This window comes from Ruegeria sp. THAF57 (genome assembly GCF_903914075.1).
Classification (GTDB): domain Bacteria; phylum Pseudomonadota; class Alphaproteobacteria; order Rhodobacterales; family Rhodobacteraceae; genus Ruegeria.
Genome location: NZ_CAIWNQ010000002.1, coordinates 1 through 114,050 on the forward strand (window position 1 = coordinate 1; position 114,050 = coordinate 114,050).

General features: G+C 56.7%; 103 protein-coding genes, 3 tRNA genes and 1 pseudogene (1 of these 107 running past the window's edge). 58 read left to right on the forward strand and 49 right to left on the reverse strand.

What is annotated here, in order from left to right:
- Positions 1–459 precede the first annotated feature (459 nt).
- The 4 genes from RUESEDTHA_RS04005 to RUESEDTHA_RS04020 all read left to right on the forward strand — a co-directional run bounded on the left by RUESEDTHA_RS04005 (position 460) and on the right by RUESEDTHA_RS04020 (position 4,383).
- Positions 460–1,215 (forward strand): allophanate hydrolase subunit 1, encoded by a 756-nt coding sequence (locus tag RUESEDTHA_RS04005; protein ID WP_180884630.1) that lies wholly within the window; start codon positions 460–462, stop codon positions 1,213–1,215.
- Entirely contained in the window at positions 1,212–2,210 is a 999-nt protein-coding gene (locus tag RUESEDTHA_RS04010; protein ID WP_180884632.1) for a biotin-dependent carboxyltransferase family protein, read from the forward strand. Before RUESEDTHA_RS04005 ends, RUESEDTHA_RS04010 begins: the two co-directional genes overlap by 4 nt.
- 12 nt (positions 2,211–2,222) lie before the next feature.
- Positions 2,223–2,984 carry a LamB/YcsF family protein gene (locus RUESEDTHA_RS04015; RefSeq protein ID WP_180884634.1) on the forward strand — a complete coding sequence of 254 codons (762 nt, stop codon included), beginning with the start codon at positions 2,223–2,225 and terminating at the stop codon, positions 2,982–2,984.
- Positions 2,985–3,135: 151 nt separating this feature from the next.
- On the forward strand, positions 3,136–4,383 hold the full coding sequence (locus RUESEDTHA_RS04020; protein WP_180884636.1) for a hypothetical protein: 1,248 nt from the start codon (positions 3,136–3,138) through the stop codon (positions 4,381–4,383).
- A 60-nt stretch (positions 4,384–4,443) separates the two neighbouring features.
- Here RUESEDTHA_RS04020 and RUESEDTHA_RS04025 read toward each other — a convergent pair whose 3' ends face one another.
- Together RUESEDTHA_RS04025 and RUESEDTHA_RS04030 are read right to left on the reverse strand one after the other, a co-directional pair.
- The gene (locus tag RUESEDTHA_RS04025) at positions 4,444–5,826 is read right to left on the reverse strand and encodes a D-alanyl-D-alanine carboxypeptidase family protein (protein ID WP_180884638.1); all 1,383 of its coding nucleotides are present in this window, start codon (positions 5,824–5,826) and stop codon (positions 4,444–4,446) included.
- Positions 5,827–6,106: 280 nt separating this feature from the next.
- Positions 6,107–6,808 (reverse strand): HAD family hydrolase, encoded by a 702-nt coding sequence (locus RUESEDTHA_RS04030; protein ID WP_180884640.1) that lies wholly within the window; start codon positions 6,806–6,808, stop codon positions 6,107–6,109.
- A gap of 91 nt (positions 6,809–6,899) precedes the next feature.
- Between RUESEDTHA_RS04030 and clpS the strand changes: the two genes are divergently transcribed.
- The 4 genes from clpS to hemF are packed head-to-tail and all read left to right on the forward strand — an operon-like array spanning position 6,900 to position 9,960.
- Positions 6,900–7,241, forward strand: coding sequence for an ATP-dependent Clp protease adapter ClpS (gene clpS, locus RUESEDTHA_RS04035; protein WP_171123198.1), 342 nt, complete (start codon positions 6,900–6,902; stop codon positions 7,239–7,241).
- A 30-nt stretch (positions 7,242–7,271) separates the two neighbouring features.
- Entirely contained in the window at positions 7,272–8,237 is a 966-nt protein-coding gene (locus RUESEDTHA_RS04040) for a class I SAM-dependent methyltransferase (RefSeq protein WP_180884642.1), read from the forward strand.
- 36 nt (positions 8,238–8,273) lie between these two features.
- Positions 8,274–9,071 (forward strand): SDR family NAD(P)-dependent oxidoreductase, encoded by a 798-nt coding sequence (locus tag RUESEDTHA_RS04045; RefSeq protein ID WP_180884644.1) that lies wholly within the window; start codon positions 8,274–8,276, stop codon positions 9,069–9,071.
- 4 nt (positions 9,072–9,075) lie between these two features.
- Complete coding sequence (hemF, locus tag RUESEDTHA_RS04050; RefSeq protein ID WP_180884646.1) at positions 9,076–9,960, forward strand: oxygen-dependent coproporphyrinogen oxidase; 885 nt, start codon at positions 9,076–9,078, stop codon at positions 9,958–9,960.
- A 7-nt stretch (positions 9,961–9,967) separates the two neighbouring features.
- Here the strand turns inward: hemF and RUESEDTHA_RS04055 are convergent, their stop codons facing one another.
- From RUESEDTHA_RS04055 to modA, 4 genes are all read right to left on the reverse strand, one after another.
- Positions 9,968–10,375, reverse strand: a complete 408-nt coding sequence (locus RUESEDTHA_RS04055; RefSeq protein WP_171124629.1) for a hypothetical protein — start codon at positions 10,373–10,375, stop codon at positions 9,968–9,970.
- A 93-nt stretch (positions 10,376–10,468) separates the two neighbouring features.
- Positions 10,469–11,566 (reverse strand): molybdenum ABC transporter ATP-binding protein, encoded by a 1,098-nt coding sequence (modC, locus tag RUESEDTHA_RS04060; protein ID WP_180884648.1) that lies wholly within the window; start codon positions 11,564–11,566, stop codon positions 10,469–10,471.
- Positions 11,563–12,255: a molybdate ABC transporter permease subunit gene (gene modB / locus RUESEDTHA_RS04065; RefSeq protein ID WP_180884650.1), complete on the reverse strand. Its 693-nt coding sequence runs from the start codon at positions 12,253–12,255 to the stop codon at positions 11,563–11,565. The genes modC and modB overlap by 4 nt, the downstream gene beginning before the upstream one ends.
- Positions 12,256–12,258: 3 nt before the next feature.
- Positions 12,259–13,038, reverse strand: coding sequence for a molybdate ABC transporter substrate-binding protein (gene modA / locus RUESEDTHA_RS04070; RefSeq protein WP_180884652.1), 780 nt, complete (start codon positions 13,036–13,038; stop codon positions 12,259–12,261).
- Positions 13,039–13,262: 224 nt separating this feature from the next.
- On the opposite strand from modA, the gene RUESEDTHA_RS04075 reads away from it, so the two are divergent.
- Both RUESEDTHA_RS04075 and RUESEDTHA_RS04080 read left to right on the forward strand, forming a co-directional pair.
- Positions 13,263–14,516, forward strand: a complete 1,254-nt coding sequence (locus RUESEDTHA_RS04075) for an aminotransferase class V-fold PLP-dependent enzyme (protein ID WP_180884654.1) — start codon at positions 13,263–13,265, stop codon at positions 14,514–14,516.
- Positions 14,517–14,589: 73 nt separating this feature from the next.
- A tRNA-Val gene (locus RUESEDTHA_RS04080) sits at positions 14,590–14,665 on the forward strand.
- A 459-nt stretch (positions 14,666–15,124) separates the two neighbouring features.
- On the opposite strand, the gene RUESEDTHA_RS04085 is transcribed toward RUESEDTHA_RS04080, so the two are convergent.
- The 3 genes from RUESEDTHA_RS04085 to RUESEDTHA_RS04095 form a co-directional block, all read right to left on the reverse strand.
- Entirely contained in the window at positions 15,125–15,496 is a 372-nt protein-coding gene (locus tag RUESEDTHA_RS04085; RefSeq protein ID WP_180884656.1) for a cupin domain-containing protein, read from the reverse strand.
- Positions 15,497–15,529: 33 nt separating this feature from the next.
- A complete protein-coding gene (locus tag RUESEDTHA_RS04090; protein WP_180884658.1) occupies positions 15,530–17,569 on the reverse strand; it encodes a molybdopterin-dependent oxidoreductase in 2,040 nt (679 codons plus the stop codon).
- Between the two features lie 578 nt (positions 17,570–18,147).
- Entirely contained in the window at positions 18,148–18,834 is a 687-nt protein-coding gene (locus RUESEDTHA_RS04095; RefSeq protein WP_180884660.1) for an OmpA family protein, read from the reverse strand.
- A 190-nt stretch (positions 18,835–19,024) separates the two neighbouring features.
- Here RUESEDTHA_RS04095 and RUESEDTHA_RS04100 point away from each other — a divergent pair, with 190 nt between their 5' ends.
- From RUESEDTHA_RS04100 to RUESEDTHA_RS04110, 3 genes are all read left to right on the forward strand, one after another.
- Positions 19,025–20,437 (forward strand): TolC family outer membrane protein, encoded by a 1,413-nt coding sequence (locus RUESEDTHA_RS04100; RefSeq protein ID WP_180884662.1) that lies wholly within the window; start codon positions 19,025–19,027, stop codon positions 20,435–20,437.
- A gap of 72 nt (positions 20,438–20,509) precedes the next feature.
- Complete coding sequence (locus RUESEDTHA_RS04105; RefSeq protein WP_255431617.1) at positions 20,510–22,699, forward strand: type I secretion system permease/ATPase; 2,190 nt, start codon at positions 20,510–20,512, stop codon at positions 22,697–22,699.
- Positions 22,696–24,015, forward strand: a complete 1,320-nt coding sequence (locus RUESEDTHA_RS04110) for an HlyD family type I secretion periplasmic adaptor subunit (RefSeq protein WP_180884663.1) — start codon at positions 22,696–22,698, stop codon at positions 24,013–24,015. Before RUESEDTHA_RS04105 ends, RUESEDTHA_RS04110 begins: the two co-directional genes overlap by 4 nt.
- 6 nt (positions 24,016–24,021) lie before the next feature.
- On the opposite strand, the gene RUESEDTHA_RS04115 is transcribed toward RUESEDTHA_RS04110, so the two are convergent.
- The 4 genes from RUESEDTHA_RS04115 to RUESEDTHA_RS04130 all read right to left on the reverse strand — a co-directional run bounded on the left by RUESEDTHA_RS04115 (position 24,022) and on the right by RUESEDTHA_RS04130 (position 37,915).
- Complete coding sequence (locus tag RUESEDTHA_RS04115) at positions 24,022–32,253, reverse strand: cadherin-like domain-containing protein (RefSeq protein WP_180884665.1); 8,232 nt, start codon at positions 32,251–32,253, stop codon at positions 24,022–24,024.
- Positions 32,254–32,649: 396 nt separating this feature from the next.
- Complete coding sequence (locus RUESEDTHA_RS04120) at positions 32,650–33,966, reverse strand: MFS transporter (RefSeq protein ID WP_180884667.1); 1,317 nt, start codon at positions 33,964–33,966, stop codon at positions 32,650–32,652.
- A gap of 39 nt (positions 33,967–34,005) precedes the next feature.
- A complete protein-coding gene (locus RUESEDTHA_RS04125; RefSeq protein ID WP_180884669.1) occupies positions 34,006–35,502 on the reverse strand; it encodes a sulfatase in 1,497 nt (498 codons plus the stop codon).
- A 4-nt stretch (positions 35,503–35,506) separates the two neighbouring features.
- Positions 35,507–37,915: a glycoside hydrolase family 3 C-terminal domain-containing protein gene (locus RUESEDTHA_RS04130; RefSeq protein ID WP_180884671.1), complete on the reverse strand. Its 2,409-nt coding sequence runs from the start codon at positions 37,913–37,915 to the stop codon at positions 35,507–35,509.
- Positions 37,916–38,064: 149 nt separating this feature from the next.
- Here RUESEDTHA_RS04130 and RUESEDTHA_RS04135 point away from each other — a divergent pair, with 149 nt between their 5' ends.
- The 7 genes and pseudogenes from RUESEDTHA_RS04135 to RUESEDTHA_RS20990 all read left to right on the forward strand — a co-directional run bounded on the left by RUESEDTHA_RS04135 (position 38,065) and on the right by RUESEDTHA_RS20990 (position 42,760).
- Entirely contained in the window at positions 38,065–39,108 is a 1,044-nt protein-coding gene (locus RUESEDTHA_RS04135) for an AraC family transcriptional regulator (RefSeq protein ID WP_180884673.1), read from the forward strand.
- 483 nt (positions 39,109–39,591) lie between these two features.
- Positions 39,592–40,062, forward strand: a complete 471-nt coding sequence (locus tag RUESEDTHA_RS04140) for a hypothetical protein (RefSeq protein WP_180884675.1) — start codon at positions 39,592–39,594, stop codon at positions 40,060–40,062.
- Between the two features lies 1 nt (position 40,063).
- Positions 40,064–40,375, forward strand: a pseudogene (locus RUESEDTHA_RS20980) (head-tail connector protein).
- Entirely contained in the window at positions 40,375–40,785 is a 411-nt protein-coding gene (locus RUESEDTHA_RS04150; RefSeq protein ID WP_180884677.1) for an HK97-gp10 family putative phage morphogenesis protein, read from the forward strand. Before RUESEDTHA_RS20980 ends, RUESEDTHA_RS04150 begins: the two are co-directional and overlap by 1 nt.
- The gene (locus RUESEDTHA_RS04155) at positions 40,782–41,195 is read left to right on the forward strand and encodes a DUF3168 domain-containing protein (protein ID WP_180884679.1); all 414 of its coding nucleotides are present in this window, start codon (positions 40,782–40,784) and stop codon (positions 41,193–41,195) included. The genes RUESEDTHA_RS04150 and RUESEDTHA_RS04155 overlap by 4 nt, the downstream gene beginning before the upstream one ends.
- A 225-nt stretch (positions 41,196–41,420) precedes the next feature.
- On the forward strand, positions 41,421–41,852 hold the full coding sequence (locus RUESEDTHA_RS04160) for a hypothetical protein (RefSeq protein WP_180884681.1): 432 nt from the start codon (positions 41,421–41,423) through the stop codon (positions 41,850–41,852).
- A gap of 323 nt (positions 41,853–42,175) precedes the next feature.
- Positions 42,176–42,760 (forward strand): tyrosine-type recombinase/integrase, encoded by a 585-nt coding sequence (locus tag RUESEDTHA_RS20990; RefSeq protein WP_370456770.1) that lies wholly within the window; start codon positions 42,176–42,178, stop codon positions 42,758–42,760.
- On the opposite strand, the gene RUESEDTHA_RS04170 is transcribed toward RUESEDTHA_RS20990, so the two are convergent.
- A tRNA-Arg gene (locus RUESEDTHA_RS04170) sits at positions 42,723–42,796 on the reverse strand. The two genes, RUESEDTHA_RS20990 and RUESEDTHA_RS04170, sit on opposite strands and share 38 nt — an antisense overlap.
- Before the next feature lie 90 nt (positions 42,797–42,886).
- On the opposite strand from RUESEDTHA_RS04170, the gene RUESEDTHA_RS04175 reads away from it, so the two are divergent.
- The 9 genes from RUESEDTHA_RS04175 to RUESEDTHA_RS04215 all read left to right on the forward strand — a co-directional run bounded on the left by RUESEDTHA_RS04175 (position 42,887) and on the right by RUESEDTHA_RS04215 (position 50,193).
- Positions 42,887–44,011 (forward strand): site-specific integrase, encoded by a 1,125-nt coding sequence (locus RUESEDTHA_RS04175; protein WP_180884683.1) that lies wholly within the window; start codon positions 42,887–42,889, stop codon positions 44,009–44,011.
- A gap of 149 nt (positions 44,012–44,160) precedes the next feature.
- Positions 44,161–44,334 (forward strand): AlpA family transcriptional regulator, encoded by a 174-nt coding sequence (locus tag RUESEDTHA_RS04180; RefSeq protein ID WP_255431649.1) that lies wholly within the window; start codon positions 44,161–44,163, stop codon positions 44,332–44,334.
- Complete coding sequence (locus RUESEDTHA_RS04185) at positions 44,331–45,311, forward strand: toprim domain-containing protein (protein ID WP_180884687.1); 981 nt, start codon at positions 44,331–44,333, stop codon at positions 45,309–45,311. Before RUESEDTHA_RS04180 ends, RUESEDTHA_RS04185 begins: the two co-directional genes overlap by 4 nt.
- Positions 45,296–46,576, forward strand: a complete 1,281-nt coding sequence (locus RUESEDTHA_RS04190) for a virulence-associated E family protein (RefSeq protein WP_180884689.1) — start codon at positions 45,296–45,298, stop codon at positions 46,574–46,576. Before RUESEDTHA_RS04185 ends, RUESEDTHA_RS04190 begins: the two co-directional genes overlap by 16 nt.
- A gap of 396 nt (positions 46,577–46,972) precedes the next feature.
- Positions 46,973–47,482: a helix-turn-helix domain-containing protein gene (locus tag RUESEDTHA_RS04195; RefSeq protein ID WP_180884691.1), complete on the forward strand. Its 510-nt coding sequence runs from the start codon at positions 46,973–46,975 to the stop codon at positions 47,480–47,482.
- 494 nt (positions 47,483–47,976) lie between these two features.
- The gene (locus tag RUESEDTHA_RS04200; RefSeq protein ID WP_180884693.1) at positions 47,977–48,204 is read left to right on the forward strand and encodes a hypothetical protein; all 228 of its coding nucleotides are present in this window, start codon (positions 47,977–47,979) and stop codon (positions 48,202–48,204) included.
- Complete coding sequence (locus tag RUESEDTHA_RS04205) at positions 48,201–48,902, forward strand: hypothetical protein (protein WP_180884695.1); 702 nt, start codon at positions 48,201–48,203, stop codon at positions 48,900–48,902. The genes RUESEDTHA_RS04200 and RUESEDTHA_RS04205 overlap by 4 nt, the downstream gene beginning before the upstream one ends.
- A 199-nt stretch (positions 48,903–49,101) precedes the next feature.
- On the forward strand, positions 49,102–49,458 hold the full coding sequence (locus tag RUESEDTHA_RS04210; protein ID WP_180884697.1) for a hypothetical protein: 357 nt from the start codon (positions 49,102–49,104) through the stop codon (positions 49,456–49,458).
- A gap of 429 nt (positions 49,459–49,887) precedes the next feature.
- On the forward strand, positions 49,888–50,193 hold the full coding sequence (locus RUESEDTHA_RS04215; RefSeq protein WP_180884699.1) for a hypothetical protein: 306 nt from the start codon (positions 49,888–49,890) through the stop codon (positions 50,191–50,193).
- 9 nt (positions 50,194–50,202) lie between these two features.
- On the opposite strand, the gene RUESEDTHA_RS04220 is transcribed toward RUESEDTHA_RS04215, so the two are convergent.
- The 4 genes from RUESEDTHA_RS04220 to RUESEDTHA_RS04235 all read right to left on the reverse strand — a co-directional run bounded on the left by RUESEDTHA_RS04220 (position 50,203) and on the right by RUESEDTHA_RS04235 (position 52,386).
- The gene (locus RUESEDTHA_RS04220) at positions 50,203–50,601 is read right to left on the reverse strand and encodes a hypothetical protein (protein WP_180884701.1); all 399 of its coding nucleotides are present in this window, start codon (positions 50,599–50,601) and stop codon (positions 50,203–50,205) included.
- Positions 50,602–51,499: 898 nt separating this feature from the next.
- Positions 51,500–51,576, reverse strand: a tRNA-Arg gene (locus RUESEDTHA_RS04225).
- Positions 51,577–51,597: 21 nt separating this feature from the next.
- Entirely contained in the window at positions 51,598–52,074 is a 477-nt protein-coding gene (locus RUESEDTHA_RS04230) for a GNAT family N-acetyltransferase (protein ID WP_180884703.1), read from the reverse strand.
- Positions 52,075–52,386 carry an ETC complex I subunit gene (locus RUESEDTHA_RS04235; RefSeq protein WP_171122403.1) on the reverse strand — a complete coding sequence of 104 codons (312 nt, stop codon included), beginning with the start codon at positions 52,384–52,386 and terminating at the stop codon, positions 52,075–52,077.
- Between the two features lie 301 nt (positions 52,387–52,687).
- On the opposite strand from RUESEDTHA_RS04235, the gene uvrB reads away from it, so the two are divergent.
- Together uvrB and RUESEDTHA_RS04245 are read left to right on the forward strand one after the other, a co-directional pair.
- Complete coding sequence (gene uvrB, locus RUESEDTHA_RS04240; protein ID WP_180884705.1) at positions 52,688–54,874, forward strand: excinuclease ABC subunit UvrB; 2,187 nt, start codon at positions 52,688–52,690, stop codon at positions 54,872–54,874.
- Between the two features lie 90 nt (positions 54,875–54,964).
- Positions 54,965–55,465: a hypothetical protein gene (locus RUESEDTHA_RS04245; protein ID WP_180884707.1), complete on the forward strand. Its 501-nt coding sequence runs from the start codon at positions 54,965–54,967 to the stop codon at positions 55,463–55,465.
- 49 nt (positions 55,466–55,514) lie between these two features.
- On the opposite strand, the gene RUESEDTHA_RS04250 is transcribed toward RUESEDTHA_RS04245, so the two are convergent.
- From RUESEDTHA_RS04250 to RUESEDTHA_RS04260, 3 genes are all read right to left on the reverse strand, one after another.
- Complete coding sequence (locus RUESEDTHA_RS04250) at positions 55,515–55,805, reverse strand: antibiotic biosynthesis monooxygenase (RefSeq protein ID WP_180884709.1); 291 nt, start codon at positions 55,803–55,805, stop codon at positions 55,515–55,517.
- 210 nt (positions 55,806–56,015) lie between these two features.
- The gene (locus RUESEDTHA_RS04255) at positions 56,016–56,369 is read right to left on the reverse strand and encodes an MmcQ/YjbR family DNA-binding protein (RefSeq protein ID WP_180884711.1); all 354 of its coding nucleotides are present in this window, start codon (positions 56,367–56,369) and stop codon (positions 56,016–56,018) included.
- A gap of 9 nt (positions 56,370–56,378) precedes the next feature.
- A complete protein-coding gene (locus RUESEDTHA_RS04260; protein WP_255431620.1) occupies positions 56,379–56,738 on the reverse strand; it encodes an excalibur calcium-binding domain-containing protein in 360 nt (119 codons plus the stop codon).
- 215 nt (positions 56,739–56,953) lie between these two features.
- Here RUESEDTHA_RS04260 and RUESEDTHA_RS04265 point away from each other — a divergent pair, with 215 nt between their 5' ends.
- The gene (locus tag RUESEDTHA_RS04265) at positions 56,954–57,457 is read left to right on the forward strand and encodes a HugZ family protein (RefSeq protein ID WP_180884715.1); all 504 of its coding nucleotides are present in this window, start codon (positions 56,954–56,956) and stop codon (positions 57,455–57,457) included.
- On the opposite strand, the gene RUESEDTHA_RS04270 is transcribed toward RUESEDTHA_RS04265, so the two are convergent.
- Complete coding sequence (locus tag RUESEDTHA_RS04270; RefSeq protein WP_180884717.1) at positions 57,442–57,849, reverse strand: universal stress protein; 408 nt, start codon at positions 57,847–57,849, stop codon at positions 57,442–57,444. The genes RUESEDTHA_RS04265 and RUESEDTHA_RS04270 overlap by 16 nt on opposite strands.
- A gap of 66 nt (positions 57,850–57,915) precedes the next feature.
- Positions 57,916–58,242 carry an antibiotic biosynthesis monooxygenase gene (locus tag RUESEDTHA_RS04275; RefSeq protein ID WP_171122419.1) on the reverse strand — a complete coding sequence of 109 codons (327 nt, stop codon included), beginning with the start codon at positions 58,240–58,242 and terminating at the stop codon, positions 57,916–57,918.
- Positions 58,243–58,383: 141 nt separating this feature from the next.
- Between RUESEDTHA_RS04275 and RUESEDTHA_RS04280 the strand changes: the two genes are divergently transcribed.
- Positions 58,384–59,046, forward strand: a complete 663-nt coding sequence (locus RUESEDTHA_RS04280) for a hypothetical protein (RefSeq protein ID WP_180884719.1) — start codon at positions 58,384–58,386, stop codon at positions 59,044–59,046.
- Positions 59,047–59,077: 31 nt separating this feature from the next.
- On the opposite strand, the gene RUESEDTHA_RS04285 is transcribed toward RUESEDTHA_RS04280, so the two are convergent.
- The 5 genes from RUESEDTHA_RS04285 to phhA all read right to left on the reverse strand — a co-directional run bounded on the left by RUESEDTHA_RS04285 (position 59,078) and on the right by phhA (position 64,825).
- Entirely contained in the window at positions 59,078–61,366 is a 2,289-nt protein-coding gene (locus tag RUESEDTHA_RS04285; protein WP_180884721.1) for a glycosyl hydrolase family 28-related protein, read from the reverse strand.
- Between the two features lie 139 nt (positions 61,367–61,505).
- Positions 61,506–61,907 carry a DUF4864 domain-containing protein gene (locus RUESEDTHA_RS04290; protein ID WP_180884723.1) on the reverse strand — a complete coding sequence of 134 codons (402 nt, stop codon included), beginning with the start codon at positions 61,905–61,907 and terminating at the stop codon, positions 61,506–61,508.
- Between the two features lie 48 nt (positions 61,908–61,955).
- The gene (locus RUESEDTHA_RS04295) at positions 61,956–63,530 is read right to left on the reverse strand and encodes a lysine--tRNA ligase (RefSeq protein WP_180884724.1); all 1,575 of its coding nucleotides are present in this window, start codon (positions 63,528–63,530) and stop codon (positions 61,956–61,958) included.
- Between the two features lie 134 nt (positions 63,531–63,664).
- Positions 63,665–64,018, reverse strand: coding sequence for a 4a-hydroxytetrahydrobiopterin dehydratase (locus RUESEDTHA_RS04300; RefSeq protein WP_180884726.1), 354 nt, complete (start codon positions 64,016–64,018; stop codon positions 63,665–63,667).
- Positions 64,019–64,024: 6 nt separating this feature from the next.
- A complete protein-coding gene (phhA, locus tag RUESEDTHA_RS04305) occupies positions 64,025–64,825 on the reverse strand; it encodes a phenylalanine 4-monooxygenase (protein WP_180884728.1) in 801 nt (266 codons plus the stop codon).
- 108 nt (positions 64,826–64,933) lie between these two features.
- Between phhA and RUESEDTHA_RS04310 the strand changes: the two genes are divergently transcribed.
- Both RUESEDTHA_RS04310 and RUESEDTHA_RS04315 read left to right on the forward strand, forming a co-directional pair.
- Positions 64,934–65,401, forward strand: coding sequence for an Lrp/AsnC family transcriptional regulator (locus RUESEDTHA_RS04310; protein WP_180884730.1), 468 nt, complete (start codon positions 64,934–64,936; stop codon positions 65,399–65,401).
- An 81-nt stretch (positions 65,402–65,482) separates the two neighbouring features.
- Positions 65,483–65,905 carry a tellurite resistance TerB family protein gene (locus RUESEDTHA_RS04315; protein ID WP_170427104.1) on the forward strand — a complete coding sequence of 141 codons (423 nt, stop codon included), beginning with the start codon at positions 65,483–65,485 and terminating at the stop codon, positions 65,903–65,905.
- Positions 65,906–65,907: 2 nt separating this feature from the next.
- On the opposite strand, the gene dacB is transcribed toward RUESEDTHA_RS04315, so the two are convergent.
- The 3 genes from dacB to RUESEDTHA_RS04330 all read right to left on the reverse strand — a co-directional run bounded on the left by dacB (position 65,908) and on the right by RUESEDTHA_RS04330 (position 68,577).
- Positions 65,908–67,386: a D-alanyl-D-alanine carboxypeptidase/D-alanyl-D-alanine-endopeptidase gene (gene dacB / locus RUESEDTHA_RS04320; RefSeq protein ID WP_180884732.1), complete on the reverse strand. Its 1,479-nt coding sequence runs from the start codon at positions 67,384–67,386 to the stop codon at positions 65,908–65,910.
- A 67-nt stretch (positions 67,387–67,453) separates the two neighbouring features.
- Positions 67,454–68,074, reverse strand: coding sequence for a nicotinate-nucleotide adenylyltransferase (locus RUESEDTHA_RS04325; protein ID WP_180884734.1), 621 nt, complete (start codon positions 68,072–68,074; stop codon positions 67,454–67,456).
- A 32-nt stretch (positions 68,075–68,106) separates the two neighbouring features.
- A complete protein-coding gene (locus RUESEDTHA_RS04330; RefSeq protein WP_180884736.1) occupies positions 68,107–68,577 on the reverse strand; it encodes an MOSC domain-containing protein in 471 nt (156 codons plus the stop codon).
- A gap of 138 nt (positions 68,578–68,715) precedes the next feature.
- Here RUESEDTHA_RS04330 and ettA point away from each other — a divergent pair, with 138 nt between their 5' ends.
- The 4 genes from ettA (at position 68,716) to RUESEDTHA_RS04350 (ending at position 72,669) form a co-directional block, all read left to right on the forward strand.
- The gene (gene ettA / locus RUESEDTHA_RS04335) at positions 68,716–70,383 is read left to right on the forward strand and encodes an energy-dependent translational throttle protein EttA (RefSeq protein WP_180884738.1); all 1,668 of its coding nucleotides are present in this window, start codon (positions 68,716–68,718) and stop codon (positions 70,381–70,383) included.
- 69 nt (positions 70,384–70,452) lie between these two features.
- Positions 70,453–71,448, forward strand: coding sequence for a DUF4917 family protein (locus RUESEDTHA_RS04340; protein ID WP_180884740.1), 996 nt, complete (start codon positions 70,453–70,455; stop codon positions 71,446–71,448).
- 262 nt (positions 71,449–71,710) lie between these two features.
- Complete coding sequence (locus tag RUESEDTHA_RS04345) at positions 71,711–71,917, forward strand: cold-shock protein (RefSeq protein WP_170378838.1); 207 nt, start codon at positions 71,711–71,713, stop codon at positions 71,915–71,917.
- 191 nt (positions 71,918–72,108) lie between these two features.
- A complete protein-coding gene (locus tag RUESEDTHA_RS04350; RefSeq protein ID WP_180884742.1) occupies positions 72,109–72,669 on the forward strand; it encodes a L,D-transpeptidase in 561 nt (186 codons plus the stop codon).
- Here RUESEDTHA_RS04350 and RUESEDTHA_RS04355 read toward each other — a convergent pair whose 3' ends face one another.
- Positions 72,670–73,290, reverse strand: a complete 621-nt coding sequence (locus RUESEDTHA_RS04355; RefSeq protein ID WP_180885900.1) for an arylesterase — start codon at positions 73,288–73,290, stop codon at positions 72,670–72,672.
- Between the two features lie 65 nt (positions 73,291–73,355).
- Between RUESEDTHA_RS04355 and RUESEDTHA_RS04360 the strand changes: the two genes are divergently transcribed.
- Together RUESEDTHA_RS04360 and RUESEDTHA_RS04365 are read left to right on the forward strand one after the other, a co-directional pair.
- Positions 73,356–74,051 carry an ABC transporter ATP-binding protein gene (locus tag RUESEDTHA_RS04360; RefSeq protein ID WP_180884744.1) on the forward strand — a complete coding sequence of 232 codons (696 nt, stop codon included), beginning with the start codon at positions 73,356–73,358 and terminating at the stop codon, positions 74,049–74,051.
- Positions 74,048–76,576 (forward strand): ABC transporter permease, encoded by a 2,529-nt coding sequence (locus tag RUESEDTHA_RS04365; protein WP_180884746.1) that lies wholly within the window; start codon positions 74,048–74,050, stop codon positions 76,574–76,576. The genes RUESEDTHA_RS04360 and RUESEDTHA_RS04365 overlap by 4 nt, the downstream gene beginning before the upstream one ends.
- A 2-nt stretch (positions 76,577–76,578) precedes the next feature.
- Here the strand turns inward: RUESEDTHA_RS04365 and RUESEDTHA_RS04370 are convergent, their stop codons facing one another.
- The gene (locus tag RUESEDTHA_RS04370; RefSeq protein ID WP_180884748.1) at positions 76,579–77,025 is read right to left on the reverse strand and encodes an Rrf2 family transcriptional regulator; all 447 of its coding nucleotides are present in this window, start codon (positions 77,023–77,025) and stop codon (positions 76,579–76,581) included.
- A gap of 95 nt (positions 77,026–77,120) precedes the next feature.
- Between RUESEDTHA_RS04370 and RUESEDTHA_RS04375 the strand changes: the two genes are divergently transcribed.
- The gene (locus tag RUESEDTHA_RS04375) at positions 77,121–77,690 is read left to right on the forward strand and encodes a gamma-glutamylcyclotransferase family protein (RefSeq protein WP_180884750.1); all 570 of its coding nucleotides are present in this window, start codon (positions 77,121–77,123) and stop codon (positions 77,688–77,690) included.
- 79 nt (positions 77,691–77,769) lie between these two features.
- On the opposite strand, the gene gltX is transcribed toward RUESEDTHA_RS04375, so the two are convergent.
- Complete coding sequence (gltX, locus tag RUESEDTHA_RS04380) at positions 77,770–79,095, reverse strand: glutamate--tRNA ligase (protein WP_180884752.1); 1,326 nt, start codon at positions 79,093–79,095, stop codon at positions 77,770–77,772.
- A 138-nt stretch (positions 79,096–79,233) separates the two neighbouring features.
- Here gltX and RUESEDTHA_RS04385 point away from each other — a divergent pair, with 138 nt between their 5' ends.
- Positions 79,234–80,166, forward strand: a complete 933-nt coding sequence (locus tag RUESEDTHA_RS04385) for an MBL fold metallo-hydrolase (protein ID WP_180884754.1) — start codon at positions 79,234–79,236, stop codon at positions 80,164–80,166.
- A 3-nt stretch (positions 80,167–80,169) separates the two neighbouring features.
- Here RUESEDTHA_RS04385 and RUESEDTHA_RS04390 read toward each other — a convergent pair whose 3' ends face one another.
- The 3 genes from RUESEDTHA_RS04390 to RUESEDTHA_RS04400 all read right to left on the reverse strand — a co-directional run bounded on the left by RUESEDTHA_RS04390 (position 80,170) and on the right by RUESEDTHA_RS04400 (position 83,846).
- Positions 80,170–81,498 carry an FAD-binding oxidoreductase gene (locus tag RUESEDTHA_RS04390; protein WP_180884755.1) on the reverse strand — a complete coding sequence of 443 codons (1,329 nt, stop codon included), beginning with the start codon at positions 81,496–81,498 and terminating at the stop codon, positions 80,170–80,172.
- 141 nt (positions 81,499–81,639) lie between these two features.
- Positions 81,640–81,918 carry a hypothetical protein gene (locus tag RUESEDTHA_RS04395; protein WP_180884757.1) on the reverse strand — a complete coding sequence of 93 codons (279 nt, stop codon included), beginning with the start codon at positions 81,916–81,918 and terminating at the stop codon, positions 81,640–81,642.
- A gap of 269 nt (positions 81,919–82,187) precedes the next feature.
- Positions 82,188–83,846, reverse strand: a complete 1,659-nt coding sequence (locus tag RUESEDTHA_RS04400; protein WP_180884759.1) for an NAD+ synthase — start codon at positions 83,844–83,846, stop codon at positions 82,188–82,190.
- 145 nt (positions 83,847–83,991) lie between these two features.
- Here RUESEDTHA_RS04400 and RUESEDTHA_RS04405 point away from each other — a divergent pair, with 145 nt between their 5' ends.
- On the forward strand, positions 83,992–85,452 hold the full coding sequence (locus RUESEDTHA_RS04405) for an MORN repeat-containing protein (RefSeq protein ID WP_180884761.1): 1,461 nt from the start codon (positions 83,992–83,994) through the stop codon (positions 85,450–85,452).
- A gap of 7 nt (positions 85,453–85,459) precedes the next feature.
- On the opposite strand, the gene RUESEDTHA_RS04410 is transcribed toward RUESEDTHA_RS04405, so the two are convergent.
- Positions 85,460–86,125 (reverse strand): SDR family NAD(P)-dependent oxidoreductase, encoded by a 666-nt coding sequence (locus RUESEDTHA_RS04410; protein ID WP_180884763.1) that lies wholly within the window; start codon positions 86,123–86,125, stop codon positions 85,460–85,462.
- Positions 86,126–86,410: 285 nt separating this feature from the next.
- Here RUESEDTHA_RS04410 and RUESEDTHA_RS04415 point away from each other — a divergent pair, with 285 nt between their 5' ends.
- Entirely contained in the window at positions 86,411–87,979 is a 1,569-nt protein-coding gene (locus RUESEDTHA_RS04415; protein ID WP_180884765.1) for a 2-isopropylmalate synthase, read from the forward strand.
- Positions 87,980–88,021: 42 nt separating this feature from the next.
- Here RUESEDTHA_RS04415 and RUESEDTHA_RS04420 read toward each other — a convergent pair whose 3' ends face one another.
- Positions 88,022–89,755: an adenylate/guanylate cyclase domain-containing protein gene (locus RUESEDTHA_RS04420; RefSeq protein WP_180884767.1), complete on the reverse strand. Its 1,734-nt coding sequence runs from the start codon at positions 89,753–89,755 to the stop codon at positions 88,022–88,024.
- 121 nt (positions 89,756–89,876) lie between these two features.
- Positions 89,877–90,662, reverse strand: a complete 786-nt coding sequence (locus tag RUESEDTHA_RS04425; RefSeq protein WP_180884769.1) for a 23S rRNA (adenine(2030)-N(6))-methyltransferase RlmJ — start codon at positions 90,660–90,662, stop codon at positions 89,877–89,879.
- 155 nt (positions 90,663–90,817) lie between these two features.
- Here RUESEDTHA_RS04425 and RUESEDTHA_RS04430 point away from each other — a divergent pair, with 155 nt between their 5' ends.
- The 6 genes from RUESEDTHA_RS04430 to RUESEDTHA_RS04455 are packed head-to-tail and all read left to right on the forward strand — an operon-like array spanning position 90,818 to position 97,382.
- Positions 90,818–91,864 (forward strand): rod shape-determining protein, encoded by a 1,047-nt coding sequence (locus tag RUESEDTHA_RS04430; protein WP_039523195.1) that lies wholly within the window; start codon positions 90,818–90,820, stop codon positions 91,862–91,864.
- Positions 91,865–91,920: 56 nt separating this feature from the next.
- Positions 91,921–92,823 carry a rod shape-determining protein MreC gene (mreC, locus tag RUESEDTHA_RS04435; protein ID WP_171124521.1) on the forward strand — a complete coding sequence of 301 codons (903 nt, stop codon included), beginning with the start codon at positions 91,921–91,923 and terminating at the stop codon, positions 92,821–92,823.
- Positions 92,816–93,352, forward strand: coding sequence for a rod shape-determining protein MreD (locus tag RUESEDTHA_RS04440; protein ID WP_180884771.1), 537 nt, complete (start codon positions 92,816–92,818; stop codon positions 93,350–93,352). The genes mreC and RUESEDTHA_RS04440 overlap by 8 nt, the downstream gene beginning before the upstream one ends.
- The gene (gene mrdA, locus RUESEDTHA_RS04445) at positions 93,349–95,298 is read left to right on the forward strand and encodes a penicillin-binding protein 2 (RefSeq protein WP_180884773.1); all 1,950 of its coding nucleotides are present in this window, start codon (positions 93,349–93,351) and stop codon (positions 95,296–95,298) included. The genes RUESEDTHA_RS04440 and mrdA overlap by 4 nt, the downstream gene beginning before the upstream one ends.
- On the forward strand, positions 95,295–96,434 hold the full coding sequence (gene rodA / locus RUESEDTHA_RS04450) for a rod shape-determining protein RodA (protein WP_171122480.1): 1,140 nt from the start codon (positions 95,295–95,297) through the stop codon (positions 96,432–96,434). Before mrdA ends, rodA begins: the two co-directional genes overlap by 4 nt.
- Before the next feature lie 15 nt (positions 96,435–96,449).
- Positions 96,450–97,382, forward strand: a complete 933-nt coding sequence (locus RUESEDTHA_RS04455) for a glyoxylate/hydroxypyruvate reductase A (RefSeq protein ID WP_180884775.1) — start codon at positions 96,450–96,452, stop codon at positions 97,380–97,382.
- Here RUESEDTHA_RS04455 and RUESEDTHA_RS04460 read toward each other — a convergent pair whose 3' ends face one another.
- The 6 genes from RUESEDTHA_RS04460 to RUESEDTHA_RS04485 form a co-directional block, all read right to left on the reverse strand.
- Positions 97,383–99,398 (reverse strand): M3 family metallopeptidase, encoded by a 2,016-nt coding sequence (locus RUESEDTHA_RS04460; RefSeq protein WP_180884777.1) that lies wholly within the window; start codon positions 99,396–99,398, stop codon positions 97,383–97,385.
- A gap of 58 nt (positions 99,399–99,456) precedes the next feature.
- The gene (locus RUESEDTHA_RS04465; protein WP_180884779.1) at positions 99,457–100,494 is read right to left on the reverse strand and encodes a molybdopterin-synthase adenylyltransferase MoeB; all 1,038 of its coding nucleotides are present in this window, start codon (positions 100,492–100,494) and stop codon (positions 99,457–99,459) included.
- Entirely contained in the window at positions 100,494–100,949 is a 456-nt protein-coding gene (gene dut, locus RUESEDTHA_RS04470) for a dUTP diphosphatase (RefSeq protein WP_180884782.1), read from the reverse strand. The genes RUESEDTHA_RS04465 and dut overlap by 1 nt, the downstream gene beginning before the upstream one ends.
- Before the next feature lie 15 nt (positions 100,950–100,964).
- Positions 100,965–102,161: a bifunctional phosphopantothenoylcysteine decarboxylase/phosphopantothenate--cysteine ligase CoaBC gene (gene coaBC, locus RUESEDTHA_RS04475; RefSeq protein ID WP_180884784.1), complete on the reverse strand. Its 1,197-nt coding sequence runs from the start codon at positions 102,159–102,161 to the stop codon at positions 100,965–100,967.
- A gap of 63 nt (positions 102,162–102,224) precedes the next feature.
- On the reverse strand, positions 102,225–103,040 hold the full coding sequence (locus RUESEDTHA_RS04480; protein ID WP_180884786.1) for a ChaN family lipoprotein: 816 nt from the start codon (positions 103,038–103,040) through the stop codon (positions 102,225–102,227).
- Positions 103,037–103,915, reverse strand: a complete 879-nt coding sequence (locus tag RUESEDTHA_RS04485; protein ID WP_171211795.1) for an RNA polymerase factor sigma-32 — start codon at positions 103,913–103,915, stop codon at positions 103,037–103,039. Before RUESEDTHA_RS04485 ends, RUESEDTHA_RS04480 begins: the two co-directional genes overlap by 4 nt.
- 49 nt (positions 103,916–103,964) lie before the next feature.
- Between RUESEDTHA_RS04485 and cobU the strand changes: the two genes are divergently transcribed.
- The 4 genes from cobU to RUESEDTHA_RS04505 are packed head-to-tail and all read left to right on the forward strand — an operon-like array spanning position 103,965 to position 107,612.
- A complete protein-coding gene (cobU, locus tag RUESEDTHA_RS04490) occupies positions 103,965–104,537 on the forward strand; it encodes a bifunctional adenosylcobinamide kinase/adenosylcobinamide-phosphate guanylyltransferase (RefSeq protein ID WP_180885903.1) in 573 nt (190 codons plus the stop codon).
- A complete protein-coding gene (locus RUESEDTHA_RS04495; RefSeq protein ID WP_180884788.1) occupies positions 104,534–105,112 on the forward strand; it encodes a histidine phosphatase family protein in 579 nt (192 codons plus the stop codon). Before cobU ends, RUESEDTHA_RS04495 begins: the two co-directional genes overlap by 4 nt.
- 58 nt (positions 105,113–105,170) lie before the next feature.
- The gene (locus RUESEDTHA_RS04500) at positions 105,171–106,055 is read left to right on the forward strand and encodes a glutathione S-transferase (protein WP_180884790.1); all 885 of its coding nucleotides are present in this window, start codon (positions 105,171–105,173) and stop codon (positions 106,053–106,055) included.
- 45 nt (positions 106,056–106,100) lie between these two features.
- Positions 106,101–107,612, forward strand: a complete 1,512-nt coding sequence (locus tag RUESEDTHA_RS04505) for a YifB family Mg chelatase-like AAA ATPase (RefSeq protein WP_180884792.1) — start codon at positions 106,101–106,103, stop codon at positions 107,610–107,612.
- Here RUESEDTHA_RS04505 and gshB read toward each other — a convergent pair.
- The 3 genes from gshB to rsmI form a co-directional block, all read right to left on the reverse strand.
- A complete protein-coding gene (gshB, locus tag RUESEDTHA_RS04510; RefSeq protein ID WP_180884794.1) occupies positions 107,609–108,541 on the reverse strand; it encodes a glutathione synthase in 933 nt (310 codons plus the stop codon). The two genes, RUESEDTHA_RS04505 and gshB, sit on opposite strands and share 4 nt — an antisense overlap.
- 61 nt (positions 108,542–108,602) lie before the next feature.
- Positions 108,603–108,974 carry a YraN family protein gene (locus RUESEDTHA_RS04515; protein WP_180884796.1) on the reverse strand — a complete coding sequence of 124 codons (372 nt, stop codon included), beginning with the start codon at positions 108,972–108,974 and terminating at the stop codon, positions 108,603–108,605.
- A gap of 1 nt (position 108,975) precedes the next feature.
- The gene (gene rsmI / locus RUESEDTHA_RS04520; protein WP_180884798.1) at positions 108,976–109,833 is read right to left on the reverse strand and encodes a 16S rRNA (cytidine(1402)-2'-O)-methyltransferase; all 858 of its coding nucleotides are present in this window, start codon (positions 109,831–109,833) and stop codon (positions 108,976–108,978) included.
- 88 nt (positions 109,834–109,921) lie between these two features.
- Here rsmI and RUESEDTHA_RS04525 point away from each other — a divergent pair, with 88 nt between their 5' ends.
- The 3 genes in view from RUESEDTHA_RS04525 to murJ are tightly spaced (each overlapping or abutting the next) and all read left to right on the forward strand, a layout consistent with a single transcriptional unit that may run on beyond the window.
- Positions 109,922–111,094, forward strand: coding sequence for a penicillin-binding protein activator (locus RUESEDTHA_RS04525; RefSeq protein WP_180884800.1), 1,173 nt, complete (start codon positions 109,922–109,924; stop codon positions 111,092–111,094).
- Complete coding sequence (locus RUESEDTHA_RS04530) at positions 111,054–113,873, forward strand: [protein-PII] uridylyltransferase (RefSeq protein WP_180884802.1); 2,820 nt, start codon at positions 111,054–111,056, stop codon at positions 113,871–113,873. Before RUESEDTHA_RS04525 ends, RUESEDTHA_RS04530 begins: the two co-directional genes overlap by 41 nt.
- On the forward strand, positions 113,870–114,050 hold the beginning of the coding sequence (gene murJ / locus RUESEDTHA_RS04535; protein ID WP_180884804.1) for a murein biosynthesis integral membrane protein MurJ. Its footprint extends 1,361 nt past the window's final position; the window shows 181 of its 1,542 coding nt (coding positions 1–181); the start codon lies at positions 113,870–113,872; the stop codon falls past the right edge of the window. The genes RUESEDTHA_RS04530 and murJ overlap by 4 nt, the downstream gene beginning before the upstream one ends.

The window sequence follows — 114,050 nt, forward strand, 5'->3', positions numbered from 1 at the left end:
TCTCAACTGTCTCTCCAGCCCGTCCGACCGTCTCTCCGATCCGTCAGCACAACCTCAGCTGCGCCGGTGAAGGGGGTTCTAAGGTTTACCCCACAAAGCCGCAAGTGGAAAATTGCATATAGCGCGTTTTTTTTGCAATTCAGTTTTTTATAACTAAATAACAACTACTTACGTTGCGCCCATCTCGATGATTTTACACCTATCTGCGAATATTGAATGAAGCACCAAGCAATCGCTACACCGCAACACCCAAGTTCACCCTATATATAGTGAGATTCACTACTCCACCCACAAGGCTGGAACGAGTCGTTCTGCCTGATTTGAATCACGCCGGACCCAGAATCAGGGGTTCGACACTCAGCTTTGAGTAAAATGCCCGGCAACAATGGCCAGAGGCTTGCGCAATCCAACTGAATGCGGTCAGGTCGACCGAAAAGGAACGCCTTAGATTTTCACGTCATGATATCGCCAGACTCAGACCCCTTTCCAAGAATTCAACCCGTCGGCTTTGACGGTCTGCTTGTCTCATTCGCGGATACCATGGCGGAGCCATCAAACCGTGCGGCGCTGGCCTTTCGAAATGCTTTGGACCTGGCCCAATGGCACGGCGTCATTGAAACGTCTGCTTCGCTGGCCTCGGCCTATGTTCGCTTTGACCCTGACCAGCTCCCTCACAAGGAAATTCGATCCCGTGTGTCCGAGTTACTTGGGCAACAAAACTGGTTTGACGCCCCGATGCCCTCGGGCCGCAAATATTGGCGCGTCCCGACTGTCTATGGAGGGGACTTCGCACCCCAACTGAACGAAGCGGCTGCCGCAGCCGGGTTGACTCCGGATGAAGTAGTTCGACGGCTCAGCGACTCGCGCGTGCGTGTTTTGACGATCGGATTTGCGCCCGGGCAACCTTACCTTGGGCCTCTGGGGCCCGAGTTCAATATACCGCGTTTGCAAGAGCTGACCCCGATGGTGCCGGAAGGAGCGCTTGTTCTGGCCATCTCACAGTTTGTACTGTTCTCGGGGCCGACGCCAACCGGCTGGCGGCATGTCGGGCAAACTGCTTTTCGCTGCTTTCGGCCCGAGACCCCAAACAGTTTTGCCCTGACGCCCGGTGATGAGATGCAGTTCTACTCTGTTACTGAGGAAGACCTGGAAAATATTCGCGCGAACGACTCTGACGGATCAGGCGGTGCGACATATCAGGAAATCGGGTCATGAGCCTTTCCGTTCTTCGCATAGGGCCTGCTTGTACAGTGCAGGATCAGGGGCGTACCGGTTACTTGGATCAGGGTCTGTCCCGTTCGGGGGCTGCAGACATACTGGCCCTGCACGAAGGGGCCGCCTTGCTGGGCCAAGCACCTGCGTTGGCAGCTTTGGAAATGGCAAGCATGGGCGGTGAATTCGAAGCGACCGAACGCACACGCATTGCACTGACCGGCGCGCCGATGCAGGCGAGTGTCGACGGAAACCCAGTCATTTGGAATGCGTCGCATGAATTAGAAGCGGGACAGCGATTGACCATCGGCGCGGCAATACAAGGGACCTATGGGTATTTGCATATCGGCGGCGGAATTGACGGCGATATGTTCCTTGGCTCTCGGTCTGCCCATCTGACGGCCAAGATCGGGCGGACTGTACAGGTTGGTGACCGCTTGTCTGCCAGGGCCGGTTCAGGCGCTGTCGGGTTGAAACTGCAGCCAGACGACCGATTTTCAGGCGGGGTGCTGCGGGTCGTCGCCAGCTTTCAAACCCCTTTGTTCGACCAAGATACTCTGGACCGGTTTGCCAATACGCGGTTCCAACGCGGTGCCCGGGCTAACCGAATGGGAATACAGCTTGAAAGCACCGGAGAAGGCTTTGCCGCCAAGGGGCAGCTCAACATCCTGTCCGAAGTTATTACACCCGGCGACATCCAGATGACCGGCACCGGAAACCCGTTCATCCTGCTGCCGGAATGCCAGACCACCGGAGGGTATCCGCGCATTGCAACCGTCCTTCCGAGCGATCAGCCACGTGCTTCGCAAACGCCCGCTGGCGGACAGTTGAGGTTCCAGTTCGTCACCATGGATGAAGCCGTCGCCCTGCACGCGGCTTTCCAAGGCGATCTGTCTCGCCTGCCTACTCAGGTTGAACCTCTGATCCGGGACCCACATGACATCCCTGACTTGTTGTCTTACCAATTGGTCGGCGGAATGATCTCTGCCACAGATTAAGGAGTTTTGCCGATGCCCAGCGTTGATCTGAATGCAGATATGGGAGAGAGCTTTGGCCCATGGAACATGGGTGATGATGCAAGCCTGCTCAAGATAATCACCTCGGCTAACATTGCCTGCGGCTATCACGCCGGTGATCCGGACGTAATGGCACAAACGATGACACAAGCGGCAGAAAACAACGTCGGCATTGGCGCTCATCCGGGGTTTCCCGACCTTCAGGGATTTGGCCGCCGCAACATGAAAATCCCACATGACAGTCTGCGCAATCTGGTCCGGTATCAGCTGGGCGCAGCCATAGGAATTGCCAAGGCTGTTGGCACCAAGGTCCGGCACCTCAAGCTGCATGGCGCACTGGCCAATATGTGTTCGGTCGACATCGACATGGCGCGGGCTTGTTATCAGGGTGCTCTGGACGTGGACCCGGACATTATAATCATGGTTTTGGCCGTGACCAAACAGGAAGACGCCGTGCGCGAACTGAACTGCAAATGGGTCGGAGAGATTTTTGCAGACCGCGCCTATAACGACGACGGAACTCTGGTCGACCGCAGCAAACCCGGCGCGGTCATCCATGACCCGGAACTGGCCGGTCCGCGCATTGTGAATATGGTTCAGGAAGGCGCCATCATTACCGAATCCGGCAAACGACTGGAAACGTCGATCGACACCATCTGTCTGCATGGTGACGGGCCAACTGCCGTGCAGATTGCCCGCTCGGTTCGGGAAAACCTAATTGCGGGCGGCGTTGACGTGACAAAATTCATCCGTTGATCAGGTTGGCGTAACTCGGCCACCCCATGTCGTGACTGTTGCCCGGTACGCCCCCAGGCCCTAGCATGTGCGTAACTGTATGATCTGAGTACCACAAATTCCGGTAACGATCCGCGCCGATCACGCGGCGCAACGGCAAGGAGCGCGCTTAATGTCTTTTGATCTGATGTCTTACGAACCCCGCGGCGACAAGAAGAACTCGGACTTCTTCAACGAATACTTGCCAATGATTTACGAACGCCGCTCAAGCTCGGGTATCGCAGATCAGGTCGGGCCGATGCGGGCCATTGTGCTTCAGGTGGAACCGGATGCGTTGTTCGACACGCTGGTCGAACTTTACGTGATGACCCCCTATCGCCACACCGCCAGCTATCTTGGGCGAACACACAAATTTTCAGTTCTGCATTCCCATGCAGATTACCCCGCGTTGATCGTGATGGCTCCTCTCAGCCCGACATTCGAGGACTTCATTCCCCGTATCAACCGCATGTACCCGTTGGCCCGCAACACGCCTCAGACCCGGTATGTCGGCGAGGTATTCGCGGCCTCCGACCTGAACACGCTGACCAAAACTCTGGAAGGTCAGAACATACGGTTTGAATATAGTGGCGATACCGAGAATCCGTTTTACACGCTGGATGGCTTCCGCTTCACGACGCCTTCGGATTTCACCTGTAATCGGGTCGGTTATTCCACGCTGGATTTCAGCGACACAGACAGTCTTGGCCTGGGAGACCGCGTCTTGCTCAGCGACGCTGAACAAACCCGCCTGAATCAGGCAGCCGCTTTTGGGTCAGACAGCAAGATCGCCCCTCTGATGTTGGGGATCGACCACCTTGCCACGCGGGTATTGGCCGGAGAGCGTGAGGATGCGATCCTCGAATTTCTCACGATGGTGCCTTATTATTTCTGGGGTGCGTACAACATCTTTGACATGAATTCGTCCACCAATGTGAACCGCAATCCGAATGTCGACGATGACAAGAAATCGCCTGCCAAGGTATTCACGGCGAACAACACGCCCTCATTCGTGAATTCCTTTGCTAAGTTGCCAATGCCTACCGAAGACTTCGTGCGCAACTTTGGCCGCCGCCTGCACCATATGGCCGTCGAGATACAGGATGGCGACCACGGCGCTGGTGAAAAGAACGTCGATTTCGTCGTGAACACCCTCAAGGACAAGGGCGTGCCTTTCCTGGCGCATGTAGTTGGCGAATGCAAAGACGACCCAAACCTGAAACAGATATTCTCAAAACACTCCAAACACACTCTGCTGATCACCGAGTATATTGAGCGCTGCCATCACTATGACGGCTTTTTCACCAAGGATAACGTCGCCGCACTGACTGCCGCCGCCGGTCAGGATGAACAATATCAGCACGGCCACGTCTTCGACTAAGAAAAAGGGCTGCGAGTGTTTTCGCAGCCCATGTTCAGTCTGAAGATTACATGTCGGGTCTTATGACGGCCCGATCATGAAACATGTCACGTTCCGTGCCTGAAGCCTGCGGCAGGCCAAATCAGCCTGTTCGCGGGTCATACCCTGAAACGTCGCATCAAAGCCGCGCGCGCTTTGGTTCACTTTGCGCAGCGTTCCTTCCAGAGTGGTCATTTCCGAAAGGGCTGTTTTCAACAGCACCTTTTCGGCCTCATACCGTGTTGTGTAGCGCCCGACATTCACGCCCCAGAGGTGCCCACCCGAGGTGGACAGACGTGTGACAATCTCCTGCTCGGGCTCGGGCTGTTCGACCGGGCCGGTAGAAGCAAGGACAAGATCTTCGGGACGGGCCGCCGGGCGGGTCGTATCCTCCGACGGGGTTTGTATATCTGCGGCGGCAATGGCTGCCGCAATCCCGTTCTGAATGCGCGTGCCGTTCTTCGCCGCGGTCGCCGCGACCGTGCCAGCCACTTGGACGGCGGCCCCCGGTCCGGGGCGCAGTACCGGCCGTAAACTGGTGGTCGGCGCGCCGACCAATCGCGCCACTTGTACATTCAGACCCGCATTTCCCGCATATACAGGACGCGACGGTTTGCGAATGGGTGCCCGCGACGGTGCGCGGCGGAAACCCATGTCCAGCAGTTCCGCCACTTTGGCATTTCGCGACGCGCCGGATTTACCGCCAAATACCGTGGCAATGATCCGTTCGTCTTTGCGTTTGGCTGAGGCGACAAGGTTAAAGCCTGCTGCCCGCGTGTATCCGGTCTTGATCCCATCTGCTCCCCGATAAGCGGCCAGTAACCGGCGGTTCGTGTTGGGCACCGTCTTGATCCCGGCATGGGTCGATTGGCGCGAAAACAGGTTATAATACTGCGGGTAATCATACAGCAGATGCCGGCCCAGCGTGGTCATGTCTCGCGCGGTCGACAAGTGACCCGATTCCGTCAATCCGTGAGCGTTCTTGAAGGTCGTACGGCTCATGCCCATGGCTTTGGCAGTCCGTGTCATGCGGCGGGCAAACGCTGCTTCGGACCCGCTGATGGCGATGCCAATTGCCGTGGCCGCGTCATTGGCCGATTTAACGGCAGCGGCGCGGATCAGATACCGGAACGCGATCGTCTGGCCCGTGCGAAGACCCAGTTTCGAGGGGGGTTCGGACGACGCTTTCTTGGTAATGCGAACCGGGGTGTCCAGCTCGATCTCACCGTTTCGCACGGCCTCAAACGCGATATAGAGCGTCATCATCTTGGTCAGCGATGCGGGGTGAAGCCGGGTGTCGGCGTTGCGCGAATGAAGCACCTCACCGGTGCGCGCGTCGATCACCATGGCCGCATAGGGTGCCGCAAATGACTTGAGCGGTGCAAAAGCAAGCAACCACACGAATGCTATAAGAATAAAGCCCATCCGGGCCGGAACTGTCCGCCGAACCTGCACGATCTTTGCCTCTGTCTACCTCAAGCCGCCGGGTTTTCCCGGTCAGCAAATCAATTATTTTATTGTTCTTCAGGCTAACACAGAGACCCCATGAAATAAACCGAAAGCTGACAAATTCGTCGTTTTGTCGGCCACGCGGGAAACACCATATATTGTCCCGCTCGCGCTTCTCACCACTAAATCCGCCACATCCAAGAATACCGCCATTGTGACCGCTCTGATTTTCAAAAACTGAGACCTATCGGCAACATCATCCGAGTGTCTGAACAAACCCTTCCAGCTCTCCCAGGTTTTGCAATTCCTTGAAGCGTGGATTGCCCAATGGTGTCTCTGCTTTTTCAATCTCCCAGACCAGTCCATGCGGAACATATACACCCCAGCACCCGGCCTGAATCGGGGCGACCACGTCTGAACGCATCGAGTTCCCTACCATCATCGCCTGCTTGGGCCCCTCGCAATATCGGTGGAAAATCTCTCGGTAGGTCTCAGGGGTTTTCTCAGAGACAATCTCGACTTCATCGAACAGCTCACCCAAGCCTGACTGGGCAAGCTTGCGTTCCTGATCAATCAGATCACCCTTGGTGATCAACACGACCTTGTGTGTCGCGGCCACGCCCTCGATCGCTTCGCGCGCATGGGGCAGCAACTCGATCGGATGGGCCAGCATGTCCTGCCCTGCTTCGATCAATTGCCGAATGACTGACGCGGGAACGCGTTCTTCGGTTACTTCGATGGCGGTTTCAATCATCGAAAGGGTGAAACCCTTGATTCCGTATCCATAGTGTCGAATGTTGCGCTTTTCAGCGGCCAGCAAGCGCTCCAGCAGGTGGTCGCGCTCGGCGTGATCGGCAAGCAATTCCGCAAAATGGCTCTGCGTCAGTTGGAAGAACCACTCATTATGCCACAATGTGTCATCCGCATCGAACCCGATTGTGGTCAGCTTATTTTCCATTGCAAATGCGTCCTGCTGGCTCTTTTCTCTGACCCCTTAGACGTTATATAACCGCACAGATAAACCGAAGCCTGAATCGGACAGCCGTGTGATGCTTATTGACCAATGGATGATGTCTGACAATTCCGACGACGATTCTGACTCGTCGGTTCTGGTCCAGACACGCCCCAAGACCAAACGCCCGCCGCTGTATAAAGTCCTGCTTCTGAACGATGACTACACCCCGATGGAGTTCGTCGTTCATGTGCTTGAACGGTTCTTTGGAATGACACACGCCGAAGCGTTCGAAATCATGCTGACCGTCCACAAAAAGGGCGTTGCCGTGGTAGGTGTATTCAGTCACGAGATTGCGGAAACCAAGGTCGGGCAGGTTATGGATTTTGCCCGTCGGCACCAGCATCCTCTGCAATGCACCATGGAACGCGAAGAGTAACGCCAGCGGCGGCTCTTATCGGATTTGCCCATGTCCCCTCGCCTTGATCTTGCCCTGCAAAGCGGCCTTGTGCTGTCTCAACCGCTGACAATCATCGGACCGACACCGGCAAATGATCTGTCGTCTTTGTCGCGCAACACCCAAGTCGTTCAGCCCTTCAAACCGTTCCACGACCATTTTGCAGACCAGGGGTTTGTTGTAACGCCGCAATCTCAGGACCAGTGTCAGGATGCGATCGTGATCCTGCCCCGCGCCAAGGCATTGGCCCGCAGCCATGTGCAGCAAGCCTGCACACGCGCATGCGGCGTGATCGTTGTGGACGGTGCCAAAACCGATGGCGTGGACAGTCTGCTGAAAGAGATCCGCAAGCGCACAGATGTTGAGGGGCCGATTTCCAAGGCCCATGGTAAAATCTTCTGGTTCCGCGGTGCGCCCAATGCGTTTGACGACTGGGCCGCGCCACAAACCCAAATGGCGGACGGATATCAGACCGCACCCGGCGTTTTTTCGGCAGATGGCGTCGATCCGGCGTCAACGCTGCTTGTGAATACGCTGCCGGACAAAATCGGAGCACGGGTTGCTGATCTGGGGGCAGGTTGGGGGTTTCTCTCAGCATCGCTGATCCAAAAGACGGGTTTGCGCCATCTGCATCTGGTCGAAGCCGACCATATCGCCCTGACCTGTGCGCAGACGAATGTCACCGATGAACGCGCGCTTTTCCACTGGGCCGATGCTGTAAAGTGGAACGCGCCCGAAGCGCTGGACACCGTCGTCATGAACCCACCCTTCCACACGTCACGCAGCGCCGAGCCGGAATTGGGCCAAGGGTTCATCAAGTCCGCCGCCCGCAATCTGGCCAAACATGGGGACCTGTGGATGGTCGCCAACCGCCACCTGCCATACGAAGCAACTTTGACCGAAAGTTTTGCGCGTGTTGAAGAAGTATCCGGCGACGCACGATTCAAAGTGTTCCATGCCTCTCGCCCTCGAAGGTGATCCCGGTTAACCTCCGCCTCAACCCAGGAGAATTGCATGTCCTTTTCCATCGCTGGCAAAACAGCAATCGTGACCGGCAGCGCCAACGGCGTCGGTTTGGCCATCGGTCGTCACTTTGCGGACGCGGGTGCCAATGTCATGTTTGCCGATATGGACGAAAAGCGTCTGGCCGATGAACTGGGCGAACAGGCCGATGACAGCAACATTCGTTTCTTTGCGGGTGACCTGCGGGAAAAGCTGACGATCGCGAACCTGCTGTCCGCCACCATAGACGCGTTTGATCAGGTGGATATTCTGATCAACGGGGCGCGGCAGGTGATTCCGTCCGACCCTCTGGATACTGACGATGACTCGGTGCGGACTCTGCTGAACCAGAACCTGATGCCCGCTTTGCGGCTTAGTCAGGTTGTCGCCAAACGGATGATCAAACAGGCGGGTGAAAACGAAAATCCCGCAGGGTCGATCATCAACCTGTCGTCGATTGCCGCCCGACGCACGCATCCGGATTTGATGGCCTATTCGGTTTCAACCGCCGCGCTGGATCAGATGACCCGGTCCCTGGCTGTGGCGCTGGCCCCGAGCCGCATCCGCGTCAACTCGATCGCACTGGGATCGGTGATGAGTGCTTCGCTGCAATCTACCCTGAAAGAGAACCGGGACTTCCGGGATGACATCGAGAAACACACTCCTCTTTCCCGTATCGCGGCCCCGACTGAGCTGACGGAAACTGCGCAGTTCCTTGCCTCGGACGCCGCCGGTTTCATCACCGGCCAAATTCTGACCATTGACGGTGGCCGCACTCTGCTAGACCCCGTCGCAGCCCCGGCGCACTAGTCCAATGTTCGAAAAAGAAAAATCAACGGCCTCTGCCTGGTTCCGACACCTGCGTGATGACATCGTCGCGGCGTTTGAGGCGCTGGAAGACAGCCACGACATCGGCCCGTTCTCGGACGCGGAACCGGGGCGGTTTGAGGTCAAGGAAACGAAACGCCAGGCTGACGACGGTACGGATGCAGGTGGTGGCTTGATGTCCGTCATGCGCGGAGGCCGTGTATTTGAAAAGGTCGGCGTCAACATCTCGACCGTTTACGGCACACTGGGTGAACGCGCACAACAGGCCATGGCCGCCCGCAAAGGCATTCCCGGCATGACGGAAGACCCGCGTTTCTGGGCTTCGGGCATCTCATTGGTCGCGCATATGCAGAACCCGCATGTGCCGGCGGTCCACATGAACACACGTATGTTCTGGACACCACATGCGTGGTGGTTCGGCGGTGGGTCCGACCTGAACCCCTGCATCGAGTATGATGAAGACACGGCCCATTTTCACGCCACCCAAAAGGCCCATCTGGACCCGCATGGGCCGGGGCACTATCCGCGGTTGAAAGACTGGGCTGATGAGTATTTCTATATCCCGCACCGCAAACGCGCCCGTGGCGTCGGCGGCATCTTCATGGACGACTACTGCACCGGCGACTGGTCATCGGATTTCTCGCTGACGCAAGATATCGGCAAGGCGTTCCTCCCTGCCTTCGTGCCACTGGTCGAAAAGCGCCGGGTTCAGGATTTTGATGCGGCAGACAAGGACACCCAGCTTGTGCACCGTGGCCTCTATGCAGAGTACAACCTTGTTTATGATCGTGGGACCAAGTTCGGGCTGGAAACCGGCCATGATCCCGATGCCGTTCTCATGAGCTTGCCGCCACTGGCAAAATGGGTCTGATTAGCGGTCAGAATCCGAAGTCCATGAAATTGTCATAGCAATACCCCTGCGCGGATCCGGCGGACATGTTTTCACCGACGCGCTTGACGGTAACCGAATACCCCGGAGTGGTATCGACCCCGTCGGGCGGCGTCAGCGAAAATTGCACGGTCCGCGTCTGTTTCTCGTAGGCCCGGGTGATATAGATACGCTGAGATGCCTTGGTTCTGAGGGTGCGAATGGCAAAGTCGCCAATACCGCACCAATACGCAACCGGCGCCGAGGAACCGGTAGTGGAAACCTGATAAATACCGTTCTTCAGGGGTGTAACCGTGGTTCTGAATGCCGGATACGCACCGATCCCGAACCCGACCGCCTGCGCGAGTCCCGGAAGGGCGATCAACAAAGCCAAAAATGGCAGCTTCCAATTTCGCATACCTAAAATCCCGTGAAAAAACCTGACCAGAACCATAGCAAACAAAGAGACCGAGTAAAGAATCCCGATCACAACACATGAAGGGCCGGTGGCCTAATAGTTGCCCAGACGCCCACCTACATCCTGCGGGGCCAGCGCGACAGTTTTGATCACCGCATAACAAACCCGACCGGGCTCCAGCCCCAAGGATGCGACCGAGCGGCGGGTAATCCTTGCCAGAACCGACCCAGCCTTGGTTTTTATGGAAACAATTGCGCCTGGCCCCTCACCTGCCCGGATCGTCTCAACCGTACCTTCAAGCATGTTCAAAGCAGAAAGCCCCTCGGGGCGTTTGCTGGACAGGATGACCTCTTGGGCCGGGATGCGGATGCGCAGACTGGCTCCGATCTGATGGGGGATACGCGGCAGAAACAGACTGGTGCCACCTGCATCCAGTTCGGTCAGCCCGTCTTCATGGTGCTTGGCCACGCGGACCTGCAGCACCGCACCGACGGCTCTGACACCTGCTGGTGCTACCGACGGGTCGGCCAACACCTCGGACGCGGGACCATGGCGCACAGCTTTGCCGTCTTGCAAAGCCACCACCGAAGTAGCGAGACGCGCAACCTCGGCCGCCGAATGTGTGACATAAAGGATCGGTACGGACACTTCATCGCGAAGCCGCTCGAAATACGGAAGAATTTCAGACTTGCGCGCATCGTCCAGCGCGGCCAAAGGCTCATCTGCCAGGATCAGACGCGGGCTGGCCAGCAATGCGCGGCCAATCGCAATACGTTGCTTTTCACCACCCGAAAGACCCGCTGGTCTGCGATCCAGAAGATGCCCGACCCCCAGCATTTCGATTACCTTTTCCGGGCTTTCCCTGCGGGCCCTTCTGGGTGCAAACCATCGCCCGAAGAATAGGTTCTGACGGACTGTGAGATGCGGAAACAGACGCCCCTCCTGAAAGATATAGCCAAGTCGTCGTTTATGCGGGGGTAGCCACAGGCCATGGTCGGTGTCGAACAACTCCCAATCATCAATGGCGACACGACCTGCCGACGGGCGCAGCAAACCCGCGACCGCATTTACGACCGTGGTTTTACCCGCCCCGGAGCGCCCGAATAGCACCGTCACCCCGGGCGGGGCCTCAAAATTGATGTCCAGACTGATGTCCGGCAGGTCGTGTTGCAGACGTACAGAAAGGCTCATGATCCGGCCACCCGTGAAGCGACCCGACGTCCTATGAACTCTGACAACAGCAAAGCGCCCATCGCGATCACGATCGAGATCACGACCAACCTTGTCGCGGCAGCCTCTCCCCCCGGCACTTGCAGGAATGCGTAAACGGCCGAGGGCAGGGTCTGGGTCTGACCCGGAATGTTCGAGACGAACGTGATGGTCGCCCCGAATTCCCCCATCGCTTTGGCAAAGGCCAGTATCGCCCCGGCGATCACGCCCGGCAGGATCATTGGCAACGTTACCGTTGCAAAAACCAGCGGGCGCGACGCTCCCAGTGTAGCCCCTGCCTGTTCAAGTTTGGGGTCCACAGCCTCGATCGACAGCCGGATCGCCCGAACCATTAACGGAAACGCCATGATCCCAGCGGCCAGCGCCGCTCCGGTCCAGCGAAAGGCCACAACGATACCGAATTCCGCCAACAGCCTGCCCAAAGGCCCCTGAATGCCAAATGTAATGAGCAACAGGTACCCTGTGACAACCGGCGGCAAGATCAAAGGCAAATGCACCAGCCCGTTCAGAACCTGCCGACCGGGAAACCGCCAGCGTGCCAAGGCATAGGCAACAAAGATGCCAATAGGCAGCGTGACCAACGTGGCCCAGAAAGACACACGCAAGGATAGCTTCAGCGCCTCAAGCTCTTCCGGCCCCAACCATCCCATGCGTTATCCACCCGGCAGGGCAAACCCCTGCTCTGCAAACACAACGCGCGCCGCTTCCGAGTTGAGATGGGCAAGAAAAGCTTTGGCCCCGGCGGACGCTGGCACAGTCGCAGCAGCGGGGTAAATGATCGGCGGATGCAGGTCCGGTGAAAAGGTCGCAACAACTTGGACACGATCTTCGACCGCGGCGTCGGACCGATATACAATTCCCAAAGGCGCCGCCCCGGTTGCAACCAGCGCAAGCGCGGCTCGGACATTGTCTGTTTGGGCGACCTGATTTTGAACGCGGCTCCATTGACCCAGGCTTTGCAGAGCCGCTTTACCATAGATCCCAGCGGGCACAGCGTCCACCAAAGCCATAGCCAGATGCCCCCCATCCAGTGCAGCTTGCAGATCGACATCCGGCCTCATTTCGCCGATTGTGATTGCGTCACCACCAGCAATCAGGACAAGCCCGTTCCCCAAAAGATCGACGCGAGAAGCTTCATCTATCAATCCCTGTTCCTGCAGGACATCCATCCAGTCCGCGTTGGCGGAAATGAATAAATCCGCGGGGGCGCCAAGCTGTATCTGCCGGGCCAAAACGGACGATGCTGCGTACGAGATTGTGACCTCCTGTCCGGATTGCTGTTCAAACGCGGGCGCGATCTCATCCAGCGCGGTTTTGAGGCTGGCGGCGGCAAATACCAATACGCCTTCCGCATCCGCCCGCAGCGGACCCTGCAGCGACCCCACCAGAACAAGGGCCGCAATCAATACGCTGCGGGCACGTAACAGGAGCATATCCTTTTCGTTGGCATCGTTTCAGTCCCTTCGGGGATATCTGAGGCAACCGGGGGCACGCAAGCGCCTTTGCGGAACGTAGTCGCATATCAGGCAGATAATGAAAGAAAAATGCACGGCATCACCATTTCCGTCAGTTGGATTGCGACCAATGTCGCAAACGATATTGATCCAGACCCTTCACGGATGGATGCTGCAATCAACTCAGGAACAGGACGTCCACCATGCTGCACACTTCACCCGGTCTGATCGACGCCATTCGTTCACGCTTTGCCCATGTCGATGCCTGTCCCTTTCAGGGCCCCCGCATCTTTTTCGAGAACGCAGGCGGGGCGCTTACGCTGAACTCGGTCGTTGAAACCTCGGCCAAGTTCGCCGCAATCCCTGACAATCAGGGACGGGACAACATTGCAAGCCATGCGCTTGTGGACATCATCAACACCGCCAAAGCCGATTTGTCTGTGTTCATGAATGCCGCGACAGGGCAGTTCTTTGTCGGCGAAAGCGGAACCGAGCTGTTGTTCCGAATGATCCGAACGGCCTGTGTCAACGCGCCCAAGGGCAGCAAAGTGATCGGCAGCTCGATCGAACACCCCGCAAGCCGTAGCGCCGCACACCGCTGGGCCGAGATTGCGGGGTTGCACTACGTCAATGTGCAGCATGATGGCGAAACGGGTTTGGTCACAGCCGATGATTACCGCGCAGCCATGACGCCGGATGTCAACGTCGCAACGATCGTTCATGCGTCGCCGGTTACAGGCATGGGCATGGACGTGGCGGCCATCGCGCGGGCGATACGTGACATCTCACCCGACTGTTTCATTATCGTTGATGGCATTCAACATGCCGCGCATGGGCAGTTGGATATCGACAGCTATGGCGTCGATGGCTATGCGATTTCGCCTTACAAGGTATTTTCACGCCACGGCTATGGAGTTGCCTGGATTTCAGACCGTCTGACCGCCCTGCCCCATGATCAATTGATCGACGCCCCATCAGAGGGGTGGGAGTTCGGCACCCGCGACACCGGGTCTTACGCAACGATGTCCGATGTTGTGGCCTATTTTGATTGGCTGGGGGCTCAGGTCTCGGAGGAAACGGACCGGCGCGCCCGGATTGAGGCTGCGGGTCGCGCCATTCATGCCTATGAAACCCACCTGACCGATGCGATGATCAACGGCACCGGCAACCTGCCCGGCCTGCGAGACATGGATCACATCACGATTCTGGCTGGTGCGGACAACCCTGCGCGGGAAGGGCTGGTCTCAATCGTTGTGCGCGACACGCCCTCTGCCCAAGTTGTGACGCGACTGAATCAGGAAGGTATCCGCACCCACATCCGAAAGGCCGACCATTATAGCGGCAATGTACTGACACCACTGGGCCTAAGCGACTGTATCCGCATCTCGCTTTGCCACTACAATACCGAACAGGAAGTGGCGCAGTTGCTAACCGTTTTGAACGAGATGGCGGGCTGATCTGAAATCTGAGAAAGAAATTATGCAAGACCCTCTTGCACCCGCGCGCTGGCTTGGCTACATGCACCGTCACGGGTGATTAGCTCAGTTGGTAGAGCGCTTCGTTTACACCGAAGATGTCGGGAGTTCGAGTCTCTCATCACCCACCATCCTTTCCCCACGATGTATCAAGGTCTTACGCGACTAGCACCTATTGCTGGACTGCGAATGAAACTGTGCCCGCTGCACCTCCGCTGCACTTAAACGGAAAAGGTGTCTCCGACACAGGAGACATGGCCATGCCAACAATCGTAAAAAGGCCTAGCGGAAAGTGGCAGGCGACAGTGCGCAAGGACGGACAATCCCGATCCAAGTCTTTTCTGAAGCGTGCTGAAGCGACGAAGTGGGCGCGAGAGACCGAGTTGAGCGCGGACAGAGGATTGCTGACACCTATGCGCTGACCCAACTGGTGCAGTGGCTATTCCGATCCGCAATCTGCATGCGGCACCTAGCAACACCGAGTGGCGTGAAATAGCCCGTGTACTTTGCCATGTAGGACTAAAAGCCTGACGACGAACACTATAGAAAAAGATGCATATTGTGGTCCAACAGTCTTCTCTGCTGTCGGATCAATCACCCGAAAAATTCGGCGCGAAAAACACCATCAAAACAATCTCATCCGGTCCTTCGAAGGTATGCTTGGCGTGCGCTGGCACATATACCAGGTCCCCCTGATTGAGTTCGATCGCCTTCGTGGTTCCATTTTCTTCGTTGACGATCAACTTACGCGAGCCTGAAAACACATAGTAGAGTTCATCTTCCAGATGCGGAGTCTGATCATCAACCTCGCCCGCAGCCAAGCGATAGATGTGAAAACTCATGTGCTTGTTGCTAGGCGTTCCAGGTGCTGCAGCGTAAGTGCCGATTAACGTTTCCAGCACCTCGGTGCGTTTCACTATATCTGGAATGTGCCACTTTTGACCTGCTTCCGGCTCGGACATACGTTCTCCTTGGTTTGATGAAAAGCTGCGCGATCACGCCTTGCGCAACTTTACTTCGGTCCCGTGAACTGATGAGCTTTCGCCCATGTCGGATTTGCGAGGAAGGTGAAGAAAGTTCACGTTGACGTTAGAGGGCTCAAGGCTGGGCCAACGGCTTTTATGCGTCAGAAGCGTTCCTTGGGGCACGTCGTCTTCCACTTTGGCGACAAATGGCACCTCACCGATCGAGTTGAACAGCACCACTCCTTCGCCGTCAACCACACCTAGAGCCCTGGCGTCGTCCGGGTGAATGGTCACATGCGCATCCCCCATCATATTGCGTATTCTGGTATCGTTGCCATAGCTGGAGTTCATCAGGTGTTTCTCAGCAGGGGACAGTAGGCGGAAAAACCCGTCTGCAGGCGCGGGGTCGGACTCAGGCTGCGGCGTTCGAGGCAAGCCGTCTTCTGCCGCACGCGCGCTCGAGATTTCGATCTTGCCACTCGGTGTAGCGAATTTTCCATCGCTCCAGAGATCAAGTGGCTCTTCGCTGATGTAACTCCACCCTTTTGCCTTCAGGCCTTCCCAATCGAGGCCGATGTCACAATCCCGCAGCATCTCATCAATTATCGATTGATCGTCTTGGTAAAGCTCCTCGCCTTGTAATCCCATTTCCTTGGCGAGTCGTCGGAAGATTTCTTGGTTCGGCAACGCTTCACCCATGGGCTCGGAAACTTTGACCTGCGGTCCGATTGTTAGATGGAAGTATGAAGCCGTCAGATCGTCAAATTCAAGAAAACTGGCCGCTGGTAACACGATGTCGGCATATTTTGCAGTGTCTGTCAGAAAGCAATCCGCCACCACAGTGAAAAGGTCATCTCGCTCTAGAGCTTTTCGGAGCTCTGTCTGAGAAGGGTTAGAAGCCGCTGGGTTACAGTTCCAAACAAAATAAGCCTTGGCGGCCTCTGCATCGTTGAGAACTGACGGCAAGTCCATTTGGCTGACAGACCTCGAGCACCCATCACGCACCTCGCTTAGCGCTTCGTAATCCGGGGACTTACCGCTCCGGATCGCAATGTCGAACGTCATGTTCAAATAGTAGGCACCTGCGCCGGGTTTTCCGATATTCCCCGAGATAGCTGCCAGCATGGCGCAAGAACGGAAAATGTTCCCGCCGCTTGGTTGACGTTGAAGCCCCTGCCCCAACCAAAGTACCGATGGCCCCCTACCGTAGGCTTTGGCCGCGTCTTCGATCAATGCGGCCGGTACACCGGTTTCCCGTTCTCCCCATTCGGGAGTGCAATTTGTAATGTCTTCCGCAACCTCGTCATAGCCAAGTACATGCGCCGAGATATACTCGTTATCCAATAGGCCGTCTCGCTGCAGAACATGTGCCATGGCGAATGCCAAAGCTGCGTCTGACCCTGGTCGCGGTTGTAGGTGCAAATCCGCGGCTATGGCCGTTTCGTGGCGTACCGGGTCAACCACGACAATCTTGGCGTCTGTTTCATTCAGCCAGTTTTTTCCAACATGAGGAGCGCTAGAAGATGGGTTGGCACCCCATATCAGAATACAGCTACTTTCCTTTGCCGTTCGTGGATCAAACCCGTTTGCTGAGTCTCCAAACACGTAGGTCCATGCGGTGTGGCCAGCGGCATTACAAATCGTATCAGGATTAACTTCTGTCGCGCCCAGATGGCTAAAAAAACGGTTCGGAAAATCCATCGCGACAAGCGAACAAGTTCCAGTGTAGTGCGTATTAAATATCTTTTCTGGGCCAAACTCATTGGAAATCGTGTTCAGGCGATCTCCAACTTCGGCCAGAGCTTCGTCCCAACTGATCCGGGCAAAACGCCCCTCTCCCTTGGAGCCAACTCGGCGCATTGGATAAAGCAACCGGGAATTTTCATCCAACCAAGCACCATTGTACGCAACTGCGCATTTACCGCAAAGCCGACCGCGATTGTTTGGGTGGTCCGGGTTTCCAGCAACGCGGGATATTGCATTGCCACGCAAGACAACCGAGATACCGCAACCGTCGTAGCAATCACGGGGGCACGAAGTAAGTACGGTGGACTTGGAATTTTTGATCATATTCACACATTACTAACCAAAGTAACTTGGTCCACCTGAATTAGCGTCGATTAACCCAAGGTCATGCCAGAAAAATGTTCCCACCAGAGCAATAGCGGTTGAAACTGCAAGCTGAGTTGATTTTTCGAAGTTTTGAAGCGCCGCATAAGTTCAGCGATAGAATCTGACGTTGGCCAACAGTTTTGCTAGTGTCTAAACATATAGGTTCGGGGCACGATTGCCTTTATTAGGATCGCCCCAACTGCTTGAATACGTTCCAAGGCGGAGATCGTGCAAAAGATTGGATTCATACCAGCCATGGAAGGCGATTGATTAAACATTGGCCAATGAACTTGGTTCACGATGCCTTCGAAACGTCTGCGCTTTTCTATTTCTGGAAAATGAGACAACCAAATACCATCAACGCCTTGTTCGAGCTCGTTCACAAGCTCAGGCTCAATTGGTTTGCGTTCAAATAGGCGCTACAGGAACTGCGCTAGACCTGACAAATGGAAGACGACCTCGCCTTAGTGCCGCCTCTAGACGTTCCAAAAAATGCTACACAATCCAATTTTCAGCAGGCCTTCCATCAAAAAAAACTATTGTGTCAAAGCCGCGTCCAGCCGGGCTGAGCTACAAAAACACCGTTTGGCATATTCGACCTTACGGATGGACCCGGCATCAAGGCCAACGGCTTTGCCGCAATCTTCGCGTGCCGCACCCGCCATCTGAAAGGCCGGGCCATTTCGGCCAGAGTTGGTCAATTGGTCATGTTGCGCTACCGCAACCTGCAAACGCGCCGTCAGGTCGTTCTGCAACTCATCGCCAACGGCGTTTTCAGACAACGCGATATCCCTATAGCTTCGGCAGGCGGCCAATATTTCCGCCAAACCGACCGTAACGCGGCGATTGCGACGCTCGGCCGTTGTAACAGCGATTAGCAGGTCCGTCTTGCCGCGGCTTGCAATATCACCGATCTGGTCGACAGATACACCGGCGGCGACAAGCGCCTGCGCGACCGTCCTTGCCCGTCTTTGTCCAAGGTCTAGATTGTAGCCCGACGAGCCAACCGCATCCGTATAGCCAACCACAACGGTTGGTTTGTAACTGTCGGTTGCCTTGATGCGCTCGGCAATTTCGGCGACCTGCCGCTGGCCTTCGGCATCCAACTGATCGGAATCAAAGTTGAAATTCACCGTCCCGAACACCTCTGCCAAAACGCCAGCCGGTGCCAGAGACAAAACCAGCAAAATCAACAGTCGTAAGAGCCCAAATACATGCACCATTTCAACCTCGTTCAGCAAACAGCCTGTGAAAACCTTAAGGACTGGTATATTTTTGCAAAATAGACGCCCGCCGCAAGCGAGTCGCTTTCAAGTATCATAATAATTTGTTGCCAATTGCACGGCGTTAGGCAATCTTTCTTGTAAATTTATACTCACAATTTTTCTAATTAGGTCAGCTCTAGGGGAACCCATGCGTCAATTCCTGTACGGCACGGCAATGATATGCATCGCGGCGATATCACCGCCAAATTCTGCCAACGCCTTATCTTTGGAAGATGCGATTCTATTCGTCCTTGAAACCAACCCCGAGATTACAGCAGCCGAAGCCAATAAACAGGCCATCGAATTTGAACTGCAACAAGCCCGTAGCTTTTGGGCCCCACGATTTGAATTGGACGCCTTCGCCGGTGGCAGCATTAATGACGGCACCACCACACCAGATCTTTCCGCCGCCGACGGCTGGATCAGTGGATATGAACTTGGCGCGCGGGTGTCCCAATTGCTGTTCGATGCCGGAGAGACACGCTCGGAAATCGAACGACAAGCCTATCGGATCGACGCGGCCGCCCTGCGTGTACTTGAACGGTCCGAGGTTTTGTCTTTGGAGGCCATACGTCTTTATGCAGATGTCTTGCGTGTCCAATCCCTAGTGAGGCTTGCCCGCCAGAACCGGGACTATCATGTCGAGGTCCTTAGACGGATTCAACGCGCCTATGATAGCGGCGTTGTCGGCATAGGTGACTTGCAGCAGGCCGAAGAACGCCTGATCTTGGCTGAAGACACAATCATCTCGTTCGAATTCGACCTTGATGACGTCAAGAACCTGTTCATCGCAGTTGTGGGGGTTGATGCCGAAGGGCTTTCGACCGTACCCGATATCCGACGCTCTCTTCCGGCGGATCAAAACGCGGCACTTGAAATTGCGCGCCGCAGCAACCCGACCATCCAGTTCCTTCAGGCGGATGTAGGCTCTGCCGAGGCCCAATCACGCCGGGCAGATGCAAATGCATATCCAAAACTGTTTCTGGAAGCCGACGGGCGCATTGGTGAGGATGTCGGTGGATTTGAGGGCGACGTAGCGGATGCAAGAATTGGTTTGGTTCTGCGCTATCAGTTTCAGGGCAGTTCAAAACGGGCTGCACGCCAGGAAGAGGTACGGCGTGTCAGCGAAAGCCGCGCGCGATTGTTGGCTCAGACCCGCAATGTTGAAAACGAGGTGCGTCAAAGCTATTCCATCTATCGGACAGCACAGCGCCGGACACAGAAAATAACTGCTCAAGTCAAGATCGCGCAAAAGCTGCGCGACACTTACGAACAGGAATTCACTGTCGGTCAGCGTTCACTTCTGGATGTATTGAACACGCAAAACGCCCTGTTTCAGGCCGAAGCGAACCTTGTGAACGCCAAGTCGGCTGAAAACTACGTGCGCTACCGGATACTCGCTTCGATCGGTGTGCTGTTGAGAACCTTGGGTATCGAACCGCCCGAGGACAGCCGCGTCTATGCCCGCGACGAACTGAATGTGACGCCACGCAGCCAGACAGGCGGCGAACAAAGGCTGGATGCAAGCGCATTCCGCGACTGGAGGAAATCGCTTGACTGATACGACCCTGCTTTAGCCGGAGCCACCACCATCGCCACCGATAAACCGCCAGAACGCCCCACAACCACTCGTGTGAACATCGCTCCGCGCGTGGTTGCGGGTGGCCGTGCTCCAACAAAGAACAAGCTTGGCTGGCAGTTTGAAGAGACCCCGAAAGACGCGCTGGCGAACGCCATCGCCGCATGCATGCGCCTGCTTGGTCACGATATCGGTGTCGACGTTCTGGTGTCAGGGCGTCCGCTGGACAGCAGCGGTTCTTTGACCCCTACCGAAGGGGTCAAGGCGGTCGAAGCACAGGGTTTTCGCGCCCGTCTGTCTCGTCGCGAATTAAGCGATATTCCCGTATCGGTATTGCCAGCCGTTTTATTCCTCTCCGAACGCGAGGCCTGTGTGTTGCAAAGCATTGACGCAGAGCAAGCGACTGTCATTTGGCCGACAAGATCAAACGACCCGCTGTCACTGCCCTTGGGTGAGCTGTCCGACCGCTACGCCGGTCACGCATTACTGCTTCAGGGGGATGACACTTCCCAGGTTGATCACACAGCATCCAACGCGGCGGGCCACTGGTACTGGAGCGTCGTGCACCGGTTCTGGCCTGACTATATGCAGGTGATCATGGCCTCGGCGATGATCAACCTTCTGGCGCTGGCGATGCCTCTGTTCACGATGAATGTCTATGACAGGGTCTTTCCGAACGCCGCGTTGATCACGCTTTGGTCCCTCGTCGCGGGCGTTGGTTTGGCCTTGGTTGTAGATGCGATTTTGAAATGGGTGCGTGCAAGGGTCGTAGACAAGGTTGCGCGCCGGGTCGATCTTGCTGTGTCGTCCGAGATCTTTCGCCATATCGCCGATCTGCGGTTGGACACACAGGCGCAGCCTGTTGGCGGGCTGATAAACAATCTTAAAGATTACGAGCAGGTGCGAGATTTCTTTTCATCGCAAACACTGGCTTCGCTGACCGATCTGATCTTCGCCGTGTTGTTCATTGGTGTGATCGCCTATATCGGCGGGCCGCTGGCCTGGCCTCCTAGCATCGCACTCGGCATTGTTTTGATTATGGGGCTTGTGATCCTTGTACCTCTGCGGAAGGCCTCTGACTCGGAGCGTCAAATCACGAGCGTCAAGAATGCCGTCGCAGTTGAGGCCGTGGGCGATCTGGAGACATTAAAGGCGGTATCGGGCCAAGGTCGAATGCAGACGAGATGGGAACGAATGGTTTCCGAATCTGCGTCCACACAAGAGCGTAGCCGCAGGTTGGCCACCTTCGCAACGACGGTCACAGGGTTTGCGCAACAGCTTTCGTCAATCGGGATCGTGGTAATTGGCGTTTATCTGGCGCTGGAAGGCAATCTCACCATGGGTGCCGTGATTGCCGCCATGATCCTTTCCGGTCGGGCAATGGCCCCTACCGCCGCCTTGTCCGGCCTATTTGTTCGCGCAAGCTTTGCCATTGCCACGCTGCGAGGCCTGAACGCGCTGATGTCGCAACCATCGGACACTGGGGCAGCCGGGGCTTCGCTGAACGCACCAGCCAAGGAAGGGGCTTTTGACGTACGAAATGTCTCGCTGCAATATGCGGGAACAAAAGTTCCTGCCCTAGACGAGGTGTCCTTCGCAAGCGAGGCGATGGCCAAAATCGGTGTCATCGGTCCGGTTGGGGCCGGCAAGACAAGCCTCGTGCGCATCTTGTCCGGGCTGTATGCGCCGACAGAAGGCATGGTCCTGCTTGACGGGCTGAACATGGCCCAACTTGCTCCGGCGAGGTTGCGCAAGGACATCCAGTTGGTCCCGCAAGAGGCAGTTTTGTTCTCGGGAACTTTGGCCGAAAACATCTCTTTCGGAGTGCCGCAAGCCACCAGCGAGGACGTTTTGCGCGTTGCCAGGCTGGCAGGTGTTGACCGGATAGCCGCCGCGCACCCACAGGGATTCAGCATGCCGGTCACCGAACGGGGGCGCAATCTTTCAGGTGGGCAAAGACAGCTGGTTGCTTTGGCCCGCGCGCTGCTTCCGCGCCCTCGGGTTTTGATTTTGGACGAGCCCACTTCTTCGATGGACACGCAAACGGAACAGGTTTTCGTGCAAAACCTGTCACGCGTTCTGGCGCATTGGCCGATGACCCTTATTGTTTCGACACACCGTAGCAGCCTTCTGGCATTGGTCGACAGGCTGATCGTGCTGGACAAGGGCAAGATAGCAGCGGATGGACCCAAGGAAGATATCCTTCGGCAACTGGCGAAGAACAACCGCAGTGAGACGTCATGAGCAATCGGGATTGGGAACTGGTTGATTTTGCCCAAGGCCCAGACGCGGGCAGGCTGCGCCGTTCCTCGGGCTGGGTGTTCCCTATATTGATGGGGTTATTGCTGGTTATTGGATGTGCATTGATTTGGGCTTCGCTCGCCCGGATCGAGGAACTGGCCCGCGCAACCGGCCGGGTTGTCCCCTTGGGTCAAGCCCGCGTTGTCGAAAGCCTGGAAGGCGGGATCGTCCGGGACATCGCAGTCCGCGAAGGTGATACGGTTGAGGCCGGGCAAATCCTGGTCCGGCTGGACGACACAAGCTCTGCCGCCAGTCTGGGCGAGTTGCATGCGCAACAGCGGGCATTGCGTGCCCGCGCCCTGCGACTTGAGGCCGAGCTGGCCGGAGGGGCCCAACCAGATTTCACAAATGCCGGGATCGACCCAAACAGTTCACTGGCTGTACGGGAAAGCGCCCTGTTCGATAGCCGAACCGCGTCGTATCTGGGCCAAAGCGCTGTTCTAGATGCGCAGGTCCAACAGCGCGTACAGGAAATTGCCGAGCTTAGCGCCGCGTTGGATCGTGTAGCTGAAAATATCGCCCTGTTGGATGAAGAAATTCAGATCAAGTCAGACAGCGGGATCGTCCCACGCGCCCAAATCTTGCCCGTAGAACGCGAACGAAGCGCCCGGCGGCAAGAGCGTGACGCGCTGACCGGACGGCGGGAACAAGCCCGGGCCGCCCTGACTGAGGCCAACGCCCGCGTCACAGAAGCCGAGCTGCAGCGCCGGGCTGAGATCAACATCGAACGATCTGACACGCTCAACCAACTCAGCGTGATTAACGAAAGTATCAAGAGCGCGACAGATGTCGTAAACCGCGCGGCTCTTCGCGCTCCAGTCGACGGGGTCATATCGACGTTGAACGTCCATACCATCGGCGCTGTGATTGCACCCGGAGAGGAAGTATTGCGCATAGTCCCGGCAGATGACTCGCTCTTGATCGAGGCGCGTGCAAAACCCGAAGATGTGGCCTTTTTGCGCCCGGGTTTGCCCGCAAGCATAAAGCTTACATCCTTCGACTTTACGGTCTACGGCGCACTGGATGGCGAGGTGACACGCGTCGGGGTCGATGCCGAACAGGATGAAGCCACCGGAGAGATCTTTTTCCCGATCATTGTGGAAACCCAAAGCAACGCTCTGGAAAAGAATGGTCAACGGCTGGAAATCCGCCCGGGCATGGTTGCTTCGATTGATATCCTGACCGGAGAACGAACCGTTCTCGACTACATCTTGAAGCCGTTCCGAAAAGCCCGATTTGAGGCCCTGCGAGAGCGGTGATCAGGGTCAGATCACTGCTGTTTGCTGGGCACCATCAGCGTCGTTGAAGATCACCTCGACCTCGGCTGAAAAGCCGCCTCCGGCTGTATTGACCGTCGCAACCAGTGATCCGCGCACATCAAGCTCTCCGTTTGAATTGTCGTAGGTGACTTCTGATCCAAGATTGGTGGGGTCTACGTTGACTAAGGCCGTCAGGTCAATTTGGTCCCCTCCGGCTGGTCCGTCATAATCAGTGATCACATCGGACATGGTCAGGTCGGTCATCACAAAGATGTCCGATCCTGCGCCGCCCTCCAAACTGTCGGATCCTTCACCGCCGTTCAGAATATCGGACCCGGACCCACCGATCAAAACATCGTTCCCAGAACCGCCAATGGCCCAATCATCATCAGCACCCAGATCAACACTATAGCCGTCACCAGAGGCCGAGAGATCAATGAAATCGTCGCCCCCCAACAAGCTGAAGCCTTCGATCTCGGCATAGGGTGAGGTGCCGGACAGAACCACACCGTCATTACCCGACGTGCCTTTGGCTATGTCGTTACCTCCAACGGCCCCGGTCACGTCATCCAGCAGATCGCGCGGTGCGCCCGCAGGGTTCGTGATCGTGGTTCCCGTGACCTCCATCTGAAGTGTGTCGATATCCAGATTGGCGGTTGCCGGAGTGCTGGCAGGGGGCGTCGCGCTATCTACGACGTCATAGGTCAATATGGGCGTTCCCACATACGCATTTGGCACAGTTATCTGCACACCACCTGCCTGCACATCAACAGTCACGTTGGCCGGATCGTCCGATGTGACATTGGCTATGCTCAACGCATCCATATCACTGGCGTTTGCCAGCAACTCAGCGTTAGTGATGAAAAACACCGGGTCCGTGGAGGTGATGTCGACAGGACCAGAAACGCCCGGGACGTCATTCACATCAAAGCTGAAAGCAACCGGCGAAGACGTGCCGTGGTTCGTCGTTGCCACGACTGAGCCCTCAACCGCGCCAGCAAAATCACCCGGTAACAGAACGGTCACTGCAGCCACCAGGGCCGTGAACTCTGCAGATGTCAACGCGCCCCGAGTCAGTGTCAGGGTTTGCCTATCGGGTGACAGAACACCATCCGAAACGGTTGCCCCAGCGGGCAGCGGGTCGTTGAACGAAACGACGACCTCATCCAACGTTTCTATGCCAAGAGTATCCGTGACGATAGCGTCGATGCCAAGTTCCACCGCAATCGAAGTTCCGGTTTGCGCGGAAGAATCCGGGTCAGGATCAACCGTAAGATCCAGATCGAGCGATGGTGTAATCGTCAACTCAAGATCAACAGGAGCTGAACTTTCGGAATCCGAGAAACTACCATCCAGCGCCGTATCGGTAGTTACGGCCACCACCTCAAGTGTGACATCACCGGCAAAGTCCAGCAGCGGATCAAAGGTCACCTCTGAAATTGGGATAAAGTTGGTTGCACCACTTGGGCTCGTGCCAACGGGGAAACCCGGAATTGTCACGACACCGCCGACAACTGGCTGCTCGACCCCGTCTAACAGGATTTTTCCACCCGGCGGCACGGTGATTTGGAACTCCAGGGTCTCGTGCGGGTCTGGCGTCGTACCGGAAATATCCAGAACATAGACAGTCGCATCATCCTCGACCCCGGTATCGGGTGTTACCGTGGCGGTTACCGTTGGCAGATCCGCGTCAGGCCTGACGCGGACAATAAAATCAACCGACCCGCTATTACTGTCGGAATTCGCGATTTCGAGGGTGTTCACGGTCAGAGTCAGTGGAATTTCATCCGGTATCGACGAATCCAACCCGTCTGGTGTCCTGGCGTGTTCATCGCGCAGCACGAACTGAACCTGTTCGAACGCATCGTCTGATATCGTGAACGTCCCGTCTCCGTTGTTGATAAAACCGCTGGAGGGCCCCGTGACGAGCAAATAATCCGGTACGCCGGACAAAACCAATGTCACCTCTTCCGACCCATCCTGATCGGGGGAATCCGCGTCCAAAACGCTTCCCAGCGTGAATGGAACGTCTTCGATGATCGTGATTACTGGCGTAGCCCCGCTGAGATCAACAAAGGGTTGTCCGGTATCGGGATCAATTGGCGTCTGATCGAAGTTGAAAAACGGTTCGTCAGCAACAGGAATGATCTCCAGAGTCTGTGTGATCGTGTTTGCCAACCTAGACCCGTCCAGGTCTTCGGATGCGGCGGTCACAGAATATTCCAAGGGGCCGCTGTAATGTTCATTTGCTGTAATCTGCAAGGAGGGCAATTGGTCAACGGTAACCGCATATCTGGTCTTCCCGCCGGGTAGCGATGTTCCGGGGATCGCGTTTCCATCCCCATCCAGCAAAGCACCACCATTCGTACTATCTATTTCGATGATAATGTCGCCAAAGGGCTTCTCGCCGGGGTCAATGCCGCGAATTTCGATATTGGGCGTAAAAGGCGTATCCTCAAGAACTGAATTTTCTGCAAGCACCACAATATCGGGGCCGTCGACAACCGGGTTGATCGTGATTGCGAAGGACGAGGTCCCGTCTGTCGTTGTGTTACAGGTCGCATTGATCAGAATCATCGAATAGTCGAGTTCGTTCAGCCCGTCATAAGGGTCATCAGGCCCGAAAGTTTCTTCGGGCAGGAAGGGATCTGGGCTGGATTCATGCTCGGGTGGGGTAAACAGAAGCGAACCTGCTGTCTGGGTAGGGTCGGAAGGATCGACACCCAGCACACTCAGGTCTATGGCATATTGCCCGGTAACCGGGTCGAAGATAACGGCTCCGGGCGGGTCACTGCTGAGCATCGCACCTTCGGGCAAGTCAATAGCGAGCCCAAAACTGCCAGTTACATTGTTTGGCAAATTCACAAGGTCATCAATACTGTCATAATATGGAGGATCCGGCGTGATTTTGATCTTGAACGCAATCTCGGTGTCTTCATCCCCGCTGCCGACCAATTCCAATATCGGCAATGGCAATTCTTGTTCTGTCTCACAGGGATCAGGGTCAATCCCGGGCTCGGGCACCACTACGATGCTGATCTCTTCCGATACCGCCGCCCCTCCGGGCAGGTTATCGATCTGTTGAACGATCTCTTCGATGGGTAGGCCGGCCAGACTGGACAGGTCTTCATCGTCTTCCACGACAATGGCGGTAAAGGTCAGGTTGTAATACGTTGCTTCGGCAACAGGGGTCGGAACGAATTGAAGATTTGCCAATTGGCTTTCGGTAACCAGATAGCTTTCGCCAGTTGTATCCACTGGGGTCGCGTTTGCAAAACTGGTGACCGGGTCCACGCCTGTGATCAGGTAGTAAATCGTTTCTGAACCATCAAAATCCGCAGCCGGATCACCTTCGGGCACAAGTATCTCAGTCATTACGCCGGTCAGCGGGGTCACGTCGGCGATAAAGGTTTCATCCTGCTGGTCGCTCGTCACGCCATTTTGGATAACGCTGTCCAGCAGGCGACTGTCCAGAAAGAACGGAGCATTGGAGAATCCGGCATATCCGTAGATCAGTTCAGAATTGGGGCGGGTATCCGTTGTGCCACCGGGATTGAATTCATTAGCGATGGTGCCTGAATATGCCGTTTCGTCCTGTGTGGTAATGATCGGATCATCCGCCACGCCGGTTACAGTAAGCGTGGCGGTTCCATTTGCCTCAAGGACTTGGAGCGGATCGAGTCTTTCGAAGTAAATTAGAGAAACGTCAAAAACGAAGTCTTCGTTACTGTCTTGCCCTGGAATGACCCACAAATTCGAAGCCACTCCAACTTCTAATTCAAGCTGGCCAGACCCGCCTGTGAAAATCGGAATCAACTCCATTGAACCGGGTTCACCCGGAGGGCCATCAAAAAACCTGGGAACACGACCCCCAGAATCAGGAACGATGTTGCTGACTATGACGATATCGAGGATCGCTTCGGGCGATTCAGGTGAATTCGTTGGGTTATCGATCAGATTTCCATCAATCGGAAAGAACACAGCCGTATCTTCGGCTGTCGTGTAGCTCTCGCTGGGGTCGCCGCCGTCAATAACCGGATCAACATATAGCTGGTCCGAAAGCTGCGTTACCCGCGTCCCGCCACCGTCAGATTCGGTTGTTACAACTTCTACGGTTGCGCTTGCGGGTCCAGCAAAATGCAGTGGGACGCCGCGCACCTCTGCGCCCGTCCAGCCGCCGTTCTCAAGGCTCCAGGTGTTGAAACCCGGAGGCGTATCTACTTCTGTCAGCAAAGCCAAAATCTTGGGACCACCCGGATTGTCGGGGTCAGGTACAAAAATTGTGACGTTAGCAGGCACATTACGCAGGACCACTGCAGTAACTTGTTCACTGCCGTCCTGATCCTGAATGATCGGTTCGAACGGGATTTGCCAGACACCGCCAGCGGCGTCGATCTCACCTTCGTTGCCTTCGGGCAATTCAAGGATAACAGCGATGTTGTTGACCGGGTCGACGTCTACATCAAAGGTCGCATCTGACACCTGTTCATCCATGGTGTCTGTGTTGTCGTCTTGCGTAGTCAGGGTAATCTTCAGATCATCGCCAAAAAAGTCGCCAACAGAACTGAAAGGATCACCATTGTCTCGGTCCACGTCATAGTCTTCGTAAAGGGACGGGGTAAGCCGAATAGAACCTTCAAAGCTGGTCACATCTGGCGTAAACGTAATCTTCAACTCGCCGGTTGCCGGATCATAGGTTACGGTGCCGATTTTGGCCTGTTCTGCGGCGTCCAAAGGTGACGTGCCGTCGGCCGAGAAAAACACGGCTGGGTCTACGGTCGTATTCGTCAGGAAGTCGGCGATCCAGTCGGTCGGGATATTGGACATGACCAGTGTTCTTAACTCTTCCGACCCATCCGTATCCGGAGTTTCCGCATCAAGCCCGACAAACAGGCTGACCTGACCGGGCCCGGAACCGTCGTCCGTGCTTTCCAGCAAGGTTAGGATGTCAGCCCCGCTGACCGAGCCATCTTCGACACTGGCTGACACAGAGGTCGGGCTGCCGTCGGCAACTTCAGCCGCGGTCAGGACAAAGACCGAAGCGGTCAAATCCGCTTCTGCGCGCGGATTGACGGTTTGTGTTAAATCAAACGTGCCGGTGTTGAAGTTGTCCGTAAGATCATCTTCGACATCTCCGGTGGTCGTTTCATTCCAGGACAATTCACCATTAAGCGTCAGAACACCGCTAAAGTGTTGCGGGACGACGGTTTCCAACGATTCCAGTGCCGAAGTATATTCTGCCTGCGTCGCGCCGCCTGCCGGGGTAAATGAGTATGACACACTGTCCGCTGTCGACCCGGTCTGGGTGATTGTCACGAAACCCGCCAGCGCCGGATCGGAAACGCGCAGCTCTAGTTGGTTTGTGTCCGAAGGATCAAAAATGTCACTTGCGGTTGCGACTGTAATTGTCAGAGCAAGTGAAGAGATCGTCTCGGAGCCGTCATTGTCGGTTAAAGCTACACCCGAAATATCAATTTCGATTGCGCGCCTGCCGTTAACGTTTTCATTCTTGCTGATATCCTCGGCATTTACATTCAGGTCATCCACGATCGCGTCTACGTCGACATCCACGCTGTCAGATGCCGTTTGTGTATCCGGCGGCAAAGGCGGTGCCTGATCCAAAGAAGTCACAGTGGCGACCAAGTCATCCCCAACGATTGTTGCGACATCGCGATCGTCATTGGGCAGAGGGGTCATCCTGATAGCCCCATCGAATTCGGTCACGTCAGCAATCAAAGTGATCGTCAACGTCGTTCCTGAAATCGATGCCGAGTCGACTTGTGCCGCGCCTTGTTCGAATAGCGCGGGGTCAACGGCACCGCCCGTATTCGCCACCCAACCAACCGGCACATTTTCGACAACGATCTGCGTCAGAGCTTCCGAACCGTCCCGGTCCGGCGTTTCGGCCTCGATCAGCAACAAAAAGGACGTGTCTTCATCAACCAGATAGTTGTCGGGCCCGCGTTCATCGACATTTGCGACGCTGTCATCAACGGACAGTATTATCGTCGGTTCGGCTACCGGCGTGACATTCAGATCAAAGCTATCGACGGCGACCGTCGGATCGCCCTCGTCGGTGTCAACGGTGACAGTGATCGTAATCACGCCCGAGTAATGTGTCGGCAGACTGGTCACAGCCAGCGATTGCAACGTCGCCAGATCACCCGTCCATTGCGTCGTTCCTGCGGGGTTTAAAACAGTACCATCGCTTAGAGTGGTGTCACCGACTGGAAGGTTGGCAAAATCCAAGATGATAGACGTTATTGATTCCGATCCGTCGATATCGGTAACGTCGACATTCACGTTCAACGGAATGTCCTCGTCCAGATCCTCGATCACTGTGATGTCGTTTACGGATATCTCGACATCCTGCTCCGAATTTATGGTGATCGTAAACGTACCGGTTTCCACACCATCATCAGGCCCAGTATCCGTTTCACCCGCTAAAATTGCCTCGTTCGTGGTGAAGGTGGCACTACCTGTCAGCGGTGTTGTCGTCGAAAAGTCGTCGGGAAATCGGATGATAAGATCTTGATATTGCGCGAAAGTCAGGCTGTCCAATGTAAGAACTGTGCCTGCTGGTGCGGGTTGGAAGGTCACGCCGCCATCTGTCGAATAAGCAGTGTTTGCAGGCAGCCCGTTAATGACAACATCGACCCTTGCGATGGTTTCAGATCCATCAAGATCGGTCGGCTGCCCTGTCACGGCATCGGCAGGACGCACATCCAGCGGGGCCGTAGTTGTGTTGTCTTCGTCCAAGACACCCGGCGGATCGTTTTCGTCTATCGTGATTGTGCCAGAGCCGAACAGCTCCAAATCACCTTCTGCGCCGATATCTACGATCCGGGTGGCTGTCACCGTCCCATCAACCGGCGTATCTGTTGCGGCTGAAACGTCTTCGTCTGTCTGAATGTCCAGAGTCAGCGTCAGCGGCAATTCGTCAGCCGTTCTAAGATCCGTGCGGCTTTCGGTTGAAAAGTCGGTAGGTAGAGTCAGTTCCAGCCCGTCATATGCGGCTTGAATATCCGAAACCTGATCCGCCGTCATAGTGATGGTAAGAGTCGTTGAACCGTTGAGCGTTGGCCTTACCACAGCTTCCGCGCCAGCGGGCACGACCAGCCCAAGGCTTGCAACCGTCGATCCGGCTGGAAGCCCCTTGATGGTCAAAGTCAGCGACTCGTAGTCTTCAGAGCCATCAATGTCCGTAACTTTCGGAGCAAGCAATTCAGAGGGCTTGAACCTGGTCGGTGCGTCGGATTCATCAACGACGGTATCCGGCCCTGTATCATCGATTATGGCGTCCCCTTCAGCAAAGACAGTGATTGGGAATTCCAGCTGCGACATACCTAAGAACGTCGTTTCGATCGCAATTGAAGCCTGCAAAGGGCCAGTGGGTGCATCATTTCGACTCTCAGTCGAAAAATCGGTCGGAAAGGTCAGGACCAAAGCGTTAAAATCCGCCTCGCTGCCCGAGAAGTTCAGCGTCGCAACACCACCAGCATCAACGATCTGTCCAATGTTGGTACGTGTCCCCAACGGCAGTTCTGTGATCTGCAAAGTGACCAGGCTGACAGCTTCACCAATATCGGCTTGCTCAAGGTTGAACTCTATAAATGATGCAGGACGGAAACTGACAGGCGCGTCGGTTTCAAATGCGATTGGTTGCCCCGTCAGTTCAATATCGTTTTCACCGGGTTCGGGTACGCCATCATCGTCTTCGCCCCCCAGATCATCGCCAAAGAACCTTCTGTTTGTTTCATTGTCGGATGGATAGTCGGTTGGCGGCAGCAATGGGTTAAATTCCAAACCAGTAAGCGGGTCGCCCACATCCACCGGCTCTTGCTCGCCGGTTCCGGGCCGGGCAGCACCCAATCCCATCATCTGGGCCACAGTCAGCCGCGGAATATCGCCCAATTGATCCCATTCGCCCAATGCCTCAATGGCATTCGTCAGCGTTGTCGCTGCGATCGGAACGCCATCAAACTGAAGAATATAATTATTCTCAGCTCCAGATAGCAGCGCAACAACTTGCCCATCTGTCCCAATTAGGAACAAGTCTCCATCAACGATGGCATAACGGTCGGTGACAAATCCATCTGGCAAATTGACGGCGGCCAACCCTTCGGTATCGATTACCAGTCGAAAAAGATCGGGCGTTTCAACTAAAGCGGAAGCCAATTGCGCAGGTGTCACTGAATCAGCAAACCGCTGCCCTTGGTCTATCGTGTCTTTGGCCATAACTCTGTCCCAAATCAAAACAACACACTACTTAATGCGAATACGTTAGCACTTTGGCAGGGTTTGCCCAAGGGATGTGTCGCAAACTTTTGCGGCCTGTCCAACAAGGATCACTCATTCAAAAAGAGAGACTAAGGGTCTGGTTTTCAAGGTCTTCATCGTCAGGTTGAGAAAGAGCGCCAGGCGCCGAGCCCTCAAATTGTTCAGGCGCCCAACGTGCTTCTGCCGGCGCTTGGTTGCCGCGCGAAGAGTGCGGCCTGGCGTTGTTGTAGCCGTATCGCCAGCACGATCCGAAATACCCCTAAGGTATCGATCCTTAAACCTCCTGAGAGATACAGTTGCCGGAAACTAAACGGATTTTAGAGCCGTTTCGTCTTGTAGTGCTCTTACGTGAGATTACTTCCGCCCGTACAAGGTATCCTTGATATATGGTCTGAGAAACAGCAGTGGTGGGATCGAAAGAAACGCACCAAAAGCGGGCATAAGCGAAACCAACCAAAATATCCCGGCAACAGCGTCCGCATTCTGGGCTTGGTTGGCGACGTATCCTGTTGCCGCCAGTATCATGCCAGCAGCCCACGCCGCGAGCCCGGTGCTGGCTTTGTTCGAGAAGGTGAACGCAGCAAAAGCAATTCCTTCGGAACGGATGCCGGTTTGAGTGACCACATAATCAACCGTGTCGCCGATAAGCACAGGTATCAGTACGGCAATTGGTGCAACAAGAAACCCTCCGACAAATGTCAGCAACAACACGATCGGCAAACTGTCAAATCCGATCCAGAAATAGGCCAAACCCACAAATCCTCGGATTACGGTAGAGATCAAAATTGTCTCGACTTTTCCAATCCGCGCTGCACAGAAAACCGTGGGCCAAATACCTAAGACGGTCCCCAGCAACATCGTCCCCATAATGGGTGCCAGCAAACCGGCGTCGCCCAGCGTATACTCAGCATAATATGGGCTGGCGATGGTTGGCACAAAAGACAGGCAGCCCAGAACCGAACTGAGGATCAACAACTGTAGGGGCCGATTCTGACGTAAAAGACCAAGTTGGTCACCTAACGAGTATTTCTTTGTGGTTGGTACCACCTTTTCTCGCACGCCAATTCCGGCCAACAACAGCAACGGAACGGCGATGCAGGCAAATACGAAAACCGCAAACAGATACCCGGCGGACTTGTCGTCGGGCGCGTAGGCTTGCGCGACGACCGGCACCAAGACGCCCGCCGCGGCAAGCGCCAACATGGCGACAACACGTCCAACCGCAACAACACGAGCGCGTTCCTTATCGTTGCGTGTCATCGTTGCAGTCAGTGACCATATCGGAATGTCGGTCATCGTGTAGAAAACCGTCCAGGCAATATAGACCGCATAGGCGTAGACAAGATTCCCTTCAGACCCCAACTGCGGGTTCATGAACATGGCAACCGTCAGAACACCAAGTGGCAGAGGAGCGCCAAGCAACCAGGGGCGGAACTTTCCCAACCGGGTTCGCGTCCGTTCAGCCACATACCCCATTATCGGGTCGTTCACTGCATCAAAGATACGTGCCACCAATAGCAGCGTAGCAACGGCCGCCGGCATCAGTCCCAGGATGTCCGTGAAGGCCATCAACAGGAAATTGAGCTGGATCACAAAGAGGATGTTCTGACCACCTAAGGCCAAGGCAAAGGAGCTCAAAACCGGTGCGGAAACTCGATCGGTCTGCGTCATGTATTTTGCTTTTTCTTATCTGAGATTTGAACTTGGGCTTTATTTCCAGCCGCGTGGGTTTTGGACCACTTCATCCGCTTTGGACGTCAACACCGTGATCAGCTCATCCAGCACCTCAACATGTTTGGCGGAAAGATCGTGAGCCTCATTATCCAGATCCAATCGACTCAAGTGTGGACGTCTGCGCCCCCGATCTTTGGGGTTGATGCTAAGCTTGAAGGTATCATTGCGAATTGCGACCGGTTCTGTCCCAATGGTCGGGAAATAATAAAGAACATCATGTGGCGACTCTGTACCATTCAGAAAAACGCCCGAAATATCGGTCCCATCAATGTTTCGATCTTGCGGTTGTGGGATATTCAGAAGCGACAGCAGCGTCGGGAACAGATCAGTGTTCATTGCCATTGCGCTGCTGACCGTTCCGGCCTCGACCCTGCCGGGCCATCTCAGTATCATTGGCACTCGCTGACCGCCTTCCAAGGTCTGTTGCTTGCGCCCGCGCAGGTGGCCTGAGCTGCCATTGTAATCGGCGCCGTTGTCGCTGGTAACAATAACGATTGTGTTTTCGGAAATACCGGCACGGTCAATCGCATCCAGGATCGAACCTGTACTGCGATCAAGATCTTCAACCGCATCGCCATAAACGCCAGCTTCGGAAGTTCCGGCAAACTCCGGGTCCGCATAAAGCGGGACGTGCGGCAAGCTGTGCGCGAGATACAAGAAAAACGGCTTATCTTCTGCATTTTGAATGAAGGATACGGCTTCTTCAGTGTACTTCCGTGTTAACTGGCGCTGATCAATCCCGTTTCCGGGCAATGGGTTTTGCTCATCCGTTTCAGCGGCAAACCAACCGCCCTTTCGCTGATCTTGAATCAAGACTTGATCGTTTTTGAACAGGTCAAATGGGTACATGTCATTGCTGTGCAAGACACCGTACCAGTCGTCGAAACCGAAGTCGTTTGGGCGATAGCCCTCTTTGTTGCCCAAGTGCCATTTTCCGACCATCTGAGTGACGTAGCCAGTCTCTTTTAGAACTTCGGCCAAAGTGATCTCTTCTTTCGGGAGTTCATTGGCCAGCCCCATAATGCGACGCATGGCGCCAATCGGATGACTGCTGGGGAAAAAAACATGTTTGTCCGTCCGCGTGCGCGGCGGCATTCGCCCCGTCAGCAAAGCAGCGCGCGAAGGTGAGCACACCGGCGAGGCCGAGTAGAAATCGGTCATTCGCAACCCTTCTTCGGCCAGCGCATCCATTCGTGGCGTGTTAATCAGGGCATTGCCGTAAGAGGACAAGTCACCCCAGCCCAGATCATCAAACATGATCAAGACGATATTTGGCTGATCCTTTGAAACCGGTTCCAGCGCCGACAGATAGTCCAGTTTTGCCTGCATGTGGCGGGCATCGACGGTTGGGCCCTTCCATTCGACCCAAGCATAGCGCAGCGGCACCAGTAACATGAGCGCTACCAAGGCCAGGACAATGGGTCCTCCGATGATCAACGCAGCCCATTTGAAAGAAGACTTGAATAAACTCATGACACTACCCCTTGAAACCGCGCTTGAATGCTGCGCCGTAGCGCCCGTTCAGCATAAGAAGGACCATGTCCAACATTTTGGGACTGAAAGCGCCGTTGCTCATGGTGACAAGGTTGCGCATCGGTAGGCTGGACAGCAAAGCGTCACGCAACCGGATGGCTTCTTCATCCGTATGGCCGCCCAGCATTTTGTTTGCGTCCTTTACAACCTTTCGGAACAAAAGACGTCCCAACCGAGTTTCCTGAAGCTCGTGCAATGTAGATAAAGGCGTGAACGGGCGCGTTTTATCCTGAGGGATCAATACCCCGCCCTGCCCCGTGAACTGCGCGTCGCTCATGCTGATTGCAGGGCGTTCGGGGGTTGGTCGGCGTGCAGGATTCCCGGTTTTAAGTGTAACTTTGCCTGACAGACGGATATCCGTAACCGAAGCGCCGACGAGAATGTCGAAGTCACCGTCTTCCGTAACCCAGTCTGCACGAGCTACATCGTAAAACGAAAAAGCGCGCGAAGGCAGGTCCATGCGCACGGTTTTGCTTTCACCGGGTTCAAGCATCACCTTGTGGAAACCCTTAAGTTCGCGTTTGGGGCGCGGCTGGCTACAGACTTGATCACGAACGTAAAACTGTACGATCTCAGCCCCGGCGCGATTTCCAGTATTTGTCACGGTTAACTCGGCCACGACTTTGGCTTCCCCTGCAGCCCCGCCAATGTGCAGTTTCAAGTCGCTGTATTGGAAGCGGGTGTAACTTAACCCATGGCCAAAGGGGAACTGCACCGGAACGTCATAGGTGACAAAATAGCGGTAACCGATATTGAGCCCTTCGCGATAAATGACCCGACGCGGTTCGCCGGGGAAATGGGCATCCGAGGCACAATCCTCCATGGCCATCGGGTAAGTCTCGGCAAGCTTGCCTGAAGGGGACACATCGCCAAAAAGTATTCTGGGCAAGGCATTTGCACCTGCCTGACCGGCCAATTGCAGGGTCATGACGGCCTGAACCTCGTTGATCCAAGGCATTTCAATCGCGGACCCGTTGGACAATATGACAACCGTGTTCGGGTTGACCTTTGTCACGGCCTCGACAAGCCGGTTGACCTGCGCAGGCAACGCAAGTGTGTCGCGATCGACACCTTCGGCCTCAAACCTAGCGGTCAAACCAGCGAGCAGTACAACCTTGTCGGCGTTTTGGGCTGCTTCGACAGCCGCCGCAATTAAGGTCGGGTCATCTTCGGCGGTATCTGCATCAAAACCACGCGCAAAACTGACTTCGGCATTAGGCTCCAGATAAGTACGTAGCGCATCCAGTGGGGTATCTAGCTTCCATGGATTGACCTGCGAACTGCCAGCCCCCTGAAACCGAGGGGTTTCGGCAAAGCCTCCTATCACCGCAATTTTCCCAATGGCTTTCAAAGGAAGAAGCCCACCGTCGTTCTTCAGGAGAACGGCACTTTCTTCTGCTGCGCGCCTAGCCAGATCGTGATGCGCCTGCATATCCACGTGGGCCGTGCCATCTTTCCGATCAGTCGCGGCCAGCATGAGCTTGAGAATACGCAACACCGTTTTATCCAGATCAGCTTCAGACAATTGGCCAGAGCGGACCGCCCACGCTATGCGCGCGTCATTGACCCCCTTGTTGCCGGGCATCTCAAGATCCATCCCAGCCTTGACGCCCTCGACCCGGTCATTTTGACCACCCCAATCGGTCATGACGAGACCTTCAAAACCCCAATCCTGGCGCAGAACCTTGTTCAGAAGGTAATCGCTGTCGCTGCAAAACGTGCCGTTCAAACGGTTATAGGCGCACATGACAGACCAAGGTTGCGCCTCTTTGACCACTGTCTCAAAAGCCGGGCAGTAAATTTCGCGCAAGGTTCGTTCGTCAACAAGCGTGTCGATGACCATCCGCTGTGTTTCTTGATTGTTTGCCGCAAAATGTTTGACACAGGCACCTACGCCCTCAGATTGCAGCCCTTCTACCAATGCCGCAGCCAGTTTGCCGGACACATACGGATCTTCCGAGAAGTATTCAAAGTTGCGCCCGCAGGTGGGATGTCGCTTGATGTTGATACCCGGACCAAGAAGAACACTGACACCCTCGTGTCGACATTCAGCACCAAGTGCCCGACCGATTTCGCTCATCAAGTCTGTGTTCCACGTCGCCGCCAAAGCCGACGCTGTCGGAAAACAAGTTGCGGGAACGGAATGGTTAAAACCCATATGATCCGCTGCACCTTTTTGCTTGCGCAATCCATGCGGCCCGTCCGTCACCATCAAAGGGCCAATGCCGTGGCGATCCAACGATTTCAGGCTCCAAAAATCCTCACCCGAACACAGTGCCGCCTTCTCTTCGACAGACAAGGAATGCAAAATGTCCGATGCTTTGTTTTCATAGTTTTTTGGACCAATTCCCACCCGGTTCCCTCCCCCTTTAGGCCACGCGCCGAGCGCATATCGGCGTTACAGCGAAATCGGAGGGCAATAATCTGCCAATCCGCCCAGAATGTTGATGGCACTATGGGCCAGTTTTTTGACATTTGAGACCACTTTGCTATCAAGCGCCCATGTTTCCGCTTGATCATTCTCGGCCTACAGGCAGCTTACGAATTTTGGTTGAGGCCGCGCAGGAATATGGCCTGTCTTCTGAGGATTGCCTTAGAGGAACCGGCCTTAGCAGTTTCGATCTTTATAATTCAGGGAAACGAATACTGTTGCGGCAGGAACTGATAGCCGTCGAAAATTTTTTAGCTCAAGTCCCGGATTCATTCGGCCTGGGAATCAAGATCGGCCGCCTGTCGCGCCCAGAGGTTTTTGGAACCTGGGGATATGCAGTTCTAAGCAGTCCGACGCTTGGCAAAGCACTGGCTGTGGCGATGGATTTTCCTGATCCATATTTTCTGATCTTGAAGATGAAATTAAAACAGGTGGGAAGTTCAGTACATGTGACTCTGGATGCTGGTGACCTTAAAGGAAGAACTAAGTGCTTTGTTCTTGAGCGACACCTGACAGTCCTGACCAATTTCACATCGAAATTGTTGCCAGACTTTCAATCCAGCGTTGCTTCGCTTAGAACCCGAATTTCGGACAAACGATTTGCAGACGCTATCGAGCGTGAATTGGATGTCAACGTCCATTTGAACTGTGATGAAGACGCACTAATTCTGCCCGCCGATTATCTGGACATCGCGCTTCCCAATCAAAACCCTGAAGAAATGGCGACAAGTCTGCAACAATGCAAAGCACAGCTAAATTCTTCTACCCCGGCTGCGCCAAAGATCATTCAGCAAGTGAGAAACCAGATATTCTCCGATGTGGCGGGAAACCTGAACGTCCGCGTGATCGCTGATCGGATGGGCATCAGTGACAGAACGTTGCGGCGTCGGTTGACGGCCGAAGGTACAAATTTTCGACGTGTATTGATCGAAGCCAGACTAGCCTTCGGGCGCGAATTACTCGAAAGCACGAATTTGGATATTTCCAGCGTCGCGTGGCGTGTTGGCTATTCCGAACCATCCAGCTTTGTAAGAGCATTCAATACCATCTACGGGCACCCCCCCGGCAAAATCAAACAACAACGTTTGAAAGCTATTAGGGCTAGAACCCATTGATTTCTGAGTAGCCGCATATTTCGGAAAAACGAGCGGTGAACTTGTCTGATCTTTCTTGGCTGCGAATGCGCAGATGACGTGTCTTAAACTTTCACTCCCAACTCCAACTGCGTTACGCGCCGTGTGCCTACATGCCGTATATCGCCAACACTTCGAAAGAGCCTTGGACATCTGACTTCGCAAAGCCCATCAGCGCCCAAGCGCACCGACCGAAATGGCACCCTTTACCGAATCAACTGTCCGTTATGCAGCGATTGGTCCGTGACTTGTTCGTGGAATACGGCAAGCCGGAGGACGACTTCGAGGTGGTGGAGTAGCCGCGTGCATTTGGGTGCGTCTGCAACGGGCGCACCCTTCCCATGGGTTTATGCTCGTCTTTCCCCACCACATCGTTGAGCGCGATGAGCAAAGAGACATGCTACGGTTTGCCATTCCAGCGCCGAGCAACGTGCAGAGCGGCGTATAACCTAGAGGACAATCACAATGGCTATTTTCCCAAGCAACGGCACCAAGATTTTCCTCAGCACAGCGGGGCAAAATTCCGAGCCTGCCGATGCAGCGGCCTATGGTGCGCTTTCATACACCGAGATCAAGGAAACCGAGTCCATCGATACATTTGGCGACACATCCAACAAGATTACTTTCGCCAGCCTTGCCGACGCGCGAACACACCGTGTCAAAGGCACCCGCGATGCAGGGGTTCTGGATTTGGTGTTGGGCCTGGACTACGCGGATGCAGGTCAAAACGCCCTGCGCACTGCGGAAGGCACTGAACATAATTATGCTTTCAAGGTGGTATTCGACGATGCCCCGCCAGCCGGAACGCCAAGTGAGCGGTACTTCATCGCCCAGGTCGGCAGTGCAGCAGAGCAAGTGGACAGCGCCGACAGTGTTTTGAAGTTGAACAGCCAGCTTTGGATCAACTCGGCAGTTACAGCGGTATCGGCTGCGTAAAATGGCAATCCTGAGCCTGTCACAACTGAAAGAGCATTTGGCGTTCACCCATTATATCGGTGGCGAAGACGATGCTGTGTTGACCCGGCTGATTGACGCCGCTCAGAACCATGCCGAACAGCTGATGGGCTGCAAGATCGAGGAACAGTTCGGGGGTGTGGACCAAGACCCAATACCCCCGGCACTTGTTTAGGCTGTCACCCTTCTGGCCGCGTTCTGGTACGATTATCGGTCTGCAGCAGAGGAAGGCGTGAAAGCCATTCCTTTCGGCGTGACGGAGATCGTCAACGAATATCGGGAGTTTACCTTCTGATGAAAGATGGCGGTTTGAAAAGTTTCCAGCAACGCATGAAGGCGATCCCGCGAGAGTCGGTCAAGGCGATTGAACCTGCTTTGCTCAAATCGGCTTATGAAATGCAGGACATGATGGAAGACCTTGTTCCCGAAGATACAGGGGATTTGAAAGGCAGCATCACTGTCACCGGACCAGGACGGTCTACGCCTGCCTATTCTCAGCCGGGAGGCAGTCATACCGTGCCTTCCAATGGGGTTGCTGTAACCGCTGGAAATACAGACGTGCGCTATGCCCATATTGTTGAGTACGGATCCACAAGGACTGATGCGAAGCCGTTTTTCTGGCCCTCGTATCGCTTGCTAAAGAAGCGCAGCGCCAATCGGATCAAGAACGCCATTTCAAAGGCAATCAGGGAGGCTCGTAAATGAGTTTGGACCTAGCAACGCAAAAGGCAATCAGAGCGCGACTAGTGGCAACACAGGCTGTCACTAATCTTGTGCCTGCGCTTAACATTCTGGACCGCAATCAGCGCTCTGCGCCTAGCCCCAGCATCATTCTTGAGGAGTCTCAGGTGGTCGATGAGGGTTCTTCCCTGCAGCGAAAACACAGCCGGGTGTTCCACACGTTTCATATCTGGAAACGCGAACCTTCCTTGGACGGTGTGAAACGGATTTGTGGGGCTGTCCGCAACGCCTTGAATTGGGGGCGAATTAATCTGGACTCCGGCTATCAGGCTGCAGACATCAAGGTTTCTTCCATGCGGTTCATTCGGGTCGGCGACGGCGAGATTTCGCACGGGATCGTCACTGTGGAACTTTTGGTCAATGAGGTGGCGTGATGAAAGCAGGCAAACCGGTTCGCGTCATTCCGGTGAAAAGAACCACAGAGACAATCAACGAATTTGGAACGCCAACGCTGGATTGGCGGATCACTAACGGCTTAGGGCCGAGGTGATCCAGCAGACCGCGTCTGAATTCATCAACGCTCATCTGAGCGCGGTGCTGACGCAATCAGCGATATCTTTACTGGCCTTGCGACCGAAGCAACAACTGCACGGCAGGCATTGGCCGATCTCTTGGCGCAAATGGCGCAGGTTCAATTCCAGAAGTTTGCCCTGGGCTTGAGCAACAGCACCGGGGCAGGTGCGTTTCTCGGCAATCTGTTGAGCCTTTCCGGTGGCGGCTATACCGGCGACAGTGGAAAGTACGAACCCGCAGGGATTGTGCTCCGCGGGGAATACGTTGTCCAAGCTGCGCAGGTTCGGAAACCCGGAGTTAGGCCATTGCTGGAAGCGATCAACCGAGGTGCGCCAGGATATGCAACGGGCGGGTATTTGTCACGGCCAGCGGAACCACCGGCCAGCGCAGAGGCTTCGCCGCTTACTGACCGCCTCAATCTCGTTCTTGTGGATGATAGAGACCCGCGCGGGATGTTCGACACGCCCGAAGAAACAATGGCCTTGCGGATAAAGCTATCGGAACTGGGGGTCGTGTGACATGAGCGCCCAAGACCGTTTCAAGCGTTAGATGGTTGTTGCCATGCACGATCACCTCAAGACAGGCAAACCCGCGCGCATACCGGAGGCAGGGCGAGTACTATGGCAGACCTTTGTTATTCTCAGCCGGTCCCGTTCCTATGGGGGTAGGGCAGTTATTCGACTTGGCCGTCGAACTGGAGTGGATGGAGTCCAATCCTGTCAGAGCCACAAAACCATTTGATGTGGAAAGCAATGGAATTAATACGTGGTCCGAAACTGAGATAGCAAAGTTCTTCGATCACGATCAGGCTGGCCAGATCGCGCATACAGCCGCAACTCTGATGCTCTACACCGGTGTTGCTCTTGTAGATGCCATAAAGCTGGGCCGTTTTGGCACTAAGCAGACCGAAGGCGGGGAAAGGCTGGTCTATCGCCGCCAAAAGACCCGAAAGAAGAATGGGCAATTGGTCAGCATTCCGGTTCACCCTGACCTGCGGGAAGTTATAGACCGGCTGCCAGATTCAGGAACATTCCTGCAAACCAGGTTTGGCAAACAACGCAGCCCGGATGGTCTGGGTAACGACATGAGCAAATGGTGTAATCGGGCTGGGGTGCCTGCTTGCTCCGCGCATGGGCTTAGAAAAGCCTGTGCAAGGCGTCTGGCTGAGGCCGGTGCGTCTGCCCCCGAGATCCAAGCGATCACCGGCCACAAGACCCTTTCCGAAGTTCAGCGGTACATTGCAGAAGCAAACCGCGAAGTAATGGCTGACTCTGGAATGGCTAAGCTGATCGCGCGGCCAAATGGGGAACAAACCTTGGCGAACCTAATCGATACGTTTGCCAAAAATTACGGCAACCAACTGAAAATAAATGATAAATATATGACTTTGGCGATCCCGGAAGGACTCGAACCCTCAACCTGCTGATTAGAAGTCAGCACAATATATATCCCACTCCATTCCACTCAGTGCCGATACACCTTGTTTTACAGTTGATTGCACCCTTCATGCGGGTTACGATGTGTCAGTCTGTAGCAACCAATTTGTAGAGTAATGGTAGGTAAACTAAGCCCAACACTCGTTAAGTCCGCAGCGCCGGGAACCTATGGTGATGGCGGTGGACTATGGCTGCGTGTGTCCAAAACAGGACGCCGCACTTGGTTCTTTCAGTACGCTATGGGCAAGCAGCGCAAAGCGCATACCTTCGCTGAGTTTCCTGCAATCAGCCTGCGTGAAGCCAGGCAGCGGGTCATTAAACTACGCGCCGATCTACGCGATGGCATTGATCCCAACGTCAAGACACCAACCGGACAGACTGTGGCAACAGCGGTAGAGCTGCACATCGAAGAACACTGCAACCAGCTCAAGTCTGGACGCAATCCCGCCCGTGTCCTGCGTAACGAGCTGTCCGCAAAGTTCGGCAGCATGCAGATTACAGATGTCACAGCAGCACATGTCCGTTCTGTACTGGCACGTATCGAAGACCGTGGCGCAAGCGTCGAAGCACAACGCGCCTACGCATACATGAGCAAGTTCTTCATCTGGTGCATGCGCAAGAAGGGCTGGATTGTCGCCAACCCAATGGACCTGATCGAAAAACCCACTGTCACTGCCCGTACAAGAGATCGGGTTCTGACTGACGCCGAGGTTGCATCCCTCTGGACTTCAATGGGCAACACCCCCGGCGATGCCATCATTCAAATGCTGCTGCTCACCGGAGCCAGACGCGGCGAGATTGCCAATCTCAAGTGGGATGATGTGGACCTTGATCACAAGCTGGTCACGTTTGTCGATACGAAAAACGGCACTGATCGCACTATCCCTCTTTCCCCTTCTGCCTTCGCTATTCTAAACGCTCAGCCCGTCGCTGGTGACTTCATATTCAGTACGATGGGTACACGTCCATACTCTGGCTTTAGTCAGCTTCTGACGCGCGTACAGCGGGACAGTGACACCAGCGATTGGCGCATCCATGACCTGCGCAGAACATGCGGTACAGGGCTGCAAAGGCTCGGCGTAGATCGCGACACAATCAAAGCCACACTCGGCCACAAGCAAGCCGATGTGACCGCAATCTATTTGCGGCACGACTACCTGCCAGAAATCCGAGAAGCACTGACCATGTGGGATGCCCACATTCAGGCGCTACTCACACCAGACGCCAAGCTCAGGGCATAGCGGGAGCGCCGAACGCAGGCGGCTCTCCTGCGTTACTGTCGTGGTCAGTGTGATAACCCACGCCGCATAACGCCAGCGGGAATGGAAGGCTTTCACTCTACAATGTGGAGGGCTTTCCTATGCCCCGTGAATTCGTACCCATCGCGAAGATGGTCAGTGAAAGCGGTTTGTCCCGCTCAACTATCTACCGCTACAGCCGCAATCAAACCTATAACTTCCCACCACTGGTCAAGATGCACGAACGATGCTCAGGACTGTGGCGCGAAGATTGGGATAGGTGGCTTGCATCCCGTCCAACCGTACACACGGAGGACGCAGCATGATCACCGACGAAACACGCGATGTCATTGCGGCCAACTGCTTTGCCATCGCTGAATATCTGCTCGGGCCGCCAGCCATAGCATACACAAAGCAGGGACAACTGCGCTGGGGCAACAAAGGGAGCCTGTCCGTCGAAGACAGAGGCACCTTCATGGACTTCGAAACCCGTGAACACGGCGACATGATCAAGCTCTGGTCGATTGTTCGTAACGTATCCATTGGCGATGCAATCCGTGAGATCACAGACTGGCTCGGCTCTGGCACATTGCCTGTACGAAAAGAAGGTTGGGTGCGGCGATCCTCTAAGCCTAAGGGTGTTATCTGGCCCGAACACCTACACTCCGCTTGGACCAATGGACGTGACCTCAACATGCGCGACCTGTGGCGATGGGAACAACGCGGACTGCCCGTCACACTGGATAAAGACGGCCGAGTTGCCATGAACATCTTTCCCAATGAGATGCGCTGGTTTCCATTCACCCGCTATCTCAAGCAGTGGGGATGCATCGGAACCATCGCGTGGAAATACGATGGCGGATACATGCGCAGCTCAGCCCATCGGTTCTGGAACAAAAGCCAGGATCGCAAGTATGTCGCCGGGGCATGCGCAGCCAGGACAGCTCTGCACCTGGCTTCAGATCGAACCAGGTCAGGCGTTGCCCTGGTTGGCGAAGGTGTTGAGAACTCAATCGCTGCTTCTGTCTACCTGGCTGAGCATATCAACCATCCCTTTTCCGTATGGGCAGGAGGTACCGCAACCATGATGGAAGACTTCTGTCATGCGGAATGTGATCGCCTCTACGTCGCACACGATTGGGGCAAAGCAGGCGAAGCAGCCAGTGATGCAGTGGCCGAACGATACAGCGGGTACGGCACGGAGGTGGTTGTGATGTCACCACCTCCAAACCGAGACTGGAACGACGCTCTGGTAGCCAACTGGACGCCAACAAAAGGACAGGCAACATGGAAAGAAACCTAAACCCTGTCCAGAGTATCGACGGGATCGACAGCAACAGCAACCAAGTCGGGGAAATTAGCCCCCGGTTTGGTATCAGCGAAAAGCTGTTCGTTGCTGACGAAAAGGGCGCAATCAGGTTCAACACTGCCAACGCTATGGTCTTGATGCAGAACCACAGGGATTGGGAGGATGTCGTTGCATACAACGAATTTGCATACGAATACGTCCTGACCAAAGAAATCCCCGGAACCAAAGCAAAGGAGGACAACCTGCCGCGCAGGATTAGGGATGAAGACCTGACCGACGCAGTTGCGTGGTTCAACTGGAATGGATTTCCAACAGCATCGAAAACCGTAGTCGGAGATGTCCTGCTTGCACACGCTCGACTGTCAGTCATCAGCCCGGTTCGCCACTACATGGATGACCTCGAATGGGATGGTGTGCAGAGGCTGTCGTTGTGGTTGCCAACAGTGTTTGGCGCTGAGGACAACAACTACACCCGCGCCGTAGGCAGGGGTATGCTGATCTCCGCTGTGGCACGCACCTACAGTCCCGGTTGTCAGGTAGACACAATGGTTGTGTTCGAAGGCGACCAAGGCGAAGGCAAGTCCAAAACCATGCGTACCCTATGCGCTGGCCCCGATTGGTTCGGCGATGGTCTTCCAAGTATTTCGGCCAACCCGAAGGATGCCAGCGTGTATCTGAAAGGTAAGCTCATCGTTGAGATGGCCGAACTGGATGCAATGAAGAAGTCCGATGTGGAGCGGACAAAAAGCTTCATTTCACGACGAGAAGAAGAGTACCGACCACCATATGGCAAAGGTACGGTTCGTGAACCACGACGCAGCATATTCGTCGGTACTACCAACGAAGACGCATACCTGCGAGACACAACCGGAAATCGAAGGTTCTGGCCCGTCAAAACAGAGTGGGCCGATCATGGGTACGTTGAAGCAAACAGAGACCAGCTATGGGCTGAGGCTGTGGTTGCGTATCGGAATGATGAGCCTTGGTGGTTTACAGGCGAAGTCGAACGACAGGCGAAAACACAGCAGGCCAAGCGACTGGTGACAGACCCTTGGCAAGAAGTCGTTGAGGTTTGGCTTGCTGGGCGATCAGAAGTATCGCCAGCTCAAATATACCGCGAAGCACTCGGTATTCTTGATAGCAGGCTCAGCTCAACAGACGCCCGTCGCATCGCCAGCATTTTGAGGCTGCTCGGGTACAAAAACACCGGTCAATTCTCAACCGGTGAGTACAAAGGCTACACCCGATACCAACGATAAAGCAGGGGGCGTTTTACGCCCTCAGCACACATACCGAGTAGAGATGGTAGAGATAAATCCCTACCTTTTTTTGAGATACCATAAATACACCCCATCCCTTATTTATCAACGGGTTACAACAAAGGAAGAAAAGCATAAGAGTAATCTCTACTATCTCTACCCTCATCTCTACCGCCCTTCTAAGCAGTGCCAGAGATCATCTAGATTTATCAAGAAACTAGGTTTTTAGCGGCGGTGGAGAGTTCCACGTAAGGTACCGCCAGAGGGGTCCAAATACCCCCCCCGGTACCTTCTATACAGAACATCAAGGCATAACTGGCACTTACTATTCGGTTATTTTTGAGAATAGTTTCTCATTTCATTGCTTTTACAGAAGGCAATTCTTATGATTTTCTCATGGATAAGCTGCCTCTTTTGAAAGACGAGCGCCATGAAAAGGCGGTCATGTTGTTCTTCTGTGATGTGCCTGCGAAGGAGATTGCGAAGAAGCTGGGTGTGAGTTTGGCGACTGTGTATCGCTGGTTGTCGTTACCGGAGGTCAAGCAAACGCATGCTGATCTTGTACGGGCACAGATGCAGGGTGCCTTGCCTGAGCTGGTACAGAGTGCTGTTGAACAGGCGCGCAATCCGCGCACTGGATTGATGGCGAAGGTTAAGTTGATCGACGTTCTGATGAACGGGTCTGGCGTTGCTGAGCCGCCACCGGATCAAGGGTATCGCCCCTCTATCAGCATCAACCTCAATACGGATGGTGAGCGTGATCCAAGCGGCATGGTGTATATCGACAGCAGCACGACGCACATCCCTGATTGGGGGAGCGAAGAGAGTGAGCTGGAACGCCTGCGCCGTGAGAATGAACAGTTGAAGCAGAGAATGCCCGACCCAGAACCACCGGAGGCCGCGTAATGCATCCGTGGAACAGGGAAGTGGGCAAACCTGTTGTGGCTGGTAAGCAGTCGGATCGTTCGTTTAACGAGCAATTGATCCACGACATGCGGATCAAGACTATGCAGCAAGGCGCATCCTCTGGCCCTGACCCTAAGCCAGTGTCACCCCGATTGGAGCGAACCCAACGCTTCGATCCGTCTCCCCCGCCCAATCACGTTGCCCGCGATGCTGAGGACCGTGTTGGCTGTCGAGCTACAAACACAAGACAGTCTGCGGCGGGGGAAGACCGGAAAAAGATCGTCAACGCCAAACGGCACACCAAAAAACTGAAGCTGAAAGGAGGGGAGTGATGCGCAAGCAGCCTCCTAAGCGTCCTCCAAAGAATGTGTCCATTCTGAGTGATCGCATCTTCTCACCAAAGCGCGGACAGGTGATCGAACCGCAGATTGAGACCAAACCACAACCAGGGCCGCATGTTCCACTGCGCAGCCCAGATACGCGAGGACTGAAAAGTGAGTGAAGGACCGAAGTTTACCGATCTGGTTGCGTCCGGCGACAGTGAAGCCCTGTTCATTCAGGATGTAATGCAGTCGTCCGATTACACCGCCATGAACGGCAACGAAAACACGGCCCATGCTCGTGAAGTTGTGTCGTCCTATTTCCGTCGCAAGTTCGGAACCGGACCAGCGCCGGGATCACGTCAGAAGAATACGGTCGGCAGAGGAGGGCTGAACAAGTGAGCAGCGAATATCAGAAGCTGGTTGCCGTGCGTGACAAGGCTGTCAAAGAAGTGGCCGATACAGAATTGGCGATTGTCGAGATTGAGGCGAAGCTGAAAGCCGCAGAGGAAGGGTCAAAGGTCACAAGCCTTGATCTGAAGGACGTTGATGGGGCCGCTCAGCGCCGCGCTGAGGAGCTTTCCAAGATCGTTGTACTGCGTGACATGCTGGACAAGGCAAAGGAGGCCCACGCAGCCGCTCAGCAAGCCGCACGTGATGCGTATGCTGCCACCTGTGAGCACGAGTACCGTGTTGCGCAGGAGGATGTGCTTTCTATCCTGTCCGACTTGTCGAAGATGGCCCTCGAATACCACGAACTGTTGGCTGATGCCGCGCGGCTCTATTGGGCGCGCTTGGATCGACAGCCCGTCGCACACGCTCAGTCACCCTTTGATCAGGCGCTGAATGATCTCTTCGATCTCGCGCTCAAGGGCGAAGGCTACAAGGGCAGCACATCTTACCGGGACGTAAACACGGCTGAGAAGATCGTCCAATTTTATGACGGCAAGATAGGTGGCCAGTACGGATTGAAAATTCACACGCATCTCGAAACCAATAACCTGTGGCACCAGCAACCGCGTGACAGCGCGGCCTATCAGGGTGGATTGGCGCGGTACATGGACCAGAAGAAGAAGCGCGGTAAAAAATCCGCCGCCTGATGATCGTTCTTCGTACTGGCAAAGTGCCAGAGACCCTCAAGAAGCCTGTACAAAAGGCAAAGCGCACCTGCCTGATGTGCAGCAAGGTCTTCACGTCACAGCACGTAGGACATCGGCGCTGTGATCGCTGCAATAAGCACTTTCGTACCTACGGCGAACCCCGAGATGTCCTGTTCTGGTCCTCATGATGGAGATGACAATGAAACTTGCCGGATCACCCATGAAGATCGAACAGGCCGAAGTCTTCAAAGACCTTGCCTTTACAAAAGATGAGATCGCTCTGGTCAAACGATACCGCGCTATGGATCGCGACGAAAAAGCAGTCGTGACGAAAGAGAACCCAAACGGCTTTGCAGTCATGGAAAGCCTTTCCGTCAAAGCCCGAGTGTACGAACAGGGCGTCAACGCCATGCTGTCCCGCACAAAGGTCAGCCGCGATGTCGAAACACTCAACACATTTGCCGCCAGTATTCGGGATGAAATCAAGCTGAGACAACGGGTTCTTAAAATCCTGAAGCACGATGCCGCAAAGCTGAATAAAACGGTTACTTGGTAAACAATACGATTCCCTATTTCTGCCAAATAAGCGTTGAACAACCCTCAACACTTGGTAGATTTAGTATATGAGACCTCACAACCTTCGAGGCGGACGACCACGTGGAAGTACTGGTCACCGCTATAAAGACGCAACCTGTGCCGTATGCGGAATGCTCATTCCCAAAGATATGCCCATTCCCGTCCGTACCCTCAGACTGCCACCTTCACACCCGGAATACGTTGACACCGGAGCATGGTGCCACCGCATCACAACATGCAGCCACACATGCGCCGAACGCGCCAGATACCGCGCCCAAAACGGGTACCCAATTGCTGATACAGAAAGACAATGCCAACACTGTCAGGCCGTCTTCGTACCAGCACGCGCCACAGCGCAATTCTGCTCACCCAAATGCCGATCCGCCGCACACTACAAAAAGAGGACAACATGACCCATTGGGAACCCACAACGCCCCCATTCGGTGAATGGCCGCCCAACTGCTATGGCGAAGACCCGCCGCCATACGACCCAACCGCAACCCTTTACCTGTGGGAACACTGGCGCACGGATATCCCTGAGCCAGCGCCAGAAACACCAGAACCAGTACCTGTCAGCGAGTTGGTGTGCGGCGTCTTCATGATTGGGCTAATCGCCTACCTCATGTTTTTCTCTGGCACTGCGGATGGATCAAAAGGAACTCAGGAACAATGGGCCGACGCCTACGACGGGCACCGAATGGCCGGGAGACGATAACCAGGGAAACTACATCGCCTCACAGATAAACATCTCAACAAAAACATCATCTCTGTGATCTTCGCTGTCGGACGTTGCGCCATTTAGGTACGATGCCCCACCTCTTAAGTTCCCGGGATTAAAAAACACAGTGTTACCAAATTGGTCGCCGCATTGATGATACCGATAAATATTTGAAATAGTGCAACTCATAAATTCTGGAGCCAAATCTCCGACGCTGGTAATCTTCTCGCCATCTGTTTTAAGGAAGAATGGCTCACGAACAACAAAACTAACGCTGTTCCATTGTCCCTCTTCAAAATAGAACCCAGATGAACGGGTGTATTGGCAAGCGTAAACCGAGGCCAATTCTGCATTGGCCGGGATGCCAAACAAGATTAATGAGATCGCGCTCAGTAGTTTCTTCATAATTTTCGCCAATTGTTACGTCCCCCAAGGTCTACACCTGAGCAAACAAACTGTCACCAGACCAAGTGATAGCAGTGGCGTGAACCCATGATCGGGTGCATTTTTCCAAGAAACCCGCGTGGCAATTTTAGTCTGAGAGGGTGAGGTTACCAGGGGGCAGTGTTAAGTTTTGGCCCCAACCCCTACACAGAGGAGGGGGAGGCACTCACCCCGGAGAAAATCTGTTCCAATCAATCGAAGCGCAACGATCAACCAGTACTGCCCAGCCTGAAGAAGAAAGAAGAGATCAATGTCGTCCTGCCTTGCCACCGCCCCCTCGGTTTACGAGGGGCGGCGTCAAGCCAGTCCTCACCACAGTGAGAGAGGAGAGGATACCACTGGCACGGCTGAGAAGAGAGGCAAGGCAAACAAGCGAAGACAGCAGGCCCTGTGGGAAGGGAAAGAGTATGGTCAGGCCGCGCACCCAGCATCCGAAGCCAACGCAGCGTCACAGCCCCGCTCAACTGAAGCTGAGGTGCGAATTGAGTTCGTTCTATTTCCCCAGATTTCTCAGCTCTGCCAAGTCCAGCGGATTCCGCAGTTCTTGCGAGTGACCACGGCGGGAGGGACAGAGTATAGCGCGCAGCCAGCCAGCTCAGCACTGCCACAGCCTGCCAGAGTTCGGTCAGACTCTAATCGAACTTGAACTGATCTTTCTTAAACTTTCTGGTTCCTCTGGCTCTACCAAGACTGGGTTGATCGCCGCCGCAATGATGAACCGATCAACCCAGTCTTGGTTGCACCCAGCTTGCCAATGTAAGCGCGGTTGATCTGTAAGTGCTGATACAAAAAGTAGAGGAAGCGTAGAGGAATGCCCTGACCTACTTGTCTTTGTACAGGCCAATACCCCTTGCTTTACTGGCGATCCCGGAAGGACTCGAACCCTCAACCTGCTGATTAGAAGTCAGCTGCTCTATCCAGTTGAGCTACGGGACCGCTGCGCCCTTCTTGCGGTTTTTATGACCGGGGTTCAAGAGCCAAGCGCATGAAGGCGCTGTTCGGATCCTCTTTGTAGCCAAAGATTGGCCCGCAATAGGAATAGCCCAACGACTCATAGAGTTTTCGCGCCGCGTCATATTCAGAAAGAATGTCTGCTCCGGTTTCCAGAACCAACGCGGTCACGCCCTCGGCCCGAGCGATTTCTGCCAAACGAGTCATCATGATGCGCGCCAGCCCCCGCCCCCGTGCATCAGCCAGAACATGAACAGATTTGACTTCGGCCGTCCCATCCGGAAGCGCCTTTAACGCACCGCAGCCTACGGCCTGACCCCCGTCATACATCGCCCAAAACCGAATACCCGGCCCAGCCAGCCCTTCGGCGTCCATCGTGTGATTGCTTTCAGCTGGACCTGCTGTTTCACTGTGGGCAAAATGAGCCTGAACCACCGGACGCAGCGCCGGTGAAGTCGGGTCGGCCAGCCGAATGTCGATCACTCAGTGTGTCCAGGGAGTGCGCCGGTCGGTGGCAAAATTCTCGCCATAGCCGCGCGAGCGCAGGTTTGCTTTACGCTTGTGCGGCTCGCTGACCTGCGCGTCGATGCCGTTATCCTTAGCGTAGTCCAACGCCTCTTCTTTGGTATCGAACTTCAAACGCACCTGTGTCTGCGTGTCACTGGATGACGTCCAACCCATCAACGGATCAACCTCACGCGCGGATGCCGGAGCGTACTCCAGTACCCACTTGCGGGTTTTGGCCATTCCCGAAGTCATTGCATTCCTTGCAGGCTGGTAAATCCGTGCGCGCATGTCGCCTCTCCGTACTCGCTTGGCTGAGGACGTTTATGCGTCAGAGCGCGCTCCGGGACAAGGTGGCAATTGTCGCGGCTATTCCCCTGCCTCTGATGACAATTTTTGTCATCAGATAGGGCTAGAAAAAAGTGAGGTGCATACAGAAAATAACGCAACGCTTCGCCCAGAGCGCAACCGAGACATAACTGCACACACACTCAGCCCAGCCTCAAGCCGCGTAATGGGACTAGAATCTAGATCAGGTCTTGCAGTTGGACAAAATAAGAACAAATGTAAGGACCTGATCCGGAGCCCGCCCATGCCCTACGCCCATTCCGACAAGACCCAACTGACCGCCGAAGACGTCCGCGCGCGCCTGAAACTGGAAGGCGGCAAACAGTTTGTTATGCATACTGAATTCAATGCGGCAGGGGATCAGCCGACGGCGATCAAGGAACTGGCCGGCGGCGTTCGGGACGGCGAGCGCGATCAGGTTCTGCTGGGCGCGACCGGCACCGGCAAGACCTTCACCATGGCCAAGGTGATCGAGGAAACCCAGCGCCCCGCCATCATCCTGGCGCCCAACAAGACGCTGGCCGCGCAGCTATATGGCGAGTTCAAGGGATTCTTCCCGGAAAACTCGGTCGAGTATTTCGTCAGTTACTATGATTACTACCAGCCCGAGGCTTATGTCCCGCGCAGCGACACCTACATAGAAAAGGAATCGCAGATCAACGAACAGATCGACCGGATGCGCCACTCGGCCACCCGCGCGCTGCTGGAACGCGATGACGTGATCATCGTTGCCTCGGTGTCTTGCATCTACGGTATCGGCTCCGTCGAGACCTATGGTGCGATGACACAGGATCTGAAGGTGGGCCACGAGTATGATCAGCGTCAGGTGATGGCCGATCTGGTCGCCCAGCAATACCGCCGCAATGATCAGGCGTTTCAGCGCGGGTCGTTCCGGGTACGAGGGGACTCGCTAGAGATTTGGCCTGCTCACCTTGAGGACCGCGCATGGAAACTGTCGTTCTTCGGCGAGGAATTGGAACAGATCACCGAGTTTGATCCCCTGACCGGCGAACGCGCCGCGTCGATGGAACAGGTGCGGGTCTATGCAAACTCGCACTACGTAACGCCGAAACCAACGATGCAGCAGGCGATCATCGGGATCAAAAAGGAACTGCGCATCCGGCTGGATCAACTGGTCGGCGAAGGCAAACTGCTGGAAGCGCAACGCCTTGAACAGCGCACCAATTTCGATCTGGAAATGCTTGAGGCCACCGGCGTCTGCAACGGGATCGAGAATTACTCACGCTATCTGACAGGCCGCGCTCCCGGTGAGCCACCCCCGACCCTGTTCGAGTTCATCCCCGACAATGCCATCGTCTTCGCCGACGAATCCCACGTCAGCGTCCCGCAGATCGGCGGCATGTACCGGGGCGACTATAGGCGTAAATTCACGCTGGCCGAACATGGGTTCCGCCTGCCGTCGTGCATGGACAACCGCCCCCTCAAGTTCGAGGAATGGGACGCCATGCGCCCGCAATCCGTCTTTGTCTCGGCCACCCCGGCCAAGTGGGAAATCGAACAGACCGGCGGTGTCTTCACCGAACAGGTGATCCGCCCCACCGGCCTGCTGGACCCCGAGGTCGAAATCCGCCCCGTGTCGATGCAGGTGGACGACCTGCTGGACGAGGTGCGCAAGGTTGCAGCCGATGGATATCGCACGCTGGTCACCACGCTCACCAAACGCATGGCCGAAGACCTGACCGAATACCTGCACGAGCAGGGTATCAAGGTCCGCTATATGCACTCGGACATCGACACGATCGAGCGCATCGAAATCCTGCGCGACCTGCGGCTTGGCGCCTTCGACGTACTGATCGGCATCAACCTGCTGCGTGAGGGGTTGGACATTCCCGAATGCGGGCTGGTCGCCATTCTGGACGCAGATAAGGAAGGGTTCCTGCGGTCCGAGACCTCGCTGATCCAGACCATCGGCCGCGCCGCGCGCAACGCCGATGGCCGCGTGATCATGTATGCCGACAAGATCACCGGCTCAATGGAGCGTGCCCTGAACGAGACCAACCGCCGCCGCGCCAAACAGCTTGCCTATAATCAGGAAAACGGCATCACGCCTGAGACGGTGAAAAAGAATGTCGAGGACGTTCTGGCCGGTCTCTACGAAGGCGACGTCGACATGAACCGCGTCACCGCCACCATCGAAAAACCGATGCACGGCGCGAATTTGGAGGCCCATCTGGACGGGTTGCGCGAGAAGATGCGCAAAGCCGCCGAGAATCTGGAATTCGAAGAGGCCGCCAACATCCGCGATGAGATCAAACGCCTGGAAGCGGTCGATCTCGCCGTCGCCGACGACCCCATGGCGCGGCAATGGGCGGTCGAGAAAGCGTCTGAGGATGCGGTGAAGTCGCGCGGACGGTCAACGGCTGGCAGACCGGGTCAGCGGGGAGGGAATGTGAAGAGGCGGAAGCGTTAAACTGTTAGCGACGCAATTCAAGGTTTCAGCACATGGCGTTGTTTGCTTCAGCCGCCTTGCCTAACCGCATTCCGTGGCTAGGTTCAAGGTATGAGAGTCGTTCTGATATCACTGATCCTTAGCACGCCTGCCTATGCGTGGGATGCAACCGTTGGTCAAATTTGCACGCTTTCGCACGAGACCGACGCAGCCAAAATATTTCTCACCTACGACCCATCTAAACCGCTTTATTCAATCACCGTGACCCAAACAAACTCTGCTTGGGAACAGGCCCCGTGGTTTGCAATGCGTTTTGAAGGCTCGTCCCCGATCGAGATTGCTACATCGCGCCATGTTCTATCCGACGGCGCAACGTCTTTGACCGTCACGAATACGGGTTTCGGAAACGTGCTTGATGGGTTGGAGTACAACCGCATAGCCTACGCATTCACGCAGAATCATGTGGCCACATTCTCGCTGGACGGCGCTGCTGAGCCCGTGCGGGTTTTTCGTGAATGTGCTGGAGCGCAACTATCTTTAGTCATCCCGAACGCAACCATTCCTGACATAAATCCCATCGCGTTTTCACAGCAATATGGATTAACTGAGTAAGTCTCAAACGGTTTGAACCCGAGCGAGTGTTTCTCGCTCAGGTCAGTTTTCACCCCTTATCCCAATGGGCAATCACATCATACCCAACCGGCGTCGGCGGGCCTTCCATGAACTCTGCGAAATGGCCCCACAGTTCGGCCACTTTCGGGGCATTCGCGTTCGATGTCGCCTCGCTCTCAACGACCGAGATCACATAGCCCGAGCCGTCTTCATTCATCACATTGGTAAAGCTGTGCATGCCGGGCATGCTCATGATTTCTGGCTTCAACGCATTCATTTTAGCCGTCGCCGCCTCGCGCGTGCCGGGCTTCATTTTGAATTGAGTAATACGTGCAAACATGACTTTCCTCCCTCGTCTGGCGCAATTGCCATAGGGCGCGACCGAAGCGATCACGCCGCGCGCAAGGTAGCACGGCGGCGTAAAATCCCATATTGATACCTACGAATTCAGAGTGTTTTCAACCACGCACCGTATCCGAGCATGCAGCCTAACACTCCAAGGTTGCAGCCCAGTACATAGACTCGACATGATGCAGGGCTGTCGCGCAGCTTAAACCCCCAACTCCGCCCGCGCCTTCTTAGTCAGTTTCGCCACCACCAGATCATAAGACGTCACGATATGCTCGCGGAGGGAGGCATCGCTCAATCCGCGGGACTCGTAGACCTGTAGCCATTTCATCCCGCGCGAGGCCAGATAGGGCGCGGGGCGGATGCCGGGTTGATCACTTAGCACCTCAAAGGCCAGATCGGTGGCTTTGAAAGTGAAGGCGTCTCGCCCCTCGTTCCAGCCGCAAATCGCAAAGACCTTGCCGCCCACTTTCCACACATCCGCATTGCCCCATTGAACAACATGGGTAGTCGCCGTGAGGCCCGCGCAAAAAGCGTTGAAGTCGTCGCGTGTCATGTCAGAGCCTTAGGGTCGAAGGAATTTTGCATTTCCAACCGCGCGACCAGCTGGGTCCGGTTGTGCCGTCTGCACATTCTGGGTCGGTGCCGCCTGCAATTGCGGCTCACATGCAATTCCGTCGCCATCGGGGTCATTGCGCCGGTGATACCCCGGCAATCCTTCCAGGAACGGGCCGGGCACGATGGCTTCGGCGGCTGGGCAGCCGGCCATGGCAATGAGGTGAAAAAGAGCTGCCTCGCGGCCGAAATCGGACGTCCGCGTATACACGGTTACCGCAATCACCGCAGTCGTCATCGGCAGCATCAGGATCATGATCGCAATGCGCAAGGGCGACAACGCGCGTCGTCGCACGGTATCGGCGCGCATGCGACGGGCCGGCGTATTCGGGTCTGTAAACAACTGTCGCGGGTTGGGGTCACGGGGCGCCATAGGTAACGATACATCGGATTGAACGCGAATCCGAGGCCCTCTTGCCGATACTTCAAAATAAGTGGATTCATTATTCGGTACGTCATACCAAAGTCCGGCGACCATACACGCGGCTGACCCTGCCTCTCTTTGCCTAAGGCGCAAGAATTGACATGTCGAATACCGATCCATTCCGCCCTGTTGACGAAACGGCCCGTCAGTTGGCCCGCGATCTTGTTGCCAGAGTCACCTATGGCGCTCTGGCGGTTTTGCGGCCAGATATGCCGGCTCCATCAGTGTCGCGTATCGCTATCGCCGCAGACGAAGCCGGAACGCCGGTTACCCTGATCTCGACACTGGCGGATCATACCCGAGCGTTGCAGGCCAACCCCGTTTGCGCAGTTTTACTGGGTGCACCGGGACCAACCGGAGACCCTTTGACCCATCCGCGGCTTACGCTGCATGCCAATGCGGTATTTGTTGCACGTGGTACGGATGAACATGATCGCCTGCGCGCGCATTACCTAAAGCTGCGGCCCAAGTCGAAGCTCTATGTTGATTTTGCCGATTTCAGCTTCGTGCGATTTCAGGTTTCAGACGGCCTGCTGAATGGCGGGTTCGGCAAGGCTTGGCGCCTTGCCCCATCGGACATTTGGCCCGGTCAACGCACCACGTGAACCGCGCAGGCTGCATGGCGTACAACGTGGTTCGCCGTTGAACCAAGTAACAAGTCCTGCATTCCTGGTCGGTGGGAGGCCATAATAATCAGGTCGGGCTTATGCTCTTCGGCCCAGTCAAGAATGGTTCGCCCTGAATGCCCTTCAACCAATACACCAGTGGCATTTGGCAGCTTCGCGGCCAATTCGTCCAATTCCGACTGCAGGGCCTTTCGTGCCTCGGCCAAATATTCCGGTGGCATGTAAGAGATTGCATAGCTGGGAATATGCTCGACCACATGCAGCAGGGTCACTTGGGCATCCGGCGTCGCTAGCACCTCGGCCAGTTTCAGGGGGCCGGAAATATCCCGCTCTGCATCAAACGAAATCGGGACAAGAATATTGTGATACATGGTGCGCACCTCCGTTCAATTTACGATAAGGATGCGTTGCAACAAAACGTGCTGCTTTGATTTAGGTCACGATCCGCCAAATGTTTCAGCGACATCATACATGACCGGCTCAAAGCTTCTGCACAATTCGTTGATCTTCCGGTTGCGCTCCCGCATTTCCGGGGTGCGCAGCATGGCCAGAAAATCCTCGCGACGCGCCCATTGCGAGTAATTGGCGATTCTGGTCTGCGCGTCATTCACATGCAAACCCGCAGCAACAAAACCAGGTTGTTTCGAGATGAAATCCGCATAGGCGTCGGTCAAAGCCTCCAGCAGATCGTGGCAGGTACCCGGGGTCATTTCAAAAGTGGTAATGACAGTCTGGACGCTTGCGTTCTTTGCAATCTTCGGCATCTGGATTCTCCCTTTTCCAATTGAACTTAACATAGGTTTCGGAAAGATCGCGGGTTTCCTTTGGCTTTTGCCCAAAGCTGTAATCATTGAAAATCAATACGTCCTAACGATCCGTTAACCATGCTAACGGATGCTGCGCGAATGTGGCGGTTTGTTTCCCTTCTTCTGCTTATGCTATCGGCTTCCCCCGCGTTGCCCGGCCCGTGGCTTCGCGAGAAGGACAGCGCCTTTACCGCCGCATCTGTCACAGCTTTCAAAGATAGGGACTATGGTTATGACTATAAATCCGCGCTGTACGCTGAGTGGGGGTACAAGGAGAACCTCACCCTTGGGTTCGACTTTGAAGAAAACCGGGACCTTTACGGCCACGCAACAGTATTTGCGCGCCTGCCGTTGGCCAGCTTTGGCGAAAAGGGAAGGTTCGCGGCAGAATTTGGCGTGGGCGTGCACCACCGCCATAAGGGGGCTTGGGCATTGTACAAAACAACTTTGTCCTACGGCAAAAGCTTTCAGACCGACTGGGGAGACGGGTGGGTCGCGGTCGACACCACGTTGGAATACCGAACCCACAATGCCCTGATCCGAAAGCTGGATCTGACTGCAGGCCTTAAATCGCGACGCTGGATTGACCCTTTGCTACAGGTCGAAACCGCATATCGTTCCGGCGACGACTTATATTGGCGGGTGCGTCCGTCGGTCATGGTCCGCAAGCCTGACAGTTCCACAACGTGGGTGCTGGGACTTGAACGCAATGATGCCCGTGAAAACACAGGCATCAAGGTTGCGATCTGGGGCGAGTTCTAAGTGCACCACGAACCACATGGAATATCGCAGTTCAGTACTCCATGCGCACTATCGCCGACACTTGGCCTTGGACACCTTGCGCCCATCGCAGTTGGATTTGGTCCCCGTTCGAGCCTTGCTCTAAGTTGACATACGGTGTTGTGTAGACCGTCGACCCGAACGTGTTCTTCAGTTGCCCAATAATTGTAACGGCATCGCATCCGCGTGCCCGGCCACCAAAAGGCAGACGCCCTTGGGTTCCAATCGTCCAGACCTGCGAGGTCGAACTTTTTGAGTATCGAAGCCGCAAGGGGTTTTCGACTTTTGCTGAAACCCCGTGGAACGTGTTGTCCTGAAACTTGACGTTAAGATGCGCCTTACGGTTCAGATCGGCAAAGGTCGTATCCACTTGTTCGGCCCGGTTGATACTGCCGTTGGTCGAGCGGAACTTGTTACCCGTCACCACGACACCGTTCAGAAAATGACCCGACCCATGGGGGCGAATAACGATCGGGCTGAACCACGGGGCGACTTGGCTGGAATAAAAGATATTGTCCGTGATGGTCATGGCGCTGAAAGAGAACCCGCCATTGTAGACCGGATTGGCGTCCCTTTCATTCGTCCATTGGACAAAGCAGTTGTCGACGTAATTCTCGGAAATTGTCGAGCTGTTATAAGTGCCGATCATCACAAGGCCAGCTGTGCGGACGCCCTGCGGAATACTGTCGCCCTGAAAGAAATGGTTTCCCAGAACAAGATTATTCGTCCCAGCAAGTACGGCAAAGTGCAGGAATCGGACCGCCCGATTGTGACGCAGTTTGATATCGTTTGCTGTCGTGTTCAACGCAATGGACTTGCGGTCCGAAACATTGAATGATTCCTCGGACGACAGGAATTGGCAATTGTCGATCAGCATGCCCTGACACCCTGTTCCGATAGACGTGATCCCACGGTCCTTTGGGCGGCTGACAAAGCAATTGGTGATGGCGAATGTGCTGCCAGACGGCGCAAGGCGAATTGCACTGCAACGACCGTTACATTGGAATTCGATCTCTTCCATTCCGAACTTGCGCAATGTGCTGAAGCCACTGAAATCGAGAAGGTATTTAAAGTCGACAAAGGTGAATGTCTGCGTGCCTGAGGCGTCATAAATCGGAGCGTTCAGCGTGATCTCGCCCGCGCCGACGTTTTTGGATCGCACGTAGATTTCGCGCCCGACACCGCTGCCTTGAACCAGCGCGCCCACCGGGATATTGGCCACATTGGCGACATTTCTCAGGCGTGTCGGATCCGAAGGATTGTAGGTCGCCACTGACGTGAAGGTATCTGTATCCCAGGCAGAGCTGTTTCTGACATCAAATTGGCCATTGCGGATCACCCGGCGCGTTGAAAACCCTGCTTGTTTGTTTGGAACCGCTGCCGCCATATCAATTGGCCCGGTGATCGCGACTTTTCTGCCGCCCAGATCAAGGGACTCATGGTCGGAATTGTTCAACAAGGCTTGAAACGCCTTTTTGAATGCAAGCTCTTCATCGCCAAACGCCGAGATGTAGGCGGGCAGATTGTAGTTCTTGGTCAGAAGCAACATTTTGTCGTCAGGCATGGCGACGGTGCCCTCGAATTCCACCTCTGATGACAGGGTCACACTCTGCGCCAAAAAGTACGTTCCTTCGGAGACAAAAACACGTCGCCCGCTTGCGGCCTGATCTGCCGCCTCGAAGGCGTCAGTATCATCAGCAACACCGTCACCTACGGCGCCAAAATCCCGCACATCGACTAGGCTGATCATGTCGCGCAGGAAAACACCCGTGACATCCTCGATCTCGATATCGTCGACCCGGATAACCGAACCGTTTGCGCCTTCGATATCCAGCCCGAAATGCCCATAGATCGCCTGAATTCCCCAAGGCATGTCCACACCGGCGCGCTGACCAGTGCCCACAATGGCCGTGACCTCGTGCACCGTGCCGTAGCCCGAAAGCTGCGTTGCCGAACCTTGTTCGATCACCCCGGTCACATGGGCATCCCCCGCGCCGCCTGCCCAGGCCGCGATGCGGACTTCGGGCAAAGGACCACTGATTGCTTTGACCCGCGCCTTGATCTGCAAGTAGCAGCCCGGCAGCAGCGGTGTTTGCCCCATATATCGCAGCTTTTGCGTCGGGCTTACCTTCAGGATTTCAAGACAGCCGCCAAAATCAGCGTCGGCGGGGACAAACGCGCCCGTGCCTGAACCGTCATATGTCGGCGATCCGGGCGTTCCGTCGCCGCTGGACCAAACATTGAGGCCATTTGCGAAAGCAGGCGGCATGAATACGATGCCGTCGGTGATTGCCTTGTTCATAGAAATCCCTTTCCCATTCGCGCTGCGGCAGATCACCGTGCGCATGAACCCAGTGCCCGAGGGCTAAGCCCAAGCGCGAAATCCTGAGTATCGAAAAGGAATTAATCGCCCATCACGCCACCGTAACGGAGGTGTTGCATCAGGCGGACGGGTCGGAATTTCCAAGCAATTGGACGCCGTTGATCTTCCATCCGCTTTCAAGCTGGATCATTTGATAGTCAAGGATATGGGCGCGCCCGTCCCCATCCACGATCATCACCTTCTGCCACAGTGCCCCGGCAACTTCGCGCAACTCCAGAAACCTTACTTCAGACGGTCGCCAGACCATCGGATAGCCGTTTCGCACCATCGCCCCGAAATTCTCAGGCGTCCGAAAAATGTTCTGGATATTCGGGCTGGCGAAGGTAAAGGCGGTGACGAAATCATCCGCTTTGAACGCCTGTATCTGGGCTGCGATGTTGGCCTCAATCTCGGCGTCCTGAGCGGCACCGCTCGTGACCAGCCCGGCACTGAAGGCTACGGCAAGAATAATACGGCGCATGGGGCCACCTCCTGATCCAAGAGTAGCCCCATGAGGTATCAGGTCAAATCAGACCAGTTCTCCGGCCAGCGCCTTGTCGATCAAGGCAATCGTTTCGGGCACGCCATACAGCGCGATAAATCCACCAAAACGCGGCCCCTGAGAGGCCCCCAAGAGGACTTCGTACAGGGCGGTAAACCATCCCCGCAGCGGGTCGAACCGATCCCGCCCGATGGCATAGACCACGGATTGCAACGCCTCATCTTCGATCGGACCGTCATAGTCTGCAAGCGCGGCTTTAAGCGCTTCCAACGCCTCGCGCTCTTGATCTGTAGGTGCACGATGTTGGCGGGTTGGCTTGACGAAATCGTTGAAATAGCGAACCGCAAAACTTGCCGCCTGATCAAGGTCAGGATGCGTTTCGGCCGTGGCTTCTGGCGCGTAGCGACGGATAAAGCCCCACAACGCCTCTTTGTCCTCGGCACCGGACACAGACGCAAGGTTCAACAACATCGCAAACGGCACCATCAGGGTCGATTCAGGAACGTCGCCGCCGTGAATATGCCAAACGGGGTTGTTCAACTGTGCCTTCAATTCTTGCCCCGGATAGGCTCGCAACTGCTGGTGATACTCATCCACCGCTTTGGGAATGACATCAAAATACAGACGCTTGGCCGTCTTGGGCTTTTGGTACATGAAATACGAAAGGCTTTCGGGCGCGGCGTAGGTCAGCCACTCCTCCATCGACAAGCCGTTGCCTTTCGATTTCGAGATCTTTTGCCCCTGCTCATCATTGAACAACTCATAGCTCAGCGACTCGGGCGGCTGTTTACCCAGCGCCCGGCAGATTTTCGACGACTGCGTGACCGAGTCGATCAGGTCCTTGCCCGACATCTCATAGTCCACGCCCAGCGCGGCCCACCGCATGGCCCAGTCCGGCTTCCACTGCATCTTGACGTTGCCGCCGGTGACCGGGATTTCAACCTTCTCGCCATCGGGTTCCTGATAGACGATCGTCCCCTTGGCCACGTTTCGCTCGAGCGTGGGAACCTGCAGAACGTGGCCGGTTTTCGGACTGATCGGCAGGAAGCAGGAATAGGTCTCGCGCCGCTCTGCCCCTAGGGTCGGCAGCATGATTTCCTGAATTTTCTCGAACCGGTCCAAGGCCGTCAACAGCATCTCATCAAACTTGCCGCTGGTATAGTAATCGGTGGCCGAGGCGAATTCATACTGGAACCCGAAGCTATCCAGAAAGTCACACAGCATCGCGTTATTGTGCTGCGCAAAACCTTCATGCGTCCCAAAGGGATCGCGCACTTTGGTCAGCGGCAGGTGCAGGTCTTCTTTCAACTCTTCCTGCATCGGTACGTTGGTCGGCACTTTGCGGAAACCATCCATATCGTCCGAAAAACAAATCAGCTTGGTGGGAATATCGCTGATCTGCTCAAACGCGTGACGCACCATCGAAGTCCGGGCAACCTCGCCAAATGTTCCGATATGCGGCAGGCCCGACGGTCCATACCCTGTCTGAAACAGCACATACCCCTTTTCCGGAGCGCCCTTCTGATAGCGTTTGAGCACCCGGCGCGCCTCTTCAAAAGGCCAGGCCTTGGACGGCATCGCGGTTTCACGCAGTTCAGACATTATTCGACAAGCTCCATCGGGGAAAATAGCGCCGGTCACCGCATGCAACCGACCGGCCCCTCCTATTGTGCCGGTGCAGCATGAGTCAATAAAGGCTGGGGTTTTTCCTGACGGGAAAGCCTGGAAACGCGGGATCAGGCGGTCAATTGATCCAGTTTCGCCGCCCAAATGAAATCATTCTCGCTGAGCCCGCCAATTTCGTGCGTCGTCAATTTGATATCCACATAACCCCAGCCAAACGCGATATCGGGATGGTGGCCCTGTTGATCCGCAAGCCACGCACAAAGATTGGCCAAATACGTTGCCTTGGCAAACCCCTTGAACGCATAGTGGCGGCTCAGCGTTTTTGCGTCCGCGTCCAGTTTCCAATCAGAGGCAAGCTCGGCCATATGTGTATTGGCCTCATCAGCCGTCAAAGGTGGAATTCCTCCGGAACAGGGCACGCAGGTCCGGTCTGATAGGCTGCAGGTCTCTCCAGATAGGGTCATTTTCATTCACTCCGCTGCAGTTACTTTTTCCGGAAACTTGTTCGGCAGCAGCCCAAGGGCCTGCGCTTGCCGTACATCGGCCAACAGGTCTCGGTCGGCGGCCTCAAACAGGTCTTCGGGCGAGTTTAGCACGAAATAGCCCATTTGATGCATATCGATCCGATAAGGAGTACGTAGGATCGTAAGAACGTCGAACGGATCCCGGTCAGGTATGTCGCTTTCCACGGCGTAAACTAACTCTGTCGGCGACGAGGCGAGACCCGACCCAAGCGCCTTGATCTGGCCGTTCTGACGGCGCAAACCAAATTCGATCGAGAACCAGTAAAGACGGATCAACCACGAATAGTCCTTTGCACCGGCCTTAACACCGGCCTTCCCGATGGCCTGGCTAAAGGCGGCGAAGCGCGGATCACTCAGCAAAGGAGTATGGCCAAAGATCTCATGAAAAATGTCGGGCTCTTCGATGTAATCAAAGTCCTCGCGCGAGCGGATAAAGGATGCGGCTGGGAAAACGCGGTCGGCCAACATACTAAAAAAGGTTTTGAACCCGATCAGGGCAGGCACCGGCTGCACCCGCCATCCGGTAAGGTCCAAAAGCCGCTCTGAAATAGCAGCGCAAGAAGGTACGGACGTTTTCGGCACATCCAGACGAGCCAACCCGTCCAGGTAATCCTGCGCCATATAGCGCTGAACATTTTCCTCTTGAGCTGCGTAGAGATCCGCCCAAACGACGTCCTCTTCCGGCGTATAGGCAATATGTCCGCGCGCATCGGCGACTTTGGCGACGTATTTGGTCGACTTCGACATTACGTATCCTCCTCGAGAAAATTTTAGCTAAGCCGACAAGGGAATTTGGTTTGAATCGACCCAATAATTCCGGTATTTTGGTAAATACATGTCGAAAAACCGAAAAATATGACACAAAGTCTTCAAACCGCTGATATCGCCATTCTGCAAGAGCTTCAGGCCGATGGTCGCTTGTCCATGCAGGAGCTTTCTGATCGAACAGGATTATCCGCGTCACAATGCTGGCGGCGCGTGCGCGATCTTGAGGCCGCCGGCCTTATCGCAGGCTATGCGGCTCAGATACGCGCCAAGTCCGTTGGCCTGAACGCAATCGCCTATGTCCATGTAGCCCTGCGCGAACATCAGGAAGACAGCATCAACGCCTTCCTGCGCCTGATCGAAACCGAACCGCAAATTGTCGAGTGCGCCTCAATCACCGGGGATCACGACTTTATCCTCAAAGTCTATGCCAAAACCCCCGAAGAGCTTGAGCATTTCATCATGCAACGCCTTCTAAAATCCGGTTTGGTTCGCGACACGCGCAGCAATTTTGTGCTGCGCCAGACAAAAACACGCGGGCCTTTGCCCATTCTCTGACAACGGCAAAGCAAATTCCGTTGAACCTGCCTGCCAGCCCTCCTATCGTGCGGATGCAGAAAGCCTAATCAGGACGACACCATGACCGATCAAGTACCTCATCCTATGTCCCCCCAAGATTGCCTTGTCGCGATCATGGTTGCGATCTCTGCCTCTGACGAAACCATCCGCACTGCAGAACTGGTCAAAATCGAAGGTGCGGTGAATATGCTGCCGGTCTTTGCTGAATACGACATCGACCGGACGCGCCGTGTTTCGCAAATCGTATTTGACCTGTTCGAACAAGAAGACGGGCTGGATGCGCTTTTCGGTCTGATCCGAGACAACTTGCCCGAACGTCTGCACGAAACGGCCTATGCTCTGGCTTGCGATGTAGCCGCGGCTGATGGATCTCTTGCGGAAACCGAGCTGCGCCTGTTGGAAGAAATCCGGTACGAATTGAACATCGACAGGCTGCACGCCGCCGCAATCGAACGGGGCGCACGGGCGCGACACACTACCTGATTTCAACTGCCGTTCAGGGTTCCCCAACGCTCGATCAAGGCGCGCTGTAATCTGCGAGAACGACTGTTCCAACTGCGCGCGCCCTGCGGACGCTCGCGCTGGGCCCGTGGGATCGTGGCCCGATGATCAACATCAGCCGTGAAGATGGCGAACGCCAGCTCGGACCCATCCGGCGTCGTGATGAACCCGCCCAATCCGGACACAAAATTCAACGTCCCGGTTTTGGCGTCTACCTTGATTGGGTGGTCCTTGACTGGACGCCCCTGGCTGTCCGCCAAAGTGAACTTTTTCAACAAGGGCCGAAGGGCACCGGTTTTCTGTGCCTCGATCAGCGCCTTGACCAAATCTTCGGGAGCGACACGGGACGCATCACCAAGGCCCGAGTGATCAACCATTGCAATCCCGTTTACGCCATATGTCTCGGCAGCCCAGCGGTTCATCTCTGCGGCTGAGTCCGGTAAGGTCTGAAGGTCTGCGCCCCGTGCTTTCGACGCTGTCATTCCAACCAATTCAGCGGTCAAGTTGGTCGAATACTTCAACATCCCACGAAGAATACTGTCGAGCGGATCACTTAGATGAACAACCAGGTCCGTACCCTGAGGCATCTCGCGCGTGACCTGAACGCGGTCCAGTACGATCCCATTAGACCGGGCCAGTGTTCGGAAGACATCACCCGCGTAAAGCGCGGGCTTGCGAACAGGTAACCAACGCGCACCCCCATTGCCCAGTGCGGCCTTAGCGACAGTCCAACGATCCTGCCGCGCGCTTGGCTCATAGGTATAGATCGGAGTCTTGCGTCCCTCGACCCGCATAGTCGCCATATCGACGACTGGATTATACCGCGCGCTTCGTGCGTCCATCGCAATGTCATAGTCCGTCCCCTCGCGCTTCCACTCAAAATGTACCCGGTTGAAGTTAAGGGATATTCCACTGATGGCGGGGCTATAACCCAAGTGATCCGGCTGACCGGGGTCAATGCTGAACACGTAGGGCAAGGCTCCGTCATACACCTTGAACGCGCCGCGCACTTCGATGACACCCGCCTCACGCAGATTGGCCGCCATCGTCGCCAGCGCATCGGTGTCCAGCAGCGGATCACCCCCGCCAACAAGAACCAAATCGCCTTTCAGCACACCATTTTCTATCGGACCGTCCGCGACCAGTTTTGTTTCGAACCGATAGTCGGGCCCCAGAACATCCAATGCATAAAGGGCCGTCAACGCTTTGCCCACGCTGGCCGGGGGCAAGCCTAGATTGCCGCCAACCGCTTCCAGCTCGGTCCCGGTTTCCACATCGGCAACGGCAAAGGCAACTTCACCTTTCAGACCGGCTGCTTTGATCAGGCGCTCAGCCCCGTTGGGTTGCGCACCGCGAAGCTGCGGCCTCAGTGATACCTCCGGCGGATTACCGAAGGCCGCAACGGGGACAAAGGCGGCGCCAAGCCCTCCTAGAAATTTACGACGTGAAAAACGATCAGCCATGGGTCAATTAAAATCCCAGAGATCACAGGCGCACAACCAGTCATGGATCATTATGCGCCCTCTGGGGCTATTCGGGCAACACCTCATTCGCCCAAACACCCCGCGTCCGCAGATCGGTTGAACTGACATCGACCATCGGCACGTTCACGAAACACCACGCCGGGGCCTCAGCCCGCCCAAGCAAGTGCCGCGCCTGCCCATCGATCCTATACTTGGAATAAATCCGCGCCGCAGGCGACATCCGAGCCGATATCCGGTCACCCGGACGCGCAACCACACCAACCGGCACATTGTCGATGATCAACCGCCAGTCTTTCCACCGATGGAACTGAGCCAGATTATCAGCCCCCATCAACCATACGAACCGGACCCCAGGATAAAGCTTCTGCAATTCCATCAGGGTATCTGATGTCGCCCGCGTACCGGTAAGGGCCTCGATACCCGTAACCGCAACGCGAGGGTGCTGCATAACTTCACCCGCAGCCGCAAGCCGACGCTCCAACGGTGCGGGCCCTTGATCTTTCAACGGGTTTCCAGGCGTCACCAGCCACCAGACCTGATCCAGACCAAAGGCTTTCATCGCTTCAAGCGTCACATGCACGTGCCCCTGATGTGGTGGATCAAATGACCCCCCAAACAGCCCAACGACCTGCCCGGGCCGCGCAAATGGAATATCGTGTCGAAACATCCCTTGCTGTTGTTCAGAACTGTAGCGGCTTGTCAATCAACAGGTTTCACGGCGTCCCCCAGCTTGACCCGCCCGGGCCGGAGCACGTCGGCACACCAACCGCCATGTCCACGCACGGCAGAGTATCCGCCCTTGCCCAGCGCCTCTTCCATCCGGCTGCACGGCGCGCAGATCAATGTGAAGCGCAAAACTGCCTCGCCCACCTGCACCTCACGCCCCTTGAGCGCGGCCAGATTGATCCCCGAAACCACAAGATTGCGCCGCAGTATTTTCGGCGTAACCGGCCCGCGCCCCAAATACGAGCCAATCGCGGCCAGATGTTCCTGCTGGATCAGCGTGACCGCCCGCTTGCCCGCGCGACTGCGATCACCTGAAAGCCCTTCGTCAGAAATAAAGACTTCATTCTTCTGAATCATTTCTGAACGGCGATCCGGGCGCAATCCGATCCATTCGATCCGGCCGGGAATTGCCCAACCCGCAATTAATTCCGCCAATTCGCTCAATGCACAGCCCTCGGTCGCTCCTGGTCATCTACCCGGCGACACTTCCAAATGAAATTCACAAAGTCACCAGCTTGCCCCGCCCGCCTTGCTTGGATATCTAGCGGTCTAACCTGATTTCCCCGACCCAGAGGACGCGACATGGCCGCCTATCAATATGTCTACCACATGCAGGGTGTCTCCAAGACCTATCCCGGTGGCAAGAAGTGCTTTGAAAACATCCACCTCAGCTTTCTGCCCGGCGTAAAAATCGGTGTCGTCGGCGTCAACGGCGCGGGTAAATCGACGCTGATGAAGATCATGGCCGGCCTCGACACCGACTTCACCGGTGAGGCATGGGCCGCCGAGGGTGCCAAGGTCGGCTATCTGCCACAGGAACCGCAGCTGGATGAATCACTGACCGTCCGTGAAAACGTCATGCTGGGCGTGGCCGCGAAGAAGGCCAAGGTCGATCGCTTCAACGAAATCGCCATGGAGATCGCCGAGAACTACTCGGACGAGCTGATGGAGGAAATGACCACCCTGCAGGATGCGATCGACGCGGAAAACCTCTGGGACCTCGACAGCCAGATCGACGTCTCGATGGAGGCGCTGCGCTGCCCGCCGGACGATGCCAACATCGCCAACCTCTCAGGCGGTGAGAAACGCCGCGTGGCGCTGTGCAAACTGTTGCTCGAAGCGCCCGACATGTTGCTGCTCGACGAACCGACCAACCACCTGGACGCCGAGACCATTGCCTGGCTGCAACAGCACCTGATCGACTACAAGGGCACCATCCTGATCGTCACCCACGACCGTTACTTTCTGGATGACATCACCGGCTGGATTCTGGAACTCGACCGCGGCCGCGGCATTCCCTACGAAGGCAACTACTCTGCATGGCTGGAACAAAAGGCCAAACGGCTGGAGCAGGAAGCCCGCGAGGACAAATCCAAGCAGAAGACCCTGCAGCGCGAACTGGAATGGATGCGTCAGGGCCAGAAGGCCCGTCAGGCCAAATCCAAGGCTCGGATCAACGCCTATAACGAGCTGGCCGAGCAGTCCGAACGCGAAAAGCTGACCCGCGCCCAGATCGTCATCCCCAACGGCCAGCGCCTTGGCGGCAAGGTGATTGAGGTCGAGGGCCTGTCCAAACATATGGGCGATAAACAACTGATCGAGGGGCTGGACTTCGCCCTGCCCCCCGGCGGTATCGTCGGCGTCATCGGCCCCAACGGTGCCGGTAAATCGACCCTGTTCAAGATGCTCACCGGTCAGGAACAGCCCGATGCGGGCACCATCACGCTGGGCGACACGGTCGAGCTGTCTTATGTCGACCAGTCCCGCGACGACCTTGCCGATAACGACACCGTGTGGGAGGCGATCACCGGCGGCGCCGAGATCATCCAACTGGGCGACGCGCAGGTCAATTCCCGCGCCTATTGCTCGTCCTTCAACTTCAAGGGCGGCGACCAGCAGAAAAAGGTCTCGCTGCTGTCAGGCGGTGAGCGCAACCGCGTCCACATGGCCCGCCTGCTGAAAGAGGGCGGCAACGTCCTGCTGCTCGACGAACCGACCAACGATCTGGACGTCGAAACCCTGCGCGCACTGGAAGACGCGCTGGTCGATTTCGCCGGTTGCGCCGTTGTGATTTCGCACGACCGCTTCTTCCTCGACCGGATTTGCACGCATATTCTGGCCTTCGAGGGCGATGCCCATGTGGAATGGTTCGAGGGCAACTTCGAGGATTACGAAGAGGACAAAAAGCGCCGTCTGGGACCTGACGCGCTGGAGCCCAAGCGCTTGAAGCATAAGAAGTTTGCGCGGTGATCGTTATTCGCTTGATACTACTTTAACGGGAGATATTGTGCTCCGACATATCATGTTTGGAGCACAATAATGACAAAGAAGTTGGTCATATTTGGAAATGGCCTTGGAAGATCATTTGACAATGAGTTTTATCAGTTAGAAAGAGCGCTCAAAGCCTCATGGGACGAAAAAGGCGTACTTGATGAAGAGCAAAAGAAACTCATCTGTAACTGCCTCGAAGATGACATTATTGAAGACGAGCTAAAAGCTCCGACATCAGAAGAACAATTGAAGAATCTCCAAAAGATTCTGGATGCTTGCGACATGATCAAAACCTTTGAAGCGAGGGATGGAGCTCCAGATCTCGGGTGGCTAAGCGAGCACGGCAAACGTTTTCCAATCGCAATTCGCAAGTACTTTCATCACGCCGCAAGTCAGTTCCACAACCCGAACAAGCGGCTACCGGAGCAATTCGCTAGTCAACTTCGAAAATTCGTGCGTTCAGACCGGCCGCACATTGCGACACTCAACTACGACGACCTCCTCTATGAATGCTTCACAGATACGGATGTGTTTCAAGAACACATGCTGAGAGACGGGTTCTTTGGTGAATTTAACATTGAAAGGCACCGCCAATTTCATGACACAAATAAAGAAGGTTGGTTCTTACACCTACACGGCTCGCCGCTTTTCGTTAATCGCAACGGATCACCGCGAAAAATCTTGCGCTCCCAACTTTTTAACTACCTTGGGAACAATAGCGTGCACTTAGTTCTCACTAACGCAAAGTCCAAACCAGCCGTAATTTCCAACTCGCAAATCTTGTCGGAGTACTGGAGCGAATTGGCCAAAATTCTTGAAAAACCGTCTGACGTTACTTTGTTTGGCTACGGGGGTGACGACCTACACCTCAACAAGCTTCTGGCAGAGGCTAACGATGACACAACAATCAGAATTGTTTGTCGAGAAGGGAGCAAAACAAAAGACCAAGCGGAAAAGTTTTGGCGTGGCAGGCTATCCCCCAAATCTGAAAACAAAATCGCTGTGACACAGGTTTCAAAGCTCAACGAATTTGACGGTTGGTAGCTGTCAGCAGAGATTTAGCCGCCGCAACAGTTGCCCTGTATAGAAAATTAACAGAAGTCCGCTGGGTTTCATTTGGTAGCATCGATGCAAGGACACCACCATTCCACCCTTGCCACACGCCCACCTCGATGCCATATCCAAAGGGCTTACGTTTTTCTATTTCGACCTACTGTCTCCTTCTACGGCGCTCAGTCACTCGATCCAGACCGACGACGCCAGGCTGCCGCAACCACGTGGGCAGCACTAAACAGGAGACACGGATATGCCTGCAGGCACCGTTAAATGGTTCAACACCACCAAAGGCTACGGCTTTATCGCACCCGAAGATGGCGGCAAAGACATCTTTGTGCACATCTCGGCCGTCGAACGCTCGGGCCTGACCGGCCTGGCCGACAACCAGAAAGTCACGTACGAGCTGCGCTCGGGTCGTGACGGCCGCGAAAGCGCTGACAATATCGAACTGGCGTAAGCCGTTCCAAGGGCAGGGATAATCCCCTGCCCTTTTTCTTTTTCGACTTGTTTTTTGACCGGCGGCACCACGACGAAACTGTGTCCGCAGGAATACATCACTTTTCGGTTACTCTGTCCCGGTGATTGACCGGATCGGATATCATTCAACATTATCGTTATGATTTCCGTGTTAATTTGAAGAGAACCACTATGTTCACACGTCGCACATTCGTTACCACAGCCGCAGCCACCTGCTTGATCCCCGGAATGGCCACGGCGAAGAATAAAGCCGTCGAATACGATCCCACGCCGCAATATGTGCGGATCAAGAAAGAATTTCTGCCGGGCCAGTTGTTGGTGGTTCCGCGCTCTTTCTACCTCTACTACGTGACCGAACCACGCAAGGCCATTCGCTATGGCTGCGGTGTCGGCAAGGCCGGGCTGGAATTCACCGGAACCGCTACAATCGACGTCAAGAAAGAATGGCCCACCTGGCGGCCAACCGAAGAGATGATTGAACGGGAACCAAGGACATATGCCCGCTTTAAGGACAACGACTATGTCCAACCGGGTGGGGGCGATAATCCATTGGGTGCACGCGCCCTTTATCTGTTCCAGAACGGAGTCGACACCTATTTCCGAATTCACGGAACGACGCAGCCGCAGACGATCGGAACAGCGGCCTCGAACGGGTGCATCAGAATGCTGAACGCGCACGTCATCGACCTGTATGAGCGCGTTCCAGTCGGAACCGTTGTTACGGTGGTCTGATCAGTCGTTGATCTGGTTCACCAGATCCAGAACACTTGGGCCGATCGCCTCAACAATCAGGGAAACACCCTTGGCGTTTGGATGGATGCCGTCGGGCTGGAGGTAAGCGCGGGCGGCATTCGGATCGCCCTCTGCCACCAATCCCGCGAAAAAATCCGGAGCGTATCCGGTCTGAAACTGTGCGGCCAGATCAGGGTAAATTGCGTCAAATTCTGACTTATAGGCGGCGCCGTAATTCCCCGGCGCTTGCATGCCGACCAGCAGGACCTCGACCATTGCGGCGTCCGTGGCCTGCAAGATCGCTTCGAGGTTAGAGCGTGACACGGCCGGGTCGATCCCCCGCAACAGGTCATTCCCGCCCAATGCGACGATCATTCCGTCCACGTCGGGCGTCAGGGTCCAATCGACACGCGACGCCCCACCCGCAGTGGTATCTCCGGACACTCCGGCGTTAATCAGCCGCACGTCGGCCCCTTTGTCCCGAAGCCAGCTTGAAAGCTGCGGAACAAATCCATCCTGTTCGGGCAACCCATAGCCTTGGGTCAGCGAGTCACCCAAAGCCGCGATAACAACGGTTTCGGCTGTGACCGCAAAGCCGCAGCACGCAAACGCGCCCGACATCAAGGCCTTGCGCAAAATCCCAACCGCTCCATATCCCAATTGACCGCCTCCGCTTGGATTGACCTATGACATCACCTGTTCTCTCGCTTCAAAATGCCGCTTTGTCGCTGGATGGCAATGCCGGTCAGGTGGATATTCTGCACGACATCAGTTTATCGGTAAACAAGGGGGAAACGCTGGGTCTGGTTGGACCGTCAGGATCGGGCAAGTCGTCATTGCTGATGCTGATGGGCGGATTGGAGCAGGCGACTAGCGGCAGGATTACCGCGCTGGATCACGATCTGACCGACATGGACGAAGACGCACTGGCCCGTTTCAGGCGCAGCGCGATGGGCGTTGTTTTCCAGAACTTCCACCTCATACCCTCGATGACGGCCTTAGAGAACGTCGCCACGCCATTGGAACTGGCCGGGTATCGCGATGCTTTCTCGCGGGCAGAAACGGAACTAGAGGCCGTCGGGCTGGCGCATCGCTGGGATCACTACCCCGCGCAGCTATCAGGCGGTGAGCAACAGCGCGTGGCCCTAGCGCGCGCCGTCGCACCGCGCCCTCAGATATTGCTGGCCGACGAACCCACCGGGAATCTGGACGAAGCAAACGGTACTGCGATTGTTGACTTGCTGTTCGACCTACGGGATCGACATGGTGCCACCCTCATACTGGTCACGCACAGCCACAGCCTAGCCCAAAAATGTGACCGGGTGATCCGGCTGCGCGACGGGCGCATAACCGAAGACACGCGGCAAGAGGCTGCGGAATGAGCCTGCGCCTTGCCGCGCGTTTGGCGCGTCGCGAACTGCGCGGAGGGCTGCGGGGATTTCAGGTATTCCTCGCTTGTCTGGCGTTAGGGGCCGCGGCAATCGCAGCAGTCGGATCCGTTCGCCACGCCATCCAGACCGGACTGTCCAAAGAAGGCGCGGCCCTTTTGGGTGGCGATGCCCAGTTGGAGTTCACCTACCGCTTCGCCAATAACGAAGAACGCGCCTGGATGCAGCAAACGGCAAGAGCCCTGTCCGAAGTCGTAGATTTTCGCTCAATGGCCGTTGTCCAGTTGAACGGCGAAACGCAACGCGCCCTGACACAGGTGAAATCTATCGATGACGCCTATCCCCTTTTGGGGTCGCCCGTGTTGGAGCCCGAAATGCCGCTCTCTGTCGCGTTGGACGGACAGGGGTCGCTGCCCGGCGCGGTCATGGATCGAATTCTGATCGACAGGTTGGGTCTGTCGATAGGCGACCGGGTTACGCTTGGGAATCAAGACTTTATATTGATGGCAGCCCTGCTGCATGAGCCGGACGGGGCCGCAGATGGGTTTGGGTTGGGGCCGCGAACGATGGTCCGAACAAGGGACCTGCACTCGTCTGGCCTACTGGCACCGGGGACGCTGTTTTCAACGAAATACCGGTTGGAGCTGCCGCAAGACGCTGATCTCGGAACGCTATCGGCAAGTGCGCAGACGTTCTTTGACGGAACTGGCATGCGCTGGACCGACGCACGAAACGGAGCACCGGGAATTTCCGAATTCGTCGCACGTCTAAGCGCCTTTCTGGTTTTGGTTGGGTTGTCCGGTCTGGCAGTCGGCGGCATCGGTGTTTCCGCCGCAGTGCGCGCTTATCTCGCCCAGAAGACCGAAACAATCGCAACTCTGCGGACATTGGGCGCAGATAAAGCAACCATCTTTCAAACCTATATGATCCAGATCGGTATCCTATCCGGCATTGGCATCGTTATGGGTCTGATATTGGGCGGGGTTGCACCTCTGGTCTTGGCACCTTTGATCGAAGCCCGCCTGCCTGTGCCCGCTGTGTTTTCACTCTACCCGCAGCCCTTGGCAGAGGCCGCGCTCTACGGGCTTTTGACTGCCTTATTATTCACACTTTGGCCACTGGCCCGAACAGAAGAAGTCCGCGCCGCAACCTTGTTTCGCGATGCCCTGACCTCGGCAAGGGTTCTGCCTCGCCCCGTGTATGTGATTGCGACTGGCATTGGTCTGGTGCTGCTGATTTCAGCCGCAGCGTGGTTCAGCGGGTCTGCGCGCCTGACACTGTGGACCAGCGGAGGGTTGATTGCCGCGCTACTTCTTTTGTCGCTTTCTGCGCTGGGTATCCGCAGGCTTTCACGCCTCGCGGCAAAACCGGCCCGTGGTCGCCCCGCCCTACGCTGGGCGTTGGCGGCGATTTCCAACCCCCGCGAAGGCGCAGCTTCGGTCGTGCTATCCTTGGGGTTGGGACTTTCTGTATTGGCGGCAGTCGGACAAATCGACGGGACATTGCGCAATGCAATCTCAGGAAACCTGCCGGATGTGGCACCATCCTACTTTTTCGTCGACATTCAGAAAGACCAAATGCCCGGCTTTTCTGACCGATTGTCAAAAGATTCAGCCGTCATCCGCGTAGAGAGCGCACCGATGCTGCGGGGCATCATCACCCAGATCAACGGACGCCCGGCGCGGGACACCGCTGGCGATCATTGGGTTCTGGATGGCGATCGTGGCGTGACGTATTCGGCGCTGCCCCCAAAAAACACACGGATTACCGCAGGCCAATGGTGGCCAGAAGGTTACTCGGGCGGCCCCCAAGTCAGCTTTGCAGCCGAAGAAGCCGAGGAAATGGGCCTAAAGCTCGGTGATGAATTGACGGTCAACATTCTGGGGCGTGATATTACGGCCAAAGTGACCTCACTGCGTGAGGTAGATTTCTCGACCGCGGGAATAGGTTTCATCATGTCCATGAACCCGTCAGCCCTTGCCGGTGCACCGCATAGTTTCATCGCCACCGTCTATGCCGAAGAACAGGCCGAAGCCGCCATTCTGCGCGATCTGGCAGGTCAATTTCCAAATATCACCGCGATCCGCGTGCGCGATGCGATCGACCGAGTGTCGGGCCTTTTGGCAGGTCTGGCGGCGGCAACGTCTTACGGGGCTGGTGTTTCGCTACTGACAGGCTTTCTGGTGTTGATCGGGGCCGCCGCCGCGGGTGAACCCGCCCGCAGGTATGAGGCCGCAATCCTAAAGACACTGGGCGCCGACAGACGCCGCATATTGCTGAGCTTTGCCCTGCGCGCAGTACTTCTGGGGGCTGCGGCAGGCTCCGTCGCATTGCTGGCCGGTGTTCTGGGCGGATGGGCCGTGGCGACATTCATCTTTGACGCAGATTTCACCGTCATTTGGCCTTCGGCCATCGGCATCGTTCTGGCCGGTATTTTCGTGACACTGGGCGCGGGCCTTGTCTTTGCCCTGCGCCCCCTTGCGGTGCGCCCGGCCCGCATACTGCGGGCCAGCGATTGAACTTACCTTACACAGGCCACCGGTTGCAGAATTTTCAACAACTGGTCGTTGTCACACACCAGCGCGTCCAAAGTGATCTCATCCAGCGAGGCATAAAATACTTCGGCCGCATCCTGCAGTGCCAGTCGCAACCGGCAGGCATCTGTCAACGGACAGGTATTATCGGCATCCGCAAAACACTCTGCCAGCGGCAGGTTGCCTTCCACGTGGCGGAAAACCGACCCGATACGGATCTGATCGGCCGGACGCGCAAGCGCCAAACCACCGTTCCGCCCGCGTTGCGTGCTGAGATAATTCAGTTGACTCAGTTGATTGATCACCTGCGCCAGATGGTTTTCCGAGATATTGCAAGCTTCGGCGATCTCGGACTTGGTCACCAACCTGTCTTGATGCGCCGCACAATACATCAACAGGCGCACTGCTATGTTCGTCCTTTTGGTGATGCGCATAATGGCCTCCCAAATTTCAAGATGGGATCTTATTGCATGTCTGACAAAAAGGCGGTTTGACATACATCAATTGCCCCAGCAGAACACAGGAAGACATGGCAGATCCCTATTTCTTTGGCTACGGCAGCCTCGTGAACCTCGCCACCCACGACTTTCCCGATCCCCGCCCCGCCCGGCTAAAGGGGTGGCGACGCGCATGGAAACACACAGACCTGCGCCCTGTCGCTTTTCTGACTGCGGTTCCGGACGCGAACTCTGAAATCGAAGGCATGATCGCCCATGTTCCCAAAAACGATTGGGCCGCGTTGGATGAACGGGAATGGGCTTATGATCGCGTGCCCGCGACGCATTCCATCTCGCATCCCCTGACCCACGATGTTGAGATCGCCGTATATGCTGTTCCGCACGAACGGCACAGCGAGCCGACGGACCAACACCCGCTATTGCTCAGCTATATTGACGTCGTCGTTCAGGGGTATCTGCGCGCCTTTGGCGAAGAAGGGGCCGAGCGTTTCTTTACCACCACCGAAGGGTGGGACGCGCCGATCCTGAACGATCGGGCCGAACCACGTTACCCGCGCCACCAACAGCTCAAACCTGACGAAACGCGCTTTGTCGACGACCGCCTGCAGCATCTCTCTGCAACCATCGTCAACGCCCAATAAAAAAGGCCGAGGTCAAACCCCGGCCCTTCTTCTGTTATAAAATATTTCCGTCGGAGACACACGCCACAAGGCGCGTTCATCACCCCCGCGCGCGGATCACTTGCAGCAATGGCAACAAGGCGGCCATCTCGGGACCCCGTTCCATACCCGTCAGCGCCTTGCGCAAGGGCATGAACAAACCCTTGCCTTTACGGCCTGTGGCCTCTTTCACATCTTTGGTCCAGGTACCCCAGGTTTCCCCATCGAACGGACCTTCGGGCAGCAGCGCAATGGCCTCGGCGATGAATTCACGGTCCTCGTCGGCGATCAAGGGCTCGGCCCCATCGCGGCACAGCTCCCACCAGCCTTTCAGGTCGGCCAGCGTGGTGATGTTCTCGCGTGCCATGGCCCAGAAGGGTTCAGCCACTTCCGTCGGAACACCAGCGTCCGCCACAGCGTCGGCAACATCCGCCAGCGGCAAAGACTGTAGGTGCTTTGCGGTCAGAGGGAACAGGTCCTGCACGTCGAACTTGGTCGGCGCCGCACCGAAGCGGGTAATATCAAACCCGTCAATCAGCTCGGCCATTTCCGAGCGCAATTCAACCGGATCGGACGAACCCAGACGCGCCATCAGGCTCAACAGAGCCATCGGCTGCACACCCTGTTCGCGCAGATCGCGCAACGCCAGCGTGCCCAGACGTTTCGACAGCGCCTCACCCTGCGGGCCGGTCAACAGCGAATGGTGCGCAAAGCGCGGGCATGTGCCGCCCAGTGCCTCAATGATCTGAATCTGCGTCGCGGTGTTGGTCACGTGGTCCGAGCCACGCACCACGTCCGTCACACCCATCTCGGTGTCATCAACAACCGACGCAATTGTGTAAAGAACCTGCCCGTCGCCGCGGATCAGCACCGGGTCAGAAACCGATGCCGCATCAATCGAGATGTCGCCCAGAATGCCGTCATTCCACTCGATCCGCTCGTGATCCAGCTTGAAGCGCCAGACGCCGTTGCCACGCTCGGCGCGCAGGGCCTCTTTTTCAGCATCGCTAAGGTTCAACGCCGCGCGGTCATAGACCGGAGGCTTGCCCATATTCAGTTGTTTCTTGCGCTTCAGATCCAGCTCGGTCGGGGTCTCAAACGCCTCATAGAACCGGCCCATCTCGCGCAGTTTGTCGGCAGCCTCGGCATAGCGGTCCAGTCTGTCAGACTGACGTTCGACCCTGTCCCAATGCAGTCCCAGCCACTCCAGATCCTGTTTGATCGCGTCGACGTATTCTTCCTTCGACCGCTCGGGGTCGGTGTCGTCGATACGCAGGATGAATGTACCGCCTGCTTTGCGGGCGATCAGATAGTTCATCAGGGCGGTGCGCAGGTTGCCCACATGGATGTAACCGGTGGGCGACGGGGCGAAACGGGTGGTTGTCATAGGTGTCTCCTGTTGGCGCGGCTCTTGTCACAGGATGGGCGTTTTGTCCAGCCACAGCCCCGTTCACGGTAACTTCAAGTGGCAAGTTGATATCGACGACCTATCTTTCACCTGCTGGGATACACAGGGAGATCAAAAATGACCGTTAAACTGACCCGCCGGGCCGCTTTGGGCGCTGCGGCGGCATTGCCGTTTGCATCAGTAGCCACACCGCTTCTGGCTGCAGGAGCTGAAACCAAGGCCAACTCGACCATCGCCAAATCCTTTCAACTGGGTGATTTTACCGTCACGACCCTATTGGATGGCAGTCTGCCCCGTGATGGCGCAAAAGATATCTTCGGCGGTGGTGCCTCGGATGAGGATTTCGCCAAGGTCTCGGCCGACAATTTCATCTCGCCAGACGTGGCACAGTTCTTCTTCACCCCGACGCTGGTCAATACAGGGTCCGAGCTGGTTCTGTTCGACACAGGGCTGGGCCAAGGCGGCATTCAGGCCGCGCTGGCGGATGCAGGTGTCTCTGCAGATCAGATCGACGTCGTCGTGATCACCCATATGCACCCTGACCATATCGGCGGCATGACCACAAATGACGCACCCACCTTTGCAAATGCGCGCTTCGTGACTGCATCGCCGGAATATGATTTCTGGGCCGCGCAAGACGCCGGGAACCGCGTTGGCGATCTGGTGGCCGCCAAAGTCACCCCGCAGGCCGAGAAAATGTCGTTCCTTGAGGACGGCGGCGAGGTCACCTCGGGCATTACAGCCGTGGCTGCATATGGTCATACACCGGGCCACACGGTCTATCATCTGGAAAGCAACGGCCAGCGTCTGGTGCTGACCGCTGATCTGGCCAACCACTATGTCTGGTCTTTCGCGCATCCGGAATGGGAGGTCCGTTTTGACATGGACAAGGCCGCAGCGACGCAGTCACGGCGCAACGTGTTGGGAATGTTGGCCGCAGATAAAGTACCGATGATCGGGTATCACATGCCCTTCCCGTCAGCAGGGTTTGTCGAAACCCGCGGCGACGGATTCCGCTTTGTCCCGGTCAGCTATCAGATGATGGGCTAAACCCTAATATCCAGGATCCGGCCGCACCTTCGAGCCGTCTGTAAACCGAGACAGACGAAACGCGGCCGGGTCCACGCATGGGGCGACTCCGGTCACAAGATCGGCCATCAACCGCCCTGCCCCGGGCCCGATACCGAACCCGTGGCCCGAAAATCCTGTGGCGATGAACATTCCGGGCATCTCGTCGACGCTCGACATGACCGGAATTGCATCTGGGGTCACATCAATCATGCCCGCCCAGCTTTGAACGATCTCTGCCTGCTTCAATGCAGGTACGCTTTTACTGGCCCGTGACCAAACCTGTCTCAGAACTTTGCGTGACGGTTCCGGGTCCAGAACGCGGCAATGCTCAAACGGCGTGACATCCGTGGGCAGCCACCTCTGGTCCTGTTGTGCCTCAACTGCCCATCGCTTGGATAAACGAAACCGCAGCGACCGCCACTCTTGCCTGTAGGCCGGCAGAAAGCGCCGCGCCAGTCTAAAACTGTCAGGCACGATATCGACCGTGTTTTCGTGCCCCGAGGCAATGGAATAGCCCCCGTCCGCGCGTTTTCTTATGGCAAAGTCATCAGACCACAATGCCGTTTCAGGTCCGTCAGCGGGCGAAGTGCGCAGCACCGTGTTCAACACCTTGAGTTGCGGCAGGTCGATCCCCGCATTTCCAGCAAAAAGACGCGACCAGGCACCGCCGGCCAGCACGACCTGTGTACAGGCCACGCGCCCCCTTTCGGTGAAGACACCTGCGACGCGACCGCCTTGCACATCCACGCTGCGCACCGCGCAGTTGGTCATCACCGAGGCACCCCGGTCGCGCGCAGCTTCGGCCATGGCAGGCGCGGCCCATTGCGGCTCGGCACGGCCGTCCTGCGGCATATGCAAGGCCCAATCCAACTCTGAGGAACACCCCGGCAAAAGCTCTTTCAGGTCCGCCCCGGACACCATTCCTGCACCTGTCTGCAGCCCGTCCACATGGGTCAGCCAACGCTCCAGATTGTCGCGGTCGCGGGGGCCCGATGCACCAAACAAAATTCCCGAGCGGACAAACCCTGTTCTTCGACTGGTCCTACGGTCCAAATCATCCCACAGACGCTGAGATTCGATCATCAACGGAATTTCCCGGGGATCCCGCAGCCCTAATCGAACCCACCCCCAATTACGAGAGCTCTGTTCGCCAGCGATATGACCCTTTTCGCAAAGCAACACCGACAGGCCGCGCTCTGACAGCTCCAAAGCAGTGGCAGAGCCGATGATTCCGCCCCCGATGACAACGACGTCCACGGCTTTGGGTAAGCTCAGATCAGGTTCGACAGGGGTAGGTTTCGGGCCGGGCATTTACCGCTCATTATTCATTGCTCCGACAGCAATGAATGCCCGTCAATCGTGCCGAAGCAATACGACCGAAGTCGAGTTTGACACTATTTTGATGATATGTGGCCGCTGCGCACGCTTCACGTCTGGTCGCGACCGAAACGTTCAGGCAGCGCCGACCAATTCAGCCCATTTCTGGCGCAGGGCAGACGTGAAACCGATGACCGTTTCCGAGGAATCCTCGGCCCTTTCGTCTTCGGCGTCCAATTCTGCGGTTTCAGCGGGTCGCGCGATTTCGGGTTCGACCGCCCGAGGAGAGGCCTCCTCGCTTAGGAGGTCGGCAATGACAGTGTCAATCTTCGCCTCGTCCAGCGCTTGCCCTTGTGATTCCATCGACTTCCACGGCAAAGGCGAGTGGAGAGGTTTATCATATTCCTCACGCATAATCGTACCAGACCATTACAACCAAAACCCATATCAGTGTTCCGCATCTGGCCAGATAGCTGTCAAAGGCTCGTGGCCCAGTGCAATGCGTCACACCCGCCCCACATGAGGCGACAATTCAACAAAACTATGGCGAAAAGATGTCAAATCATCAAGCAGCCACCGCTGTTCCCAAGGGAAGCGACCCCAAACCCATGGGATTTGGAAACAGTTCGATGAATGGGGGTAATTTGTATCCGAAACTGGGCGCTTTACGGCCTGCGATACCTTTAGGACCGGTCGCGCCAGCGGTTCACAATTGGGTATCTGCGATCCAACCAAAAGGCGCGGCTGGTCAAACGTGTCCCCGGCGCGGACTGAAAGCGTTTGTATTCGCTCATATAGATCAGATGCTCGACCCGGCGCGCGACGTCGCCATCGAAACCGGCCGCGATGCAATCCGCAATCGATCCCTCCTGATCCACCAGAATATCCAAAATCGTGTCCAAAACAGGATAGTCCGGCAAACTGTCGCTATCTTTCTGATCCTCGCGCAATTCCGCACTTGGGGGTTTGTCAATCACGGAAGGCCGGATCACCTCGCCCGATGGGCCGGACATCCAGTCACGGTGATTGGCGTTGCGCCAGCGACACGTCTCGAACACACGCGTTTTGTACAGGTCCTTGATGGGGTTATAGCCCCCATTCATGTCGCCATAGATCGTGGCATACCCAACGGCAACTTCGGACTTGTTGCCAGTGGTCAGCAGCATCTCGCCAAATTTGTTCGAGATCGCCATCAACAGCAACCCGCGCAGCCGGGATTGGATGTTCTCTTCCGTCAGATCGGCCTCGCGGCCGGTGAATAGCGGCGCCAGCGTTTCCGTCACAGCCGACCGGCTGTCTGAAATCGGCACATAGTCATAGTGAACACCCAGCGCCTTGGCGACGGCCTCGGCATCGTCCAATGACTCCTGGCTGGTATACTCCGACGGCAACATCACACAGCGGACATTCTCGGCTCCAATCGCGTCCACGGCGATTGCTGCAACAAGGGCAGAATCGACGCCCCCCGACAGACCCAACAGTGCATTCTGGAAGCCTGTTTTCCTCATGTAGTCGCGCAGTGATTGAACCATCGCGCGATAGTCCTGCTCCCATTCATCAGGCTGCGGCGCAACGTCGGCGGGTGCGATCCGCCACCCCTCATCACCACGCTCAAGATCAATATGGCGCAGGGCTTCGTCAAAGACCGGTATTCTGAAGGCAAGTGTGCCGTCCGGGTTCAGGCCAAATGTGCCACCGTCAAAAACCTGATCATCCTGTCCACCGACCATATTGAGATAGATCAGCGGCAAGCCCGTTTCGACAACCCGCGCAACCATATGGTTCAGGCGCACATCGTACTTGTTGCGAAAATATGGGGAACCATTCGGAACAAGCAGAAATTCGGCACCTGTTTCCTCGAGTGTTTCGGCAACATCCGGGTGCCAACTGTCTTCACAGATAGGGCTGCCTATTCGCGTATTGCCAACAGAATAAGGGCCGCCTAGCGGGCCTGAGTCATACAACCGGACTTCGTCAAATACTGTCTCGTTGGGCAGGTGGTGCTTCAGCACCTTGCTGCCAATCTTGCCATTCTTGAGGATCAGGTAGGCGTTATGAAGGTTTTCATCCTCGACCCAAGGCCCACCGATGGCCATTGCCGGTCCGTCAGCGCATTTGGCAGCCAGTTCTTCGATTGCAGCCATGGCAGACCGATGAAACGCAGGCTTCATCACCAGATCCTGCGTATTGTAGCCGGTAATGAACATCTCAGGCAGCGCAACCATGTCGGCCCCGGCCTCGCGCGCGTCTTCCCATGCGGCGATAGCCTTGGCGGCGTTGCCGTCAATATCCCCCACAATAGGGTTGAGTTGCGCCAGAGTGATGCGGAATCGGTCGGCCATGCTGCCCTCTTGCCCTCGTCTGTTCTAATGCCATTTAACAGATCGCACCGCGAGGAAAAGACAAATGCGGCAAAAGCCGTTGCCCTGCCCCCATCGGTATCTTAGTTTTGCGCAAAAGGACGATAACCGGGCAGGCTGAACAACCATGAACGCATTCCGCACTTCGATGGCCGCAACTGCGATGGCCTTGATGACACTGACCGCCTCCGCGCAAGATGGTCAGGTGATTGTCGCGGATGACGAAGTTGGCGGTGTTTACGAAGGCACTTTCCTGAATGGTTTGCGCCACGGCACCGGATCTTATCGCCTGCCAAACGGATTCGAATATTCCGGCGAATGGGCCGAGGGCGAGATTCAGGGCAAGGGCGTCGCGCGATATGTGAATGGCTCGGTCTATGAAGGCATGTTTGCGAAAGGCCAGCCGGAAGGTCAGGGAAAGATCATCTATCCCGACGGCGGCAGCTATGCGGGCGAATGGGCCAACGGATCAATTAACGGCAACGGCATTGCGACCTATGCAAATGGTGTGATCTACGAGGGCGCCTTCAAAGACGCGCGCTATCACGGCAAGGGTGTTCTGACTGACCCAAGCGGTTACGTATATGACGGCGATTGGGTGGACGGAACCAAACAGGGCAAGGCAAAGATCACGTCAGCACAGGGCAGCGTGTATGAGGGGGACGTCCAGAACGGCCAACGCCACGGTCAGGGCTCGCTGACCATTCCCGATGGCATGACATATACAGGCGCATGGACCGAAGATCGCATGACCGGTAAGGGGCGTTTGCTTCAGGCGAACGGCGACCTCTACGAGGGCGATCTTGTGGATGGCCAGCGTCAGGGCAAGGGCAAGGCAACCTATGCCAATGGCGCGACGTACGACGGCGATTACCTTGACGACCGGCGCCACGGAAAAGGGCGTTTTCTGGGAACCGACGGGTTCGAATACAACGGAGACTGGGCGGATGGGCAGATCCAAGGATTTGGCGAACTTACCTACCCCGACGGCTCGACCTATGTGGGTGACTTCAGCGCTGACCTGCCGCACGGCAAAGGGATGCATACCTATTCTGACGGCATCATCTACGAAGGTGACTGGATTGCCGGGGTGTTTGAAGGAACCGGCAAGGCAACCTATCCAAATGGCGCAGTCTATTCAGGACAGTTCAAAAATGGCCTCAGTCACGGGACGGGTGTTCTGACATTTGCGAACGGATACCGGTACGAGGGCGACTGGGCAGAAGGCGCACGGCAGGGAAAAGGAAAGGCCAGCTTTCCTGACGGAACCGTGTATGACGGCGAGTTTTCTGACGGAAAACGCCACGGACAGGGCACCATCACAACACCGCGCGGCTTCACCTATACCGGTGGATGGGTCGAAGGCAAAATAAGCGGCACCGGGGTCGCAACCTATGCCACGGGGGATGTGTACGAAGGTGGATTTCTGGACAACAAGCGCCACGGTGACGGCACAATTCGCTACGCCAATGGTCAGGAAGAATCCGGTGTCTGGGAAAACGGAGTGCTTCCAGAAGAAAACGTGGCAGAGCCTGCAGAAACACCTTCGACAGAGACCCCCGAAGAGGACACGCCCACGGCTGACTGAGCATCGCTCACCACGGCACGGTCTCACCTTTCCAATCAAAAAATCCGCCTGTCTGGGCCGGAGTAAGACGGTCTATAACGCCCAGCAAATTCTTGGCGGCCTCTTCTGGCGCGACAGTTGGATGGCGTCCGGCATATTTTCGGGTAAAGCTGGTGCGAACTGTCCCTGGATGCAAGGCGACGCAAATCGATTGCGGATGCGTGCGCGCCAATTCTATCGCCGATGTGCGAACGATCTGGTTCAGGGCAGCCTTTGCTGCGCGATAGCTGATCCACCCACCCAGACGATTATCGCCGATCGACCCGACGCGGGCAGACAAGACCGCGACAACACATTGCCTGCCGCGCGGCAACAGCTTGTGTGCGTGGCCAAGTACCAGCGCCGGCCCGACCGCGTTGAGTGCAAACTGTTCCATCATGGCGGGGGCCGAGACTGACTTGATTGTCTTTTCTGGCTCGGCCCCGTTCACCTCTAGCGCGCCAGTGGCGATTAAAATCATGTCGAACGGGCCATTCAGATTACCCAGCCCACGACTCACACTGTCAGGGTCCGTCAGATCAAACCTATCCACGGACCGCGACAAGGTCGTTATGACGACAGAATGTTGGCGCAGTTGTTGCGACAAAGCGCTGCCAATTCCGCCTGATGCACCGATGACAAGAGCTGACTTCATCATCAGTGACCTAGCTGCCAGTTCGTGTGGATCAACCTAGTCGAAAATGAAAACCTTCTGACGACTATACGCAAATTCGTTCTTTTCATTCCCGGCATGGGTTGTATAACCTCAATCCTATGATCAACCGCGCAGATATCCTTGTTGCCGACACCGCCACCCGCGGTGCGTCGCTGCGTGGCCTACTGATCCTAATCCGCCTCTGAGCGTGCCATCCGGCGCGCCCGCTCAGAGGAGGACGCCCGCGCGCCATAGGCTTTAGGACAGAAGAAGAAAGAGATTCCCATGACCAATGTGACCGACCAAGACCGCGTCTTGATCTTTGACACCACTTTGCGCGACGGCGAACAAAGCCCCGGCGCGACCATGACCCACAACGAAAAGCTTGAGATTGCCGAACTGCTGGACGAGATGGGCGTCGACATTATCGAGGCCGGGTTCCCCATCGCCTCCGAGGGTGACTTCAAGGCTGTCAGCGAGATCGCCGAGCGGTCGAAAAACAGCCGCATCTGCGGTCTGGCCCGCGCCAATTTCGCTGACATTGACCGTTGCTGGGAGGCTGTGAAACGCGCCAACAAAAACCGGATTCACACCTTCATCGGCACCTCGCCCCTGCACCGCGCCATTCCGAACCTGACGATGGACGAAATGGCCGACAAGATCCACGAAACGGTCAGCCATGCCCGTAACCTTTGCGAAAACGTACAATGGTCGCCGATGGACGCGACCCGGACGGAATGGGATTACCTCTGCCGAGTAATTGAGATCGCGATCAAGGCCGGGGCCACCACGATCAATATCCCTGATACCGTGGGTTATACCGCTCCGGTCGAAAGCGCGGACCTGATCAAACGCCTGATCGAGACCGTGCCGGGCGCGGATGAGGTGGTGTTTGCCACGCATTGCCACAATGACCTTGGCATGGCGACCGCGAACTCTCTGGCCGCAGTCGCAGGCGGGGCGCGTCAGATCGAGTGCACCATCAACGGTCTGGGTGAACGCGCGGGCAACACCGCTTTGGAAGAGGTCGTGATGGCCTTGCGGACTCGTAACGACATCATGCCTTGGACAACGGGTATCGACACCACCAAGATCATGCATATCTCGCGCCGGGTGGCGACCGTGGCGGGCTTCCCGGTGCAGTTCAACAAAGCCATCGTTGGCAAGAACGCCTTTGCCCATGAAAGTGGCATCCATCAGGACGGGATGCTGAAGAACCGCGAAAACTTCGAAATAATGCGCCCAGAAGATATCGGCCTGTCCGGAACATCCCTGCCGTTGGGCAAGCACTCGGGCCGCGCCGCATTGCGCGACAAGCTGGAAACGCTGGGCTATGAGGTTGGCGACAACCAGTTGCGCGACATTTTCGTGCGCTTCAAAGACTTGGCCGACCGCAAGAAAGAGGTGTTCGACGACGACCTCATTGCCCTGATGACGTTGGATGATGCCGACGACTACCTCCAACTGGTGTCCATGAAAGTCACATGTGGTACAGGCGGTCAGGCGGAATCGACGGTCGAGCTGGAAATGGACGGCAAAGACATCATCGCGACGGAACATGGCGACGGACCGGTGGACGCGACCTTCAAGGCGATCAGGTCGATCTATCCCAACAAGGCACATTTGCAGCTTTATCAGGTGCATGCCGTGACCGAAGGCACCGATGCTCAGGCCACCGTGTCCGTGCGGCTGGAAGAAGATGGCATGATCGCAACGGGCCAATCGGCGAATACCGATACAGTCGTTGCATCCGCCAAGGCGTATATCCACGCACTGAACCGGTTGATCATGCGACGTGAAAAGGCAGGCCCCGGCGCCGACGCCCGCGAGATCAGCTACAAGGATCTGACATAAACCGGACGGCCCGCACAAGCGGGCCGTTTTTCGTTTGACGGGTCAGGACAAACCGGCTTTTTCCAAGCCTCGGACGAAATGGTACAGATCGTCCTCCTTGGAATAGTGCAGCGTTGCGACGATATCCTCGATGCTGATGTCAGGTTGCACGGCTTCGACTGCCTCGGCATGTTCGCGCGCTTCGGCATCATTTCCAAGCCAGGCGTGACAGGCCGCAACATAGGCGTTCTGGACCATGTCCAGAGACGGTAAACGTCCAAAGTCGTCAAGCGCCTGATGATAGTTTCTGGCGCAGAACCGCGCCTTTCCCAGATGGCTCCAGAACCGGGCGGGGTGATGCGGGTTTAGACGCATGGCTTTCTGTATCCATTCCGCCCCCTCTTCGGGTCGGCCTGACCAGGTCAACAACTCACCCATCTGGACAACGACAAGGTCGTAATTGGGGTTCAAAGACAACGCTCTTTCCTGATGGTACCGCGCACGCCCAAGATTGTTTCGCAATATCTCGACCGCCGCCATCAGGCGATGCACGTCAGCGTCGTTGTCATCCAGCGATGCGGCCTTGAGGATAGCCTCTTCGCATTCGGCCAGCATCGTTTCGCGGTCGTCACACCAGCCGTACCCCCAGGCCTGTCCACGGATACAACCGCTCCAGGCGTGGGCATGCGCATAATCCGGATCCAGTTTGATTGCCCGGTCGATCATTTCGGTCGCTTCGACATTCGCTTGGCGCGTGCTGCGATGGTGCAGCACCTTGGCCGCCAAGACACATTCATACGCTGCGAAACTGGAGGGTGTCTTGCGTGTCAGACCCTCTTGCTGCGATGCTTCGATCCGCCCCGGCAAGGTGGCGACCACAGCGGAAATCACTTCGTCCTGAATCGCAAATATGTCGTCCAGATCACGGTCGTATTTTTCGGCCCAGACGTGCCCGTCACTATCGCTGTCGATAAGCTGAACGGTGACACGCACCCGGTTTCCGGCCTTTCGCACACTGCCCTCGACAATGTACTGCGCCCCCAGTTTTTCACCGACCTCTCGCACATTCACGGCCTGCCCCTTGTAGACAAAACTGGAATTACGAGAGATTACGAACAATTCGTGCCTTCTGCTAAGTTCGGTCAGCAAGTCCTCGGTCAGACCGTCAGCAAAGAACTCCTGCTCGGTGTCGCCGCTCATGTTGGCGAAAGGTAATACCGCGATCGAAGGCTTTACGACCTTGGTATCCGCTTCTTCTATCGGCTCGACGTCGTCAGAAGGTCCATCCAATTCGACACGATAGGCATGGACGGGCTGAGACAGGTTCTTGAGCTCGAGATTGCCCAAGTCCTGATATTGAAAATCAAGTCGACCAGACACCTGATCATGAACTGTGCCCGAAATCACCACGCCTCCGGCACGGGCGGACTGCTCCAACCGGGCGGCAATGTTTACGCCGCTGCCAAAGATATCGCCGTCCTCGAAAATGATCTCATCAAGATTGATGCCTATCCGGAACTGTATGCGCTGATCCCTTGGAACATCTGCATTCCGCCGCAGCATCCGGTTCTGAACCTCGACCGCGCAGGTAACCGCGTCGCTGGCGCTGGAAAACTCGACCAGCATCCCGTCGCCGGTGGTTTTGATGATCGTGCCCCTGTTCTTGTCGATAGCCGGATCAATCAGTTCTATTCGGTGCGTGCGCAACCGCGCCAGCGTGCCTTGTTCATCGTTTTCCATCAAACGGCTGTACCCGACCATGTCGGCAGCCAGAACCGTAGCAAGTCGGCGATCCATGGCACCCCTCCTCGCTCGAATTCTAGGGCCGAAAACCCCATTGTCATAAGGAATTTTCAAAAAACACCCTGTACGTGTATAGGGTGGGGATCAATGCGACCGACGCATGTATTCAGGCGTCTTAAAGCCCTGCAAAGAGTGAATCCAACCGGCGGGTTTCCTCATCAAACCCAAAAGGCGCATTGACCACAAACATCCCGGAACCGATCATGCGGTGCCCTTCGCGTGCGGCCGGAAACCGGACTTCATGACATTCGACTTTCGGCAGGTTCTGTTTTGCCAGCGCCTCAACCATCGCTTTGTGCCGCCCGTCGGAGAGGATCGGATACCACAACGCAATCACACCAACGTTCCACTTTCGATGCAGCTTGGAAATGATCCCGGGCAAGCGATCGTACTCCGATTTCACCTCATAGCTTGGGTCGACCAACAGCAACCCTCGTCGTGGCGTCGGTGGCAGCAACGACTGCGCCAGTTCGTACCCATCCTGCCTGTAGACCTTTGCACCGTAGGCAGACATCGTCATAGACAGTGCCGCGTGTTCCTGCGGGTGCAACTCGGCAAAGTGCAAACTGTCCTGTTCACGCAGAAGACTTGCAGCGATCAGGGGCGAACCGGCATAGCTGTTCTTGCCATGGCGCGCCCGGACAGTATTCAGCGCCTTTGACAAGGGATGATCCGCGCTGAACCACCCTTCACGCCGCGCCCGTTCGATTCCGGCAGCGGCCTCGCCCGTCCGCACGGCCTCGGCTGCATCCAACTGATACAAGCCACGGCCCGAATGCGTCTCGAGATAGGTCAGAGGCTTGTCCTTGCGGGTCAGATATTTCAGCATCCATGCCAACAAAGCGTGCTTTTGCACATCAGCCAGATTTCCAGCGTGGTAAATATGTTGATATGAGAGCATGTTGCCTTCTAAAGTCCCTCTCAATAAGGCGGAAAGGTGCTGATTGACGCGGAATCAGGCCTTTTACCGGGCGAGATGGCACCCTATAAGACATCCGTCCCGGAACCGTCGAGTCGCGGGCAGTAGAAATTCTGACGAACGGGATCAGTGAACACATGGGAATCTTTGGCAATCTGGGCGGCTTGTTCACAGCGGACATGGCCATCGACCTTGGGACAGCGAACACGCTGGTTTATGTCAAAGGGCGCGGTGTGATCTTGTCGGAACCCTCAGTGGTTGCCTATCACGTCAAGGACGGTGTCAAAAAGGTTTTGGCCGTGGGTGAGGACGCCAAGCTGATGCTGGGCCGGACACCGGGTTCCATCGAAGCGATCCGCCCAATGCGCGAAGGCGTCATCGCGGATTTCGACACCGCCGAGGAAATGATCAAGCACTTCATCCGCAAGGTGCACAAACGCTCGACCTTCTCGAAGCCAAAGATCATTGTCTGCGTGCCCCATGGCGCGACACCCGTTGAAAAACGCGCGATCCGACAGTCGGTTCTGTCCGCAGGCGCGCGCCGCGCAGGCCTGATTGCCGAACCGATTGCAGCCGCCATTGGTGCCGGGATGCCGATCACTGATCCAACCGGCAACATGGTCGTCGACATCGGCGGCGGTACGACCGAGGTTGCGGTCCTTTCGCTGGGCGACATCGTCTACGCGCGCTCGGTCCGCGTTGGCGGCGACCGGATGGACGAGGCGATCATCTCGTACCTGCGTCGACAGCAGAACCTTCTCGTCGGTGAATCCACTGCCGAACGTATCAAGACCACCATCGGCACCGCGCGCATGCCCGACGATGGACGCGGCCAGTCGATGCATATCCGGGGCCGTGACCTGTTGAATGGTGTACCCAAGGAAATCGAGATCAGTCAGGCACAGGTGGCTGAGGCGCTATCCGAGCCCGTCCAACAGATTTGCGAGGCGGTGATGACCGCGCTGGAAACCACACCGCCCGATCTGGCAGCGGATATCGTGGACCGGGGCGTGATGCTGACCGGCGGCGGTGCGCTGCTGGGTGATCTGGACCTTGCCCTGCGCGAACAGACCGGTCTGGCCGTGTCGATTGCCGATGAAAGCCTGAACTGTGTGGCTTTGGGCACCGGCAAGGCGCTGGAATATGAAAAACAACTGCGCCACGCGATTGACTACGAAAGCTAAGGCGCGCACCCTTTTGGGGTGAAAACTCGGGCAAGAGCAGCACGGGAAGGTAACCTGTGGCAAAGGACCGATCACAGCGCGACGAATACACAACCCCCTTGCGCCGCCTGCTGTTGGGGATCGTTGTTCTGTGTCTGTTGGGCATCTTTCTGGTCTGGCGCATTGACAGCCCGCGGGTCGAGCGGTTCCGCGCACAGGTCGTAGACACCGTCGTACCCTCGATGGATTGGGCCATGGTTCCGGTCACTGCCGTTGTAAACCTTGTACGTGATTTTCAAAGCTATCAGCGCCTGAGCGAGCAAAATCAGGAATTGCGCAGCGAACTGCGCCTGATGCGCGCGTGGAAAGAAGCGGCTCTTCAGCTTGAACAGGAAAATGCGCGCCTTCTTGACCTCAACAATGTGCGGCTTGATCCGCGCCTGACCTATATCACCGGCGTTGTTATGGCGGACAGCGGCTCGCCCTTCCGTCAGTCTGTTCTGCTGAATGTGGGTGAGCGTGACGGAATTATGGACGGCTGGGCCACGATGGATGGGATCGGCGTGGTTGGGCGCATCTCGGGCGTTGGCCCGGATACAGCGCGGGTGATCCTGATGACCGATGCCTCCAGCGCGATACCCGCAACCATTCAACCCTCTGGTCAGACCGCTCTGATCGCGGGGGATAACACGCCTTCTCCGGCGGTCGAGTTTCTTGAAAACCGCGAACTTGTGCGGCCCGGTGACCGGGTTGTCACGTCGGGCGATGGCGGCGTTTTCCCGGGTGGCCTTCTGATCGGTCAGATCACGGCTGACCCCGGTGGGCGCCTGCGGGTCCGTTTGTCTGCTGATTTCGAAAGGCTCGAGTTTCTGCGTGTCCTGCGGTTCCACTCTGCGCCTCCGATTGAGGATTCCGGCGATATCGTCGGGCCAAGACGACCCGAAACTGCCATAGCACCTGCAGAGGCCGGCGATGGATAGGCAGGTCTCGCAGCTTTGGACCAAGCGGGCGCTGTACCTGTTTCTGGCCTTTCTAATCATGTTTTTGCATCTATTGCCGCTGAACACACAACCGGGGCGCTTGCCGTTTCCCGACCTTCTGATGGCCTTGACCTTCGCTTGGGTCTTGCGGCGGCCTGAATATGTTCCAATCCCTTTGATCGCGATCGTGATGCTGCTGGCAGACCTGTTGTTGCAGCGCCCCCCGGGATTGCTGGCTGCGCTTGTTGTTCTGGGGGCAGCCTATTTGCGCGGGGCCGCGCCCGGCATGCGCGACGCCGGATTTATTGCCGAATGGACAACCGCAGCCGTCGCGATCACGGCTGTTTTTGTACTGAACCGCATAATTCTTGCTATTCTAACGGTGCAACAAGCGGCATTGGGGCCGATGGTGATACAAGTGGTTCTGACAATTGCAGTTTATCCGCTGATCGTTCTTCTCAGCCAAAGCGGATTCGGCGTTCGACGCGCCTCGGCGGTGGATTCTGCTACAGCGGGGCTTCGGTCATGAAACAGCGCAAGACCAAATCGCAGGGGCTTGCCTATAAACGCCTGCCGCGCCGCGCGGTGGTCTTGGGCGGATTGCAGGCGGCCTTCATTGGCGGGCTGGCGGCCCGAATGCGGTTCATGCAGGTGGATCAGGCTGACGAATACCGCCTGCTTGCGGAAGAGAACCGCATCAATATTCGGCTTATCCCCCCAACACGCGGGCGGATCTATGACCGCAATGGGCAAATAATCGGCCAGAACTCTCCTTCCTACCGGATCGTAATGGTCCGCGAGGACGCAGGCGATGTTGATGCCGTCATCTCCAAACTGTCCGATTTGATCCCGTTGACCGAGGACGAGATCGAACGCGCCAAGACTGAAATGCGCCGGTCGGCCCCGTTCCTGCCGGTGACGCTGGCGGATCAGGTGACGTGGGAAGATATCTCAAAAGTCGCCGTCAACGCACCAGCCCTGCCCGGCGTCACCCCCGAAGTTGGCATGACCCGCCAGTACCCAAGATACGAAGACTTTGCGCATGTCGTTGGGTATGTAGGCCCTGTCAGCGACTATGACCTCAGCCAGATCGAGGACCCCGAGCCAGTTCTTCGCATTCCCCGTTTTCAAATCGGAAAGGTCGGTCTGGAAGCCAAGCAGGAAGGCACCTTGCGCGGCAAAGCAGGCGCCAAACGGGTCGAGGTCAACGCCACAGGCCGCGTGATGCGCGAATTGGACAGGCAAGTGGGTGAGGCCGGTGCCGATCTTCAGCTATCCGTGGACGCAGACCTGCAGCAATACGCGCAGGCACGTTTGGCAGGGGAAAGTGCCGCAGCCGTTGTAATTGATTGCGAAACCGGGGACATACGCGCCATCAGCTCTGCCCCCAGTTTCGATCCAAACCTGTTCGTGCGCGGCATTTCTGTCGCGGATTATCGGACGCTGACTCAGGACAACTACCGCCCGCTGGCCAACAAGACGGTGCAGGGCACTTACCCTCCCGGCTCGACTTTCAAGATGATCACCGCAATGGCCGCGCTTGAGGCCGGGGTAATCGGCCCGTCCAATACCGTGTATTGTCCCGGCCACCTGAAGGTCGGCAGCCGCAGGTTCCACTGCTGGAAGCGCGGCGGCCATGGCACCGTCGATCTGGAAACATCGCTCAAACGCAGTTGCGATGTTTACTACTATGACGTGGCTTTGCGCACCGGTATCGACCGGATCTCGGACATGGCGCGCATATTCGGACTGGGCGTGAAACACGACATACCGATGTCCGCCGTTGCCGCAGGGCTTGCACCGAACCAGGAATGGAAACAGCGCGTGCACGGTCAGGATTGGCTGGTGGGCGACACGGCGAATGCCTCGATCGGTCAGGGGTTCATGCTGGCGTCACCGTTGCAGCTGGCGGTCATGACGGCGCGGATCGCTACAGGGCGCGCTGTCTCGCCGCGTTTGGTACGCTCAGTGAACGGGATCGAAGAACCCTCGGGCGCGGGTGAACCTTTGGCGGTGAACCCAAACAACCTTGAACAGGTGCGCAAAGCGATGTTCTCGGTCTCGAACGACCGGCGCGGAACGGCCTATCGCAGCCGGATTATCGCTGATGAGTTCCGCATGGCGGGCAAAACCGGAACCAGTCAGGTGCGCAACATCACCAAGGCCGAACGCGCTGCTGGTGTTATCCGCAACGAAGACTTGCCATGGGAACGCCGCGACCACGCGCTGTTCGTCAGCTTTGCGCCGTATGACAACCCAAAATATGCCGTTGCCGTCGTCGTGGAACACGGGGGTGGGGGCTCCAAGGCGGCCGCACCGGTTGCACGGGACATTATGCTGCAGGCCCTTTACAATGGCACACCTCCACTGGAAGCCTACCCGGTGGCCGACCGAGACCGCATCAAGGAACAGCAGAAACGGCTTGAGGGCGACCGCCGCCCCAAAGCGCGTCCGACCGAAAAGGACCGCGCATGAGCTATCTTGAATACGCCGTCAAATCCACTCCGTCAGGGTTTCGCAAATTTCTGTTTATGAACTGGCCGCTCACCCTGTTGCTGATCAGCACAGCCAGCGCCGGGTTCTTGATGCTGTATTCGGTGGCCGGTGGATCTTGGACGCCCTGGGCTGAACCTCAGATGGAGCGGTTCGGCCTTGGCCTTGCGGTCATGTTCATCGTGGCGCTTGTGCCGATCTGGTTCTGGCGCAACATGTCAGTGGTGGCCTATCTGGGCTCGATCGCATTGCTGGTATTCGTGGAATTGTTCGGCACTGTCGGAATGGGTGCACAACGTTGGATTGATCTTGGGTTCATGCGACTGCAACCATCCGAAGTCATGAAAGTGACGTTGGTGATGCTGCTGGCGTCGTATTATGACTGGTTGCCATCGCACAAAACATCGCGTCCGATTTGGGTGATCATCCCCGTCATCCTAATCTTAATTCCCACGTTCATGGTGCTACGCCAGCCGGATCTTGGCACCTCGATCCTGCTGCTCGCGGCCGGGGGTGGATTGATGTTTCTGGCGGGTGTCCACTGGGCCTACTTCGCTGCAGTGATTGCGGCGGGCGTCGGTCTGATTGCCACCGTGTTCAACAGCCGTGGAACAGAATGGCAGCTTCTGAAAGACTATCAGTTTCGCCGCATCGACACGTTTCTCGACCCGTCTACCGACCCGCTGGGTGCCGGGTACCATATTACGCAGTCGAAAATCGCCTTGGGGTCAGGGGGGTGGAACGGGCGCGGATTCATGCAGGGCACACAATCGCGGCTGAACTTCCTACCTGAAAAACACACCGACTTCATCTTTACCACACTGGCCGAAGAGTTCGGCTTTGTTGGCGGCATCACACTCTTGACCCTGTACGGGCTGATCCTGATCTTCTGCATGGTCACGGCGCTGTCGACGAAGGACAGGTTTTCTTCGTTGGTGACACTCGGGATCGCGCTGAACTTCTTCCTGTTTTTTGCCGTGAACATGTCGATGGTCATGGGCCTTGCCCCAGTTGTGGGTGTGCCCCTGCCAATGGTCAGCTATGGCGGATCGGCCATGCTGGTTCTGATGGCAGCCTTCGGTATTGTCCAAAGCGCCCATATCCACCGCCCACGGTGATCTGAAAGGCTCCCAATGTCCGTGAACGTCCTGTTTTCCGCACGCCCAGAGCTTTGGCCCGTATACCAGCCGCTGTTGGAAAAGGGACTGAACCAGGCTGGTCTGAACTTTCATCTGGCAACCGACATTGAGCCGGATCAGGTAGACTATATCGTCTACGCCCCAAATGGCGGGCTTCTGGACTTCGCGCCATATACACGCCTGAAGGCCGTGCTGAGCCTTTGGGCCGGAGTCGAGAACATCGCGGGAAACGAAACCCTGACCGTTCCTCTGGCGCGGATGGTAGATCACGGCCTGACGCAAGGCATGACAGAATGGGTGGTGGGGCATGTTCTGCGCTATCACCTTGGGATGGATCAGCACATCACTGTTCAAGATGGCGTATGGATCCCGGACGCCCCACCACTGGCGCCCGAGCGGAGGATTTGCATCCTGGGTCTTGGGGCATTGGGTGAGGCCGCCGCGCGCGCCCTAGCCACGCTTGGTTTCGATGTCACGGGCTGGAGCCGCACCGCCAAGGATATTCCGGGGGTAAGATGTCTGCATGGTGACACGGGGCTGCGTGCAGCCTTGTCGCAAGCTGAAATCATCGTGTTGCTCTTGCCGGATACGCCTGCGACCACAAATACACTGAACGCCGAGACACTGGCTCTGCTGCCGAAGGGTGCACGTATTATCAATCCCGGCCGGGGACCATTGATAGACGACGACGCGCTCTTGTCAGCATTGAACTCCGGCCAGATCGGGCACGCGACACTGGATGTTTTTCGGGTGGAACCCCTGCCCACCGATCATCCCTATTGGGCACACCCCAAAGTGACGGTCACGCCCCACATCGCATCGGAAACCCGCCCGGCCACGGCCGCGCAGGTCATTTGTGACAACATCGCCCGAGGTGAAGCCGGCAAACCCCTGCTGAACGTCGTGAACCGCGATCTGGGATACTAATCATGCCGCGATCAGGCCGCGGCCTTTCAACAACGCCTCAACCCCCGGCAACCGGCCCCGGAAGGCCAGATACAGCTCTTCGGCCTCGCGCGAGCCACCGGTGGACAGGATATTTTCCTCCAGCGCCTTGGCGCGGTCGGGATCAAACGCACCTCCGGCCTCTTCAAAGGCGGCGAAGGCGTCGGCATCCATGACCTCGGACCACATATAGCTGTAATAGCCCGAGCTATAGCCGTCGCCCGCAAACACATGGGCGAAATGCGGCGTGGCATGGCGCATCCCGATGGCCGGGAGCATCCCCAGACCCTCTAGCACCTGCGCCTGTGTCGCCATCGGGTCTGCCGGGGCCGCACCGTCGTGGAACTCCAGATCGACCAGCGCCGAGGCGACATATTCCACCGTCTGGAACCCCTGATCGAAATTGGCCGCCTTCAGCACCTTGTCCAGCATGTCCTGCGGCATCGGCGCGCCGGTGTCAGCATGGGTGGCAAACTCGGCCAGAACCTCGGGCACTTCCAGCCAGTGTTCGTACAATTGGCTTGGCAGTTCTACAAAATCGCGCGCCACGGATGTGCCCGAAATGCTTTCATAGGTGACATCCGACAGCATCTGATGCAGTGCATGGCCGAATTCATGAAACAGCGTCCGCGCGTCATCATAGGACAACAGCGCCGGATCGCCCTTGGCGAAGTTGCACACGTTGATCACGACAGGAGCCTGCGCCTTGGGGAATTTGGCCTGAGACCGCATCGCGCTGCACCACGCGCCGGATCGCTTGGACCCGCGCGCAAAGTAATCCCCTATGAACACTGCGACATGCTGGCTGTTGCGCGTGACCTCCCACGCGCGGCAATCGGGGTGGTAAAGCGGCACATCCAGCGGCGCGAATTCCAACCCGAACAAACGGTTGGCGCAGGCAAAGGCGGCCTCGATCATCCGATCCAGTTGCAGGTAGGGTTTCAGCGCGGCCTCATCCAGATCATGCTCGGCCTTGCGACGTTTCTCGGCATAGTAGCGCCAGTCCCACGCGGCCAGAGGGCCGTTGACCCCATCCACCTGCATCATCTGCGTCAGAATCTCGGCATCCACATCGGCTCGGGCCTTGGCCGGTTCCCAGACCTGCATCAACAGATCACGCACTTTGTCCGGCGTGCGGGCCATCTCAGTTTCCAACTTATAGGCCGCGAAATTGTCATAGCCCAGCAGCTTGGCGCGTTCTTCGCGCAGGGAAAGGATTTCGGCGGCAATTTCGCGGTTATCTGTCTCGCCCCCGTTCGCGCCACGCGCGGTCCACGCCTTATACGCCACCTCGCGCAGATCGCGGCGGGGCGAGAATTGCAGGAACGGCACGATGATTGAGCGCGACAGGGTCACAACCGGACCGTCCGCGCCCTTTTCCTGTCCGGCGGCGCGGGCCGCATCCACGACGAAATCGGGCAGGCCTTCCAGATCATCCTCGGACAGGGGCATGAACCACTCACGCTCATCCGCAAGCAGGTTCTGAGTGAAGGATGTACCCAGCGAGGCTAGCCGCGCCTTGATCGCCTGCATCCGCGTGTCCGCATCCCCGGTCAGCGCCGCACCGGCGCGCACGAACCCGCGATGGGTCAGCATCAGCACCCGCGCCTGTTCGTCCGTCAGGCCCAGATCATCCTTGCGCGCCCACAGATCGGCCAACCGCTGAAACAACGCCTTGTTCGAGGAAATGCCCGAGAAATGCGCCGCCAGTTTGGGCGAGAAATCCCGCTGCAATTCCTCGCGCGTCGGGTTGCTGTCGGCCCCTGCCACGGTGAAGAACACGGACAGAACCTTGTCCAACTGCTCACCTGCGGCCTCAAGCGCCTCGACCGTGTTGGCAAATGTGGGCGCGTCGGGGTTGTCCGCGATGGCGTCGATCTGCGCGTTATGCGCCTCTAGGGCGGTGTCCAGCGCGGGGGAAAAATCGCTATCGGCAATCGTGTCAAACGGTGCGATTTCAAACGGTGTGGTCCAGTCGGACAGGATCGGGTTGGTCATGAAACTCTCCTTTGATCACAACCTAGGAACGCGAGGCAGGATGATCCAGTGCGCTGGGTCACTTAGCGCAAATCGGGCAGTCGGCACGGCGCGAAAGAGTGATTTTTCGGCTTTCCCCGTAAAGCGCGTCATAGATCAGCATCTCGCCGCGCAGCGCCTGCCCCGCGCCGGTGATCACCTTGATCGCCTCGACCGCCATCATCGAGCCGACAACCCCGGGCAGAGGGCCGATTACGCCGGCCTCAGCACAAGAAGGGGCCAGACCGGGGGCCGGGGCCTCGGGGAAAATGCACTGATAGCAAGGCGCGCCGTGGGCAGGGTCAAAGACACTCAGTTGTCCTTCCCATTGCGACAACGCGCCCGAGATCAGCGGTTTGCCCAACGCAACGGCGGTGCGGTTGGCCAGATAGCGAGTGTCGAAATTGTCCGTTCCGTCGAGGATCAGATCAAAATCGGCGAACAGGTCTGCGGCGATCTCATCGTTCAGGCGACGGTGATAGGGAAGCACGGTCACGTTGGGGTTCTGCGCTTTCATGGCCTGCTGGGCAGAGAACACCTTGGGCATCCCGATATCCGCATCCCGATGGATCACTTGCCGTTGCAGGTTGGCATTTTCGACATCATCATCGTCGATCACGCCGATGGTCCCCACCCCGGCAGCAGCCAGATATTGCAGCGCGGGCGCGCCCAGACCACCGGCACCAATCACCAGCACGCGGGCCTGTTTCATCTTTTTCTGACCCGGGCCACCCAGTTCCCGCAGCACGATATGGCGGGCATAGCGTTCCAGTTCGGTTTCCGTGAATTGGTCGGATGGCATGGCGGGCTCCTTGGCGGCGGGGGTTGCACGGTTTCGCAACGCTTTCAGCACCCTTCCGTAAACCAGAACCAGAACCGCGAAACCACCCAGTATAAGCCACATGGCAGCGGACCCGCCTGTTGCTGCACGCAGGGGGTGGCCGTCGGGCAGCACCAATTGGGCCGCTATTACGCCCAGCAGCAACACCGCGACCGAAGCCAGACGCGCCGTACGGGACACCCCGGCAAGATAGCCGATACCCCACAACCCAGCGGCCAGAGTGAGCACCAACAGCATCAGCCGCGCCCGGTTGACCCGAAACCGCCAGCCCCGCGTGCGGTGTCGCTAAGTGTATCGGCAGCCTCAAAAGTGGCCTGCACAACGGGGGCCACGATCAGTTGGGCGATCCGTTCCCCGTGCGTGATCTCGAACGCCTCTTGTCCGGCATTCAGAACGATCACCCCCAAAGGACCGCGATAGTCACTGTCGATCGTGCCCGGCGTGTTTGGCAGCGTAATGCCATGTTTCAGCGCAAGCCCGGACCGCGGGCGCACCTGCACTTCGAAACCCTGTGGGATTTCGATCCGCAACCCGGTTGGAACCAGCGCCCGTTCGCCGGGCTGCAAGGTGACTGACGCACCGTCCGGCATATTAGCCCGAACATCCGCACCAGCCGCCCCAGCCGTTTCATAAGAAGGCAAGGGCACCGAGGGGTCCGCTCCGTCCTCGCGGATCACACGAATTGCAACCATCTGAGTTCCTTTTGCCTAGCCGTTCAAGGCATCCGCGATTTTTTCGGCCAGCCGCTTGGCCACGGCGTCCTTGCCCATACGAGGCCATTCCTCCGAACCCTGATCCGAGATCAGGACAACCGCGTTTTCCGCCCCCCCCATGATCCCCGTCGCAGGGCTGACGTCATTGGCAACGATCCAATCACACCCCTTGCGTTTGCGTTTGGCCGTCGCGTGTTCAACCACGTTGTCCGTTTCGGCGGCAAAACCAACAACCAACGGGGGGCGTCCGTCCTTCATCTGCGCGACCCTTTTCAGAATGTCCGGGTTTTCGGCGAACTCCAGCGCGGGAATACCGTCACGGGTTTTTTTCAGCTTCCGGTCCGAAGCACTGGCCACGCGCCAGTCCGCCACAGCAGCCGCAAATACTCCGGCGTCCACGGGCAGCGCGGCGTCCACAGCGTCAGACATCTGCTGGGCAGTCTCCACAGGCACAACCTGCACCCCGTCCGGGGCTGGCACATCGGCAGGTCCGGTCACAAAGATCACCTCTGCACCCAGAGCAGCCAGCGCACGCGCCACCGCAGCGCCCTGCGCACCCGAAGACCGGTTGGCAATATACCGAACCGGGTCAATCGGCTCATGCGTTGGGCCAGAGGTTACAAGGACGCGTTTCCCCAAAAGCGGGCCATCACCAAGCTGGGCCTCAATCGCGGCGACGATTTCCAATGGCTCGGACATGCGACCGGGGCCATATTCTCCACACGCCATGTCGCCTTCATTCGGACCGACAAAACCGACCCCATCAGACTTCAACGTCTGCAGATTGCGCTGTGTCGCGGGATGATCCCACATGCGCACGTTCATGGCAGGGGCGCACAAAACCGGCGTGTCGGTCGCCATCAACAAGGTCGAGGCCAGATCATTGGCCAGCCCGCCCGCCATTTTCCCCATCAAATCCGCCGTGGCTGGCGCAACAACAATCAGGTCCGCCGACCGGGACAATTGGATATGCCCCATCTCGGCCTCGTCCGTCAGATCAAACAGATCGCGATACACCTTTTCCCCGGCAAGCGCGGAAACAGACAGGGGTGTTACGAATTCTTCGGCCGCACGCGTCAGAACAGGCGTTACAGACGCGCCGCGTTCCTTCAACCGTCGGATCAGGTCCAACGACTTATAGGCCGCGATCCCTCCGCCGATGATCAGCAGAATGCGTTTCGATGCCAGCATGTTGTGCCCTTCCCATTCCGGTCGGCCCCGACATTAGGCAAGGCCGCCGAACAGTTCCAGCGGTTAATTCTGCGTCTCAAACGCAAAGCAGGGGTCTTCCCGTTCGACCGAAGGGCTGTCAATCACCGCGTCGAATTCACCTTCGATGCTGCCGTCCTCGGACTGTCCCAGAACGAATACCTTCAACCCCGGGCGCAACCGAGACAAAAAGGTCGGGACGCCCCAATCCTTGCGCGCGTGACCATTGCCCGTGATCACAGCAACCGGGCCACCCGTTTCATCCGTTGCACGCAGAATCGACCGTGTAAGAACGGCATCGCGTAGCCGCTGAATGGCAACCATTTGCGGCAATGCGCTTTCGGGAATGGCATCGCAATGCGCGGCAAGCTGATCGGCCTCGCGCGCCATCTGCTCGGCAGTCGACAAGGGGATCGTCAGACCATATCGCGCCGCATCCGCGCCCAGTGCGGTCGCGGCCCCCCGCTCCATCGCGGCGCGGGCAGCGGCGCGTGGAACCATCGCGCCATAGACCGGCGCGTCTGTTGCCTGAAAAACGGGGTAATACATGCTCAACGGTGGCCAGCCGGACTCGGCCCACCGCAATATTCGCGACAATTCCTCGGGATTGGAGGCCGCTTTTTGCGCAAGTCGCTGCGCCCCCTCCTCGGTCACCATTTCCCAAACCACGGCCGAAGGCGACACGATCTTCAATGACTCGGTCTGCACCATGTGGTGTTGGGGATTGTCGTGGATTTCACCCAGAATAACCACGTCAGCCGACCGCATCGCAGCCGCAACGTCGTCTGGAATATGTTGATCAGCCCGGCCCTGACTGACCGTAACCATCAATGCACACAGCAGAATCGCAATCTGTTTCATGCGATGAAGTGTTGCACCTCGCGGGATTGCGCTTCAAGGTTCTTGCGCATTTTCACGAACGCCGCCGCTTCCAACTGGCGCACGCGTTCCTTGGACAGGCCAAGCTCCTGACCCAGACTTTCAAGCGTCCGCGCAGGTTCGCGCAGCTTGCGTTCGCGAACAATGAACCGCTCTCGCTCGTTGAGCGCCTTCATCGCGGTCACAAGCCATTCCCGCAACTGTTCGGTGTCGTGAGTGTTTTCGACTGTCTCAGCGGCCTGTTCGCGCTCGTCTTCCAACGCATCAATCCACTCGCGCCCGTCTTCATCGGCAGACTGCACGGCGTTCAACGAGAAATCGGAACCGGACAGCCGCCCCTCCATCATCTCGACGTCGCGCAGCGGCACGCCAATCTCGGCGGCAATCATCTGATGCAACTGGTGACGATCCAATTGCATTCCCTCTGTCGCGGCTTCCCGCTCCAGCCGTGCCTGGACACGGCGCATATTGAAGAACAGCGATTTTTGTGAGGAGGTCGAGCCCGTCCGAACCATCGACCAATTCCGCATCACATAGTCCTGAATGCTGGCCTTGATCCACCATACTGCATAGGTGGAAAAGCGCACGCCGCGATCCGGGTCGAACTTGTCGGCGGCCTTCATAAGGCCAAGCCCCGCCTCCTGGATCAGGTCATTCATGGGCGCACCGTATCGTTTAAACTTGGCCGCCATCGAAATCGCCAGCCGCATATAGGCCGTGATCAACCGATGCAGAGCTTGCTCGTCACGTTGGTCGCGCCATGCATACGCAAGTTTCAATTCGGTTTCCGCGTCCAGCAATTCCGCCTTCATTGCCTGTCGCGACATTGAAAAATCGTTTGAATTGTCCAGTGCCATGGAAATCTCCCCTTTTCACAGGCGCAGCACGGCCTTGCTTTGCCGACTTATGGTCGATACGCAGAACAAAACCGGGTGGATCACATGGAAGGTAAGAATAGTGTATCCGGATTTAACCTTTGTGATAGGGGGCGCGGCCTCAGGCAAATCTGGATTTGCCGAACAACTTGTTGTTTCATCAGGTAAAAACCGCACTTACCTTGCCACATCACAAGTGTTTGATGATGAGATGCGCCTAAAGATTGATCGCCATATCGCGCAACGCGGCCCGGATTGGTCAACGATCGAGGCACCGCTGGACCTTGAACCAGCCCTATCGACTTCGACACCGGACGATGTGTGCCTGATCGACTGTGCGACCATGTGGCTGACCAACCATATGCTGGCCGAAAACGACCTGATGCAAGCCCAGACTGCCCTGTTGAAGGCCCTCTCAGACTGCAAGGCCCCGGTCGTTATTGTTTCCAACGAAGTGGGTCAGGGCATCGTACCCGAAAACGCCCTGTCCCGCCGCTTTCGCGAGGCGCAGGGGCGGTTGAATATTGCGCTGGCGGCTCAGGCAGAACTGGTAGTTCAGGTTCAGGTCGGTCTGCCGCTGGTTCTGAAAGGACAGCTACCATGACCCGCCTGCATCTTGTCCGCCATGGGCCCACCCATGCCAAAACCATGGTCGGTTGGTCCGACTTGCCTGCTGACCTCAGCGATACGGCCGCTGTGGCGCGGCTGCATGACCATTTACCGCCCGAGTCACTGGTGATTTCCTCGGACCTGTCCCGCGCGATCGATACGGCATCGGCCATACAAGGCGCGCGCGCGCGCTTGCCCCATCACCCCGACCTGCGGGAAATTAATTTCGGCACGTGGGAGTTGCGCGGGTTCAAGGATATCGAGGCCGACGACCCCGAACTTGCCTTCGCCTACTGGGACAACCCAGGCGACGTGCGCCCGCCCGAGGGTGAAAGCTGGAATGAGGTTCGGGCGCGCGTGGATGCCGTTGTTGACGCGTTGATCGCACAGCACACCGGGCAAGACCTGGTCGTTGTTGCGCATTTCGGGGTCATTCTGACCCAAGTACAACGCGCATTGGATGTCACCGCTCAAGAGGCGTTCAGCCACAAGATCGACAATCTGTCAGTCACAGAGCTGACCCATCACGGCGACGGGTGGTCTGTTGGGCGGATCAATCACCTTCCGTGATCTGCACCCGCACAAATCACTGATTTACGGATAGGTTTTCGCGCGCCATCCTGCGGTCATGACCTATGATCTGTTTATTGGGGACCGCCTGTTTTCCAGTTGGTCCATGCGCGGCTGGTTGATGCTGGAAAAGTTCGACCTGCCGTATCGAACGCATATGATCGGCCTTTATTCAGGCACAATGGCCGAAGATATAAAGCCACTTGCCCCAGCGCGCCTTGTACCTGCCCTGCGCCTGCCGGATGGTACTGTTGTGGGTGAAAGCCTCGCCATGGCCGAAACGCTGGCCGAGCGACACCCCGAGGCCGGACTGTGGCCCAAAGACCCGTCAGCCCGCGCAACGGCGCGGTGGTTGTGCGCCGAAATGGTGGCTGGGTTCTCGACGTTGCGCGGGGAATGCCCGATGCAGCTCAAACAGTGTTGGCAGGGGTACAAGCCGTCGTCAGAAACTCTGAACGATCTGGAACGGATCGAAACGCTCTGGCATCACGCGCGCGACGTGTCCGGTTCGACGACCGGTCCGTTGTTCGGCACCTATTCATTGGCTGATGTGTTCTATACGCCGGTTGCAGCACGCATCATCGGGTATGGGCTGCCTGTGTCCGATGTGAACCGGCAGTATTGTCTGGACCTTCTTTCTGACCCAACCGTCCGGCAATGGCGCGCGATGGGGCTGACCGTGAATTATGCGGCATTTCCCTATCCACAGGATCTTTCATCACGCCCTTGGCCTGTTGGTGGGCGCACCGATGCAAGCGCCGTTTCCGGAACCAATTCGATCAACAGCGCCTGCCCTTACTCTGGCAAACCGGTCACTCATGTTCTTGAGTTGAACGAAAGGCTTTGGGGTTTCTGTAATGCGTTCTGCCGCGACAAAACCGTTGCAGACCCTGAAGCTTGGCCCAAATTCACCGCGATGGTAGCCGACGTTAACGATTCCTAAACTGCCCGCGTGCCAGCAACGACCTGTTAACCAAAAAGGTCGTTCATGGTCGCCCGCTCACATACCGTCGCTTTCCAAGGGGTCGAGGCCCGCCCGGTAGAGGTGCAATGCGCTGTCTCGCCGGGCCTGCCCGCTTTTTCCATCGTCGGCCTGCCCGACAAAGCCGTGTCTGAGGCCCGCGACCGCGTCCGTAGCGCGCTCAGTTCCATGGCGATCGCGCTACCGTCGAAACGCATCACCATCAACCTGTCCCCTGCCGACCTGCCGAAAGAGGGCAGCCATTTCGACCTGCCCATCGCCGTCGCGCTGCTGTCCGCACTGGAGATCATCCCGCCCGACGCCGCCGAAGGCGCGGTGTCACTTGGTGAACTGTCGCTGGACGGATCGCTGGTTCCCGTGGTTGGCGCCCTGCCTGCGGCGATGACTGCCGCCGCCGATGACCGAACACTGCTGTGCCCCAAAGCCTCCAGCGCCGAGGCCGCATGGGTCGACGCCACGCAGGTTATCGGGGCCGGTTCGCTGGGCGATGTGGTGCGGCATTTCTCGGGCCAGGCCCCTTTGTCCGCCGCCCAACCCGGCGAGGTCAGCCTTGCACCCAGCGCTCGTGACTTGCGCGATGTGAAAGGGCAGGAACGAGCCAAACGCGCGCTCGAGATCGCTGCCGCCGGGCGGCATCACCTGATCATGATCGGCACGCCGGGGTCGGGGAAATCCATGCTGGCCGCGCGCTTGCCGGGCATCCTGCCGCCGCTGACCCCGACCGAGGCGCTGGAAACCTCAATGATCCAATCGCTGTGCGGATTGCTGGACGAAGGCGGCATCAGCCGCACCCGTCCGTTTCGGGAACCGCACCACACCGCTTCGATGGCTGCGATCGTTGGCGGTGGAAAAGGCGCGAAACCGGGGGAAATTTCTCTGGCCCACAACGGTGTGCTGTTCATGGACGAATTCCCGGAATTCCCGCGCACGGTTCTGGAAACCCTACGCCAACCAATTGAAACGGGTGAGGTCATGGTCGCCCGGGCCAATGCTCATGTGAAGTATCCCTGTCGTTTTATGCTGGTAGCCGCCGCCAACCCTTGCAAATGCGGTTATCTGACCGACCCCGCCCGCGCCTGTTCCCGCGCGCCGGTCTGTGGCGAGGATTATCTGGGCCGCATTTCGGGTCCGCTGATGGACAGGTTCGATCTGCGCCTCGAAGTGCCGCCAGTCGGTTTTACCGATCTTGATCTGCCCCCATCTGGTGACAGTTCCGCCACTGTTGCCGCGCGCGTGGAACAGGCACGTGCTGTTCAGGCGCAGAGGTTCGAGGGTACATCGACCCGACAGAACGCGGATGTGGAAGGTGCTGTTCTGGAAGAAATCGCAGCGCCAGACGCCGAAGGCAAAGAACTGCTGTTGAAGGCCGCCGAACGGTTTGGCCTATCCGCGCGCGCCTTTCACCGAATCTTGCGGGTGGCGCGCACGATTGCCGATCTGGACGGAGCGCCGGATGTAAAACGGCCCCATGTGGCTGAGGCGCTGAGCTTTCGCGTCAGCGCACAAGCCGCGTCTTAGACCTTGGCCTCAATCGCCTGCCAGATTTTTTCAGCGATGTTAACGCCGTCAAACCGCTCTAGCTCCTGAATGCCGGTGGGTGAGGTCACGTTGATCTCGGTCAGGTAGTCGCCGATTACGTCGATCCCAACAAAAATCTGGCCTTTCTCCTTCAGCAACGGCCCAATCGCGGCGCAAATTTCAAGATCGCGCTCGGAAAGACCGATCTTTTCAGGCCGACCGCCGACATGCATGTTTGACCTGGTTTCGCCTGCCGCTGGTACACGATTGATCGCGCCAACCGGTTCTCCATCCACCAAAATGACGCGCTTGTCGCCATTGCTGACGTCAGGCAGGAACTTCTGAACAATCAGCGGCTCGCGCGAGAACCCGGTGAACAGTTCATGCAGCGAGGTCAGATTGCGGTCATTCGCGTCCAGCCGGAACACGCCCGCGCCACCGTTGCCGTAAAGTGGTTTTAGGATGATATCATCGTGCTTTTCCTTGAACGCCTTAATCGTCTGCAAATCCCGCGCGATGGTTGTGGGCGGGGTCAGGTCCGGGAAGTCCAGCACCAGCAGCTTTTCGGGATAGTTCCGCACCCAGAACGGATCGTTGACCACCAGCGTCTGCCCTTTGAGGCGATCCAGCAAATGCGTCGACGTGATGTAATGCATGTCGAACGGAGGGTCTTGCCGCAGCCAGACAACATCAAACTCGGCCAGATCAACCTCACGCTCGGGGCCCAGCTCGGACGGATTCCCGGCAATCCGCTGCACCGTCATGTCCTGACCGCGCGCCGTTATGCGACCTTCCTGATAGGCCAGTTGGTCTGGCCCATAGAAAAACAGGGAATGGCCGCGCTTCTGTGCTTCTTCCGCAAGGCGGAAGGAACTGTCGGCATTGATATCCACGGCCCCAATCGGGTCCATCTGAAAGGCGATTTTCATGGCGTGTCCCTCAGTTTCACGCCAGATACATGGCCCAGCGCGCCCAAGGGTTCAATGGGTGTCAGTCCTGACCAAAGGCGTTTTCAATAATTTGAACAGCGCCCGAGGCATCCACCAGCGCCGCGTCAAACCGAACATTGGTGAGTTGACCACCCGGTTCATTCTCCAGAAATTGCGCTGCAGAGGCGCAAATGCGGCTCATCTGTCGGCGATTGATCCGAGCGGCAGCCGTTTCAAAACTCTGGCTTTTCTTGACCTCGACAAACACCAGCCCTTCGGCATCTCGGGCGATCAGGTCGATTTCCCCACCCGCGCCACGCCAACGATGATGCAGGATGGTGAATCCGCGACGCTCGTAATCCGTCGCCACTCGCAATTCCGCAGCCTGCCCCGCGTGAAAAGACACAGAGCTTTGCACGGATCGCCTGGACATTTCATCCCTTTCCCAGCTTCAATGCCTTCTGGTAGATCGGTCGGCGCGGCAACTTGTACATTTCGGATACAAGGTCAGCAGCATCGCGCACCGAATGCGTTTCCAAGGCACGTTTCAATGCCTCTTCTACGTCAGATTCGTTAACGGTTTCCGAATGCCCGCGATCCACCAGCAGGACAATTTCGCCTTTGACGGTTTGCTCCGCGACCTCGGTTGCAAGCGTGCCCAGCGTGCCGCGCCGAACCTCTTCGAATTTCTTGGTCAACTCGCGGCACATTGCGGCCTGCCTATCCTCTCCCAAAACGTGGGCCAGGTCCGCCAGAGATGCGGCCACACGTTTTGGCGATTCGTAGAACACCAGCGTTCCGGGCACATCCCTCAACGCTTCGATCCGTGTTCGGCGTGCACCCGACGCGTTCGGCAGAAACCCTGCGAAAAAGAACGCATCCGTCGGTAGGCCTGCAAGTGTCAGGGCCATCAACGCAGCAGACGGACCCGGTGCGCAGGTCACCATGTGGCCGGCCTCAGCCGCCTGTTTTCCCAGATCATAGCCAGGATCGGCGATCAGCGGCATCCCGGCCTCGGACGCATAGACCACCGACTGACCGGCCTGTAGCGCATCCAGTATCTTACCCCGCGCACCTGCGCCGCTGTGATCGTGGTAGGCCAGTATCCGACGCCCGTCCAACGGAACTCCGTGGATCTCCATCAGCCGCCGCAGACTGCGCGTGTCCTCGGCCGCGATCATGTCTGCCGAGGCCAGCAGATCCAACGCCCTGAGCGTAATATCGCGCGCCGTTCCGATCGGAGTGGCAACAAAATACAGGCCCGCGCCCAATCTGACTTTTTGGTGATTCAAAGCTGGACCCTCACAGCGTGACGTTTATTATCGCGGCATAACAGACTTGCGGTACTCCAAGCCGCCGGGACAGGGAGTTTTCATTTAGATGTTTATCCATTGCAAGCCCGTTCGCAAACTGGCGAAAACCGCCGCCGTGCTGGCAACTGCCGCATTTCTGGCTGCCTGTGAGACAGGCAACCTAGGTGGTGGACCATCAATCAATACATCCGCGCCTGTTCCTGTTGCCCTTCTGGTGCCCGCAGGTTCACCCCAGTCTGGTGACGCAGCACTGGCACGCAGCCTTGAAAACGCCGCGCGCCTTGCAATGGCCGACCTGCAAAACGTGACTATTGATCTGCGGGTCTACGACACACAAGGCAGTTCCAACACCGCCGCCGAGGTCGCACAGCGCGCTGTGGCAGACGGGGCGAAAATCATCCTTGGCCCCGTTTACGCGCAGGCGGCAAACTCTGCCGGGCTTGCTGTTCTGAACAATAACGTCAACGTGCTGTCTTTCTCGAACAATACCAGCATCGCGGGTGGAAATGTCTTTGTTCTGGGCCCGACGTTCCAGAATACGGCCAATCGCCTTGTGAACTTCGCCGGTACGCAGGGAAAAACCGGTGCCGTGATCGTCCACAGCAATGACGCCGCAGGTCAGCTTGGCCAATCGGTGATCGCCAATGCGCTAAGCAGCAGCCGGGTGAACAACGCCGGTACGGTCGCATATGACCGCTCACAGCAAGGTGTCATCAACTCGGTTCCCACGATCAAGGCCACGGTCGATGCGTCAGGCGCCGATTCCATCTTTTTGACCGCAACCACGGCGGGGGCATTGCCGCTGTATTCGCAATTGCTGCCCGAAGCTGGTGTTTCGCCTGCAACGACGCAGTTTATGGGTCTGACGCGCTGGGACATCCCGGCCCAGACACTAGAGCTGCCGGGCGTGCAAGGCGGGTGGTTTGCGCTGCCCGATCCGTCCAAGGCACAAGCCTATCGCCAGCGCTATAACAACACCTATGGCGAAGCGCCGCATCCGATCAGCGGACTGGCTTATGACGGCATCGCGGCCATCGCTGCGTTGGTCAGCCAAGGTAAATCGAATGCGCTGACAGCGTCGGCACTGACACAAAATGCCGGTTTCCAGGGTGTTGGCGGAATTTTCCGCCTGCGCTCGGACGGTACGAACGAACGCGGTCTGGCTGTCGCCACGATCCAGAATAAACAGGTAGTAGTGATTGACTCCGCCCCACAAAGCTTCTCTGGCGCTGGCTTCTGATCGGCCCGCGCTGACCCTTGTTCCGCGCGGCGAACTGATTTGCCCGGCTGATGACATATTCGACAGTGACTCTGTTATGGCGCAACTGTCGGAGGCCTTCAAAAAGACATCGGAAAACGCCGCACGGCGCAATGAAACCGTGCGAATACTGCGCGATGCCCAAAAAGCCGGGCGTCAGGCCATTGCCGACGCATTTGCCAAACGTCCCTTCGATGCGCGTCCGCTGACCCGTTCCTATACCTACCTGACCGACGGTCTGGTCTGCACCGCCATGCAAGTGGCAAGTCTGGACTTGCATCCGCTGGCCACCCCGACGCAGGGTGAGAAGATTGCCGTGCTGGCGGTGGGGGGATATGGGCGCGGCGAAATGGCCCCTGCATCAGACGTCGATCTTCTGTTCCTGACCCCCTACAAAATTACCGCCTGGGCCGAGAGCGTGATCGAGTCCATGCTCTATATCCTCTGGGACTTGCGGCTAAAGGTCGGGCACTCCTCACGCACCATCAAAGACTGCCTGCGGCTTGGTGGCGACGATTTCACCATTCGTACCGCGATGCTGGAACAACGTTATCTGGCAGGTGACGAAACGCTTGCCGGCGATCTGACAAAACGGCTGCGCGAAGACCTTTTCAAAGGCACCGAGCGTGCCTTCATCGAAGCCAAACTACACGAACGAGACGAGAGGCATATTAAGCAAGGCCAGCGCTACATGGTCGAGCCCAACGTGAAAGAAGGGAAAGGCGGGCTTCGCGATCTTCAGTCTTTGTATTGGATCGCCAAATACATTTACGGCGTGCAGGATGTGGCCGAGCTGGTGCCACTTGGCCTGTTCACGCCAGACGAATTCGCCACCTTTGTTCAGGCCGAGGATTTTCTGTGGGCGGTGCGTTCGCACCTGCATCTGGTGACGGGACGGGCCACTGAACAGCTGACATTCGATCTGCAGGTCGAAGTGGCCGATCGCATGGGGTACGAGGACAGGGCTGGACGCCGCGGCGTCGAAGTGTTCATGCAGCGCTATTTCCGCGAGGCCACGAAAGTCGGGGAACTGACACGTATTTTCCTGACCAAACTGGAAGCAAGCCACATGAAAGGTGCGGCTTTGCTTGAACGTATTCTGCGTCGTCGCCCCCGGGTCAAACCCGGCTTTCGCGTCGTTCACGGTCGACTGAACGTCGCCGACCCGGATCAGTTCCTCGTCGACAAACTGAACATGCTGCGCCTCTTTGAAGAGGGGTTGCGCACCGGAATGCTGATCCATCCTGACGCGATGCGACTGGTTACCGCCAACCTACATCTGATTGATGAGGACATGCGCGAAAACAAGGAAGCCCAGCGCATTTTCCTTGATCTGATGCTGAAGCACGGAAACCCTGAACGGGCCCTGCGCCGAATGAACGAACTGGGCGTTCTGTCTGCTTTCCTGCCGGAATTCGAACACATCGTCGCGATGATGCAGTTCAACATGTATCACAGCTATACGGTGGACGAGCACACCATCCAGTGCATCGTAAACCTTGCCCAGATCGAGCGCGGTGAGCTGGTGGAATCCCTACCGTTGGCCTCGTCAATCCTGAAAGAGGGCATCAATCGCAAGGTCCTGTACGTGGCGCTGCTGCTGCATGATATTGCCAAGGGACGGCCCGAAGATCATTCCATCCTTGGCGCGCAGATTGCCCGCAAGGTCGCGCCCCGTTTGGGGCTGAACAAGAAGGATGCGGAAACCGTCGAGTGGCTGGTGCGGTATCACCTTTTGATGTCCGACATGGCGCAAAAGCGCGATATTTCGGACCCGCGCACGGTAAGGGATTTTGCCAAGGCGGTGAAAACGGTCAAGCGGCTAGACCTGCTGACGGTTCTTACAGTCTGCGATATCCGCGGTGTGGGGCCGGATACCTGGAACAACTGGAAAGCAACCCTGCTACGGGCCCTGCACGCCGAAACAAAGCGCGCACTTGAGACAGGAATGGAAGATCTCAACCGTGCCAATCGCGGTGCGGGCGCCAAGAAAGCGTTGCGGGCGAAACTGGCCGAATGGTCAAAGGGTGACCTGAAGACGGAAACTGCCCGGCACTATGACCCCTATTGGCAAGGTCTGCACCTTTCAACGCATGTCGAATTCGCCGAGATGCTGAGAGACCTTGATCGCAACGGGGATTCAGGCGGGATGGAAATCCGCCTGCACCCGGACGAGGATCGTGATGCAACGCGTGCCTGTTTTGCCATGGGCGACCACCCGGGTATCTTTGCGCGTATTGCAGGGGCGCTGGCTTTGGTCGGAGCAAACGTCGTCGATGCACGCAGCTATACCACCAAGGACGGATATGTGACCGACGCGTTCTGGATTCAGGATGCCGACGGACGCCCGTTCGAGTCCAGCCGACTACCGCGCCTGACGCAGATGATCCACAAAACGCTCAAGGGTGAAGTGGTCGCGCGCGATGCCCTGAAAACCCGCGACAAGATCAAAAAGCGCGAACGCGCATTTAACGTGCCCACCCATATCATCTTCGACAATGACGGGTCCGAGATTTACACAATCATCGAAGTGGATACGCGCGACCGTCCCGGCCTGCTGTATGATCTGGCCCGCACGCTGGCCGCTGCCAATGTCTATGTGGCAAACGCCGTGATCGCGACCTATGGCGAGCAGGTGGTCGATACCTTCTATGTCAAAGACATGTTCGGGCTGAAATACCACTCGGAAGGCAAACAGCGCACACTGGAGGCCAAGCTGCGCAAAGCCATCACCGAGGGCGCCAAGCGCGCAGCCTCATGAAGCAGATCCGGCTGTTTTCAGGCCTGTTCACGGTCGGGTTCTGGACCCTCACCAGTCGGATATTGGGGTTTCTGCGTGAAATTCTGCTTACGGCCTATATCGGGCCGGGGCCAGTGATGGACGCGTTTGTCGCCGCATTTCGCCTGCCAAACATGTTCCGCCGATTTTTCGCCGAAG

What these genes read in the sequence shown, in the direction of transcription:
- RUESEDTHA_RS04355 (WP_180885900.1), bottom strand. Translation starts at nt 73,290, where the DNA reads ATGTCGGGCGCGTTTGCGTGCTGCGGCTTTGCGGTCACAGCCGAAACC.
- RUESEDTHA_RS04010 (WP_180884632.1), top strand. Translation starts at nt 1,212, where the DNA reads ATGAGCCTTTCCGTTCTTCGCATAGGGCCTGCTTGTACAGTGCAGGAT.
- RUESEDTHA_RS04110 (WP_180884663.1), top strand. Translation starts at nt 22,696, where the DNA reads ATGAGCAATCGGGATTGGGAACTGGTTGATTTTGCCCAAGGCCCAGAC.
- RUESEDTHA_RS04135 (WP_180884673.1), top strand. Translation starts at nt 38,065, where the DNA reads ATGTTTCCGCTTGATCATTCTCGGCCTACAGGCAGCTTACGAATTTTG.
- RUESEDTHA_RS04210 (WP_180884697.1), top strand. Translation starts at nt 49,102, where the DNA reads ATGAAACTTGCCGGATCACCCATGAAGATCGAACAGGCCGAAGTCTTC.
- RUESEDTHA_RS04300 (WP_180884726.1), bottom strand. Translation starts at nt 64,018, where the DNA reads ATGACCCTATCTGGAGAGACCTGCAGCCTATCAGACCGGACCTGCGTG.
- RUESEDTHA_RS04280 (WP_180884719.1), top strand. Translation starts at nt 58,384, where the DNA reads ATGTGGCGGTTTGTTTCCCTTCTTCTGCTTATGCTATCGGCTTCCCCC.
- rodA (WP_171122480.1), top strand. Translation starts at nt 95,295, where the DNA reads ATGAGCTATCTTGAATACGCCGTCAAATCCACTCCGTCAGGGTTTCGC.
- RUESEDTHA_RS04405 (WP_180884761.1), top strand. Translation starts at nt 83,992, where the DNA reads ATGAACGCATTCCGCACTTCGATGGCCGCAACTGCGATGGCCTTGATG.
- RUESEDTHA_RS20990 (WP_370456770.1), top strand. Translation starts at nt 42,176, where the DNA reads ATGCTCTACACCGGTGTTGCTCTTGTAGATGCCATAAAGCTGGGCCGT.
- RUESEDTHA_RS04040 (WP_180884642.1), top strand. Translation starts at nt 7,272, where the DNA reads ATGTCCCCTCGCCTTGATCTTGCCCTGCAAAGCGGCCTTGTGCTGTCT.
- RUESEDTHA_RS04290 (WP_180884723.1), bottom strand. Translation starts at nt 61,907, where the DNA reads ATGCGCCGTATTATTCTTGCCGTAGCCTTCAGTGCCGGGCTGGTCACG.
- RUESEDTHA_RS04425 (WP_180884769.1), bottom strand. Translation starts at nt 90,662, where the DNA reads ATGCTCTCATATCAACATATTTACCACGCTGGAAATCTGGCTGATGTG.
- ettA (WP_180884738.1), top strand. Translation starts at nt 68,716, where the DNA reads ATGGCCGCCTATCAATATGTCTACCACATGCAGGGTGTCTCCAAGACC.
- RUESEDTHA_RS04415 (WP_180884765.1), top strand. Translation starts at nt 86,411, where the DNA reads ATGACCAATGTGACCGACCAAGACCGCGTCTTGATCTTTGACACCACT.
- RUESEDTHA_RS04360 (WP_180884744.1), top strand. Translation starts at nt 73,356, where the DNA reads ATGACATCACCTGTTCTCTCGCTTCAAAATGCCGCTTTGTCGCTGGAT.
- RUESEDTHA_RS04385 (WP_180884754.1), top strand. Translation starts at nt 79,234, where the DNA reads ATGACCGTTAAACTGACCCGCCGGGCCGCTTTGGGCGCTGCGGCGGCA.
- RUESEDTHA_RS04090 (WP_180884658.1), bottom strand. Translation starts at nt 17,569, where the DNA reads ATGATCAAAAATTCCAAGTCCACCGTACTTACTTCGTGCCCCCGTGAT.
- modC (WP_180884648.1), bottom strand. Translation starts at nt 11,566, where the DNA reads ATGAGCCTTTCTGTACGTCTGCAACACGACCTGCCGGACATCAGTCTG.
- RUESEDTHA_RS04500 (WP_180884790.1), top strand. Translation starts at nt 105,171, where the DNA reads ATGACCTATGATCTGTTTATTGGGGACCGCCTGTTTTCCAGTTGGTCC.
- modB (WP_180884650.1), bottom strand. Translation starts at nt 12,255, where the DNA reads ATGGGATGGTTGGGGCCGGAAGAGCTTGAGGCGCTGAAGCTATCCTTG.
- RUESEDTHA_RS04370 (WP_180884748.1), bottom strand. Translation starts at nt 77,025, where the DNA reads ATGCGCATCACCAAAAGGACGAACATAGCAGTGCGCCTGTTGATGTAT.
- RUESEDTHA_RS04515 (WP_180884796.1), bottom strand. Translation starts at nt 108,974, where the DNA reads ATGTCCAGGCGATCCGTGCAAAGCTCTGTGTCTTTTCACGCGGGGCAG.
- RUESEDTHA_RS04085 (WP_180884656.1), bottom strand. Translation starts at nt 15,496, where the DNA reads ATGTCCGAGCCGGAAGCAGGTCAAAAGTGGCACATTCCAGATATAGTG.
- gltX (WP_180884752.1), bottom strand. Translation starts at nt 79,095, where the DNA reads ATGACAACCACCCGTTTCGCCCCGTCGCCCACCGGTTACATCCATGTG.
- RUESEDTHA_RS04375 (WP_180884750.1), top strand. Translation starts at nt 77,121, where the DNA reads ATGGCAGATCCCTATTTCTTTGGCTACGGCAGCCTCGTGAACCTCGCC.
- RUESEDTHA_RS04185 (WP_180884687.1), top strand. Translation starts at nt 44,331, where the DNA reads ATGATCACCGACGAAACACGCGATGTCATTGCGGCCAACTGCTTTGCC.
- coaBC (WP_180884784.1), bottom strand. Translation starts at nt 102,161, where the DNA reads ATGCTGGCATCGAAACGCATTCTGCTGATCATCGGCGGAGGGATCGCG.
- RUESEDTHA_RS04020 (WP_180884636.1), top strand. Translation starts at nt 3,136, where the DNA reads ATGTCTTTTGATCTGATGTCTTACGAACCCCGCGGCGACAAGAAGAAC.
- RUESEDTHA_RS04100 (WP_180884662.1), top strand. Translation starts at nt 19,025, where the DNA reads ATGCGTCAATTCCTGTACGGCACGGCAATGATATGCATCGCGGCGATA.
- RUESEDTHA_RS04030 (WP_180884640.1), bottom strand. Translation starts at nt 6,808, where the DNA reads ATGGAAAATAAGCTGACCACAATCGGGTTCGATGCGGATGACACATTG.
- hemF (WP_180884646.1), top strand. Translation starts at nt 9,076, where the DNA reads ATGTTCGAAAAAGAAAAATCAACGGCCTCTGCCTGGTTCCGACACCTG.
- mrdA (WP_180884773.1), top strand. Translation starts at nt 93,349, where the DNA reads ATGAAACAGCGCAAGACCAAATCGCAGGGGCTTGCCTATAAACGCCTG.
- RUESEDTHA_RS04285 (WP_180884721.1), bottom strand. Translation starts at nt 61,366, where the DNA reads ATGAACAAGGCAATCACCGACGGCATCGTATTCATGCCGCCTGCTTTC.
- RUESEDTHA_RS04255 (WP_180884711.1), bottom strand. Translation starts at nt 56,369, where the DNA reads ATGACACGCGACGACTTCAACGCTTTTTGCGCGGGCCTCACGGCGACT.
- RUESEDTHA_RS04340 (WP_180884740.1), top strand. Translation starts at nt 70,453, where the DNA reads ATGACAAAGAAGTTGGTCATATTTGGAAATGGCCTTGGAAGATCATTT.
- RUESEDTHA_RS04465 (WP_180884779.1), bottom strand. Translation starts at nt 100,494, where the DNA reads ATGCTGTTGGTGCTCACTCTGGCCGCTGGGTTGTGGGGTATCGGCTAT.
- RUESEDTHA_RS04175 (WP_180884683.1), top strand. Translation starts at nt 42,887, where the DNA reads ATGGTAGGTAAACTAAGCCCAACACTCGTTAAGTCCGCAGCGCCGGGA.
- RUESEDTHA_RS04325 (WP_180884734.1), bottom strand. Translation starts at nt 68,074, where the DNA reads ATGTTTCGACACGATATTCCATTTGCGCGGCCCGGGCAGGTCGTTGGG.
- RUESEDTHA_RS04265 (WP_180884715.1), top strand. Translation starts at nt 56,954, where the DNA reads ATGTCGAATACCGATCCATTCCGCCCTGTTGACGAAACGGCCCGTCAG.
- gshB (WP_180884794.1), bottom strand. Translation starts at nt 108,541, where the DNA reads ATGAAAATCGCCTTTCAGATGGACCCGATTGGGGCCGTGGATATCAAT.
- RUESEDTHA_RS04075 (WP_180884654.1), top strand. Translation starts at nt 13,263, where the DNA reads ATGCTGCACACTTCACCCGGTCTGATCGACGCCATTCGTTCACGCTTT.
- RUESEDTHA_RS04420 (WP_180884767.1), bottom strand. Translation starts at nt 89,755, where the DNA reads ATGGATCGCCGACTTGCTACGGTTCTGGCTGCCGACATGGTCGGGTAC.
- RUESEDTHA_RS04195 (WP_180884691.1), top strand. Translation starts at nt 46,973, where the DNA reads ATGGATAAGCTGCCTCTTTTGAAAGACGAGCGCCATGAAAAGGCGGTC.
- RUESEDTHA_RS04260 (WP_255431620.1), bottom strand. Translation starts at nt 56,738, where the DNA reads ATGCGCGCCGATACCGTGCGACGACGCGCGTTGTCGCCCTTGCGCATT.
- RUESEDTHA_RS04270 (WP_180884717.1), bottom strand. Translation starts at nt 57,849, where the DNA reads ATGTATCACAATATTCTTGTCCCGATTTCGTTTGATGCAGAGCGGGAT.
- RUESEDTHA_RS04015 (WP_180884634.1), top strand. Translation starts at nt 2,223, where the DNA reads ATGCCCAGCGTTGATCTGAATGCAGATATGGGAGAGAGCTTTGGCCCA.
- RUESEDTHA_RS04155 (WP_180884679.1), top strand. Translation starts at nt 40,782, where the DNA reads ATGAGTTTGGACCTAGCAACGCAAAAGGCAATCAGAGCGCGACTAGTG.
- RUESEDTHA_RS04095 (WP_180884660.1), bottom strand. Translation starts at nt 18,834, where the DNA reads ATGGTGCATGTATTTGGGCTCTTACGACTGTTGATTTTGCTGGTTTTG.
- RUESEDTHA_RS04025 (WP_180884638.1), bottom strand. Translation starts at nt 5,826, where the DNA reads ATGGGCTTTATTCTTATAGCATTCGTGTGGTTGCTTGCTTTTGCACCG.
- cobU (WP_180885903.1), top strand. Translation starts at nt 103,965, where the DNA reads ATGGTCGATACGCAGAACAAAACCGGGTGGATCACATGGAAGGTAAGA.
- RUESEDTHA_RS04125 (WP_180884669.1), bottom strand. Translation starts at nt 35,502, where the DNA reads ATGAGTTTATTCAAGTCTTCTTTCAAATGGGCTGCGTTGATCATCGGA.
- RUESEDTHA_RS04400 (WP_180884759.1), bottom strand. Translation starts at nt 83,846, where the DNA reads ATGGCCGACCGATTCCGCATCACTCTGGCGCAACTCAACCCTATTGTG.
- RUESEDTHA_RS04315 (WP_170427104.1), top strand. Translation starts at nt 65,483, where the DNA reads ATGACCGATCAAGTACCTCATCCTATGTCCCCCCAAGATTGCCTTGTC.
- RUESEDTHA_RS04220 (WP_180884701.1), bottom strand. Translation starts at nt 50,601, where the DNA reads ATGAAGAAACTACTGAGCGCGATCTCATTAATCTTGTTTGGCATCCCG.
- RUESEDTHA_RS04345 (WP_170378838.1), top strand. Translation starts at nt 71,711, where the DNA reads ATGCCTGCAGGCACCGTTAAATGGTTCAACACCACCAAAGGCTACGGC.
- RUESEDTHA_RS04310 (WP_180884730.1), top strand. Translation starts at nt 64,934, where the DNA reads ATGACACAAAGTCTTCAAACCGCTGATATCGCCATTCTGCAAGAGCTT.
- RUESEDTHA_RS04140 (WP_180884675.1), top strand. Translation starts at nt 39,592, where the DNA reads ATGGCTATTTTCCCAAGCAACGGCACCAAGATTTTCCTCAGCACAGCG.
- RUESEDTHA_RS04350 (WP_180884742.1), top strand. Translation starts at nt 72,109, where the DNA reads ATGTTCACACGTCGCACATTCGTTACCACAGCCGCAGCCACCTGCTTG.
- uvrB (WP_180884705.1), top strand. Translation starts at nt 52,688, where the DNA reads ATGCCCTACGCCCATTCCGACAAGACCCAACTGACCGCCGAAGACGTC.
- RUESEDTHA_RS04045 (WP_180884644.1), top strand. Translation starts at nt 8,274, where the DNA reads ATGTCCTTTTCCATCGCTGGCAAAACAGCAATCGTGACCGGCAGCGCC.
- RUESEDTHA_RS04390 (WP_180884755.1), bottom strand. Translation starts at nt 81,498, where the DNA reads ATGCCCGGCCCGAAACCTACCCCTGTCGAACCTGATCTGAGCTTACCC.
- RUESEDTHA_RS04180 (WP_255431649.1), top strand. Translation starts at nt 44,161, where the DNA reads ATGGTCAGTGAAAGCGGTTTGTCCCGCTCAACTATCTACCGCTACAGC.
- RUESEDTHA_RS04410 (WP_180884763.1), bottom strand. Translation starts at nt 86,125, where the DNA reads ATGAAGTCAGCTCTTGTCATCGGTGCATCAGGCGGAATTGGCAGCGCT.
- RUESEDTHA_RS04455 (WP_180884775.1), top strand. Translation starts at nt 96,450, where the DNA reads ATGTCCGTGAACGTCCTGTTTTCCGCACGCCCAGAGCTTTGGCCCGTA.
- dacB (WP_180884732.1), bottom strand. Translation starts at nt 67,386, where the DNA reads ATGGCTGATCGTTTTTCACGTCGTAAATTTCTAGGAGGGCTTGGCGCC.
- RUESEDTHA_RS04005 (WP_180884630.1), top strand. Translation starts at nt 460, where the DNA reads ATGATATCGCCAGACTCAGACCCCTTTCCAAGAATTCAACCCGTCGGC.
- RUESEDTHA_RS04275 (WP_171122419.1), bottom strand. Translation starts at nt 58,242, where the DNA reads ATGCCGAAGATTGCAAAGAACGCAAGCGTCCAGACTGTCATTACCACT.
- RUESEDTHA_RS04055 (WP_171124629.1), bottom strand. Translation starts at nt 10,375, where the DNA reads ATGCGAAATTGGAAGCTGCCATTTTTGGCTTTGTTGATCGCCCTTCCG.
- RUESEDTHA_RS04440 (WP_180884771.1), top strand. Translation starts at nt 92,816, where the DNA reads ATGGATAGGCAGGTCTCGCAGCTTTGGACCAAGCGGGCGCTGTACCTG.
- RUESEDTHA_RS04245 (WP_180884707.1), top strand. Translation starts at nt 54,965, where the DNA reads ATGAGAGTCGTTCTGATATCACTGATCCTTAGCACGCCTGCCTATGCG.
- RUESEDTHA_RS04295 (WP_180884724.1), bottom strand. Translation starts at nt 63,530, where the DNA reads ATGTCTGAACTGCGTGAAACCGCGATGCCGTCCAAGGCCTGGCCTTTT.
- RUESEDTHA_RS04495 (WP_180884788.1), top strand. Translation starts at nt 104,534, where the DNA reads ATGACCCGCCTGCATCTTGTCCGCCATGGGCCCACCCATGCCAAAACC.
- RUESEDTHA_RS04120 (WP_180884667.1), bottom strand. Translation starts at nt 33,966, where the DNA reads ATGACGCAGACCGATCGAGTTTCCGCACCGGTTTTGAGCTCCTTTGCC.
- dut (WP_180884782.1), bottom strand. Translation starts at nt 100,949, where the DNA reads ATGGTTGCAATTCGTGTGATCCGCGAGGACGGAGCGGACCCCTCGGTG.
- phhA (WP_180884728.1), bottom strand. Translation starts at nt 64,825, where the DNA reads ATGTCGAAGTCGACCAAATACGTCGCCAAAGTCGCCGATGCGCGCGGA.
- RUESEDTHA_RS04365 (WP_180884746.1), top strand. Translation starts at nt 74,048, where the DNA reads ATGAGCCTGCGCCTTGCCGCGCGTTTGGCGCGTCGCGAACTGCGCGGA.
- modA (WP_180884652.1), bottom strand. Translation starts at nt 13,038, where the DNA reads ATGCTCCTGTTACGTGCCCGCAGCGTATTGATTGCGGCCCTTGTTCTG.
- RUESEDTHA_RS04395 (WP_180884757.1), bottom strand. Translation starts at nt 81,918, where the DNA reads ATGCGTGAGGAATATGATAAACCTCTCCACTCGCCTTTGCCGTGGAAG.
- RUESEDTHA_RS04215 (WP_180884699.1), top strand. Translation starts at nt 49,888, where the DNA reads ATGACCCATTGGGAACCCACAACGCCCCCATTCGGTGAATGGCCGCCC.
- RUESEDTHA_RS04480 (WP_180884786.1), bottom strand. Translation starts at nt 103,040, where the DNA reads ATGAAACAGATTGCGATTCTGCTGTGTGCATTGATGGTTACGGTCAGT.
- RUESEDTHA_RS04150 (WP_180884677.1), top strand. Translation starts at nt 40,375, where the DNA reads ATGAAAGATGGCGGTTTGAAAAGTTTCCAGCAACGCATGAAGGCGATC.
- clpS (WP_171123198.1), top strand. Translation starts at nt 6,900, where the DNA reads ATGCTTATTGACCAATGGATGATGTCTGACAATTCCGACGACGATTCT.
- RUESEDTHA_RS04190 (WP_180884689.1), top strand. Translation starts at nt 45,296, where the DNA reads ATGGAAAGAAACCTAAACCCTGTCCAGAGTATCGACGGGATCGACAGC.
- RUESEDTHA_RS04115 (WP_180884665.1), bottom strand. Translation starts at nt 32,253, where the DNA reads ATGGCCAAAGACACGATAGACCAAGGGCAGCGGTTTGCTGATTCAGTG.
- RUESEDTHA_RS04460 (WP_180884777.1), bottom strand. Translation starts at nt 99,398, where the DNA reads ATGACCAACCCGATCCTGTCCGACTGGACCACACCGTTTGAAATCGCA.
- RUESEDTHA_RS04505 (WP_180884792.1), top strand. Translation starts at nt 106,101, where the DNA reads ATGGTCGCCCGCTCACATACCGTCGCTTTCCAAGGGGTCGAGGCCCGC.
- RUESEDTHA_RS04525 (WP_180884800.1), top strand. Translation starts at nt 109,922, where the DNA reads ATGTTTATCCATTGCAAGCCCGTTCGCAAACTGGCGAAAACCGCCGCC.
- RUESEDTHA_RS04430 (WP_039523195.1), top strand. Translation starts at nt 90,818, where the DNA reads ATGGGAATCTTTGGCAATCTGGGCGGCTTGTTCACAGCGGACATGGCC.
- RUESEDTHA_RS04250 (WP_180884709.1), bottom strand. Translation starts at nt 55,805, where the DNA reads ATGTTTGCACGTATTACTCAATTCAAAATGAAGCCCGGCACGCGCGAG.
- RUESEDTHA_RS04235 (WP_171122403.1), bottom strand. Translation starts at nt 52,386, where the DNA reads ATGCGCGCACGGATTTACCAGCCTGCAAGGAATGCAATGACTTCGGGA.
- RUESEDTHA_RS04485 (WP_171211795.1), bottom strand. Translation starts at nt 103,915, where the DNA reads ATGGCACTGGACAATTCAAACGATTTTTCAATGTCGCGACAGGCAATG.